The 115,343-nt window shown below is 46.1% G+C and carries 87 protein-coding genes and 1 pseudogene (1 of these 88 running past the window's edge); 55 read left to right on the forward strand and 33 right to left on the reverse strand.

Annotation, left to right across the window (positions count from 1 at the left end):
• Positions 1-72: 72 nt before the first annotated feature.
• From ACZ2XM_RS09435 to gmk, 9 genes are all read right to left on the reverse strand, one after another.
• Entirely contained in the window at positions 73-1,683 is a 1,611-nt protein-coding gene (locus ACZ2XM_RS09435; RefSeq protein ID WP_490588552.1) for a DUF262 domain-containing protein, read from the reverse strand.
• 107 nt (positions 1,684-1,790) lie between these two features.
• Positions 1,791-2,357, reverse strand: coding sequence for a YqiA/YcfP family alpha/beta fold hydrolase (locus tag ACZ2XM_RS09440; protein ID WP_490588553.1), 567 nt, complete (start codon positions 2,355-2,357; stop codon positions 1,791-1,793).
• Between the two features lie 41 nt (positions 2,358-2,398).
• Entirely contained in the window at positions 2,399-3,331 is a 933-nt protein-coding gene (locus ACZ2XM_RS09445; RefSeq protein WP_490588554.1) for a hypothetical protein, read from the reverse strand.
• Between the two features lie 653 nt (positions 3,332-3,984).
• Positions 3,985-5,118 (reverse strand): cation diffusion facilitator family transporter, encoded by a 1,134-nt coding sequence (locus ACZ2XM_RS09450; RefSeq protein ID WP_490588555.1) that lies wholly within the window; start codon positions 5,116-5,118, stop codon positions 3,985-3,987.
• 79 nt (positions 5,119-5,197) lie between these two features.
• Complete coding sequence (locus ACZ2XM_RS09455) at positions 5,198-7,621, reverse strand: primosomal protein N' (RefSeq protein WP_490588556.1); 2,424 nt, start codon at positions 7,619-7,621, stop codon at positions 5,198-5,200.
• Between the two features lie 160 nt (positions 7,622-7,781).
• Positions 7,782-8,177 carry a Rid family detoxifying hydrolase gene (locus tag ACZ2XM_RS09460; RefSeq protein WP_490588557.1) on the reverse strand — a complete coding sequence of 132 codons (396 nt, stop codon included), beginning with the start codon at positions 8,175-8,177 and terminating at the stop codon, positions 7,782-7,784.
• A 334-nt stretch (positions 8,178-8,511) separates the two neighbouring features.
• Positions 8,512-10,704, reverse strand: a complete 2,193-nt coding sequence (locus tag ACZ2XM_RS09465; RefSeq protein ID WP_490588558.1) for a RelA/SpoT family protein — start codon at positions 10,702-10,704, stop codon at positions 8,512-8,514.
• A gap of 605 nt (positions 10,705-11,309) precedes the next feature.
• On the reverse strand, positions 11,310-11,570 hold the full coding sequence (rpoZ, locus tag ACZ2XM_RS09470; protein WP_201498823.1) for a DNA-directed RNA polymerase subunit omega: 261 nt from the start codon (positions 11,568-11,570) through the stop codon (positions 11,310-11,312).
• A 358-nt stretch (positions 11,571-11,928) separates the two neighbouring features.
• On the reverse strand, positions 11,929-12,558 hold the full coding sequence (gene gmk / locus ACZ2XM_RS09475; RefSeq protein ID WP_490588559.1) for a guanylate kinase: 630 nt from the start codon (positions 12,556-12,558) through the stop codon (positions 11,929-11,931).
• Positions 12,559-13,140: 582 nt separating this feature from the next.
• Here gmk and ispH point away from each other — a divergent pair.
• The gene (gene ispH / locus ACZ2XM_RS09480; RefSeq protein ID WP_490588560.1) at positions 13,141-14,097 is read left to right on the forward strand and encodes a 4-hydroxy-3-methylbut-2-enyl diphosphate reductase; all 957 of its coding nucleotides are present in this window, start codon (positions 13,141-13,143) and stop codon (positions 14,095-14,097) included.
• Positions 14,098-14,315: 218 nt separating this feature from the next.
• Entirely contained in the window at positions 14,316-15,134 is an 819-nt protein-coding gene (locus tag ACZ2XM_RS09485) for a thioesterase family protein (RefSeq protein ID WP_490588561.1), read from the forward strand.
• A 185-nt stretch (positions 15,135-15,319) separates the two neighbouring features.
• On the opposite strand, the gene ACZ2XM_RS09490 is transcribed toward ACZ2XM_RS09485, so the two are convergent.
• On the reverse strand, positions 15,320-16,777 hold the full coding sequence (locus ACZ2XM_RS09490; protein WP_490588562.1) for a hypothetical protein: 1,458 nt from the start codon (positions 16,775-16,777) through the stop codon (positions 15,320-15,322).
• A 381-nt stretch (positions 16,778-17,158) separates the two neighbouring features.
• Between ACZ2XM_RS09490 and htpG the strand changes: the two genes are divergently transcribed.
• The 8 genes from htpG to ACZ2XM_RS09530 all read left to right on the forward strand — a co-directional run bounded on the left by htpG (position 17,159) and on the right by ACZ2XM_RS09530 (position 24,659).
• Positions 17,159-19,108, forward strand: a complete 1,950-nt coding sequence (gene htpG, locus ACZ2XM_RS09495) for a molecular chaperone HtpG (RefSeq protein ID WP_490588563.1) — start codon at positions 17,159-17,161, stop codon at positions 19,106-19,108.
• A 399-nt stretch (positions 19,109-19,507) separates the two neighbouring features.
• Complete coding sequence (locus ACZ2XM_RS09500; RefSeq protein WP_490588564.1) at positions 19,508-20,986, forward strand: C13 family peptidase; 1,479 nt, start codon at positions 19,508-19,510, stop codon at positions 20,984-20,986.
• A 57-nt stretch (positions 20,987-21,043) separates the two neighbouring features.
• Positions 21,044-21,895 carry an S-formylglutathione hydrolase gene (gene fghA, locus ACZ2XM_RS09505; protein WP_490588565.1) on the forward strand — a complete coding sequence of 284 codons (852 nt, stop codon included), beginning with the start codon at positions 21,044-21,046 and terminating at the stop codon, positions 21,893-21,895.
• 213 nt (positions 21,896-22,108) lie between these two features.
• A complete protein-coding gene (locus ACZ2XM_RS09510) occupies positions 22,109-22,393 on the forward strand; it encodes a TIGR03643 family protein (RefSeq protein WP_490588801.1) in 285 nt (94 codons plus the stop codon).
• Between the two features lie 179 nt (positions 22,394-22,572).
• Entirely contained in the window at positions 22,573-23,268 is a 696-nt protein-coding gene (gene rpe / locus ACZ2XM_RS09515; protein ID WP_490588566.1) for a ribulose-phosphate 3-epimerase, read from the forward strand.
• A gap of 115 nt (positions 23,269-23,383) precedes the next feature.
• Positions 23,384-23,746: a hypothetical protein gene (locus ACZ2XM_RS09520; protein ID WP_490588567.1), complete on the forward strand. Its 363-nt coding sequence runs from the start codon at positions 23,384-23,386 to the stop codon at positions 23,744-23,746.
• A gap of 91 nt (positions 23,747-23,837) precedes the next feature.
• A complete protein-coding gene (locus tag ACZ2XM_RS09525) occupies positions 23,838-24,155 on the forward strand; it encodes a hypothetical protein (protein ID WP_490588568.1) in 318 nt (105 codons plus the stop codon).
• A gap of 126 nt (positions 24,156-24,281) precedes the next feature.
• On the forward strand, positions 24,282-24,659 hold the full coding sequence (locus ACZ2XM_RS09530; protein ID WP_490588569.1) for a hypothetical protein: 378 nt from the start codon (positions 24,282-24,284) through the stop codon (positions 24,657-24,659).
• A 125-nt stretch (positions 24,660-24,784) separates the two neighbouring features.
• Here the strand turns inward: ACZ2XM_RS09530 and rpmG are convergent, their stop codons facing one another.
• Together rpmG and rpmB are read right to left on the reverse strand one after the other, a co-directional pair.
• Positions 24,785-24,940 carry a 50S ribosomal protein L33 gene (gene rpmG, locus ACZ2XM_RS09535; protein ID WP_010201403.1) on the reverse strand — a complete coding sequence of 52 codons (156 nt, stop codon included), beginning with the start codon at positions 24,938-24,940 and terminating at the stop codon, positions 24,785-24,787.
• A gap of 46 nt (positions 24,941-24,986) precedes the next feature.
• Positions 24,987-25,223, reverse strand: a complete 237-nt coding sequence (gene rpmB / locus ACZ2XM_RS09540) for a 50S ribosomal protein L28 (RefSeq protein ID WP_201498834.1) — start codon at positions 25,221-25,223, stop codon at positions 24,987-24,989.
• Positions 25,224-25,745: 522 nt separating this feature from the next.
• Between rpmB and ACZ2XM_RS09545 the strand changes: the two genes are divergently transcribed.
• The 3 genes from ACZ2XM_RS09545 (at position 25,746) to ACZ2XM_RS09555 (ending at position 36,198) form a co-directional block, all read left to right on the forward strand.
• On the forward strand, positions 25,746-33,644 hold the full coding sequence (locus ACZ2XM_RS09545) for a beta strand repeat-containing protein (protein ID WP_490588570.1): 7,899 nt from the start codon (positions 25,746-25,748) through the stop codon (positions 33,642-33,644).
• Between the two features lie 151 nt (positions 33,645-33,795).
• Complete coding sequence (gene purU / locus ACZ2XM_RS09550) at positions 33,796-34,701, forward strand: formyltetrahydrofolate deformylase (protein ID WP_490588571.1); 906 nt, start codon at positions 33,796-33,798, stop codon at positions 34,699-34,701.
• Between the two features lie 3 nt (positions 34,702-34,704).
• Complete coding sequence (locus ACZ2XM_RS09555) at positions 34,705-36,198, forward strand: MFS transporter (protein ID WP_490588572.1); 1,494 nt, start codon at positions 34,705-34,707, stop codon at positions 36,196-36,198.
• An 81-nt stretch (positions 36,199-36,279) separates the two neighbouring features.
• On the opposite strand, the gene ACZ2XM_RS09560 is transcribed toward ACZ2XM_RS09555, so the two are convergent.
• The gene (locus tag ACZ2XM_RS09560; RefSeq protein WP_490588573.1) at positions 36,280-37,071 is read right to left on the reverse strand and encodes a cytochrome C assembly family protein; all 792 of its coding nucleotides are present in this window, start codon (positions 37,069-37,071) and stop codon (positions 36,280-36,282) included.
• Positions 37,072-37,441: 370 nt separating this feature from the next.
• Here ACZ2XM_RS09560 and ffh point away from each other — a divergent pair, with 370 nt between their 5' ends.
• The 6 genes from ffh (at position 37,442) to ACZ2XM_RS09590 (ending at position 43,798) form a co-directional block, all read left to right on the forward strand.
• Complete coding sequence (gene ffh / locus ACZ2XM_RS09565; protein ID WP_490588574.1) at positions 37,442-38,992, forward strand: signal recognition particle protein; 1,551 nt, start codon at positions 37,442-37,444, stop codon at positions 38,990-38,992.
• A 273-nt stretch (positions 38,993-39,265) separates the two neighbouring features.
• Complete coding sequence (gene tsaB / locus ACZ2XM_RS09570; protein WP_490588575.1) at positions 39,266-39,967, forward strand: tRNA (adenosine(37)-N6)-threonylcarbamoyltransferase complex dimerization subunit type 1 TsaB; 702 nt, start codon at positions 39,266-39,268, stop codon at positions 39,965-39,967.
• Between the two features lie 122 nt (positions 39,968-40,089).
• Positions 40,090-40,932, forward strand: coding sequence for an undecaprenyl-diphosphate phosphatase (locus ACZ2XM_RS09575; protein WP_490588576.1), 843 nt, complete (start codon positions 40,090-40,092; stop codon positions 40,930-40,932).
• Between the two features lie 78 nt (positions 40,933-41,010).
• Positions 41,011-41,937: a class I SAM-dependent methyltransferase gene (locus ACZ2XM_RS09580; RefSeq protein WP_490588577.1), complete on the forward strand. Its 927-nt coding sequence runs from the start codon at positions 41,011-41,013 to the stop codon at positions 41,935-41,937.
• Positions 41,938-42,052: 115 nt separating this feature from the next.
• Positions 42,053-43,012, forward strand: coding sequence for a 4-hydroxybenzoate octaprenyltransferase (ubiA, locus tag ACZ2XM_RS09585; RefSeq protein WP_490588578.1), 960 nt, complete (start codon positions 42,053-42,055; stop codon positions 43,010-43,012).
• An 84-nt stretch (positions 43,013-43,096) separates the two neighbouring features.
• The gene (locus tag ACZ2XM_RS09590; RefSeq protein ID WP_490588579.1) at positions 43,097-43,798 is read left to right on the forward strand and encodes a DUF4112 domain-containing protein; all 702 of its coding nucleotides are present in this window, start codon (positions 43,097-43,099) and stop codon (positions 43,796-43,798) included.
• A gap of 217 nt (positions 43,799-44,015) precedes the next feature.
• On the opposite strand, the gene ACZ2XM_RS09595 is transcribed toward ACZ2XM_RS09590, so the two are convergent.
• From ACZ2XM_RS09595 to ACZ2XM_RS09610, 4 genes and pseudogenes are all read right to left on the reverse strand, one after another.
• A complete protein-coding gene (locus tag ACZ2XM_RS09595) occupies positions 44,016-44,741 on the reverse strand; it encodes a hypothetical protein (protein WP_490588580.1) in 726 nt (241 codons plus the stop codon).
• Positions 44,742-44,873: 132 nt separating this feature from the next.
• Positions 44,874-45,491 carry a hypothetical protein gene (locus ACZ2XM_RS09600; protein WP_490611140.1) on the reverse strand — a complete coding sequence of 206 codons (618 nt, stop codon included), beginning with the start codon at positions 45,489-45,491 and terminating at the stop codon, positions 44,874-44,876.
• 263 nt (positions 45,492-45,754) lie between these two features.
• Positions 45,755-46,030 (reverse strand): annotated as a pseudogene (locus ACZ2XM_RS09605) (secondary thiamine-phosphate synthase enzyme YjbQ); the annotation flags it as partial.
• 12 nt (positions 46,031-46,042) lie between these two features.
• A complete protein-coding gene (locus ACZ2XM_RS09610) occupies positions 46,043-46,180 on the reverse strand; it encodes a hypothetical protein (RefSeq protein WP_490588582.1) in 138 nt (45 codons plus the stop codon).
• 192 nt (positions 46,181-46,372) lie between these two features.
• Between ACZ2XM_RS09610 and yiaA the strand changes: the two genes are divergently transcribed.
• Positions 46,373-46,903 carry an inner membrane protein YiaA gene (yiaA, locus tag ACZ2XM_RS09615; RefSeq protein WP_490588583.1) on the forward strand — a complete coding sequence of 177 codons (531 nt, stop codon included), beginning with the start codon at positions 46,373-46,375 and terminating at the stop codon, positions 46,901-46,903.
• A gap of 65 nt (positions 46,904-46,968) precedes the next feature.
• On the opposite strand, the gene mnmC1 is transcribed toward yiaA, so the two are convergent.
• The 4 genes from mnmC1 to ispZ all read right to left on the reverse strand — a co-directional run bounded on the left by mnmC1 (position 46,969) and on the right by ispZ (position 50,734).
• The gene (mnmC1, locus tag ACZ2XM_RS09620) at positions 46,969-49,116 is read right to left on the reverse strand and encodes an FAD-dependent 5-carboxymethylaminomethyl-2-thiouridine(34) oxidoreductase MnmC1 (protein WP_490588584.1); all 2,148 of its coding nucleotides are present in this window, start codon (positions 49,114-49,116) and stop codon (positions 46,969-46,971) included.
• A gap of 193 nt (positions 49,117-49,309) precedes the next feature.
• Complete coding sequence (locus ACZ2XM_RS09625; protein WP_490588585.1) at positions 49,310-49,819, reverse strand: hypothetical protein; 510 nt, start codon at positions 49,817-49,819, stop codon at positions 49,310-49,312.
• A complete protein-coding gene (locus ACZ2XM_RS09630) occupies positions 49,816-50,121 on the reverse strand; it encodes a YciI family protein (protein WP_490588586.1) in 306 nt (101 codons plus the stop codon). The genes ACZ2XM_RS09625 and ACZ2XM_RS09630 overlap by 4 nt, the downstream gene beginning before the upstream one ends.
• A gap of 64 nt (positions 50,122-50,185) precedes the next feature.
• Positions 50,186-50,734 carry a septation protein IspZ gene (gene ispZ / locus ACZ2XM_RS09635; protein WP_490588587.1) on the reverse strand — a complete coding sequence of 183 codons (549 nt, stop codon included), beginning with the start codon at positions 50,732-50,734 and terminating at the stop codon, positions 50,186-50,188.
• A 294-nt stretch (positions 50,735-51,028) separates the two neighbouring features.
• On the opposite strand from ispZ, the gene ACZ2XM_RS09640 reads away from it, so the two are divergent.
• Positions 51,029-51,913 carry a PHP domain-containing protein gene (locus ACZ2XM_RS09640; RefSeq protein WP_490588588.1) on the forward strand — a complete coding sequence of 295 codons (885 nt, stop codon included), beginning with the start codon at positions 51,029-51,031 and terminating at the stop codon, positions 51,911-51,913.
• A 662-nt stretch (positions 51,914-52,575) separates the two neighbouring features.
• The gene (locus ACZ2XM_RS09645) at positions 52,576-54,048 is read left to right on the forward strand and encodes a GGDEF domain-containing protein (RefSeq protein WP_490588589.1); all 1,473 of its coding nucleotides are present in this window, start codon (positions 52,576-52,578) and stop codon (positions 54,046-54,048) included.
• 90 nt (positions 54,049-54,138) lie between these two features.
• Here ACZ2XM_RS09645 and truD read toward each other — a convergent pair whose 3' ends face one another.
• Complete coding sequence (truD, locus tag ACZ2XM_RS09650) at positions 54,139-55,458, reverse strand: tRNA pseudouridine(13) synthase TruD (protein WP_490588590.1); 1,320 nt, start codon at positions 55,456-55,458, stop codon at positions 54,139-54,141.
• 172 nt (positions 55,459-55,630) lie between these two features.
• Here truD and ACZ2XM_RS09655 point away from each other — a divergent pair, with 172 nt between their 5' ends.
• Entirely contained in the window at positions 55,631-56,254 is a 624-nt protein-coding gene (locus ACZ2XM_RS09655) for a GNAT family N-acetyltransferase (protein WP_490588591.1), read from the forward strand.
• Between the two features lie 188 nt (positions 56,255-56,442).
• Here the strand turns inward: ACZ2XM_RS09655 and ACZ2XM_RS09660 are convergent, their stop codons facing one another.
• Together ACZ2XM_RS09660 and ACZ2XM_RS09665 are read right to left on the reverse strand one after the other, a co-directional pair.
• Positions 56,443-56,646 (reverse strand): hypothetical protein, encoded by a 204-nt coding sequence (locus ACZ2XM_RS09660; protein WP_490588592.1) that lies wholly within the window; start codon positions 56,644-56,646, stop codon positions 56,443-56,445.
• 48 nt (positions 56,647-56,694) lie between these two features.
• Entirely contained in the window at positions 56,695-56,877 is a 183-nt protein-coding gene (locus ACZ2XM_RS09665; protein WP_490588593.1) for a hypothetical protein, read from the reverse strand.
• Positions 56,878-57,347: 470 nt separating this feature from the next.
• Between ACZ2XM_RS09665 and ACZ2XM_RS09670 the strand changes: the two genes are divergently transcribed.
• The 3 genes from ACZ2XM_RS09670 (at position 57,348) to ACZ2XM_RS09680 (ending at position 60,816) form a co-directional block, all read left to right on the forward strand.
• Positions 57,348-57,719 (forward strand): hypothetical protein, encoded by a 372-nt coding sequence (locus tag ACZ2XM_RS09670; RefSeq protein WP_490588594.1) that lies wholly within the window; start codon positions 57,348-57,350, stop codon positions 57,717-57,719.
• Positions 57,720-57,840: 121 nt separating this feature from the next.
• On the forward strand, positions 57,841-58,785 hold the full coding sequence (locus ACZ2XM_RS09675; protein ID WP_490588595.1) for an SDR family NAD(P)-dependent oxidoreductase: 945 nt from the start codon (positions 57,841-57,843) through the stop codon (positions 58,783-58,785).
• A gap of 15 nt (positions 58,786-58,800) precedes the next feature.
• Positions 58,801-60,816 carry an AMP-binding protein gene (locus tag ACZ2XM_RS09680; RefSeq protein WP_490588596.1) on the forward strand — a complete coding sequence of 672 codons (2,016 nt, stop codon included), beginning with the start codon at positions 58,801-58,803 and terminating at the stop codon, positions 60,814-60,816.
• Positions 60,817-60,913: 97 nt separating this feature from the next.
• Here the strand turns inward: ACZ2XM_RS09680 and uvrA are convergent, their stop codons facing one another.
• The gene (gene uvrA / locus ACZ2XM_RS09685; protein ID WP_490588597.1) at positions 60,914-63,901 is read right to left on the reverse strand and encodes an excinuclease ABC subunit UvrA; all 2,988 of its coding nucleotides are present in this window, start codon (positions 63,899-63,901) and stop codon (positions 60,914-60,916) included.
• Positions 63,902-64,599: 698 nt separating this feature from the next.
• Here uvrA and ACZ2XM_RS09690 point away from each other — a divergent pair.
• The 10 genes from ACZ2XM_RS09690 (at position 64,600) to ACZ2XM_RS09735 (ending at position 77,596) form a co-directional block, all read left to right on the forward strand.
• Positions 64,600-65,964, forward strand: a complete 1,365-nt coding sequence (locus ACZ2XM_RS09690; RefSeq protein ID WP_490588598.1) for an MFS transporter — start codon at positions 64,600-64,602, stop codon at positions 65,962-65,964.
• Positions 65,965-66,015: 51 nt separating this feature from the next.
• On the forward strand, positions 66,016-66,654 hold the full coding sequence (ssb, locus tag ACZ2XM_RS09695) for a single-stranded DNA-binding protein (protein WP_490588599.1): 639 nt from the start codon (positions 66,016-66,018) through the stop codon (positions 66,652-66,654).
• A 1,132-nt stretch (positions 66,655-67,786) separates the two neighbouring features.
• Positions 67,787-68,116, forward strand: a complete 330-nt coding sequence (locus tag ACZ2XM_RS09700; RefSeq protein ID WP_490588600.1) for an H-NS histone family protein — start codon at positions 67,787-67,789, stop codon at positions 68,114-68,116.
• A 406-nt stretch (positions 68,117-68,522) separates the two neighbouring features.
• Positions 68,523-69,323 carry a type II secretion system protein N gene (gspN, locus tag ACZ2XM_RS09705; protein WP_490588601.1) on the forward strand — a complete coding sequence of 267 codons (801 nt, stop codon included), beginning with the start codon at positions 68,523-68,525 and terminating at the stop codon, positions 69,321-69,323.
• Positions 69,324-70,238, forward strand: a complete 915-nt coding sequence (locus ACZ2XM_RS09710; protein WP_490588602.1) for a type II secretion system protein N — start codon at positions 69,324-69,326, stop codon at positions 70,236-70,238. It abuts the gene before it with no gap.
• 380 nt (positions 70,239-70,618) lie between these two features.
• Entirely contained in the window at positions 70,619-72,937 is a 2,319-nt protein-coding gene (gene gspD / locus ACZ2XM_RS09715; protein ID WP_490588603.1) for a type II secretion system secretin GspD, read from the forward strand.
• A gap of 81 nt (positions 72,938-73,018) precedes the next feature.
• A complete protein-coding gene (locus ACZ2XM_RS09720; RefSeq protein ID WP_490588604.1) occupies positions 73,019-73,216 on the forward strand; it encodes a hypothetical protein in 198 nt (65 codons plus the stop codon).
• Between the two features lie 294 nt (positions 73,217-73,510).
• Complete coding sequence (locus ACZ2XM_RS09725; protein WP_490588605.1) at positions 73,511-74,527, forward strand: TatD family hydrolase; 1,017 nt, start codon at positions 73,511-73,513, stop codon at positions 74,525-74,527.
• 265 nt (positions 74,528-74,792) lie between these two features.
• Positions 74,793-75,659: a tRNA threonylcarbamoyladenosine dehydratase gene (locus ACZ2XM_RS09730; protein WP_490588606.1), complete on the forward strand. Its 867-nt coding sequence runs from the start codon at positions 74,793-74,795 to the stop codon at positions 75,657-75,659.
• A gap of 170 nt (positions 75,660-75,829) precedes the next feature.
• Positions 75,830-77,596, forward strand: coding sequence for a GAF domain-containing hybrid sensor histidine kinase/response regulator (locus ACZ2XM_RS09735; RefSeq protein WP_490588607.1), 1,767 nt, complete (start codon positions 75,830-75,832; stop codon positions 77,594-77,596).
• 289 nt (positions 77,597-77,885) lie between these two features.
• Here ACZ2XM_RS09735 and efp read toward each other — a convergent pair whose 3' ends face one another.
• Complete coding sequence (efp, locus tag ACZ2XM_RS09740) at positions 77,886-78,458, reverse strand: elongation factor P (RefSeq protein WP_490588608.1); 573 nt, start codon at positions 78,456-78,458, stop codon at positions 77,886-77,888.
• Positions 78,459-78,760: 302 nt separating this feature from the next.
• Between efp and epmB the strand changes: the two genes are divergently transcribed.
• The 7 genes from epmB to ACZ2XM_RS09775 all read left to right on the forward strand — a co-directional run bounded on the left by epmB (position 78,761) and on the right by ACZ2XM_RS09775 (position 89,457).
• The gene (gene epmB, locus ACZ2XM_RS09745; protein ID WP_490588609.1) at positions 78,761-79,768 is read left to right on the forward strand and encodes an EF-P beta-lysylation protein EpmB; all 1,008 of its coding nucleotides are present in this window, start codon (positions 78,761-78,763) and stop codon (positions 79,766-79,768) included.
• Between the two features lie 301 nt (positions 79,769-80,069).
• Positions 80,070-81,887, forward strand: coding sequence for a cyclic-di-GMP receptor FimW-related protein (locus tag ACZ2XM_RS09750; protein WP_490588610.1), 1,818 nt, complete (start codon positions 80,070-80,072; stop codon positions 81,885-81,887).
• A 430-nt stretch (positions 81,888-82,317) separates the two neighbouring features.
• Positions 82,318-84,399, forward strand: a complete 2,082-nt coding sequence (locus ACZ2XM_RS09755; RefSeq protein WP_490588611.1) for an EAL domain-containing protein — start codon at positions 82,318-82,320, stop codon at positions 84,397-84,399.
• Positions 84,400-84,610: 211 nt separating this feature from the next.
• Positions 84,611-85,126 carry a c-type cytochrome gene (locus ACZ2XM_RS09760; RefSeq protein ID WP_490588612.1) on the forward strand — a complete coding sequence of 172 codons (516 nt, stop codon included), beginning with the start codon at positions 84,611-84,613 and terminating at the stop codon, positions 85,124-85,126.
• Positions 85,127-85,190: 64 nt separating this feature from the next.
• A complete protein-coding gene (locus ACZ2XM_RS09765) occupies positions 85,191-86,231 on the forward strand; it encodes an AAA family ATPase (protein ID WP_490588613.1) in 1,041 nt (346 codons plus the stop codon).
• A 4-nt stretch (positions 86,232-86,235) separates the two neighbouring features.
• The gene (locus ACZ2XM_RS09770) at positions 86,236-87,234 is read left to right on the forward strand and encodes a hypothetical protein (protein WP_490588614.1); all 999 of its coding nucleotides are present in this window, start codon (positions 86,236-86,238) and stop codon (positions 87,232-87,234) included.
• Positions 87,235-89,457, forward strand: a complete 2,223-nt coding sequence (locus ACZ2XM_RS09775; RefSeq protein WP_490588615.1) for a transglutaminase TgpA family protein — start codon at positions 87,235-87,237, stop codon at positions 89,455-89,457. It abuts the gene before it with no gap.
• 110 nt (positions 89,458-89,567) lie between these two features.
• Here the strand turns inward: ACZ2XM_RS09775 and ACZ2XM_RS09780 are convergent, their stop codons facing one another.
• On the reverse strand, positions 89,568-90,818 hold the full coding sequence (locus ACZ2XM_RS09780) for an HmuY family protein (protein ID WP_490588616.1): 1,251 nt from the start codon (positions 90,816-90,818) through the stop codon (positions 89,568-89,570).
• A 284-nt stretch (positions 90,819-91,102) separates the two neighbouring features.
• Entirely contained in the window at positions 91,103-93,391 is a 2,289-nt protein-coding gene (locus tag ACZ2XM_RS09785; protein WP_490588617.1) for a TonB-dependent receptor plug domain-containing protein, read from the reverse strand.
• A gap of 507 nt (positions 93,392-93,898) precedes the next feature.
• On the opposite strand from ACZ2XM_RS09785, the gene ACZ2XM_RS09790 reads away from it, so the two are divergent.
• The 6 genes from ACZ2XM_RS09790 to ACZ2XM_RS09815 all read left to right on the forward strand — a co-directional run bounded on the left by ACZ2XM_RS09790 (position 93,899) and on the right by ACZ2XM_RS09815 (position 99,153).
• Positions 93,899-95,014 (forward strand): ChuX/HutX family heme-like substrate-binding protein, encoded by a 1,116-nt coding sequence (locus tag ACZ2XM_RS09790; protein ID WP_490588618.1) that lies wholly within the window; start codon positions 93,899-93,901, stop codon positions 95,012-95,014.
• A gap of 54 nt (positions 95,015-95,068) precedes the next feature.
• Positions 95,069-95,887: a heme/hemin ABC transporter substrate-binding protein gene (locus tag ACZ2XM_RS09795; RefSeq protein WP_490588619.1), complete on the forward strand. Its 819-nt coding sequence runs from the start codon at positions 95,069-95,071 to the stop codon at positions 95,885-95,887.
• A gap of 5 nt (positions 95,888-95,892) precedes the next feature.
• Positions 95,893-96,900 (forward strand): FecCD family ABC transporter permease, encoded by a 1,008-nt coding sequence (locus ACZ2XM_RS09800; protein WP_490588620.1) that lies wholly within the window; start codon positions 95,893-95,895, stop codon positions 96,898-96,900.
• Between the two features lie 115 nt (positions 96,901-97,015).
• A complete protein-coding gene (locus ACZ2XM_RS09805; protein ID WP_490588621.1) occupies positions 97,016-97,873 on the forward strand; it encodes an ABC transporter ATP-binding protein in 858 nt (285 codons plus the stop codon).
• Positions 97,874-97,996: 123 nt separating this feature from the next.
• Positions 97,997-98,686 (forward strand): MotA/TolQ/ExbB proton channel family protein, encoded by a 690-nt coding sequence (locus tag ACZ2XM_RS09810; RefSeq protein ID WP_490588622.1) that lies wholly within the window; start codon positions 97,997-97,999, stop codon positions 98,684-98,686.
• A 65-nt stretch (positions 98,687-98,751) separates the two neighbouring features.
• Complete coding sequence (locus tag ACZ2XM_RS09815) at positions 98,752-99,153, forward strand: ExbD/TolR family protein (RefSeq protein WP_490588623.1); 402 nt, start codon at positions 98,752-98,754, stop codon at positions 99,151-99,153.
• Positions 99,154-99,360: 207 nt separating this feature from the next.
• Here the strand turns inward: ACZ2XM_RS09815 and urtE are convergent, their stop codons facing one another.
• From urtE to urtA, 5 genes are all read right to left on the reverse strand, one after another.
• Entirely contained in the window at positions 99,361-100,059 is a 699-nt protein-coding gene (urtE, locus tag ACZ2XM_RS09820) for an urea ABC transporter ATP-binding subunit UrtE (protein ID WP_490588624.1), read from the reverse strand.
• Positions 100,060-100,400: 341 nt separating this feature from the next.
• On the reverse strand, positions 100,401-101,345 hold the full coding sequence (gene urtD / locus ACZ2XM_RS09825; RefSeq protein ID WP_490588625.1) for an urea ABC transporter ATP-binding protein UrtD: 945 nt from the start codon (positions 101,343-101,345) through the stop codon (positions 100,401-100,403).
• Positions 101,338-102,450, reverse strand: a complete 1,113-nt coding sequence (gene urtC / locus ACZ2XM_RS09830) for an urea ABC transporter permease subunit UrtC (RefSeq protein ID WP_490588626.1) — start codon at positions 102,448-102,450, stop codon at positions 101,338-101,340. The genes urtD and urtC overlap by 8 nt, the downstream gene beginning before the upstream one ends.
• 8 nt (positions 102,451-102,458) lie before the next feature.
• Positions 102,459-104,288, reverse strand: coding sequence for an urea ABC transporter permease subunit UrtB (gene urtB, locus ACZ2XM_RS09835; protein ID WP_490588627.1), 1,830 nt, complete (start codon positions 104,286-104,288; stop codon positions 102,459-102,461).
• A 133-nt stretch (positions 104,289-104,421) separates the two neighbouring features.
• Positions 104,422-105,672, reverse strand: a complete 1,251-nt coding sequence (gene urtA / locus ACZ2XM_RS09840) for an urea ABC transporter substrate-binding protein (RefSeq protein ID WP_490588802.1) — start codon at positions 105,670-105,672, stop codon at positions 104,422-104,424.
• Between the two features lie 709 nt (positions 105,673-106,381).
• On the opposite strand from urtA, the gene xdhA reads away from it, so the two are divergent.
• The 6 genes from xdhA to ACZ2XM_RS09870 form a co-directional block, all read left to right on the forward strand.
• Positions 106,382-108,010, forward strand: a complete 1,629-nt coding sequence (gene xdhA / locus ACZ2XM_RS09845; protein ID WP_490588628.1) for a xanthine dehydrogenase small subunit — start codon at positions 106,382-106,384, stop codon at positions 108,008-108,010.
• A gap of 142 nt (positions 108,011-108,152) precedes the next feature.
• The gene (xdhB, locus tag ACZ2XM_RS09850; protein ID WP_490588629.1) at positions 108,153-110,714 is read left to right on the forward strand and encodes a xanthine dehydrogenase molybdopterin binding subunit; all 2,562 of its coding nucleotides are present in this window, start codon (positions 108,153-108,155) and stop codon (positions 110,712-110,714) included.
• Entirely contained in the window at positions 110,707-111,810 is a 1,104-nt protein-coding gene (locus ACZ2XM_RS09855) for an XdhC family protein (protein ID WP_490588630.1), read from the forward strand. The genes xdhB and ACZ2XM_RS09855 overlap by 8 nt, the downstream gene beginning before the upstream one ends.
• Before the next feature lie 68 nt (positions 111,811-111,878).
• The gene (guaD, locus tag ACZ2XM_RS09860) at positions 111,879-113,306 is read left to right on the forward strand and encodes a guanine deaminase (RefSeq protein ID WP_490588631.1); all 1,428 of its coding nucleotides are present in this window, start codon (positions 111,879-111,881) and stop codon (positions 113,304-113,306) included.
• Positions 113,307-113,520: 214 nt separating this feature from the next.
• Complete coding sequence (locus ACZ2XM_RS09865) at positions 113,521-114,507, forward strand: hypothetical protein (protein ID WP_490588632.1); 987 nt, start codon at positions 113,521-113,523, stop codon at positions 114,505-114,507.
• On the forward strand, positions 114,500-115,343 hold the start of the coding sequence (locus ACZ2XM_RS09870) for a coiled-coil domain-containing protein (protein WP_490588633.1). 2,267 nt of this gene lie beyond the right edge of the window; only the first 844 of its 3,111 coding nucleotides appear in the window; the start codon lies at positions 114,500-114,502; its stop codon lies beyond the right edge, outside the window. The genes ACZ2XM_RS09865 and ACZ2XM_RS09870 overlap by 8 nt, the downstream gene beginning before the upstream one ends.

Raw genomic sequence — 115,343 nt, forward strand, 5'->3', positions numbered from 1 at the left:
TGGATGGAAAACGACTTATCCAAATTGTTTTATGATGTTTGTCCTAAACATAACAATTTTATTTTGAACTGACTATACAATAAAACGATTTTGCCAATATTTATCGCTATCATTCTGTGGGTAAATATGCTCTATACTTACATAGTCTTTCTTATATTTATTTAATTCGTCCCAATTCAGTTTTTTATCGTTAGACATGCTTTTTTTCTTAAGATTCTGTTCATATTCATATAGAAAATATCTTATATCATCCCAACGATAGAACCCTTCTTTGCTATGAAGTTCATACTTATCCTGAATATAAGCCAAAAAGTTATCTTTGCTAAAATAATCGTCACACCAATTTCTTATATTTTCAATTGTTGAGTTTATATTTCTGCTGCCATTTAGTAATTCGCTTGCATTTCTGTAAAACTCAGTGTCTCCAGTGTTTGAACGGCGCTTACTTAAGGAGAATGTGCAGAAATTATATCTCTCTATCTCCTTAAGTAGTTCAGTGATTTTCTCTGGATTTTGATCAGAGGTGTATGCAGAAAGAATTAAAGGTTTAAACGCTTTAAAGCTTAAGCTGTTAAGCTTTTCTAACATTTCAACTTGAGAGCCAGTCATGCTAACAGTTTTGTAAGGCTGATTAGGGTTATGTATATAAAACCAATATTTAATAGATTTTTGGAGGCTATGAATATATTCTGTAATCTCTTCTCGGGTTAAAGCGCTTTCTTTATCTTGTAATATACGTTTTGACGTGAAAGCTTCATCTAGTAAAAAATCTATATATACATTACCCTTATTTCTAGAATAGTTATAATACATAATCCAATGATTACGTAAAAATTGATCCTCATCTAAAGGTTGATCTTTATTCCTTCCTAAGTACTGGTATATCGTCTTCCAAACATTATTGATGTCTTCCCTTAGTTTTCCGTTATCTTTTTGATCACTAAATAGAGTGGTTAAATATATAAGACGATTTTTTAACTTTTCTAGAGTGGTTAAAGCCTTCCCTCTGTTGTTCATAGTCTCAAAAGCAACGTTAATATCTATATCAGCTTCTATTTCATAGATGCTATATTTCATTTTTTGAGTTAGCTTGTAGTAAATTTTTTCTATATTGTTAGGTTCTATTTTCTGCAACTCTTTTAAGAAAAAACTTTTAGCCTTATAAAGATTTTTAGTGTAAAGAGTTAGCTCATGATTATTTGAGGTGGAACGCTTGTTAAAAATTTTAGTCCTCAAATATTCATCGCTTGGATTATCTTTTTCATACCCAAATATATAGCTTTGATAGGATTCATTTTCGGAGTTATGTTGTTCAATGATGAATTTTCTTTCTATATCACTGATTGTGGTGAAGTTAAGACTCATATTCTGTGGAACGCTTTCTAAAATAGCCTGAATCAGTACGAGAGCTGTAGTTAATCTCTGTTGACCGTCTACAACATAATATGGTTTAAAGCCTTTGTTCTCAATTAACCATATATCTTCCTCCCATTTAGCATAACGCTCTTTATTTAAAGGCTCTAGAGTCAATACTCCCGTATAGTGCATCCTCTCATCGTGAAGTTGAAGAATATCTTCCCAGAAGTCTTTTATTTGATGCTCACCCCAAGCATAGCCTCTTTGATAATCAGGGATACGGAACAATTTATTTTGGAATAAACCTACTAAAGTATGAGTTTGCAATTGATTAGCCTTAATTAAATTAATATATTAAAGGATATCTCATAAAATAAACTAATGTAAGCTATTAATTATACGAAGGTTATAGTAACTAAGCCCTACCAGTAACCCTAGCTATTATCTACCCAAATAAGCGAATCCCCACATAAGTCATTCAGCCTCTCCTGAATCTCAGACTCGCGAGCGATACGATGGTGTCCGCCCTCAAAATAGTCTACCTGCCAACTCTCCGGTAAATTCACGAGTGTCTTTTGAGCAACCGCTACCGCTAAGCACTCATCACCAACTTCAATCATGACCTTGGTTATTGCTGGGTTGGTAGTGGGAAAGTTTAAATCCATACTCGCCACATTAGGAATACGGTCTGCTAATACCTCGCTAGGATTTAGGCACGGCGCAATCAATAGTGCGCGCAGACCAAACTTGTGAGCAAAATGATTGGCAAACCAGCCACCAAGCGAATGTCCCGCCAGTACCACTCTAGGATACTCTTGCATTTTTTCGCTAATCAAGGACTCATAGACCGTAAATATGTCTTGAAAATCGTTACGGTAATCTACCGTTTGACAGTATTTCGGCTCGCGCTTAATACAGGTATATTTACTGGTCTGATCACTGGAATCTAAGCCATGAAAAAACAGTAAAAACGTTTCGTTATTTTTATTAGGTAAGGTCATATTTTTATCCTTTATCTTAGTTATCATTAAACTAACGGGCATTAAACTAACGGGTTTAGTGCGCTATGGGTTAACCAGTCTTGGTATATCGTTACCAGCTCTTCACAAGCGGGCAATGGGATATGGCGAGCCATGCTCTCACTAAACCAATAGGTATAAACATCTCGAACGATCTTTTGTACCGCTTGTGCATCTTGCGGGTCGTGATCGCGCAATTTATAGGCAATATCTTGGGCTTGAATATCACTTTCCTGATAGGGCGCGCTCCAACCTACCCGATAGCGAAACAGCACATCATTGATAGCTAAGATATATAGCGCATTTATAGTCCCATAGTGACCGACTAGACCATCCAATACATCACAGCGCTGTCTATAACAGAAAGGGTCTAGCGGTTGGTCCGCCTCCTCTGTAATACAGCTCGCACTAACCATATGACTTGGCACGGTATAATCATCCCAGAGTAGGACATAAGACTGCCCAAACCCGCCTTTTTCTACCGCATTAAACTTCCAAATGCCTTTTTGCTTGGCTATTTCTCCAGTATCGCCACTATAGTATGGCAATTGGATAATCCATTGTGACAGGCCATCGCTGTCATAGATAATATGGGTCTTGCCAATCCGCACGCCTTGTTTGGGTAATACTTGGGTATAAAATTTATTAATATCACGAGTATAGAGTTTCGCACGTCTAATTTTTGCTTCAGGGCTATTGTCCAAAAAGCGATCGTCACCCAGTCCGGCACTAGATTCATAAATCGATTGATATAGCCAGAATGGCGCTACAAAGCTCAGCGTCTCCTCAGAATTGTTCACAAAGTACACGTCACTTTCGTAGTCATCTACTCTAATCGTTTCTAAATAAAATAACGGCACTTTCGCCGGCGGGACCTTATCATTCTTGGGTAAAAGTGCCAGTCCTGATACGCCTGTCCAAGCTAAATTATCGAGTCTTTTTTGGGTATTGCTCATAGTATTGTCCTAGTTATCATTGTAATGGGGGAGCTGTGCTGCGTTTTGAAAAGGCAATAGTTTTTATTTTTTAATCGTTAAGAGTTTTCTAAGTGGTTAGGCCTGACTGTTTTCGTATAGCTGGTTTGCTAGACACAACTGTCCTGAGACGTTTTAGCAGCCCAATTTAAAGTAGACACTATTATCAGCCATCACTTTTAAATTTAGGTGTTGGTAACAAACGTACGATTTAAAGGGTTTTGGAGGTTTAACGTTCTAGTTTTTACAAGAAGAGGGCAGTGCGCAGTGAGGTATTGAATAAGGTCGCTCATACCAAGCTAAAGTTAGAAGTGAATCATTGCGATTCGAGGGGTAACTTTAGTAGCGGTCAGTATAAATAACCAGCAAAATAAAACCCTTTGATTGGATTAGAGCTTGGGCTAAGTAACGAATTAGCTTTTTTCCTTACCTGATTAATATAGTACAAATGATTAGCGAAAGACAGGTAAATAAGACGTCATGCGACAGCAGTTGTCGTGAGTGTTTTACTATTAATAGTAATAATTTCTACAACATATAAGCCATTACCTTTGCTAAAGAGTTAATAGGCAAAAATAACGGCTTAAATTAAGTATTTTATAAAATTTTTCTAGTTGCTAAATAGAATCAACTCTTTAATGATTATGACCCAAATGCCCTGAATTGTCTTGACCACGGCTGGAGATATCACAGACTAAAGCATCACCATGGGCTTCAGAAAAGCCGCTACTCTCTACCTGAATTGTAGCATGGCTAATCCCTAAGTCTTCTAAGCTATGCTCGAGCTCATGAATCAGCTTACTAGCTGCACTAATACGCATATCACCATCCACGATAACATGACACGATAAAGCATGTAAGCCACTGGTAATGGTCCAAACGTGCAAATCATGGACTTTAATTACCGCTTCATGAGCTTCCATAATCGCTACGACATTATCTAAGGATATGTCGCTGGGGGTGCCTTCCATTAGGATATGCACCGATTGTTTGACCACGCGATAGCCGCTAAATAAAATTAAGGCGGCGACGATGACAGACGCTACGGGGTCCGCCCAAGCCCAACCGAACCACATCATGGCTAAGGCGGCAATAATAGCGGCGACTGAGCCTAATAAATCCCCTAACACATGCAGATAAGCACTGTGCATATTCAGGTTTTTAGCTTCTGGAACCTTGCTAGCCACTTTTGCACTATTTTTCCCATGGTCATGATCGTGGTCGTGTGCACCATGTCCTTCTTCGGCATGATTGTGATCGTGGTCATGGTCATGGTCAGCATGGCTGTCCGCTGCACCACCACGATGTAACATCCATGCCACTACCACGTTGACCAACATGCCGATAGTTGCAATGATGAGCATACCTTTGGTAGCAACATCGGGCGGCGAGTTGATTCGGCCAATTGCCTCAATAAAAATCATGATTGAGATAATTATTAGGGTCGCTCCGTTGGCGCCGGCGACTAAAATCTCAAAGCGTTTATAGCCGAAAGTCTTCTGCTCATTGGCCGATTTTTCACCAATTTTAAAAGCCAGCAAAGTCGCTCCCAAAGCAGCGGCGTCGCTAAGCATATGACCGGCATCTGACAATAGCGCTAGACTGTTGGTCAGCCAACCGCCAATGGCCTCTACTAGCATAAAGCCTGTGATAATAATAAAGCTAATCAGTAAAGTACGCCGCTGCTTACTAAGGTCACGGGCTTTGGGCTCATCGTGAAAATGCGGAGGATCGTGCGGGACAGTGGGGTCAAATTTTGGCGCGGACATAAGGCCTCTTTTAGGCTAGTGGACAGTGAGCGTTCGGCACAGGTTTCAGGGCAAGCGTAAGGTTAAGGGTGATAAGCCATTACCATCCTACAGGATCCACGTCTAAAGTCAGTTTAAGATATTTTGCAGAAGGTAAATCAAGGACTTGCGGCCACCAGTGGTTGAGCACTTGATGCAAATGTGGGCGCGATTTGGCGAGTAATAAGAGCTGAGAATGATAGCGACTATTCTTCTTTTTCATTGGGGCATCGATAGGCCCGAGAATGGCTAGCTCATTAGGGATAGGTAGAATAGCGCGCGCGTCTTTCAGGGCTTGGGTAGTGCGCTCTAAGGTTTTGCCCTCACAGCGAATTAATACGCCGTGGGTCTCCGGCGGTAACCCCATCATTTTACGCTCTTGCAGGAGCTGTAACGCAAACTCTTGATAGCCGTCGCGTACCAATTTCAACAGCAGTGGATTGTCCGGTTGCACGGTCTGGATCAACACTTTACCGGGCTTGTCACCACGGCCAGCTCGACCGGCGACTTGGATAATCAGCTGGGCGGTATGCTCAGGAGAGCGAAAGTCGGGCGATAAAAAACCACGATCGGCATTGGGCATGCAGACTAAGGTGACGCGGGGAAAGTGATGGCCTTTAGCGACCATTTGCGTGCCAACTAAAATGGCTGGCTCGCCCGTATTGATACGCTGATAGATATTTTCCCAACTGTCTTTGCGCCGGGTGGTATCGCGGTCGATTTGGATAATAGGGTAGGTCACTTTACTGGTCTGCGGGTTGCTAAATAGCGCATGCAGGCTTTCGGTCAAACGGGTAGTGCCCATGCCCACCGCGTCTAAATTTACGCTGCCGCAATCGGGGCAAGCGGTGGGGATATAAGCTTGCCAATCACAATGATGGCATTTGAGATAGCTCGGTTGCTGGCTATTGAGCTGACTATGGTGCAGGGTCATATGCGCCTCGCAGCGGGTACAATCTGCTTGCCAGCCGCAAGCGGCACACAGCAAAATAGGCGCATAACCACGGCGATTTAAAAAGATGAGTACTTGCTCACCAGCTGTTAGCGTTTGCCGGATAGCATCGATGGTGGCATCAGTTAGCCCCGTACTTTGGGCACTATTGATATTGGGCAATAGCGACTTTTGCTTGGGGGTATCGACTGGTTGGTCGCTATAAGTCGTTGGTTTGTCTCGCGCATCGACCAGCTGCAGGGTAGCGGCTTTGGCATTGCCGGCCCGTTTATGTAAGCTTAATTCGGTTAGTTTGCCATCGGCTACCAGTTTAAACTGTTCTAAGGCAGGCGTGGCGGTACCCAGTACTACCGGCACTTTGGCTTGAAAGCCGCGATAGAGTGCAACGTCCGCGGCATGATAGCGCAGGGTGTCTTGCTGTTTATAAGACTGGTCATGGGCTTCATCGACGACGATTAGACCGAGATTGGCAAAGGGATACAGGACGGATGAGCGCGTACCAATGATAATTTGGGCATGACCTTGACGACAGTCCTGCCAACCTTGCATCCGTTGGGTGTTATTTAGCCCCGAATGTAATAGCAGAATATGGGCGGCAAAGCGCTGCGCAAAGCGAGCTCGAGTTTGTGGCGTCAAGCCAATCTCTGGGACCAGTACTAAGACTTGCTTACCGGCCGCTAAAATTGGTTGCATGGCTTGCAAATAAACTTCGGTCTTGCCACTACCCGTGACGCCGTTGAGCAAAAACCCTTGATACTGCTGGTGCTCGAAAGCTTGCACGATAGCGTTGACAGCAGTAGCTTGCTCGTCATTTAAATCCAGAGGCATCTTGGCTAAAGAAGGCAATTTTGGTGCGCCTTTCGGTTCCAAATAATGCTCAATAAGGCCTTTTTCTTCGAGTTTGGCTAAAAATGGCCGCTCCATACCTTCTAATAATAAGATATCTTCGCTTGCTCCATGCCGCCCATGTAGTTTCAGCATTTCAAACTGTTGTTTTTGTTTTTTAGCTTGCGGGGAGAAGTCGCCATCCACAACGTTGGGTAAGATACGCCAATGGGTAATTAATAGGTCTAACGGTTTGCCTTGGCGGATGAGCGTTGGCAGCATCACGGAGAGCACATCACCGAAGGGGTAATGATAATAGCGCGCTAGCCATTGTCCCAGACTTAGCATATCGCTAGCTAACAGCGGCTCGTCGTCTAGTACTCGTTTGATAGGTTTAAGTTTATTAGTAGGAATCGTGCTGTCGGCCGCAGGCACGTGGGCGACCACAATACCAATGAGCGTTTGCCGGCCAAAAGAGACTTCCACGCGTGCTCCGATAGCAGGTAGAGCAGGGGTCTCATCAAGTGGCGAGTGCGTAGGCGGGGTAGCAGCAAATAGGTCGTCGCTAGTCACAGCCGATGCAGAAAAAGAGGGGGGACTGTCGCTATAGTCTATAATTTGCGGTTGAGTGGGCGCGTTTTGAGAAGCGGGTGCGAGGTAGTCGAATACCCGATAAAGCGGAACAGGTAGAGCGACACTAACCAGCATAGCGACGGATAATCCATAGGCAAATAAGGAGGGGGGTAAAACGGCTCAATACTTTCTGTTGTTACTTGCCATAGGCTATAAATAACCATGATATGCGCCATAGGAAAGCATTGAGAGTAAAGCTAAACGTTATTGCTTATCTTAATATAGAGGATAGAAATTAGTCTTCGATATATAGAATCGTCTCAATTTCTACTACGCCACCTTTTGGCAATGCAGCTACTTGCAAGGCAGCACGCGCAGGATACGGCTCAGATAGGCGAGCGGCAAACAGTTCGTTAAGCGCAGCAAAGTCATTCAAATCCGTTAATGACACGTTAAATTTAACCGTATCTTTCAAAGAACCACCAGCGGCTTCACAGATGGCTTCGATATTGTCCATGACTTGCGCGGCTTGTGCTTCAAAGCCTTCATGCAATTCCATAGTGGTGGGGTCGATGCCCAATTGGCCAGAAATATAAACCGTGCTACCCGCATCGGTAGTGATTTTTACGGCTTGTGAATAGGTACCTACTGCAGCAGGGGCTTTATCAGTATGAATAATTTCGCGTGGCATAAAATGTCCTTATGTTATTTTGAATGTACCCGGTAACCGGGTCAGTATGTTTTTAAAATTACACGTATTTTAGGCAAGCTGCCGACAATGATTCGGCTAGCTAAACCTAGTGTGTATAGTGTAGCAGAATCGGGGCGCAATCATAGGGGTGCACAGATATAGACGTTTGAGAATAGGGTCAAGTTGAAGGGGTCATCATAGCAAATAGTCTGCAAAATAGGAGGTTCTCACAGTATTCTTCACGCTGTAAAACCCCTATCCGCAAGCTATAATTTTCACTTTTCCAGTCTTAGATTCTAGATGCTTTAATATTTAACTATCTGATTTTTAGATGTTAAAGCTGATATAGGCGGCGAATATTAGGGAAGTCAAGTAAGCGGCGTAGTGCGTGAATTGCTTGCACTAAATGGTTGCGGCTCAATACCAGTAGATGGATATCCGTATCGGTCGAGCGCACATCAATTTTCTCTACCCCGATATTTAGCTCACGCAACTGATAAATGACCTCACTGATTTGCTCATCGTTTAACACAATGGATAGCTTCAGATAGGCTAGGTAATAGGTTTTTTCATTGCGGTCGCCCGAGACACTGTCTAAGTCTTCTTGTTTGCGCCAGCTTAACTGAATAATTTGGTAAGGGTTGTCTTTACGGATATCGTCGAGCGAGAAGCATTTATGGCGATGCACGACCAAACCATGTCTTGATTGATGGCCTAAAATTGGGTCACCATAAATCGGATGACAGCAATTGGCAAAAGCCAACTCAACGCCTGCTGCGGTAGCAATAGCGTGTTGCGCTTGTCGGTTGCCATGAGCATCATCTTCCGCTTGCTTATCGGCCACTTCATCTCTATATAAGCGCGACACCACCAGCTGCGGTAGCAAAGTACCTCGACTAATCTGTTCAAACAATTCGGCCTTGCTACTGATACCACGCCAAGCAAAGAGATTGTCCCAATCGTTTTCTGTGAGGTTAGCAAGGCTCTTTTGATAAGTATGCAATGCCCGATCTAACGCCTGCTCACCGTGATGCTGTTTTTCAGTGTCAGACAAGTCTTTAAACCAGCGCAACACTTGCTCACGCGCTTTATTGGTAACCACATAACCCAGCCACTCTGCCTTAGGCGCAGAGTTGCTATCGACTTCAATCTCGACTTTCTGTCCATCTTGCAATACTGTACCGAGTTTGGCTTTTTGGTCATCAATATTGGCCCCCACCGCGATATTACCGACAAAAGGCCCGACGGCATAAGCAAAGTCTAGGGCTGTGGCACCACGCGGCAGCTCATAGGCACGGCCTTGCGGGCTATAACAAAGAATCTTGCTAGAGTGCAAGTAGTTCATCAACGCATCGATGGTAGAGACAGCAGACTGGAAGTCGCTATCGACCTCACACTCAGAGCCATTAATATCTTCACAGACGATGTCTTTGAGGTTGCGTAAAGAGGCTTGAATGACCGATTTACTGACTTCGGAAGCGGAGTCCACGCCGATAGCGCCGAGTCTAGCGGACTTCTGCATTTGCTTGGTCATAATAATGACTTTAATAGTGTCATTATCGCGCTCGTAAGTCAGCGTGAGCGACTGGTTGCCACCGGGTAGGGGACGACGGATATTATCTTCAATATTATCGTTATCAATCTGATATTTAGTAATGAGGTAATAAGCTAGCTTATCGCAAGATTCCACGCTATCGAGCACGATTTCAAACGCGTAGTAGCGTAATAAATCACTGATTTCCCCGCGATTGCGAAAAAATCGGCGATACATAGTCACCTGGCTGTCGAGCATTTTGACATGACCCGTTAGGCTCATGTTTTCGATAACAAAGGTTAAATACTGATGGATAGCTTCTTTTTTAAAGTTACGCCCGAGACCGTGTTGTAATAAGCGATCGGATAACTTGGTATACATAACCGGGTCAAGGTTGCGATAGCACAGCACTTCGATATAGTCAGCGATATCGTTCAGCCCCATAAGCCGAGCAAAAGGCACATAAAAGTCTAGGGTTTCGCGAGCAGTTGAGCGCTGTTTGTCTGGACTTACCGCATCTAAGGTCGACATATTATGCAGGCGATCGGCCAACTTAATAATCAATACCCGTGGGTCGTCTAGGGTCGCCGTAAGAATTTTATGAAAGGTCGCCGCTTTATTCTGCAATTTGTCATGGCGAGAGGATTTTAGCTTGGTGACACCATCCACCAGTCTAGCCACTGTTTCGCCATAATGGGTGACCAGTTGCTCATAATTGACCTCGGTATCTTCGACTGTATCGTGCAAGATGGCGGCGATAATCGTGTCGCGGTCTAAGCGGAAGCCCGCCAAAATCTCTGCCACAGCAATGGGGTGGGTAATATAGGGTTCACCAGATTTACGTTTGTCTAAAATATGGGCCTGATCGCCAAAGTTACAGGCATGCAAAATATCTTGACGGGCATCTACGGATAAGTAGCCGACGGAACGCATTAGATTGTACTGAGCATCATCCACCAAATGATGACTAAGTTTAGGTAACGTCTGGCTCATGGCGGGTATTTCCTAATTCGTCGTTGCATAGACACGCAAGTGGTTATATAAAAAGTGGTTCTATAAGTAGACACTAGGGTGCTACTTAGGAATCGTTTAGCGAGCGTAGCCTAGTAGTAAGTTGCTACAGCGCTAATAAGAAGCCAGTCGTAGCCTATCTATGGTTGATATAAGCGGGATTATTAAAAGGGCCAATTAAGGGGCTATCTCAAAGTAGCATTGTCTAGCTATGTATGAGGAATAAGCACCTAGTAATAATAAGTCCTATCGATAAAAAAGTCGCGTTTACAAGTCACCAATAAGGGGCAAGATAGCCGCGACTGAATCTAGATCCCGACACTCTAATTAATCGTAATTCCGCTTAAATGTCAACAGCTAATGCTCGTAGCATACGGCAATAGCGCAGCTGGGCACGGATAACGAGCACTTTACTGCAGAGGCAATAAAAAAACCACAGCGGGTGGGCTGTGGCTTGTTCTCTAAATAATGACTGAAATAGCGCCACTCACTTTAAAGGGCTAGCGACCTATATAAGAACGCTGCGTACTCAGTATCATTTAGAGACGGTCTGCAAAATTATCTAGAATAACTTTCTAGAATATTCCTTAGAAACCGTGATTGCCTGATAAAGCTAAGTCAAGCGAGCTGGTCGCAAAGCTATGTTCAGGCTGAGTTAGGATATCGCGAGTGATTTTGCCAGCAGCGATTTCACGTAGAGCCAATACGGTTGGTTTGTCATTGTCGACATCAACCATAGGCTCTGAGATACCTTTAGCCAATTGGCGCGCACGTTTGCTGGCGACCAAGATTAATTCAAAACGGTTATCAACGTTGTCCAAGCAATCTTCAATAGTTACGCGTGCCATAGTTACCTCGGTGTCATACAAATTTCGCAAATACAGCAAGGCTTTTTTACCTGCCTAATAGCTAGTAGCCACCGCCATAATGGGCGGATGACGGCCAGATAGAACTTTACGGGGCTGCGAGCGCTGCTAAATTTGTCAAATAAATGGAAATAGATAGTAGATAACCGCATAGTATAGCAAAATTTGGCGATTATCGCAGTAAAATCGTTGGCTAATGCCACCCATTCTAGTATCTAGTGATGCTATACAGCCAAGCTATTAGTTATCTTATAAAGCCAAGCTACTTATTATTTTAGCAACAGCAGCTTATATAAAAATAGCTGGCAGCCAGTTAGCAGTACTTTACGATTACTGTCAGCTACAGGGCATCGCTGTCAGCGTTCATGAGTGCGGCAATCGTGCTTTCATAACGCTGCTTCTGACGCTTAGTAGTCTGACGTTTGGCTACGATGATAGATTTAAGCTCATAAAGCGCGGCCTCAAAATGATCATTAATAACCACATAATCAAAGTGGACGTATTGGCGCATTTCATCCACGGCTCCTGCTAGGCGAGTATTAATAACCTCCTCACTGTCTTGGCCGCGACTGGACAAGCGCTGACGGAGCGTCGGTAAGCTAGGGGGTAGAATAAAAATCATAGTGACATCAGCGAACAGTTTTTTTACCTGCAATGCCCCTTGCCAATCAATTTCTAAAATAACGTCAAAACCTGCTTTTAGCTGCGCGTTGACGCTGGCTTGAGAAGTTCCGTAATAGTTGCCAAATACTTCAGCGTGCTCCAAAAAATTACCGGCATTAATCCCAGCAATAAAGTCTTTAGTATTCGTAAAATGATAATGCATGCCATCGGTCTCACCCGGTCTAGGCGCGCGGGTCGTATGCGAAATACTAACGGCCAAATCATTAGTCGTGGCTAGCAGTTGTTTAACAAGAGAGGTTTTACCGGTACCTGAAGCGGCCGTAATAATAAAGAGGGAGCCTGTCATATAAAGTCTCAGTTTTGGTAGGAGCATTTAGCGGACGTAGCGGCAATAGGCGCTAGCCGGCACAATCTACAGCATTAATATCGATGCAATTATTCGCAATATTAGTACTGAGTCGTATAGCGGGCCTATATTATACCCGCAAATACGCTTAAATATCCTGAAATTGACAGTGATATTGGTTGGATTTTTCAGGGCTTCTTTACCTCAATTGCTCAGCTGTCGGCATATCTGCCTAGGTAGACGAGAGAGGGGTCAGATAAGCCCCAAGTTTAACAGGCGCTGAAAACGGTCAGCGTAAAAAAGCTGTTAGCATAAATTAAAGCTGTTGGTATAAATTAGAGGAGCTTTCGCTAGCGATCACTCAATAATGGCTATGCCTAATTGGGTTATCTACTGTCTAATAACGATAGCGTTATTGTGAATTCGTGATGAAAGACGCACTACAGAGCAGCGCAAAGGGGCGCAATTATGCTAAAGTAACGGCTAATTATCGTATAAAATTACTAGCGCATTTATTACCGAGCTGATCATCAGGTTTGGACTTATCATCGCTAGCAGAATTGTCTATCGCTAAGGTCTATTATGCAAATTTATCTTGCCAATCCTCGCGGTTTTTGTGCCGGTGTTGACCGCGCAATTGCTATTGTTAATGAGGCATTAGCCCGCTTTGAGCCGCCTATCTATGTGCGTCATGAAGTCGTCCATAATAAATTTGTGGTCTCTGACTTAGCGGAACGTGGAGCTGTATTCGTTGAAGAGTTGCACGAAGTGCCGGATGGCGCTATCGTTATTTTCTCGGCACACGGGGTCTCTAAAGCTGTGGAAGAAGAGGCCGAGCGGCGTGATTTAACCGTTTTTGATGCCACTTGTCCCTTGGTTACCAAAGTCCATATCGAAGTGTCGAAATTTGCGCGTGATGGCATGGATGCGGTCCTCATTGGTCATGCTGGACACCCTGAAGTAGAAGGGACTATGGGCCGCTTTAACCGTCAATACGGCGGTCATATCCATCTGGTCGAAGATGAAGCGGATGTGGCTAAATTAGAAGTGCGCGACCCTAACAAGCTGGCTTTTGTGACTCAAACCACCCTGTCGATGGATGATACGGCGATGGTGATTGATGCGCTGAGAAATAAGTTCCCCGCCATTGAGGGACCACGCAAAGATGACATTTGCTACGCTACACAAAACCGCCAAGATGCGGTCAAAGACTTGGCTAGCCGTTGTGAAGTCGTCTTAGTCGTAGGCTCACCTAACTCCTCAAACTCTAACCGGCTGCGCGAATTGGCCGAGCGCATGGGCTGCCGTGCCTATCTGATTGACAATGCTTCTGAAATGGATAGCAGTTGGTTTGATGGCGTCAAAAGTGTCGGAGTAACAGCGGGTGCCTCTGCGCCTGAAGTGCTGATTCAAAACGTTCTTAGTCAGATTCAGGCGTGGGGTGGTGAGTTGCCTAATGAGCTGGCGGGAATTGAAGAAAATGTGACCTTTAGCTTACCAAAAGCCTTACGGATTCCTGTAGCGCAGGTCAGTCAGTAACTGCTCTTCTTATTTTAATAAATATCCAGCATTTCTATAACGAGAGTCATTGATTAGGTAGCGGCTAGATCTAACTCATTGACTCTTTATACACATCTATAAAACCTTTCTGTACCTAAAGCAAAGAGCTGATAGCTCTAATGCTCCCTTTATAGTGCGTTATCTCCTATACTATCTCATAGAGAACAACTATTTATAACCTAGAGTTAAGGATAACTATGGCCAATTATTACGACTGTATCACTCGTGAGTTGCAAGATGATGGCTCTTGTATTGCTCACTATAAGCCCACTATTCATGCGCAAGGGGCTTGGAATGACCATGAGCAGCACATGGCTCCCGCAACGGGAGTAATAACCAATGAATTGGTTCAGTTTTCTCCGCAAGAAAACATGCGTATAGCGCGTATTAGTCTGGATATCTTGGGCTTAATCCCTCTAGACGACTTTACTATTACCACGCGCAGTATCCGCCCAGGTAGAACGATTGAGCTGATTGAGGCGGTCATGAGCAGTGGCGGACGCGATTGTATCGTGGCCCGCGCTTGGCGGCTGATGACGCAAGATACGAGCGTGATTGCTGGATTAGAGGACCAACCTGCGCTGCATCATCCTGAAAATCTAGAGACTTGGGAAGCCATGAAAGGTTGGCCGGGTGGGTTTATAAAAAGTGTCCGTTTAGCTACTGATGACACGCGCCGAGCCGGTAAAGGCACCGTTTGGATTACCACAGACGTCGATATGGTCGCAGGCGAATCTACGAATGATATGGTACATTTACTGGGTCTAGTCGATACCGCCAATGGAGTAGTCCCAAGACCTGGCCTAGGCTTAGATGTTGCAGAGTGGATGTTTCCCAATACCGATTTACAGATTCATATGCACCGCACGCCTAAAGGTCGTTGGTTGGGTATTGAAGCGGTGCAGCAATACGGTGACGATGGCATTGGCTTAACCAGTGCTGTCTTGCATGATTTAGACGGCCCCTTTGGTCGTAGTGAGCAAATTCTGACTATTCGTCCTATCCCTCGTAAATAATATGAAGTAGTCTAAAAAAATAGTCGTTTATAAAAGTAAAAAGGATATAGGGCGCTGGCCTTATATCCTTTTTTTATGAGAGCAGTTGGTTATGAGAGAAGTGCTCACTAACCTAGAGTCAGCTAGTTAGCGCTTGCCTCTACAAACCTAAGAAGCCTTAATAGCAAATCCATAATTTTAGTAAATTAACGATTTTTACGGGTTTGCGCCACGTACATTTCTGACTCGAGGGCTTCTTCGGCCACATCAAGTAGGCTCGGTAAATCGCTCGCTTGCTTTTTGGTAGCTACCAAGTGGCTGCGTAGCTCTAGCATCTGCTCGTAAGTTACCGAAAAGTCATCGTTACTATCGCTTTGCAAATGGCGCAACTGTTGCATCAAGCGCGATGACAAAGTGCCTAATTCGTGGAACTGTAGGGTAAGTTGGTGCAGCTGGGACTTGAAGGCTTGCATGTCTGCACTGACTTGTTTGCTAAGCTGCTGGGTATTAGGAACTTCAGAAGTTACTTTTTCCTCAACAGCTGCACTCTCAAGGGGGGTGGCAATAGCTGACATTTCGCTAGCCCCCTTTTCATTAGCAGCCGAGTCTGCCGCTGAAGTTTCTAATATTGCAGATGTTGGCTCTGCTGCAACAGGCGCTGATGCGATAGGCTCTGGCATACTCATTTCCGCAGCACTTGGTTCTGCAGCCGAAGTAGCCTCAATATGCGCAGTGGATTCCTCAATGGGTTGCTCAGTGCTAGAGGTCACCGGCGCTGCAGACACAGTTTCGTCTTTAGTGGCTACTGCTGCCGGCTCTACAGAGGCTGCAATTGGCGGTTGCGCCACTATAACCTCAGAGTCAGATGCAACAGCAATAGTTTTTGGCTGCTCTACTGCGGCTTTAGGTTTAATCTTGATAGCTGAAGCTTTTTTAGGAGCAGTATCATCCGTTTTGGCAGGTTTAGTTGTAGCGGCAGGGGTTGCTACCGGCTTAGTCTGAGAAGCTTCCTCATCCTTATTGACCACAGCAGTCGGCGCGGCTTTAGGGCGAATTTTCACCGAAGTGCTATGAGCCGCTGTTAATGCCTTGAGAGATTTTTTAGGAGTAGCCGCCGGTTGCTGCGCGGGTGCTGCTTTGCTTACCTCTGGGTCGGCCTGGGCTGGGGTCAGATTCTTTAACTCGTCGGCGAATTCCACTGCCGTATCCTCTATTACAAGGGGTGAGCGAGCAGGTTTGGGCACCTCTGCAGCTTGCATAGCCGCCCGCTCTTGCGCCGTTTGCACTTGGTGACTGTGGCTACGAAACACGGTTCTATCGGCCACAATGGGACTGAGCGCACTATAGTATTTAGTAGGGGTGTTGGGTCGAGGGACGCTAGCGTTCGGCACAGTGGTTGCTACAACAGGCTGTGGTGCTGCTGGCGTTGTGCTTGAAGCATCAGTAGCTATTGAACTTGTCACCCGCTCCGTTTTGGCAGGCTCTGCTACTGTTTGGGTAGCGGCTGGCTCCGCTTTTTCTGTATCCTCTCTCAGGCTAGCTTGCAGCAGCAAATCGAGCTCTTCTTCGCTCATACCATCATAAAATACGATCTCTTGCGAAGCATTAGTATCAGGCTTGGTAGCAGGACTCTGAGGATTTTGGGGATGAGTATTGGCAGTCATAAGCACAGTCTTATTTCATTAACGTAGTAGAGAAAGACAAAGAGATAGCAAAAGGACCTTATGACGGCAGCTTGCTGGCCTAGAAATTAACATTGTTTTGGCCTTGTCCTTAAAGCTTGCGCAATCCTTTTTAGTCTTTGTTATGTGTTTATTTAATTATAACCTCAACTTAGCACATTATGGATTTGTTTGGCTATGCCTCTGCAGCATAATGTTGTCGAGTTCTAATAATTAGCAGACGAATTGGCTTGAAAATTAGTGCCTTCGCCCCTATTAGTGATGCTAAGGCTGCAAGGTTGCAGTCAGCATAACTGTGTTAAAAAACTGTTGTGTTAAAAAATAAAGGTTGTTAAAACCATACATCATAACTGAGAGGACTCTATGAGCGACAATCAAGCGAATCAGCCCCAACAGCACGTGTTTGAAGCGGAAGTTGCCCAGCTGCTGCATCTAGTGACCCATTCTTTATACTCGAACGCAGATATTTTTGTGCGTGAGTTGGTCTCGAATGCGTCAGATGCTTGCGATAAATTGCGTTTTGAAGCCACTAGCGATGATAGCTTGTATGAAAATGATGGCGAATTGCGTATCCGTATCGATGTGGATGAAACGGCTAAGACCGTCACCTTTATCGATAACGGTATCGGGATGACTGCTGAAGATACCATTGAAAACTTAGGGACTATCGCAAAATCAGGTACAAAAGCTTTCTTAGAAAAGCTGTCTGACTCACAAAAACAAGATGGCAACCTAATCGGTCAGTTTGGGGTGGGCTTCTATTCGGGCTTTATTGTAGCGGATACCATTACTGTAGAAACTCGTAAAGCTGGCGTGCCTGCCGATCAAGGCGTCCGTTGGGTGTCTGATGGCACCGGTAAATTTACTACCGAAGCGATTACTAAAGAGACGCGCGGTACTTCGATTACGCTACACTTAAAAGAAGAATATTCTGAAGGCGAAGATAATTACTTAGACCGTAGCAAAATTAAGCAGTTGGTCAATAAGTACTCAGATCATATTAACTTGCCTATTCAAATGCGCAAAGAAGTCTGGCAAGAAGAAGTAAGAGAAGAAGGCGATGATAGCGACGCGCCTCTCGGTGGCGAAATGGTGCTGACGGACGAGTGGGAAACGGTTAATAAAGCCAACGCTTTATGGACCCGCTCTAGCTCTGAGATTGAGGACGAAGAATACGTCGACTTCTATAAAAATGTCACTTATGACTTCGATGAGCCGCTGGCCTGGACGCACAACCGAGTCGAAGGCCGCGTGCAATATACGCAGCTGCTATATATCCCTAAAAAAGCCCCGATGGATTTGTACGCGCGTGAACAGCAGCATGGTCTCAAGCTGTATGTGAAGCGGGTGTTTATCATGGATGACGCTGAGCAGTTATTGCCTATGTACTTGCGCTTCGTTAAAGGCGTGATCGACTCTGCAGATTTACCATTGAACGTGAGCCGTGAATTGCTGCAAGAGTCACGCGATGTGAAATCTATCCGTGATGGTAACGCCCGCCGTATCTTGACTTTATTAGCCAGCTTGGCCAATAGTGAAGATAGCGATAAGCAAGAGAAATTTGCTCAGTTCTATAGCGAATTTGGTGATGTCATCAAAGAAGGCTTGGGCGAGGACATGAGCAACCAAGAGCGTATTGCGAAATTACTCCGCTACGCCACCAGCACGCAAGACGGTTTAGAGACCAGCTTTGCCGATTATAAAGAGCGCATGAAAGACGGGCAAAAAGCGATTTATTATCTCACTGCAGAGAGTTTAGCCGCTGCTAAAAATAGCCCACAATTGGAGTTATTTAAGAAGAAAGGCATCGAAGTTATCTTGATGACCAGCCGTGTTGATGAGTGGGCGATGAATTTCTTAACTGAGTTTGATGGTACCCCGCTACAAAACATCGCTAAAGGGGCGGTAGACCTAGGCGACTTGCAAGACGAAGCAGAGAAAGCTGAAGCTGAAAAAGCACAAGAGACGCTCAAGCCAGTTGTAGATAAGTTGAAAGCAGTATTGGGCGGCCGTGCAAAAGACGTGCAAGTGTCTACGCGTTTGGTGGATAGCCCAGCCTGTCTCGTGGTCGGTGATGGTGAGCTTTCACCACAGATGATTCAGATGCTTAAGCAAATGGGTCAAGAAGTGCCAGATGTGAAGCCAACGCTTGAGGTTAACCCAAACCATCCACTGATTCAAAAGCTAGAGACTAGCGAGCAGTTTGATGATTTAGCGCAAGTGATTTTTGATCAGGCGCTATTGGCTGATGGCGGTCAATTAGAAGACCCAGCAGCTTACCTAAAACGGGTTAATGAGCTTTTGCTGAAATAATGCTAGCAGCTTTGCTAATGAACAATTAGCCTATAGATACAGGATAACGTGAAAATAAAAAAGGATGCCTAAGGGTGTCCTTTTTTTATCTCTTTTTCCTATCGTTTTCCTCGCCTTTTGCTCTTCTTTTTATTGCCGTTACAAATCCGCCTTACTCCGCAGCGACCGAATCTATTACAATGTTCTCCCTGTAGGGTCGTCAAATGGCTCTAAAAACTGCGTTACAGTGAGACTGAAATAAGCTAGAGATAGGCTATCTTTTATAGCCCTAAATTGCCTATACTGTCGCTACGCAAGGCCAGCTATCTACTGGCCATGCTGCCTTGTAAAATTTGCTCACTATTGGCCCCGCATTTTCCCTTTTACCCCGTTACTGATGACCGATAGAGGCTGTATTCTTTGTCCCTTGCGTCGCTAAAAACCATCTCGCTACAGCGATTTTCGCTTAATTTTGCTGCTAATATTTTCGCTGCTCTTTGGATGCTGGCGGGGTCTACGCGCGCTTTCGGCTGGGTAAAACCGACGCTACTGCAGTTTCTATTGTTTGCTACTTTAGCATTAAGCAGTAATGTTCTGTTCTCCTGGCTTGCCGCAGAAAGCGGGAGCATCTTTAATGAGCAGGGTCTGATTAGCTATTTGATTTGGCCCACCATTATCATCCTAGCGGGGATTATCCTAGCTCGGCGCTCAGGCAATCCTGGGGTGGTATTCGTCCCCGCAGTCTTATGGTTGACCGCGGATACGATGTTGGCTTTGCTACAGAGTTTCGTGCAATTTTTGGGAACGCGGGGTTGGTTGCCCGATTGGAGCTATTCGCTCTTACCGGTATTATTCTTAATCCTATTTTTATGGCAAACGGTGGCATTGCTATGGATATTTTCCAGACGCCTACGCACGCCATGGTGGGAACGAATTTTAGTATTGATTGGGGCGGCTGCCTTACTGACGGTCTGGCAAAATAATGTCGCTGATCAGCCTATATTTAAGCTCATGCCTGTCCAGCCTGTGGTTGAAGAAGCGGCGTTATACCGTCAGCCGATTTTATTACAAGAAGCGATGGCAGCGGTAGACTCGAGTACGCCTGGTAAAACGGATTGGTACTTTATGGGGGTGGCGGGCTTTGCCGGTCAAGATGTGTTTCGCTCTGAGATTAACCAAGTGCGGCAGCTGTTTGATGTGCGTTTTGGCACTAGTGACCATTCTTTATCGCTAATCAATAATAAATACAGCTGGCTAGATGAGCCTATCGCGACGAAGACCAGTATTAAACAGGCGTTGATGCGGTTAGGACAGCAGATGGATGCTGATGAAGATGTGTTATTTTTAGCGTTGTCTTCGCATGGCGATCGAGATGTATTGCTATTAGAGAATGAACCCATCGCTATGGACAACTTGGATCCGGCTTGGCTACGTAAAGCTTTGGATGATGCAGGGATTCGCTGGAGAGTAATTGTCGTATCGTCTTGTTATTCAGGGTCATTTATTGATGAGCTTGCTTCACCGACTACGGCTATTATCACCGCCTCTGCGCCTGACAAGATGTCTTTTGGCTGCACTAATACGGCAGAAATGACGTACTTTGGGGAAGCGTTCTTCGCTGAGAGTCTACGGGACAATACCAGTTTCGCCGCGGCCTTTAAAGCGGCCAAAAAACGCATTCATGAGCGCGAGTCGTTAATGGGATTTGAGCCATCAGAGCCACAAATGGTCGTTGGCAAATTGATGCAGACTGCCTTACCAGCTTTTGAGCAGGCGCTATTTATTCAAGGCCGTGCCCCGAGCGAGCAAAACTTGCAGCCTATCGCGCCATCATTACCAACCGGGCGTGCAGCTGATAGCTCTCAAGCGACGCTTGACCCTACTAAGCCCGTCCCATAATAGGCCTTGATAAAATCCTATTTATAAAAATTACTAACAGAGTATTGAGAGGCTATTATGACCAATTTAACTTTGACCAGTGACAACCGCTGCTTTGAAGGGCAGCAACGCTATTATTCGCATGAGTCTACCAGTACCGGCACGACCATGTCGTTCAGTATCTATTTACCGGATGAAGCGGTAGCTGGGCAAACGTGTCCTGCACTGTTATACCTATCTGGATTGACCTGTAATGCCGATAACGTTACGCATAAAGGGCATTTTCAGCGCTTATGTAGCGAGCTTGGCATGATTTTTATCGCGCCAGATACTTCGCCAAGAGGCGAGGAAGTGCCCAATGATGAGCGCTATTATGTGGGTCAGGGCGCCAGTTATTACGTTGATGCCAAATGCGCGCCTTGGGCGCAAAACTTCAACATGGAAAGCTATATTGTCGAAGAGTTTTATGACCTGATTCGCAGCCAGTTTCCGGTGACCAGTATCGGTGTAACCGGTCATTCAATGGGCGGCCACGGCGCCTTGATGTTTGGCTTTAAATACCCGAGCAAGTTCGTTAGCGTCTCCGCCATTGCCCCCGTCTGTGCAGCCAGTCAGTCTGAGTGGGGCCAAGAGGCCTATCAAGTTTACTTTGGCGAGGATCAGGGCGAGTGGGCACAATACGATGCCACTACCACTATCCGCCAAGCCGGTAAGCAGTACTCAGTATTATTAGTGGACCAAGGCGCGGCAGACGACTTTTATTTAGACGGCAAACTACAGACAGAAAAGCTGCAAGCAGTTTGCAGAGAAGTTGAGCAACCGCTGACCTTACGCTATCACGCTGGCTTCGATCACAGTTACTACTTTATCCAAAGCGTGCTAGAAGACCATCTGTATCACCATCTAAAAGCTGCTAATTTAGCCGGTTAATCTGAGCAGCCGATACGTTTTGCGTAATTAACTCAGGATAATTTTATGACTAATATGACCAAAGTATCGGCACAGACCACAGCAGCTGCGGATACTTCCCTAGACAAGGCGTCTTTAGGGATAATGCAGGCAGATATGTCAGCTGCCTTACGCGCTAAGCAAGTAGCGAGTACTAGTACTGCACATACAGAAGAAAGTAACCAGGCCGCGAGTCTGTTAGCCGATGCTAAAACGGTAACAGATGCGGCTAGTCTTGATGAAGTGCAATTGTCTCGCGTTATCGAAATGGCTTGGGAAGACAGAACACCATTCGCTGCTATCGAGCACAATTATGGCTTAAGCGAATCCGCAGTGATTGACTTAATGCGCCAACAGTTAAAGCTCTCTTCTTTTAAGTTATGGCGAGAGCGGGTGACCAATCGTGCTACTAAGCACGAGTCCAAGCGTACCTTTACGGTAGGGCGGGGCTATTGCAAAACTCAATATAAGCAAAGATAAGCTAAGATTTACTGATAAACGCTACGGTGTCATGCCATAAAAGACATTTTATAAAAGAGTAGGCCGTCAGGTTAAATCGGCGTGCCTGCTTGATTTTCAGCTTAGCTTCCCCCAGTATTTACCTATCAACATTCTGTTTTTAGCCCATTTTTAAGCCACTGACTTAAGGTAGCTATCTTATGATTTGCCCCGATCAACCTTATCTTATCGCCCCCTCTATTTTATCTGCTGATTTTGCGCGTCTGGGCGAAGAAGTAGACACGGTTATGAAAGCCGGTGCTGACGTGGTGCACTTTGATGTTATGGACAATCATTATGTCCCCAATCTGACCTTTGGCAGCATGATCTGCAAAGCGTTGCGCGATTATGGGATTGATGCGCCTATCGATGTCCATCTAATGGTCTCGCCGGTAGATGGTATGATTGAGCAGTTTCTAGAAGCGGGTGCCAGTGTCATCACCTTCCATCCCGAAGCGGCGAGTCATGTGGACCGCTCATTACAGTTAATCAAAGACGGCGGCGCCAAATGTGGTTTAGTCTTAAACCCAGCCAGCACGTTACATCATCTAGACTACGTGATGGATAAAGTTGATCAAATCTTACTGATGAGCGTCAACCCAGGTTTTGGTGGGCAGTCCTTCATCGAAGGGACACTAGCCAAAGTACGTCAAGTGCGTCAATTAATCGATGCCAGTGGTCGCGATATCCGTTTAGAAGTGGATGGCGGCATTAAGGCAAATAACATTCGGGCAGTGGCAGAAGCCGGCGCGGACATGTTTGTTGCAGGCTCAGCGATATTTAATCAGCCTGATTACAAAGCGGCTATCGATGCCATGCGTCATGAATTATCGTTAGTGGGCAGCCAGCAAGTATAAAAAAAGCCAATCTGTGGTGGTACTGGACAGCTGGTACTGGGCTTACTAAAGGCGTCTTTTGTGCTTTTATAAGCCATTCGTTTATATAAGCTTTATTTTTAAAAGGTAGCTATCTATGACCCTTGAGCCGAATACCCCCTCTGTAAATGAGGAAGCTATGCAGAATAATGGTCATAATCCCGACAAAGTCAGCTTAGTACCTCTGGGTATTACGGTTGGACTGGCATTATTTGCGCTAGTTTTAAGCCTAGTCGGCTATGGTTTTCGCTTGGCCGTAGGCGAGGAGTTCAGCGCAGTATTGAAACACGCAGCAGTACTGGTGCCCGCTTTTGTTATTGGCGTGCCCGTATTATTTTGGTTAGGCAGCCTGGTTTTTAATAAAGTGACGGGAGCCACGGTACAACGCCGGAATGCTATGACGCTCGGTTGGCTAACCGCGTGTGTGGCTATGCTCTGGTTGATGGGCACTTATAGCTAAGCGCTATTGTCGTTTGGATGGGTTAGCGGTCTTAATGACCTAGCTTGCTCATTTAATAACTGTTTTTATTTATTCATTTTGGGGAACTTCTTTGTCATCGAACTTATCTGATACCCCTTACTCGTATTCTCCTTTTCCTAAAGACATTCCTCGTGGTCTTATCATCGCGCTGATTATTGGCTGCTTGCTGATGGGGTTAGCCTCGCTACGTAACGGCACAGGGCTGCAAGGCTGGCTTAATGTCATTGAAAACTGGCTATTGATGCTGATCATCTTTCCGACGGCCACAGCGGTCGTTGCGTTGCCCTTTAAGTATCGCGATCCGACCTTTGAATTAAAGCTGGCCTACTATCTAGGGATGTTTGTGGCGTTGTTATTTACCATAGCGAAATTGCGCTACTGGCGTTAACACGCTAGAGTGAATTAGTAGGGTAAATAAAGGATGGCAGAAGGTGGGTTTAAACGGACTTTGGCCAATATTAGACTTGAAATTCGTCTATAAAGCGTCCATTGTAAGAGGATAAAGAAATTACTTTTGCGTGATGGCTCGGCCCTAAACCTAGCAGCAGCAGAAGCTAACGAGGATACAACTATGCCTTTTAAGAGCGACGAGATATACCACGACCACGATATGGACAAAGAGGCGAAAGATAAGTTTAACAGCTTCGCGAAAGAGACGATGCTAGAGTTGGTCGAAGCGGATGATGGTCGCCTAATGTTACGCGATATGGATGGCGAAGAAGACGCTTTGGTGACGATTGGATTTTCGGATAAAATCAAAGATATGCTGGGCAATGACACTCAAGCTATTGGTCAGCACATGATTCATGCTGCTATTCAAGTGATTATGCAAAAACAAATCAGCCATTGGCATGCGAATGTCTATGACGAAGAGCCTACCAACTATAGCTAGTTTGATGAATACAGTCAGTTTAAAGTTGGATTTAAAGCCAACCATAAAAAAAGGTCTATCAAATGATAGACCTTTTTTTATGCAACCAAGTCGCTATGAATCAGTAGTGCTATTTAATATAACAATTACTTGATTTTAGCTTCTTTGAAGATAACGTGCTGGCGTACTTTAGGATCAAACTTTTTGATCTCCATTTTGCCAGGCATAGTGCGTTTGTTTTTAGTGGTAGTGTAGTAATACCCAGTACCTGCAGTAGATACCAATTTGATTTTATCTCTCATGACGTCTGTCCTTCGAAAGGTGGGGAAAATACGCGGGGTCTAAGGATTAAACCTTTTGACCTTGCGCGCGCATGTCAGCTAGAACTTGATCAATACCTAGCTTATCAATCATACGCATACCTTTGGTAGAAACACGTAGGCGTACAAAACGGTTTTCTGACTCTACCCAAAAACGATGGTTATGAAGGTTTGGCAGAAAGCGACGACGGGTTTTGTTGTTTGCGTGCGAAACATTATTACCCACCATAGGGCGCTTCCCAGTCACTTGGCATACTCGAGACATGGCGAACTCCTAATCTATGTGAGGCATGAGAGTATCTCATACCTGTCTGGGCAAGCTGTACTGAAACCATCTATATATATAGCTAGTAGCAGACCCTTGGCACCAAACAATTACTATATTGAAATGAGTTGATTGCTAAATACGCGTAAATTAGCGCGATCGAGACGCTCCGCTAATACGCTTAGCTAATCAGAAAATTTTAAAGCCGACATTTATACCATAATTAAGGGATAAACTCAACTTAATCGTAAATTTCTTGTGAAAATTAGCTGCGCTAACTAAGTTACTGCGCAATTTTCTAACGATGGCTGAAAGACTTGAAATATAAACTAAGATTGTATCTTTTTAGTTGTAAGTAACATAAAAAATTAGTAAAGTTGCTGTTACAATACTCGCAAAAGTTTACTAATTCATTCATAAAGATATGTTTCGTTACTTTATATAAAGAATTTGCACACTTTAAAGAGACCCTTAATACTCAGTTATTTGGCACTCAAAGAGCGCTACTGTGGAGCTTTATTCATGACCTCTCAATCATTAGATTATACTACAAAAGCTTTCCATCTGACGGCATTATCGCTTGCACTAGCATTAAGCGGTTGTGGTGGTGGTGATGGAGGTACGGTTGATTCGATTGCTCCTGCGCCTGATTTAGGTGGTAACGGTAACACAGGGAATAATGGTAACGGCAATAATAATGGCAATGGTGGCGGGACGACTACCCCAGAAACAGAAGCTGACTTTTTTATTCAAACAATTACCGCCAATCCTGGCACGATTCAACTAGATAAAGCTCCGCAACAATTTACTATTGTGGTTAAAGCCGTGCAGAAAGGTACAGGTGGTGCGGTGGCCAATAAACAGATCACAGTATCCGTAGCAAACTCTGAAGCCTCTGGCGTGACTATCGATGGTAGCAGTACTCAAGTCACTGATGATAAAGGTAATGCCACCTATACTTTGATTTTAAATCCTAATGCAGTCGCTGACCGTCAAAAACTGCTTAATGATGGGGTTAGTATCACTGCTACTGCGAAAGCTGCAGACGGTAGTACTAGATCGCAAGTGTTAGTAGTGGGGGTTAGCGAAGCCGGAGATGATGGTTCAGCGGTCCCAAGTGACATCGAAATATCTTCTGCATTACAATCCTCTATCTCTTCAGCAGCGGCTATCAACCCTTACGGCGACGACGTGACGGTCAGTGTACAAGCTAAAACTCCTAAAGGAGCTGGCGCTCAAGGCGTTAAAATAGCTTTAGGAATAAATAACCTGAAAGGCGTTACTATTTTAGGGGGTAATAATAAAGAAACGGATGCCAATGGTAATGTCACTTTCAATATCAAAGTGGCACCTAATCTAAATGCTACTGAGCGTAAAGCATTGATTCAAAGTGGTATTGCTTACAATATTAAGCTGACCGAAGCTGATGGTAAAACCGTCTCAAAAGAAGGCAACTGGGCGGTTGCTAATCCAGTATCAGATTATAACTTAGCCATTACTGGCAATAATGCGCCTCTAAGCGCCTATGGTGCTAAGCAAACATTAATAATCAAGGCATCACCAAAGTCTGCGAATGTGCCTACTAAGGCTGCTGGTGCTACAGTGAAAGTAGCATTGAACGGAGCGCCTGAAGGAGTCAGTCTTAAAGAGAACACGGTCACGCTAAATAACAATGGCGAAGCAAGTGTTGAATTGATAGTCGCTGAAAACTTAACGCTCGCACAAAAAAATAAGCTAGTAGCCGATGGTATTAGCTATACCGTAACGCTAACTGAGCCTAATAAAGCGACCACTGTCACGACGGCTTCTAGCAAAGTCTATCTTCCACAAGCGGCTTATAAAGTCATCTTTGATAATAGCGATAAAAAGCAGCTCACAAGCTCTGGCGGCACTGCAGTCATCTCTTTCCGCGTTAATGATAAAAATGGTGGTCCAGTTACAGGTCAGAAAGTAGTGGCTAGCTTACCATCAGCGCTAAAGAATTCAGGCTTAGTGACCCTAGACTCAGCGGCAGAGCAAACGACTGATAACAAAGGTTTGGTTAGCTATACCGTCCGTGTGCCTACAGGTCTCACGGCTGCTCAGAAAACTCAACTTGAAGCTATCAAAAACTTCGCTTTAGGTGTCAGTATCACTGAAGGCACTGGTGTAGTTAGCACAACTGCCAGCCAAGCAATTGATTTGATTGCGCTTAAAGCCAATTATAAAGTCATCTTTGATAATACAGATAAGCAACGTATTTCAAATCTTGGTGGTACCGCTGTTATTACTTTCCGAGTCAACGATGCTAAGGGTGATGCTGTCCAAGGCCAACAGGTCGTGGCTACTCTACCGGCCGCTCTTAAGCAATCAGGAGTAGTTGTGCTAACCTCAGCGGCTCAACAAACCACTGATGCTAGCGGTAAAGTTAGCTACACCGTCAGTATTCCTAAGAATCTGACCGCTGCACAAAAAATAGAAATTGAAAAGCTTAAGAACTTTACGTTAGGCGTAAGTATCAAAGAAGAGTCTGGCATAGTAAGTACTACTAACAGCCAAGCGGTTGAGGTCTATAGTCCAGAAGCGGCCTATAAAGTTAGCTTTGATACTAGTGATAAAAAGCAACTCACAAGCTCTGGCGGTACTGCGGTCATCTCCTTCCGAGTAAACGATACTAATGGTGGTCCTGTCCAGGGTCAAAAAGTAGTAGCAAGTTTGCCAACAGCACTAAAGAAATCAGGCTTAGTAACGCTAGACTCAGCAGCAGAGCAAACAACTGATAATAAAGGTGTGGTTAGCTATACGGTACGTGTGCCTACGGGTCTCACAACTGCACAAAAAACTGAGCTTGAGAAGATTGGTAATTTTGTTCTTGGCGTCAGCATTACTGAAGAAACAGGTGTAGTGAGCACCACTAATAGTCAAGCAATCGATGTAGTCGCGCTGAAAGCCAGTTATAAGGTCGTCTTTGATAATACAGACAAACAACGTATTTCAAATCTTGGCGGTACCGCTGTTATTACTTTCCGAGTCAATGATACCAAGGGCGGTCCTGTCCAAGGCCAACAGGTCGTGGCTAACCTACCGGCAGCAATTAAACAATCGGGAGTAGTTGTGCTAGCTTCAGCGGCTCAACAAACCACTGATGCTAACGGTAAAGTTAGCTATACCGTCAGTATTCCTAAAAATCTGACGGCTGCACAAAAAGTAGAAATCGAAAAACTTAGAAACTTTACTCTAGGCGTAAGTATTAAGGAAGAGTCTGGCATAGTCAGCACTACCAATAGCCAGGCTATAGATGTTTACAGTCCAGAAGCAGCCTATCAAGTTAGTTTTGATAAGAGTGATAAGAAAGAGCTAACCAGCTCTGGTGGCACTGCGGTCATCTCTTTCCGAGTCAATGATACTAATGGTGGTCCTGTCGCAGGTCAAAAAGTGGTAGCAAGCTTACCAACAGCTTTGAAGAATTCAGGTTTAGTAACACTAGACTCAGCAGCAGAGCAAACAACTGATAATAAAGGTGTGGTTAGCTATACCGTCCGTGTACCTACAGGTCTCACGGCGGCTCAGAAAACTCAACTTGAAGCTATCAAAAACTTTGTTTTAGGTGTCAGTATCACTGAAGAAACGGGTGTGGTGAGCACCACTACCAGTCAAGCGATCGATGTAGTTGCGCTGAAAGCGAGTTATAAAGTCATCTTTGATAATACAGACAAGCAACGTATTTCAAATCTTGGTGGTACCGCTGTTATTACTTTCCGAGTCAATGACACTAAGGGTGATCCTGTCCAAGGCCAACAGGTCGTGGCTACTCTACCGGCCGCTCTTAAGCAATCAGGAGTAGTTGTGCTAGCCTCAGCAGCTCAACAAACCACAGATGCTAGCGGTAAAGTCAGCTATACCGTCAGCATTCCTAAGAATCTGACCGCTGCACAAAAGGTAGAAGTTGAAAAGCTTAAGAACTTTACGTTTGGCGTAAGTATTAAGGAAGAGTCTGGCATAGTAAGTACTACTAGCAGCCAAGCTATCGATGTTTACAGTCCAGAAGCCATCTACAAAGTTAGTTTTGATATTAGCGATAAGAAAAAACTGTCAAGCTCTGGCGGCACTGCAGTGATTACTTTCCGTGTTAATGACAAAAACGGTGGCCCAGTCGTTGGGCAAGAGGTGATAGCTAGCTTACCCTCCGCATTAAGAAATTCGGGCTTAGTAACACTAGATTCTACTGCAAAACCAAAGACCGATTCTGAAGGGAAGGTTACCTATACTGTACGCATTCCTGCCGGTTTAAACGCTTCCCAGAAAGCTGAGATTGAAGCTATAAAGAGTTTTGCACTTGGGGTTAGTATTACTGAAGAAACGGGAGTAGTCAGTACAACTACTAGCGAAGTGATTACTGTTAGTTCTGAAGTAGGCAAAAGTGATGTTGTCTTAACTGACGAAACCAATGTCACTAGTATTAATGTGCTGGGTGACACTTTTACAATTCTCGCAAAAGCTGTGAATAAAAGTGGTGGTGTAGTTAAAGGTGGACAAGTCAAGCTACTGATTAACAACGTGCCTGGTATCAGTATCTCAAATGGTGATACGCAGGAAAATGGTAATGAAGGTAATACGAAGAAAACAAATAATGAAGGTGTAGCAGAGTTCAAGGTAACGCTGAGTAATAAGCTAACCGCAGCGCAAAAGGAAAAATTAGTTAGCGAGGGTATCAACTATACAGCTGTATTCATTGCTGCTGATGGTACGCAGTCCAGATTCACTAGTAATATGTCAGTTAGGCAACCCGCATCAACGTCTAACATCAAATCTATTACTGCCTCGACTGTTAGTGAGCTAGGTGGCAAATCTACGGTAGTGGTTCAACTGGTTGATAGTAAAAATGCTAACAAGCCTGTGGTTGGCCAGCCTGTGAGTCTTGCTTTAACCAACAGTGCTAAGCTCAACGGTGTAAGTTTGACTCAAGCTACTGCGACTACGGATATCGAAGGTAAAGCTATCTTTGTAATAGATGTCGCTACAACCTTAACAGCTGCTCAAAGAAATGCGCTTAAATCTGAAGGAATTACTTTCCAAGCGTCTTATGTAGAAAATGGTCTTTCCTATCAATCAGCATTAAAACGTATCAGCGTTACCCAGGCTGACGTTAGCTTAAAAGTATTAAACCCTGAAACGGTAGTGAATGGCCAAGCTCAGTATGAACTCAGTAACACGGGTGATCTAGCGACAGTCAAGATGCAACTGCGTGATAATGTTGCTAATCAGTCCTTGGGTGGCCAAGCAGTAGAGTTTGTTTTAGACAATGCTGACTTCGCTAAACTTATTACAGTGAATGGGCAAATCGGCACTTCACGTATTGTCGCCACAACCGATGCCAATGGTTTAGTAAGTTTTGATATCACTGTACCGAGCAACTTAACTAAAGAGCAACGTGATTCTTTAAATAACCGCGCATTAAAAGCTACTTTGACTGAGACGCTAACCGGTAAGAAGCAGACGGTCGGTATCAATATTAAATCGACGCAAGCAGAAGTAGCTTTAGTAGCCACAGCCGTTAATAAGTTAAACCTTAATGGTGGTGAAGCCCAGATTCAGGTAGTAGCAAGAGATAATGCAGGTAACGTAGTTGTTGGTCAGGCGGTCGCTTTAGCGCTGCCTGCAGCTATTGCCCAGCAAGGTATTGTGATTGCATCAAATCCTAAGCAAACTACCAATAACTCTGGCGTTGCTATTTTCACCATTGCTGCTCCTAATGGCTTAACTAGCCAGCAGAAATCAGCTATCGGCACAACTTTCCCAGTAGGTGTAGCGGCTACTGACGGTAATGGTAATACCGTTTCGCAAACGGTTACAGTCAGTACTACTAAACCAAGTGTCACACAAGAAAAGCTTACCTTAGGCGCAAATAAAGTCGTTAATACTGAAGGAGATACTTTTAAAGTTTTCGCCCGTATTACTAATGCGGCTCAGCAAGGTGTGGCAGGTTCGACTGTTAATTTAGCTGTGACAGACCCTGTGAAAACCGGTGTTACTATCGTAGGTGGCAATAAAGTAACCACGAATAGTGATGGTGTGGCTGAGTTTAATCTCGTATTAACAGCTGGTGCCAACGTTGATAAAGCTTTGCTAGAAAAGGGGATTAAAGTACGTGCTACTAGCGTATCTAAAGATGGCGTTACCTTGCAGCAGGACTATATTGTCAACGTAGATACCAGCACTATAGACAGCTATGTCATTATGACGGCTGCGGATAAAACCACATTAAACACAGGTGGGGATCAGACGAATGTCACTTTCCGTATCGTGGATAATAATGGTGGTATCTTAACTGGTGTCCCTGTACAGCTCAGCATAGACAATCCTAAACAAAGTGGAGCGGCACTAACGACTACTAGTGTGGTCAATTCTGATGCCCAAGGCCTAGTAGAGGCTGGGGTGGTATTGGGGGCTGGCTCTGTAAACTCGCGTCTAAATCATGATATTACGGTTAGAGCGAAAGTAGTCACGCCAGAGTACGATACTAGCGGCGCGCCTATCTTGCAGACCCGAGTAGAAGAGCAAGTGATCTTGCATGCAGAAGGGACATTGATAGAAGTTACGGCGTCACAAACGAACGTGAAATCTGGTGAGAAAGTCACTGTAACTACTAAGCTAACCGATGCGGCAGGTAGAGCTATCGAGACTGCGGACATTGAGCTTGTGAATGCAAAGGGTGACTTAGTCAGCGCTAATGCTAAGGCCCAGACTAATGAAGAGGGCGTGGCTACTTTCACGCTAGACGAATCAGCATTAGCTTTTGATAACAATGGTAACTTACGTATTTTTGCCAAAGCTATAGGCGAGCAAAGCTTAGTAACGCAAACCAGCAGCCAAAGTGTAAATTTAGTCCAGGTATCACAAGCAGGTATTAGCTTTAGCGATATTGAGTCTGTCTATAACGTTAATGAGACAAATGATATTAATATCCAAATTCGTAGCGATGACCCACAGTCTCTGGTTGGTGAAAGAGTTGAAGTTCAAACTACCTTAGGCAAGTTTGCGAATAATCAGGTTATTACTAGTGAAGTTATCACAGCGCAGATGGTTAATGGCAATATCATTAATGTGCCAGTTGCGCTGACTTCTGACTTAGCCGGCATATCGGTACTGACGGCGAGCGTAGTAGGTCGTAACAACAGTGCAGGAGAAGCGCTTACCACGACGGTTGATATACGTTTCAGAGCAACTACTCCCGCTAAAATGCTCTTACAACCTGTGAAGTCCGTGATTGCTCCTGGTGGCAGTACTGAAATAGTAGCTTTGATTAAAGATGCTAATGATGTACCCGTAGAAGGTATCACAGTAGTATTTAGCCGTGCAGCAGACTCTTCAGCAGGTCGTCTATCCGCAGCTACTGCAGTAACTAATGCACGTGGTGAAGCTAAAGTGACTTATCAAGCGAACGCCAGCTCACCAATTAATGGCGTGAGAATCAACGCTGAAATATTGAATGATACCTTCAGTATTGGCCAAAAACAGACCACTATTACAGTATCTAAAGAAGCGGTATACACCACATTAGCTTTCAGCGATAGGTTAGAAGTTAGTGGTGACAATATTTACTATATTAAGAATGGCTCTATTGCCGTTATGGATGGCTCGGGTAGACCAGTTGCCAATCAGCAAGTTTCGCTCAAGTCATATGCTACTCGTTTTGCACAAGGCTTAGCGTGTTTAACAGAGCGTAACTTAAGCTATCAACCTAAGGATACTATCGATAAAGATGGTGTTGTGACTACTCCTGACGTTCAGGTAGGGTCGATAAAATCAGCCGAAATATTTAGATCTACTTGGTTAGATACTGAGGATCCACAATATAATTACATCTTAGACCAAGGTGATGACGTTAATGGTAATGGTACTTTAGAGGCTATTAATCCGGTCACTATTCTTGGTGGTACCTTAGGAGATGATGGGTATACCTTTATTACTGATGCTGAGGGTAAAGTAGACTTCCAAATTCGCTATCCTAAAACCTATTCTAATTGGACTCAGGTACGCTTTGATGCTACGACTCGGTTGAATGGTAGTGAAAACTTACAAAGCTATAATGTAGGGCTTCCTGCGTTAGTAGGCGATGTATCAGTCAGTGGTGATTCTATTCTCACACCTTATATTAATAATACGAGTCCATTTGGGATAGGCGATCAAGTCTGTATTAATAAACTGTCAGTAACAGTGAATGCGCAAGATAATACAACTATGGTTTCAGGGAGTGTTCGTGGTGCTGAAAAAGATTTAAGTTCTTTCTTATTCTTGGATAATGTATATCTACAACAAGTGCAGGTAACGGCAGCTAATCCAACGTTTAATTACAACTTTAATCAAGCCTTTAATAAGGGCGCTACCGTTAGTGTGGTCGTAGGTACTAGCCAGTTAGATTATGTGCTAAAAACTGAATAAATAACCTTGAGACGATAAATAAAGTACTCACTAAAACCCCAACCAAGCGTTGGGGTTTTTTTGCGCTAAAAATACATAACCAAATTAGTCACAAAAGTAAGCGTAAAGCCATTAAAATACGCGATAACTTTTTTAATTATTTTGTAAGATTATGACTATTACAGACCATACTGCTGCGACCAAAAATTTGAAATCCTCTCAACCCACCGCCACCCTCCTAATCCAGTGCCAAGACCAAGCGGGTATCGTGCAAGCCGTCTCCGGCTTTATCTATGAGTACGGCGCCAACATTATTACTCTAGATCAATACTCTACTGCCCACGAAGGCGGACGCTATTTTATGCGCCTCGAATTCGCGTTAGATGGTTTATCAGAGATTATCGAGTCCTTCGAAGCAGAATTTACTCGTCGAGTGGCCGACCGCTATCTTATGAAATGGCAATTGCATGACAATTCGGTCAAATATAAAGTCGGGATTCTGGTATCGAAGTTTGACCATGCCTTGCTAGATTTACTATGGCGTCAGCAGCGCGGTCTACTAGATTGTGAAATCACTTGTGTGGTGAGTAACCATGAAGACTTGCGCCAAGCCGTAGAAAACTTCGGTATCGACTTCTACTATGTGCCGGTCACAAAGGATAATAAAGCAGAGGCTGAAGCCACTATTCATCAGCTAATGTCACACAATGATGTCTTGGTATTAGCGCGCTATATGCAGATATTGTCGTCAGATTTTGTCTCCCGTTGGCCGATGCAAATTATTAATATTCACCATTCTTTCTTGCCTGCGTTTGTCGGGGCCGACCCTTACCGGCAGGCCTTTGAAAAAGGTGTAAAACTGATTGGGGCAACAGCACATTATGTGACGGCTGACCTGGATCAAGGGCCTATCATCGAACAAGACGTGCACCGGGTGACTCACCGTTTAGGCGTGACCGCACTGCGCGCTATTGGCCGTGATGTCGAGCGTAATGTGCTGGCTCGTGCCGTCAATTGGCATGTGCAAAACCGAGTCATAGTGACGGGGAATAAAACGGTAGTGTTTAGTGAGCACTAAATCTTGCTAGAGAAGTCTACTACCGCGCAGTCAGGAGTGCCTTATAAGCTGCTAGCGGTGTTGCTGACGCTGTATTTTGCACAAGGCTTGCCGTCTGGTTTTATCACGCAAGCGCTGCCCACTATCTTGCGAGATAATGGCGTATCGCTCGAGATGATTGGTTGGTCGGGGCTGTTATTAGCCCCGTGGGCGCTTAAGTTCCTATGGGCACCGGTCGTCGATAAATACTTTTCTCCACGGCTGGGGCGGGCGCGCAGTTGGATATTGCCGCTACAGGTTCTCTCTGCCGCTATTGTGATGGCAGTAGGTCTATTTGATCCGGCGAAATTAAGCGAGCCCTTAGCCTTGTGGTCGCTATATTCGCTGCTGTTATTCTTAAGCCTAGTGGGGGCCACCCATGATGTAGCAGCAGATGGCCTAGCAACCCGCTCATTAACGACCCAGCATGCCCCTCTAGCGACTACCGGCAGTGATGAGGATATCGTTGCCTTTGCTGCGGAGGAAATGCACAACCCGCATCAGGGTATGGGCAATGCCGCGCAAGTAATAGGCTATCGCCTGGGCCTAATATTGGGCGGTGGCGTATTTTTGATGGTCATCGGATACTGGTCATGGCAGTTGAGTTTCTTTGCTATGGCGGCTCTGATACTGGTCAATACAATACCGATTTGGCGCTATCGGGAAGCACGTCACGAGGCTGAGCGAGAACAAGCGCTGCCAATACCGTCTGTATCCGCTCAACCCGATGTAGACCAAGCTACCACTACTACTGCTGAGTTAGATGCTGATACTACAGAGGCGACTAGGCAAAATAAGAGCCGCTCTTTGGCCTCAATAGGCGCTTATCTTAAGGAGCAGTACGGCTATTTTTGGCAAGCTAAGCAGATGCGTGCTTGGTTAGGCGTGTTATTGACCTATAAAGTCGTGGATGGCATCTCTAGCGGTATGGTGAAGCCGATGATGGTCGATATGGGTATCTCGGTGGCGAGTATCGGTCTGTGGGCTAGCGTGTTGGGCTCTGGCGCGTCATTACTCGGGGCGGCTATTGCAGCATGGATACTCAAGCGGGCTGCGCATCAACAGGCACTACTTTGGTTTAACGCGCTACAAGTGGTTGCTACAGGGGCTTATGCGCTAGTGGCAGTGGCGTTTGAATACGGTTGGCTGCTACGAGATGGAGAGAAGCCGCCATTTTGGTGGGCTTATGCGGCCAATGCTATCGAACATATGGTAGCGGCGATGGCTTTGGTAGCCATGCTAACGATGGTTATGCATTATGCGCGACACGATAAAGCCGGTAGTGACTTTACCACGCAGGTCTGTTTATTGACCGTCTTTAGCGGCAGCACGCATTTACTGAGTGGTTATTTGGCAGAATGGCTAGGCTATTCGGGGCATTTTGCTTTAAGTGTGGTCGTTGGGATAATCTGTTTAATACCGTTATTCTATTGGCGTCGGGTTTTTAACGAGAGTAATAAACAGGCGTTATCTGCCTAATTCGAAGCAATTGTAGAAATAAGGGTAGCTCTGGCGTTTGCCAAGAATAATAGCGATGAATTAAATGAGTGTGAAAAACGCCTATAACATTAATTCTAAAACGACTTTGCTACCAATAAAGCCAATTGCGAGTAGAATGAAAGCATAGATGGTGGTGTTCGCTGCTCGTTTGCCGCGCCAGCCTGAGCGCCAGTGGCCAATGAGTAGGCTGCCGAAGAGTAACCACGATAAGATACTAAAGACGGTCTTATGGGCAATATGCTGCGCCATAAGGTCATGGACATAGACAAAGCCGAGTCCTAAGGCGATACTAAGGATGACAAAGCCGACTAAGATCATATCAAATAGTAGCGACTCCATACTTTGTAGCGGCGGCAGCTTATCGACCCAGATGCGGTGAATAGTCCGGTGTTTGAGTTCGCGAATTTGTAGGCGTAAAAAGACCGCTTGTAGCGCCGCCATAAAGAGAACGCAGTAAGCCGCGATAGACAATAAGATATGAATCTCAAGTCCTGTGCTCATATTACTTAAAGGTTGATAAGGCGCGCGACCAAAGTAACCGGCGCTTAAGCCAATAAAGGCGGTGGGAGCCGCTAATATCCCTAAGCTTAATATAGGGCGATAGAGGCAGAACAGCCCATAGAATAGTAAAAAGAATAGGCTGGTAAGACTGAGCGTATTAAAGACATTAAAATTGAGACCATGCAGCGTAATAATCTGCGGAATCAAGACTGTACTATGCGCGACCATACCAATGAATAATAGGGCGAGACTGATATTTTTGCCGATGGGACGTTGTCCGAGGAGTGCCCAGCATAGGTAAATACTCAAGGCAACATAGGCGATACTAGCAATCACATACGCAAATAACACGGGCAACCTCATTAGCGATAACGGCGCTCTTCAGCGAGTTTGGATGAGTCAATGGCCTCTATTTGGCCAACGTCCAGACGGGTCAGTGTGAGTTTCGTCACGAATGATTAGAATAATCTGTCAATTTATCATAAAATGAAAAGCAATTGAGTGCGAAATGCGCACCATGACTAAATTTAGTGTGACTGTTATAGCATAAATACGATTATTAATAGCCTTAATTCGCCTTGTTATAATCTTAATATTATAAAACTGCCGCCGCTATTAATAAAATTAATACGATTTTGTCAGCCGTCTAAGTTAGATTTTTTGGACGATGGAGCGCTAATCGCTCCCCGATATTGCTGGCATTACCAACTGAGAGAGACCTATGTTTGATACGTTAACCGAACGCTTATCGTCGAGCTTGCGCAATATCGCAGGCTCTGGTCAATTGACCGAAGACAACATCAAAGACACGTTACGTGAAGTGCGCATGGCCTTACTTGAAGCCGATGTTGCGTTGCCTGTGACCCGTGATTTCGTTAAGCGTGTTAAAGAAAAAGCGCTGGGCGAAGAAGTGCTAAAAGAGCTTGCACCAGGTCAAGCCTTCGTCAAAATCGTCCATGACGAACTGACTGAGATGATGGGTAGCGCTAACCAACAGTTAGAGATGACGGGCAAGCCGCCAGTCGTTTATCTGTTAGCCGGTTTGCAGGGGGCGGGTAAAACTACCACAGCCGGTAAGCTAGCAAAATATCTACAAGACCGTCAGAAAAAGAAAGTCATGTTGGTCTCAGCCGACGTTTACCGTCCTGCCGCTATTAAGCAGTTAGAGCAAGTCGCTGGCCAAGTGAATGCCAAATTTGTGCAATCTAGCGCCGATGAAAATCCAATCGATATCGCCCTACGTGCTATCGAAGAAGCCAAGCTCCAGTATCAAGATATTCTTATTATCGATACCGCGGGTCGTCTGCATATTGACGAAACTATGATGGATGAAATCAAAGCGTTAACCGCTGCGGTCACTCCTTCTGAGACGCTATTTGTCGTAGACTCCATGACGGGTCAAGATGCGGCCAATACGGCCAAAGCCTTTAACGACGCACTACCGTTAACCGGGGTCATTCTGACCAAGACCGATGGTGATGCCCGTGGTGGTGCCGCCTTGTCTGTACGTGCTATCACCGGTAAGCCGATTAAATTCTTAGGTCGCGGTGAGCAGTTAGATGCCTTAGAAGCTTTCCACCCTGAACGTATCGCCCAACGTATCTTGGGCATGGGTGACGTATTAAGTCTCGTTGAAGAAGTTGAGCAAAAGATTGACCGCGAAAAAGCCGAAAAAATGGCGAAAAAGATGCAGAAGGGTGGCGAGTTCGACCTTGAGGATCTATTAACGCAGTTTCAGCAAATGAAAAATATGGGCGGTATGGCGGGCTTCTTAGACAAGATGCCTGGTATGAGCGGCTCAGGTATGCAACAAGCGGTAGAAGAAGCTAAACCTGAAGAAAAAGTCAGAGAGATGGAAGCGTTAATCAACTCTATGACCCCGTTTGAGCGTCAAAACCCCGATAAAATTAACCCTAGCCGTAAGCGCCGTATCGCAGCAGGCTCTGGCAAACAGATTCAAGACGTTAACCGTTTGCTCAAGCAACATAAGCAAATGGCTAAAATGATGAAAATGATGTCGCGTCCTGAAGGCATCTCAAAAATGATGAAAGCGGTCCAGGGTTTAACCGGTGGTATGGGCGGCGGCGCAGGCGGTGGTGGTCCATTATTCGGTGGCGGTGGTAAGTCAGGTGGCAATGCTGGTGTGAATCCGGCGGATCTTGCTAAGCAAATGGGTTTAGACCCGAATAGCATGCCGAGCACTGAGGAAATGCAAAAGAAAATGCAAGAAATGGAAGGCACTTTACCAAAACAGTTTAAAACGCGTTTCTAGTTTCTAGTTTCTAGTTTCTAGTTTCTAGTTTCTGTTACAGTTTCAACTGTATAGTCGTTAATGAGCAGTAGCCATAAAAAAACCAGCGATCTAAGTCGCTGGTTTTTTCGTTTCTATTTCTGATTCTTTACCAATATGTTAAACCAAGATAAAAAGGCTTAGAAAACGGTCGCCGTACTACTAGTATGGCAAAAATAGTGTCCCCCGAAACGGGGCAAATGCTATGATAAGCGCTATTTTTTAATGTTGTCAGTACGACTAGTGAGGGTGATTATGTTTTTGGCACTGGATACGGTCTTTGGACAATGCTCGGTGGCCATCGTGTCGGATACCGGGGCAGTCTTATATAATGATTCCCAAGCTGGCAATCGTATGCAAACGCAGCAGATATTACCCATGATTGATGCCGCCCTTAGCCAAGCTGGCGTGACGCTAGACCAATTAACGGCTTTGGTATTTAACCGGGGTCCTGGCGCTTTTAGTGGTATTCGTATTAATACCGCTGTGGTGCAGGCGCTGTCGGTTGCCCATGACCTACCGTGTGTGGGCATCTCAAGCTTGCAGATACTGGCGCAGGCTGCTTTTGAGCAGCAGCAGATTGAACAGTGCTACGCCGCCCATGATGCTCGCATGAAACAAGTCTATCTGGGCGCATTTGCCTTAGAGGCTGGTATCATGCAGCCGCTAACTGCTGCGTTAGCCTGGACACCAAGTGAGCCAGACAGTGCCGAATGTCTGCTCGATTATGAAAAGTCTACTCCGCAGAAGCTCCCGTTAGTGGGCGATGGCGCGCCGCTATTAACCGCTCATGATGACCAGCCAGTGTTTGCTACGCTACAGACGGATGCCGCTATAGTCGCCCGGTTAGGCGTGGCACAGTTCGCTAAAGAGGGCGGAGTGCCTGCTGAGCAAGCTTTACCGGTATATCTGCGCAATCACGCTTGGAAAACCCTGAAAGAGCAAGGCAAAGCGTAAGATTCGCTTGCCACGCTACGGTTTAGCTTGGCTATTGAGGTTGCACAGGGCGCTTGGATTTACCCCTTATTTTTCTTATTGATTGCTCCCTTTTATTTACTACTGTATTTAGGATATTCGTCTTGGATTTACTACTGCTGTTGCAAGCCGTCGTTATGGGCATCGTTGAAGGTATCACCGAGTTTTTGCCTATCTCTAGTACCGGCTACCTGATTTTATCTGCTGATCTCATGGGCTTTTGGAGCAAAGAGAAGGCGGACCTGTTTATCGTGGTCATTCAGTTGGGCGCGATTTTAGCGGTCATCTATGATTACTGGGGCAGACTGTGGCAGGCTTTCATGGGGCTGATTACCGGTAAGGCAGAAGGGCTTGCTAATCCACGCCAGCTCGGTTTGAGTCTCATCGTCGCTACTATTCCGGTCATGATTCTCGGCTTTACTTTCGCTGACGAAATTAAGATGTATTTGTTTAACCCTTATACCGTCGCGATTATGCTGATTATTGGTGGTTTACTGATTTTTTATGTGGAAAAACGCCCCAAGCCGATCATTGCTCATGAAGCCGAAGAAGTGTCGCTAAAGACCGCGCTGATGATTGGCCTGTTTCAGTGCTTGGCTCTGATTCCGGGAACTTCACGTTCAGGCTCGACCATTATTGGCGCGCTATGGTTAGGGGTGTCCCGTAAAGCGGCTGCTGAGTTCTCATTTTTCTTAGGTATTCCCGTCATCGTAGGGGCAGGTTTACTCGATTTAATCAAGCACAGAGACGCACTAAGCACGACTGAAGACTGGCTTGTATTGGGTGTTGGTACCGCCGTATCGTTTATCGTAGCGCTGTTATGCATCCGTTGGCTGGTGGCTTGGGTGAGTCGCCGTGATTTCACTATCTTTGCTTGGCTACGTATCGTCACCGGTATTATCGTGCTTATCGCTGCTTGGGCATTTGGCTATAATATCCAAGGCTAGAGCGCGGTCGCCGTTTAGACCAGCAGCGCTACTGGACCATAAATAGCTTGAGTCATTGATGAATAATAGGGGCAGGGTATGCAGTCACAGCAAGATAGTTTAGAGCAACTAGAGAGCTTGCTGTCTGTACCGCTACTTTATGCCCCTAGTGTTGATGCAGACAGGGCTCTTCCAGTGTTGGCTGCTATTCAAGAGCTTATCGCCCACCATCACATGCCTATCTCGCTAACCCCTAGTGCCAGTCCACAGAAACTCACGCAAAAATACCGTCTACAGTTAAGTAGCGATTACTGCACTCCTCTATTAATCATTGATGACAAAGGCGAGCTTAGCCTGCTTATCGATGGGATTAGTGTGGCACCGAATTGGACAAAACTGCAAAGGCGTATCGTAAGTGCCGGGCGTAAGTCTGAACTGTTATTACAAGCGGCCAAATTGACGGCAGATAAGCGTGCGCTAGATGCCACAGCGGGTTTTGGTCATGACAGTTTGATTTTGGCGAGTACCGGCGCGCAAGTGACTATGCTAGAGCAGCAGCCGTTACTAGCGCTATTATTATTGGTTGAGCAACAGAAAATGGCCAGTGAGAGTAATTGGCAAAAGCTGATGGCCAGGCTCACTATTATTAATAGTACAGCCGAAACCTATTTAGCAAGCTCTGATGCTCAAGCGGCTAACTACGATACGATATATCTCGATCCTATGTTTCCTGATGACAGTTATGACAATAGTAAAACGGGTAAAGGCGCGAAGGTCGGCAAAAATATGCAAGCGTTGCATGAGTTAGTGGCGCCGCCAACCTCTGAAGCAGAAATAAAGCTATTTGAATTGGCTCAGGCAGCCATAACTAATAGCGCCAAGCAAGAGAGTGTGGAGACTGGCATAGACAATTCGAGCCGACGCCTTATCGTGAAGCGCCCCATAAGTGCCCCTCATTTAGCAGGGCAGGCGCCTGATGAGTCTTGGCAAAATGATGTAGTACGTTTTGATGGCTACTTTGGTTAAGTTTGCCGAGCATAGTATTCACCGTTAGACTCACGTAAGATGAAATCTATTTTTAACCAGTCTTCTCTAACAAGTATTCTCTACTCATTGCTAACCTAAATTAATAATAGCCATTATGACTAAACCCAATACCATGCCGATATTGAAAAGACCGCTAAGTTTAAAAGAAAAATTTACTGCTTACATGCAGCTGACCCGTTTCGATAAACCTGTGGGCATCGAGCTGTTATTGTGGCCGACACTTTGGGGCGTGTTTTTAGCAAGCTTTGGTACCGGTAGTGCCGAAATGGGCGCGCTACCCAGTCTTAAGATAGTGGTGATATTTGCGCTTGGGGCAATATTAATGCGGGCGGCAGGGTGTGCCATCAATGACTTTGCGGATCGTAAGGTTGATGGGCATGTCAGCCGTACCAAAGGTCGACCGTTAGCGGATGGACGCTTAAGTGGCAAGGAGGCTATAGGGGCCTTTTTAGTATTAACCTTATTAAGTGCCAGCTTGCTGTTATTCTTACCGATTGAAGTGTTCTACTGGTCACTTGGTGCAGTATTTCTAGCTTTTATTTATCCCTTTATGAAGCGCTATACCCATTTGCCACAGCTGTTTTTAGCGGCAGCATTCGGTTGGGCAATTCCTATGGCTTATGTGGCTGTGCAAGGGTGGCCCGATATTTGGGCATGGCTGCTATTTCTCAGCTATATGTGTTGGACTGTGGCTTATGATACCCAGTACGCGATGGCCGATAGAGAAGACGACCTCAAGATTGGGGTGAAATCTACCGCGATATTATTTGGTCGCTATGATGTGGTGATTGTCTCGATTTTGCAGGTAGCATTTTTACTTATTATGGGCGTCGTATTGTGGCACTATTTTGGCGAGACCAAGTTGGGCATGATTCCTATCTTTGGCCTAGGCTTGGTAGCTATGATGTTTACCAAGCAAAATGCAGCCTGTGCCATCCGAGAGCCTATGGCTTGCTTCCAAGCATTTTTGGCTAATATCTGGGTAGGGCGTTACGTCTTTGCCCTAGTAGCAGCGAGCTGTGCGTGGGTGAATCTAAGCTGGTGGTTTGCGTAAAAGCGTTTAAATAAATAAGAGGCTAACCATGCGCCTAACGCTGCGTCTTAATATATTAGTTTCTTTGCTGTCTTGGAGCACCTTATGAAAGATGTGAACAGTACCCACGTAAAGAAACCTTCGCGATTGTTTGGCGGTCGTGACCATCGTAGCTATCTTAACAAAGGCAATAACAGTCAGGTACAACAGGTATTTGCAGATAATCTAGCCAAGCAGGGGCTTACCCGTGAACAAGTTATTGCCACGGAACGTAAGCTGGCGAAATTTGCCAACACTATGGATTCGCTAGTACGGATTCCCTTTACCCAGCAAGGTATCGGGGCGGATGCCGCCTTATCGACGGTGCCAATAGCCGGAGATGTGGCGGGGTTAATATTGACAGGGTACGCCTTTATTTTGGGGCGGCAATTGGGTGTGCCTGTAAGTAAAATGACCCCAGCGATAAAATTGGCTTTTATTGATATGGTAGTGGGGGTGGTGCCCGCTGTTGGTACGTTATTAGATATCTTTATTCGCCCGAGTCGCAAGACCCTCACTATTGTGCATCAGCACCTACAAGACGAGTATGGCATTGACGATACTATGCATTTGCAGCGACCTTTTTTGCACGAGTCGTTAGAGCAGAGACAGAAAAATTCCAAGCTCTGGCGTAACCCTGTAGTAGCATGGCTGTATCTGCGTATCCCTGATATTTTGGGGATTATCGTCTTATTATTATTGGGGTGGCTCATGTGGTCAGTAGGTAGCTGGGTGCTAGGTATGTTTGATCGCAAGACGGGTTTTTAAGGGCTAGTTTTGGTATGGCCTTAATTAGCTAGCTCCTTTTAGAATGCTAACGATGCTACTGTGCAAAAGCAGTAGCATTTTATAAATAAATCCTCTATTCCAAATTTTATTATTCTCATAGCCATTGTTTTTCATCGCTGTTGCTATTCTTTTTTGTCTCTTTTCTCCATGACTTTTTTAGCACTCTTTCTCTAATACCTCTTGCTAATAGTGCTCTCTAATAGCTGTGCGGGTCAATGATTTTTCTTTTAGTGCCCTCGATATAATACTCATGACCGTCCTCGCTACGCAGCATAAAATCCCAACCCCCATTGGCTTTAAGCAGTTGCTGAAAGAATTGCTGGCGGGTAGCGATGGTTTGCTTATCTTGCGTATCGGTCAGCAGCGGTGTGTCTGCCACGTAGAATGTAACGAAGCTACCGACTGCTCGTTTCTCTACCTTTTGTAGGTATATACCATAGCGCTCAAATATCGCTTTGGTAGGGTGTTGAAACTGAGTCGTATCGTTAATAATGACAGGCACTTCATTAAACTGAAACTGCAAATCTAAAGTGCTATCTGCAATATTCTCATAGAAAATTCGCCCGTAATTATCGATAAGATAGCTCGCTCGCCGCGTCATAGTGTTGGGATCGCCGCCACAATCTTGGTTATGCTGCTCATAGATATCAATCGCGACGGTATTCGGTAAGTCGTTATGAGGGGAGGGCTGTACCCTAGTTAAAAAACAGTCCTGATAATTTTGCAGTAGTAAGTTAAAACTGTGCTGCTGAGTACGAGTCATTTGGTCGATAGGGTCTAAAGAAGCTAGCTTTGCAGCCAATAATTGAGGGGATTGTTTATAGGTCGTAGGGGCCGCTGCAGTAGTATAGACGGCGACTAGACTAAACGTTAAGCCACAAAAAAATACAGCTAAATGACGATATGGACGCTTTAACTGCATTAGGGTACTCACTTGAAAGATTAGCGGTTTTGTGGAATAAACTTACTCGCTACTCATTCGCTAGTATACCGCCATTATATAGTCTGAGCGCAATCCTAGTAATCGAAAACGAGTACTCATACTTAATATTGATTACTGCGGAATTACTTCTGCTTCAGCACTCACTGCATTAAAGCTCATAGGCTGACCATTTTGAATCAAATCTACCGAGCCGCCCCCAGCATGACTCACCAAATCAATACTGCCATCTGCAGAAGTATAAGTGGGGTTGTTGCCTTGACCTGCCGTAGCGGTGAGCGTCACTTTTTTACCTGAGGGTAGAGTAGTCGTGGCATTCAGTTCGCCACTGACCGAAGTCTCGTAAACTACCTTTAACGTCTGACCCTGGTCATTTTTATAGTCGACATTAGACAGTTGCGTGCCAATAATGGCAACGTCTGGATCGGCACCAGGAGGTGCTACCTGGTTACCTGAGTCATCTACTCTTTCACCACTGAGGGGCGTGGCCGCTTCGGTTTCATTGCTAACGATGGCATTATCTGCTATCGGAGTCGCTGCAGGCTCAGTAGGCACGACTACGGGTACTTCTTGCGGTGGCGTAGTCGTTGCAGGAGTGTCTGTTTCGGCAGGGGGTGCTGGTTGTTCGGCTTTATCACAGCCACTAAGGGCTAGGGCAGTAATGAGTACCGTAGTGAATAGGGTAGCCGTGGGTTTCGCTATACGAGTCATAGGATGCCAATGGATAGTCATAAGGGCCAATTAATCAATAAGAATATACGCTCATTTAAGCACAATCACGCTGCGGTAACAATCTACCTAATGGTTTAGAAATTAGAGCGTTAGGATATTAACAAATTACCGTAATGACGACGCTTCGACTACCGCCATAATCTCTATGCTCACACAAGTAAATACCTTGCCTGAAGCGGGAGGCAAAAAGTGTCTGGGGGATACTTTTCCCGCTGTAACCAATGAACGACAAGGTTCATATCTTTATATTAGCCGCAACGGTATTAACAACTTACCGTAATGACGACTCTTCGACTGCCCCCGTAGTCCCTATGCTCACACAAGTAAATACCTTGCCAAGTCCCCAACCCCAAATCCCCATCAACCAAAGGCACCGTCAAACTCACCCCAAGCATCATGCTCTTAAAATGCGCAGGCAAATCATCCGAACCCTCTAGAGTATGGCGATATTCAGGTTGATCGGCTGGCGCTACTTTATTGAGCCAATCTTCCGTGTCTAAACGCACATCCGGATCGGCATTCTCGTTAATAGCGAGACTGGCTGAGGTATGTTACAGAAATAATTGCACCAGACCCGCTTGCGCAGAGTGAGGTAATAACTCACGGATCGCCTGACGAATAGGCGGGGTAATGATATGAATACCACGGGTGTGAGGTGGTAAATTTAAGGTAGTTTGATAATAAGCCATAGGATAGTTTTCTTTTACGAAGCAAGAATTTATAAGAACTACTATAGCAGTAATATAAAATGATGAAATATCATGCTATGGTAAGGTATAAATGAGCTAATAACTGTATTAAGTCGCTGTATTTAGGGTCTTATTTATTGTGGAACTTATAATGGCGTCATCTAATAAAAATTATAACCTAAGGACAGGCTAATGAATAATAATGAGCAAGATACTCCAGTGACGTCCTATCGTCCGACAGCAGCTTATATTGGTGCTTCTTGGGCAGTAATGTTAGTCGGCGTGTTGGCGTATTTAGTAGGATTATGGAACGCAGGCACGCTACAACTGAGTGAAAAAGGCTATTACTTTGCGGTGCTTGCCTTAGGGCTATATGCGGCGATTAGCTTGCAAAAGACTTTACGTGACAAGGCTGAAGGGATTCCCACTACCGACTTGTATTATATGATCAGTTGGGCGGCGTTTGCGGTAGCGGTTATTTTGATGGTGGTGGGGCTCTATAATGCGGATACTTTGACACTCAGCGAAAGAGGCTTTTACATTATGGCCTTTACTTTGAGTCTATTCGCTGCGGTCACGATTCAAAAGAATACGCGCGATTTGGCGCAAGCGGATAAGCTATTGCCGAAATCTAATACGGTTAGTGCCAATGAGGGCGGCTCTCTATTTGCTGGTATTCGTAAACCAACTAGAGCAGAAGACGATGAGAGTAATTTGCGCTAAGTCAGCCCATAGTTCAAGCATGAGCATTTATAACATTGCTATTTAGATAATTGCTATTTAGATCATTAGTCTGGCAGCGCCGTTTGTAGACGCGCTCTATTCGGTGATAGTTTTAGAAGCATTTGTATCGATAATGGGGCAAAGCTGCCGGTCATAATATCGGCCAAAGCTTCGGCACAAATGGGCGCATAGGCATAACCTTTCGAGCCCATCCCACTAAGAGTCCAAATCTTTGCTTCATTATCATTATCCACAGCATGTTCTGTAACAATCGGACCCACTAGCGGATGGTAGTCTGGGGTTTGCGCACGGATACCGGCACGTGCCTGCCACCCTGTAGTATCGTCAGATATGACCGTTGCTAATTCTGGCAAAGCAGTTATTAGCTTAGTGTAATTGACCTGGTACTCTGACTCGCGCACAGTAGTGTCAGTATCATTACGAACGAAACTGGCACCGAATAAAAAATGCGGTTGATCAGGCGTTAACGTGTTGACCTGCTCATCGCCAGGCTGCGGCGTAAATGGCGTACAGTAGCCCGCATATTTTAGCGGTAGTTTTGGCAAATGCTTTAGCTGCTCAGGAGTAGGGCTAAACCAAGACAACTGACCGCGTATTTTACGGAAATCAAAAATCCGTGACTCTAATAGACAACTGGCATAAGCGGCGGCAATCAATACCCTTGCTGCCTCAATAGTCTCCCCATCTGTACTAGATAAAACAACTTTATCGCTATCGGTTTGACTGTCTATCTGCGTGATGTGGCGCTGCTCAAAAGTAATGAGCGGGTGCGCCAAAATGCTATCCGCCAAGGCTTTTGGATTAATTAACCCCGACTGTGGCAAGTATAAATTCTCTGTAAAATCTACCTTGGACAAGCCTGCGCGAGCTTTCGCCTCTGCATGGTCTAAGGTCGTTGCTAGCTCATCGGGATACAGGGTAATTTGCTGGGTATCAATATTGGCTTTAGTTAATAAATCCAACATACCTGTAGGTTCAAATACGAGCGCTTTAGTGGCGAATGTTGCCTCATTATTCTCATTGGCAGCCCTACTGTCTAAGCCACGGTAAAAGCGCCCGCTATATAAATAGCCCGTGGTATGTAAATGCTCAGCGACATGATGAATTGGCGTCATTTTTGGTGCCAGTAGGGCACGCGGATTGCCAGAAGCCCCGGCTAAAGGTGCCGTTTTGTCCACTAGCAGAACTTGGATACCGCGCTGTGCCAATGTCCAAGCGCTCATCAGACCAGAAACTCCCGCACCTATTATCGTAATCTGTTGCGGATAGCGACTAAACAAGGGAGCTATAGGGTCGTCGTCAGATGCATTTTCTATTGTTTGAGCGGGCACAGTCGCTGTAAGCATCTCATTTTTACGACCAAATCCTTTTACCTTAGCAATGGCAAACCCTACAGCTTGTAGTCCCCGTTTGACTACCCCCGCACAGCTAAAAGTGGCCGCCGTAGTTCCCGGTTGCGACAGTCGTTGCATCTGAGTAAAGATTTGCTCAGCCCATAACGACTCATTGCAAGACGGGGCAAAACCATCTAAAAACCAAGCGTCAACAGCAGCCCTAGCGCTATTATCGAGCTTGGCTAAGCTGTCAGCGGCCTCACCCAACCATAAATCGAGCGTCACATCGTCCGCTAAATGCAAGCGATGACAGCCTTCAATAAGGGGCGGGTATTGGGCCAATAGGGTAGCAATCAAAGGGGCAAGTTCAGGCTCCGCAGCTTGCCAACTGGCTAGACTGCGCGCAAGGTCGGCTCTGGTTAGAGGGAATTTTTCGGTACTAATAAAATGGAGACGGGGGATCGGGCTGTTGGCAGTATCATTATTAATCAAATGCTGCGCTTTTAGCTCGCGCCATAATTGCCAAGTGGCTAGCAAATTTAGCCCCGTACCAAAGCCTAATTCGGCGATGGTAAAGGTGGCTTTACCCGGTAGTCTGTTGGAGGTTTGCATAAACAGCTGCTTAAAGCGGTCCGGCAGTTGATTGCGCTCTATAAATACATAACGCGATTCATTCAGGCCATCCACCAGCGAGTAATAAACATCGCCAAAAGCCCGTGAAAAAGGCACGGTATGCCCCAACTCATCAGTGTGCCAGTCGATTGGGGCAGGGGTAATAATGCCTGCCGATACGGGCGCATTGCCAGCAGGTGATGGCTGAGTAGGGGCAGTGGGAAGGTGATCTGAAGGTATGGCCATAAGAGTGCTTAAGCAAGATAAAGGAGTAAAGCTGAGGGGGTAAAAGGGTGGTAATCTTTAAGCGTAGGTTAGGGTTCAGAGCTAGCGCACATTGTTATAAAAACGGTTATCAAAAATGCTCTCAAAACTTTGTGCGCTAAGGTCGCTATAAGCTCACCTTATAGAGTGGCCGCTGTTATTTTACAACGGCCCTCTACCAGCGCTGACGCCGTACAAACACTAACCATGAGACAAAGATACCGACTAATAAGCTGACTAAAACGGTAAAAGCGCCATATAAAAACATCTGGCCTTTGCTCTCATAAATCAAAACGTTGACCTGAGTCTGTAAGTCATTGACCTCGCGTTGTAGCTTGGCATTGCGACTGAGCAGCTCTTGATTGGCCACCGATAGAGCGTTGTCAGTGGGTTGTAGCTGCGCCGCTAAGCTATTGGGGTCGATTACCGCAGCGGTAGCCACGCCATCAGTAGGTGCGTTTGGATCCACAGGAGTGGTCAAGCCCGCCGCGGGTGCCTGAGCTACGGGCTGACCGGTCGTAGGATCCGTTACGGTCACCGTTGGCGCAGCATAAGCGGTCGTCGTTAATAAGACGCCACTGAGCAAAGCGCTGCTTAAACCAGGCAGCACGCTATTTAAAGCAGGCAGGGCAGTCTGGCGAGATAACCAATGTTTCAGGGACTTAAGGGACTTCATCGGCTTCATGGAGCCTCTACTTGTGGTAGGGCCTGTATGAAGGGTTTGATATCGACATGGCTATAAACGCCTGCAGCAAAATAAGGGTCTGCATTGGCCCACTCTTGCGCGGCCGTTAGTGAGTCAAAAGCTGCAATAACAATACTGCCTGACATCGCAGCTTCTGCATGAGCAATCGGCGTCGGTCCTGCGATGACCAGACGAGACTCAGCCTCTAATTGCTTTAATCTAGCGATATGAGCGGGGCGGGTGGCCTTACGCAGCTCGCTGCTGTCTGCGACGTCATGGGCAATGATGGCGAATAAGGGCATAGGGCTTCCTTAAAATGGGCGTGCGGTTATTAGACGGAGTGTGAAAACAGGTAGCACTCACAAGCTATTTAGATTTATCAGTGACTTCCGGATTAATATGATTTTTTAGCACCACAAATTGGCCAATCATAAACACTAACATTACTGGAATCCAACCATAAGATTTAAAATCAATCCAAGTCTGCTCTGAGGTATAAAAAGCAAAATAATACTGTAACCCAGCCATCAGGATAAAGTAGGCGGCCCAAGCTAGCGTGAGTTTATTCCAACCCGAAGGCGTCAGGGTAAACACGGTCTTCATCGCCAGTTTCAGTAGCGGTTTATTAATAAACACACTGATGATTAAGGCCACCGCAAATATGCCGTTGATGACCGTGGACTTCCACTTCAAAAAGATGTCGTCTTTTAACAGCAAGGTTAACCCACAAAAGAACACGGTCAAGACCAAGGTGACCCATTGCTGCTTATCGAGCTTACCTTTTTGTTTAATTAAATGTATAGAATATACAATTAAGGTCGCGACTAATAAAGCCGCCGCACCGGCTAGGATACCAAAATTTTTGGCACCGATAAAAAAGGCAATTAAGGGAATAAAGTCTAAGAAGGCTTTCATAGCGTGGCAATTTGCTCGGTTAAAACGTAGTGCGTAGTTTACACCGCGCAGCAGGTAAAAAAAAGCAGACAAACATCTTACCGGCTATCACGGTACAATAAAGGCAGATAGTAGTGAAATTTAGGTGAGTGCACCTTACTATTCCCCCATTTATGCGCACAATCTAAGTACTGCGATTGGATAAAGCATACCGCTTAAAATATTGACGGCCGTTTCACAGGGTATTCCAATTAAACGGCTAATCACGACGGCAGCGCTTTAGTAAACCGCTGCTGCCAAAAAATAGGTATTGATATGAAAGTAGACTTACATTGTCACAGCACGCGCTCTGACGGCAGCGACTCACCAGCGGAGTTGGTCACCCGCGCCCATAGCGCTGGCGTAGAGATGTTGGCCTTGACCGATCACGACACCATTTTAGGGATAGAAGAAGCCAAAGCGGTAGCAGCGGACTGCGGGATTAAGCTGATTAACGGCGTGGAGATTAGCTGCGAGCATACTTTAAGCGGCGGTTATGGTAAGAATAAGTCTAAAGATAAAATCATCCATGTCTTAGGCTTAGACTTCTACGATATCACCACGATGCAAAACGCGCTTGAGACGCTGCAGCAAAGCCGAGCCGATAGAGGCCGCCATATCGTCGATAAGTTGGTTGAAATTCTGGCATTAGATGAGACAGCAGCGGCTGAGCTATGGCAAGCGGTACTCACCAAAGCGGGCGGTAATCCGCAAGCAGTAGGGCGGGCCCATATTGGTCAAGTCCTGCACGCTAATGGGGTGGTAAAGACGGTCCAACAAGCTTTTGATAAATATCTAGCCGATAATAAACCGGCCTACGTCGCCATCGAAGCGTTAAGTATGGCCGATGCGATTAAATTAATCCAAGAGTGTGGTGGCAAGGCTGTCTTGGCACATCCTACCCGCTATCGTCTCTCGGCGACTCGTGTCCGTAAGCTGATCAGTGAATTCGCTGAGCTAAATGGAGATGGTGCCGAGCTGCCGAGCAGTGATGAGCCGTTAAGTACGCGAAAAATGGTCGATCGCTGTATCGCTGAGCACGAGCTGAGCGTGTCTATTGGTAGCGACTATCATGGGACTAGCATGCCGTGGCGCAAACTGGGGGATACGCCAAAACCGACACCAGAGCAACAAGGCGTGTGGCAACAGTTTGCTAGCTAAATTTTGCTAGCTAAGGAATAACGGCTGTAAGGCAGCGTTATTCCTGGTTATGTTATAGACAGCCCATTCGCTTTAGTTAAACCCCATTACTTAGATTGGTAGCAAAAACACCCTTATAACAGGGTGTTTTTTTTATTTTAAAAAACGGATTTAAAGGCACCTGCTTAGCAAATGTGTTTTCAGCAAAAATAAAGTAAGGATTAGTATGATAATTATTAAGTTTTAATTAATAAAAAAATAAATTATTATGGGGGTTATAGCCTTTTCAGAAAAAACATTAAGGGAGTTTAGAATGTAAATAAAATTCTATCCCACGCTGTACTTATAGGGAGTACTTAAACGGTAATTGTAGGTGATGCTTAAATAGTTACCTTTGGTCAGATTTATCAGCTATAGAGTTGATTTTTTACGTATAACGTTCTTAAATTACAGATTAAAATTTATTAACTATGTTCTAAATAGTCGTCACTACTCTCGTGCTGACCGCCTCTGCTTTTGCAAAAATTACCGAGTATTACTAATAAATAATGGATAGCTTAATGATAGAGACTGTCGCGTTGATGGTATAGTTAACTATAAGAAAAATAAGGCTTAAATATAAATGCCTCTCTAAACATGGATTATGCTGAAATGCTATTAATATCTGTAAGATCAGCTCAATAATGAGTGTGTCACTGTACCAAAAAGGCTATAAAAAACTGGCGCAAATTATTTTTGAGTGGCAGGAGGGAGACCGTGCCTCGCTTTTGGCCTTCTTCATTCTGATAGAAGTGGTGTTGCAGTGGGCATGGGGGCTGATGGTCTGGGTAAATAGTGATAGGCTTGCCTCTCATATCAATATGGACTTGTTTCAATGGTTCTGGTTCGCTACTACATTGGTCGCGATATTTTATTCTTGGCTAACCTATCGACTGCATCATTTAAGAGCCTCCAAGGTAAGTTTATATACTTGGCAATGGCTCATGTTGATGGTCTATTGTATTTATATCGCTGTATTAACCACCGTTTTAGGGTATAGCGGACTGACGACGGGGGTCTCGTTAGTGGGCGGGGCCATGCTAGCTATGTTGCTGATTGACAAGCGTATAGTCTGGTGGGGATTTAATATATATGTCGGATTTATTCTAGTTTTTACTATCCTGCCTTATTTCGGCATAGAGATACATAGCCTACGTAAAGTACCTTTGCCCTCGATGACCAATGATGTGGTGACGAGCAGTCCCACCGAAGGTTACGCTTATACGCAAGTGGCGGCTATCCATGATTATTTGCTGAATATGACAGCTGACTATCAAAGTACTGGACACCCAGGTGTTGAGACTATGGCCAGTGCTAATATCTCTAATGCTGATATCGAAAAAGTGTTGCAAGTACAGCGCAGTAATTTATTGTTTTGGCAAATGACCTCCATCTACTTTGCGCTGCCAAAAGCGATGGTTATCGTCTACTTATTTCGCACTTTATTGACGATTATCGACCGCAATAAACGCGAGATTCAATACAATGCCGACCATGATGCGCTGACTGGACTAAAAAATCGCCGCAGTATGCTGTCTTGGATTCAGCAATCGCTATTTAATGACAAGCATAAACATGGCTATAATCAAGACTATAGCGTGATTTTATTGGATTTAGATTATTTTAAAGCGGTGAATGATACCTATGGTCATCCGGCAGGCGATCAGGTCTTACAAGACATCTCCGAGCTGCTCAGTCATGCGCTCATGCGCCGTCATGAAGTCAGTCGCTACGGAGGAGAGGAGTTTCTATTAGCCTTGCCGCATACCAGCCACTCGACCGCGCTAATGATTGCCGAAGCGTTAAGAAAAGAGATTGCAGAGCACAGCATTTATATCGGTAATGATATGATTTTACAGGTCACGGCTAGCTTTGGCGTAGCCACTTTAAGTCAGCAAGATGTTGCCGCGCTGCAAACCTCTTATCTTGATGCGCTAAGTGATGAAATGCTCAATACGGCCAAGAGCAGTAAGATAACCGATATGGTTATTCAGAGCCTCATCGGAGTGGCCGATACAGCGCTGTATGAGGCTAAGGACAATGGCCGTAATCAAGTCGCTAGTGTTGATAGCCTAGTCTTGAGCAATAAAATTCCGCAACCGTCTTTTGACTTGTAGTCGATTCTAGCCGTTGAGTCGTCCCTAGTCATTAAGCTGACGGCCATAGTCTCCGAAGCTACTGGTTTTAAAAATGCCCTCACGTAACGGTTACTGGTGGCTATTGAGCTGCTGCACCAAACTGTATAAGACGCTGGTCGCATAGCTGCCGGTCGGTAAGCTAAATTGGAGCTGCAAGCTAGCATTGCCTAACCACTGCCACGCTAATTCCTGCGGTACTAATCTTAACGCTCGTCTTTGCGCTTTAACCTTTTGTGCCTCTAATCCTTGAGCCAAACGCGTCAACACAGGTTCGCTTGCGATAATCTCATCTTCAAGCTGGCGGGCGACCCCAGTCACTTTATCATTATCTAAGCCCCATAAAGGAGCGGTTGGGTGAATGTCTTGCGCCTGTAAGCGCTCAAGTAAGGTGGCGTCTAATTGCTCGCTAGCAAAGATAGAGCCGGTCCCAGCCAAATTAAACACTTCTCCTGCCAGACCACTATGCCAAGTGCCGTCGCTGACACGTGCTGCGAGTATGCGGTTAAATATCAGACTGCGGGCAGCAGACAAGCGCATAGAGTGTTGTTCGCGCAGCCGTTTGCTAATTTTCCGTTCCTTATTACGTTTGCCGCGTTTATCCTTACGCTGATTGTCTGTGTGGGCGCTAGGCTCAGATTTTTCAGATTGTTCGTTAGGGGCAATAGGGGCGGATTTTAATTGCTCATCATGGAACCATTTTAGCGCTTCACTGATATTATTGCCGCCATGACCAAAGCGCTGCGCACCAAAATAATTGGGCACGCCACTTTGAGCGATCTGCTGCAAGCGCGCGTCTACTGCCGCCGGATCATCTGCTTGCACCTCAGTCAAGGTTAAGATAAATTGGTTGGCCTTATGGGCGCCGCGACTGAGTTTTTTATTGTGCCAATGCTGCTCGAGTACCGCAATTTGTTCTTGCGGGCTAGCGGATTCGCTTGCTATTGTTGGTGCTAGCGTACTTTGCCCATCCAAGACGGTGTCATCTGTTAAAACGGGATTAAAAGGCGCTTCGGGTAGTGTGCGATTGGGGATGCGTAAGCTAAACCATTGCGTCGTCACCGCCTGTCTGTCTTTCAGTCCTGAATACCCCACATCACGCTCTGGTATGCCCGCCCATTCTGCTAATAGCTTGGCTGCATGCGCCGTATTCATGCCCGTCTTTTGTATAAACAGCCAGAGATGTTCGCCTTCGCCACTAAACTCAATATCTAATTGCTCATTGACGATAAAATGCTCAGGGCAAATTTTATGCGTGGCTTGTTGAATAGGCGAAGTACCGGGTTGTGGCAATTGCCGAGGGTCGGTAAAAGCGGCAAAGTCAGTACTGTTGAGCAGTTGGCTTAAAGACGGTGCGCTGGCATTCTCAGCAGCAGAAAGGTGTTCAGACATAGTAAGGGGCCGTATTGAGAAAATCGATTGCGCCTATATTAGCATTCAATGAAATACAGCAAGGCTATAAATCGTTAAAATGCTTGCGCAATACCCTTATAATCACTACTAAAACCTAAGCTACAATTATGACCAAAGCTAAAAATGACCACCAATTAACCAGGATAAAATAATGACTAATGAAGCGAAGACTGCGCAAAAGGAAAACGTGTTTTTACGGGTAGCCACCATAGCCGATGTCCCCGCATTAGAAGTGTTAATGAACCGCTGTTATCGCAATCAGGAGGGTTGGACCAATGAAGCGCAGTTAATCGGCGGCATCCGCACCACTCAGGCGGAGTTACAAAACGTGATTAATGACGCGAAGCAATATTTATTCGTTTACCCAAAAACCGATACGGGTCTGCGTGAAGGCAATGAGACCGGTGAAATACTGGCGTGTATCGGGGTGCAAGGGCAGGAGGGTCATTCAGCGGAGGATGACGCCAAGAGTGCTGATGGCATTAAGGCTTATATCGGTATGTTTGCCGTGCATCCAGACTTGCAAGGGCAAGGGATTGGCGATGTGGTGCTAAACGCGGCCGAGACCTTTGCCATGCGCCACTTTAGTAGCGAGCAGGCGCCTTGTCGCTTGACCATGAGTATCCTCAATCATCGCCCTGAACTATTGGCTTATTATCAGCGCCGCGGCTATGAGCTAACGGGGGAGAGTATGCCATTCCCTAATGATGGCAATAATGGCGAGCCGCTGCGCGAAGATTTGCAGTTATTGACGCTTGAGAAGAGAGCGCAGTAGTCTTGTACTCATTGCAAGAGTACTGGTGCAGTCAATCCATTAAAGATTTGCCACAGAGCTACTGATATAGATTTACGCTAGCCTCAGTCCTATCATGAGTTTTAGCCAGAAAGTTTATCTCAGTGGCTCATTAGGTAACCGTTTCAAATAAGATTAAATATAAGAAACCAGTAGGGTATTGAGGATAATTAAAAATGGCGACTGGCGAAAAATCCACCAACGCCTATCAGCAAAATAGCGACCGTAATTAACCGTAAAAACCAAGCCAACAGCTTCTTTTTAGTCACTATATTATCACTGGTAATGTAGCCAAATAGGCAAATCATACTGACGACGAAAGTCATGACGCCAAAGCCAATTGGTAATAGAGAGAGGTAAAGCGTCCACTGCATAGCATTTACTCAATAAAAGGGCCCATATAATCAGGCAAATAATAGGGATTAAGGACGGGCGAGGACGAAAAATACGATTAGGCTAGCCAAACTTAGCAGTACGATAAGAAAGGCGATAACATCGACCGTTTCCTTACGGCTTTTACTTAAGAATAATTTGGAAAACAATAGTATCGGTATGATAAGCCAGCACAATACACTGAACCCAATCGGTAGGAGCGTTAAATTCATAAAAGGGACCAAGAAGTTAAGGGCGACATGATTTTGGTAAGCGTGGATAGATTATAGCGTATGCAAAATGCTACGACAGTTTAACATAGGATGCGATCAAGCTACGTCAGGGCTTTATAAGGTTAATGATTAAATAATGAAGGGAAATGGAGCTAAAACTCGCTGATTATTTAAATCTCCTTCCATTTCAATAATGGCAAAGCAAAAATAGAATTATGGCAAGGCGACAAGGATAAAGGTTATTGCATTAATAAAACGGGTAAAAAAGTTAGCTGTTAGTTTTATAGAACTAGGGTCAACAAAAGAGGTGCTATTGAGCATCTCTTTTTTTATGCGTATTGCAGCAAGAATCTAATTTAATTAGAAATTAAATATAAATAGGTTCGTTGACTTAAATAATAGGGCACAATATGATTTATCCTACTTATAATATTATTCATTACTCATTTTTATTTAAGGAATATATCGTTATGCGCCTACCTAAGCTAGTTGCTGTTTTGCTGCTCACCCCGCTATTCGTAGCTTGTTCCAAAGGGCCTTCTGAAAGTGAAGTAGAGGGTTTAATCGAAGCGCAATATCAACAAGCGCATAGCGCTATGAACGACGCCATGAATAGCGCCGGTGCCCAAGACCAAGAAATGGCGAAGGCTATGGGCAGTATGATGGCCGGCATGATGCCAAAACTTGAAGCCGTTAAAGATTTAAATTGTGACAGTGTGGAAGGGGATAACACCTATATGTGTACCGCTAATATTCAGCAAACTATTGGTGGCAACAGTCGTACTGACAAGGCCAACTTTAAGGTCTATAAGGTGAATGATGAGTGGGTATTGGGTAATTAAGACGCTTTAGTGCGATGACTATAGCTTGCTGATTCTGCTGCCGCATTAAACCAGTAAGTAAGTCTCTACTGCACTGCTGCAACGGACTAGCTCTAATCAGGATGGATACGATAAAACTATTATGACTCAGTATAAACCCGATTCAGAATTAGCCCGCGAGTCGCTGCTAAGTACTCGCTTGCTTGAAAAGCTATTATTTCCAAGTAGCGCTTTATCAAATCTTGAGCGGCAGCGATTGGCTCAGGCGGTATCGGGCAAAACCATACTGATTACCGGTGCTAGCTACGGCATTGGTGAGCAGCTGGCCTACCTATTAGCGAGCCTAAACCTACGAGAGGCAGAGCAAACCAGTCTACAAAAACCGGCCAACCTGATATTAGTCGGCAGAACCACAGAAAAATTAAAACAGGTTCAAGCCCGTATTATCCAAAAATATGGTCTAGCGAGTATTTATCCCATCGACCTTAGAGATGAGGATGAGCTGCAAAGTTTTATTGAGTTTTTACAGCGCCAGAATGTGGATATATTTATTAATAACGCGGGTCAATCTATCAAGCGCTCTATCATGAAGTCGCTTGAGCGTAGTCACGACTATGAGCGCACCATTCGCCTAAACTACCTCGCCCCCGTGAAACTGTGCCTAGGTCTAATACCTCATCTGCAAGTCAACCAAGGGCAGATCATTAACGTATCTGCGCTTAATGTATTGCTGCCGCCAATGCCAGAATGGTCGGCTTACCAAGCGTCAAAGTCTGCTTTTGACCAGTGGTTTCGCTCAGTGTCACCCGAGTTATACGCCCAAGGCATCACTACCAGTACCTTGTACCTGCCCTTAGTGCGCACTCGGATGATTGCGCCAACGGCTATGTATCAGTCTGCGCCTGCGATGCGCCCTGAGCAAGCGGCTGCCCTAATCAGTAGGCTTATTATTCACAAAAAACCTAGCTTTAAACCTTGGTGGTTATATCCTGTTGAAGTGCTATCAGTACTATTACAAAAACCATTGGCGTTGGTGGTTCGCAGTTATTATCGGCGACAAGCACGCCTAAAAAACAGTAGAAACTAAACTAGAGACCCATGAATGACGACTAGTCCGCAAAGCCAAAATAAAAATAATAAATCGACATTGGCGTCAAATGCAGTAGCGACGTCTTGGTGGCGTTGGGGGTCTACTAGCATTCGTAATTTATATAAGATTGGCCTACTTACCCCTAAAGGCGCTCGATGCGTCACAAAGTCGCTCTACCAGCATGGCGCAAACCTGATGGTCCTGCTTGAGTTTGCCAGTCAGATGGCGCCAAATAGAGCCACTTTCAATCAGCAATACACCTATCGACAATGCTACGAAATGGCTCTATCTTTATCGGGCTATCTCAATGACGAACTACAAAGAAACGCTCACTGTGACCCACTCGATGAGCCCAGCCCAAACCGTCATTCAACCTCTCAGCGTCATCCAACTTCTAAGCTTAGTTCCATTAAAACCTTTTTAAATAGGTATGCCCTAAAAGGTACAACGAAACCAAAAACCAAAATTGCGCTACTTTGCTCCAACCATACTAGCGGTATCTTAGCGTTATTCGCTGCTGCTCGATTGGGTGCTGACATCACTTTGCTCAATACCGATATGAGCCATAGCCAAATCGCGCATATCCTTGCCCAACAACCCTACGATATGCTCATCTGTGACGATAAGTTTGCTGATATCAACGTTCTGATTGAACCGGCAATAGCCTCAACCCCAAAGTCTACTGCTACCGCCGCACCCCTTATAATTAGCAGTACAACTTTGCAGCAATTCCTTGCTTTGGCCGCTAAAGGCCTAACTGCTATCCAAAAATCCAACCCATATCTAACCAGCGCTCCGCAATTACCCCGCCAATCCTCAGGCAAAATTAACGTGCTAACCGGCGGCACTAGTGGGCGCATCAAGTTTGCTGATCGCGAACCGTCCCCTTTTGCTATGCTGGTACCATTTTTAGCGCTACTCAACGATGTAGAGCTAGCGAAGTACCAGTCTGTCTATATTGCCACTCCTTTTTATCATGGTTATGGTCTGGCAGCGCTGCTGATTTCTGTCCTACTATCGGGCCGCATCTTCATCAGTAATACTTTTGCTACGGCTAAGATTAGTCAGTTAATCTATCAAAATCAGATTGAGACGCTGATTTTAGTGCCGACCTTACTTAAGCGACTGTTGGACTATGACCAGCTCAATCAGCATAACTATAATCTATGCAAAGGTGAGCGAGCTGAAGATAGAACAGCGCAAAATCATAGCGATAACTGTCATTACGAGCCCACCTTTCGCTCGGTCAAGCGAATTATTTCAGGTGGGGCAAAGCTCGATGCCCATCTTGCCACGCAGACTTTGACGCATACTGGCGATACCTTATTTAATCTTTATGGAACGTCCGAGGCGGGGTTTGGGGTTATGGCGACCCCAGCCGATTTACATCGCTATCCAGACAGTATTGGCAAAGCTATCCGCGGGGTGCGGCTGCAGATTTTACCTATCGAGCAAACCTTAGGTAGCCAAGCTAAGCATGCCAAACAGGACCCCTCTGACCCCGATATTGGCACTGGCATTGGTGTTTTAAGTCTTGGCACAGCTTGGTCAATGGACAATAAACCAACTGAAGCTAAACCATTAAGACGCAGTGGCCCAAGTTATATCAGTACAGGTGACTTGGCTTATCAGAATGTAGAAGGCTATCTATTTTTGAAGGGTCGAGCCGATGACATGATTGTGTCAGGCGGGGAGAATGTGTATCCGACCGATATTGAAAATGCTCTCAATCAGCATCCGCAGGTCGATCAAGTGGCGGTTATTGCAGTGGATAATGAGGAGTTTGGCAAACGGCTTATTGCCTTCGTTCGTCTCAATACAAATAATGAGTTTGAGCCTTCAGTCTATGCAAATGAAGGTCAATTACCAACCACATTAATCAGCGCTGAGCAGCTCATGGAATGGCTAAAACCTAAATTAGCCCGCTATCAGATGCCACGACAGATTGTTTTATTAGATGAAATGCCTATGACTAAGACAGGGAAGGTGAGTCATGCCCAGCTTAGGGCGTTGCTCTTACGCGCTTAGAATTGCTTAAAGCTATTCCAAAAATGTATTTTGCCAATAAAAAAGGCCATCCCCTAAAGAACGGCCTTTCTATTAATCTCTGACAATCAACCTAATACTAAGCAGATTTCTTCTCACGCTCTAGCATCGGCTTTAAGAAGTGACCGGTATAAGAGTCCTTAACCTCGGCAACCTCTTCTGGCGTGCCTTCAGCGATAATCATACCACCGCCTTTACCGCCTTCAGGACCTAAGTCAATTACCCAATCCGCAGTCTTAATCACGTCTAAGTTATGCTCGATAACCACGATGGTATTGCCCTTATCACGCAAGGTATGCAAGATATTGAGCAGCTTGTAAATGTCATGGAAATGCAGACCAGTCGTCGGCTCATCCAAGATATACAACGTCTGACCGGTGTCGCGCTTAGCCAGCTCACGAGCCAATTTAACACGTTGCGCCTCACCGCCAGATAGCGTTGGCGCTGACTGACCCAAGCGGATGTAGCTCAGACCAACATGCATCAATGCCTCTAGACGACGATGGATCGGTGGGATGGCTGAGAAGAACTCAGTCGCATCTTCAACCGTCATATCCAAGACTTCAGCGATGTTCTTGCCTTTGTAATGAATATCTAGCGTCTCACGGTTATAGCGTTTGCCATGACAGCTGTCACACGGCACGTACATATCCGGTAAGAAATGCATCTCAACTTTGATCAAGCCATCACCCTGACAAGTCTCACAACGACCGCCTTTGACGTTAAAGCTGAAGCGGCCAGCCTTATAACCACGAGCTTTGGCCTCTTGCGTCTGTGAGAACAAATCACGAATCGGCGTAAACACACCGGTATAAGTCGCTGGGTTAGAGCGTGGCGTTCGGCCAATCGGGCTTTGGTCAATATCGACCATCTTGTCCAGATACTCAAGACCTGTGATACTTTCATGCTTATCCGCTATCAGCGTTGAAGCATTATTTAACTGGGTAGCAGCCAATGGCATCAAAGTACGGTTAATCAAAGTTGACTTACCCGAACCCGATACCCCAGTGATACAGGTAAACACGCCTACCGGGATGGTCAAATCAACGTTTTGCAGGTTATTACCAGTCGCGCCTTTTAGTTCGATTTGCATTGGCACGATATTCTTCGGCTTTTCCTTCTTATTCGCCGCTGCCTTTTTAGCTGCTGCCGCTTTTGCCTTACCCATTGGCATGATATTGATGCGGGCTGGTGGATTGTTTAAATCAATCGTTTTGGCTTTATGACGGATTTTTGGAATCTCAATCTTCTTCTCACCAGACAGGTATTCGCCCGTGAGTGAGCCTTTGGTATTCATAATGTCTTGCATCGTGCCTTGGGCAATCACGCTACCGCCATGCACACCCGCACCAACCCCAATATCAATGACGTGATCGGCCTGACGAATAGCATCTTCATCATGCTCGACGACCAATACCGTATTGCCGAGGTCACGCAGACGCACGAGCGTTTGCAGCAAACGATCGTTATCGCGTTGATGTAGACCAATTGAAGGTTCATCCAGCACGTACATCACGCCCATGAGACCGGCACCAATTTGGCTAGCCAGACGAATACGCTGCGCTTCACCGCCTGATAGGGTCTCGGCAGAGCGCGCAAGGTTGAGATAATCCAGACCTACACTGACCAAGAAGTTTAGGCGTTCATTAATCTCTTTAAAGATTTTTTCAGCGACTTCGCCTTTGGCCCCGCTCATTTTCAGGTTGGCGTAGTATTCTGCTGCATCGCCAATCGATAGTCGCACAATCTCAGCGATATCACGACCATCCACGCGGACGTTACGAGCAATCTCGTTCAGACGCGCGCCATCACAGACGTTACAAGTGGTATCGGCTAGATATTTCGCCAACTCATCACGCACCAAGTTACTTTGCGTCTTAGCATAGCGGCGCTCAAGGTAGGGCAGTACCCCTTCAAATGGCGTAGTCTTTTTGGTCTTGCGGCCGCGTTCATCGGTGAAGTTAAAGAGGATTTTCTCTTTGCCCGAGCCTTTTAAGATAATATCTTTATGCTCTTGCGACAGGGTAGCCCAAGGCGCGTCCATATCGATATCAAAGTGACTGCAGACGGTCGTTAGTAGACCAAAGTAGTACGCATGACGCTTATCCCAACCGTTGACTGCGCCTTGATTGAGCGACTTGTCCGGATGGGTAATCAGCTTCTCTGCAGAGAAGTATTGACGTTTGCCCAAGCCATCACAGGCCGGACATGCGCCGTATGGGTTATTAAAACTGAATAGGCGTGGCTCCAGCTCTGACACCGCACGGTCACACACAGGGCAGCTGTGTTTGGCAGATAGAACTTGGTCATCGCTATCGGTATTCGAGGCGTCAGGATTGGGGTTGCCGTCCATATAATGCAATACAGCAACGTCGCCACCCAATCTGAGTGCGGTCTCTAAACTTTCGGCCACTCGGTTGCCTAGATCATCACGAACTTTAAAGCGATCGACCACGACCTCGATAGTGTGTTTTTTATTCTTCTCTAAGTCTGGCAGCTCATCCATATCATAGACATTGCCATCGACACGCACGCGCACAAAACCCTGACCGACCAGCTGCTCAAGCAAGACCACATGCTCGCCTTTGCGCTCACGTACCACCGGAGCCAAAATCATCAGCTTGGTGTCTTCGGGCAGCGCCATAATGTCATCGACCATCTCAGTGATGGTTTGTGCCACCATAGGTTCATTGTGCACCGGGCAAAATGGCGTACCAACGCGGGCATAAAGCAGGCGCAGATAATCGTAAATTTCGGTAATGGTCCCGACGGTGGAGCGCGGGTTATGGTTGGTGGATTTCTGCTCGATAGCAATCGCTGGCGACAAGCCTTCGATGCTGTCGACTTCGGGCTTATCCATCTGCGATAAAAACTGACGTGCGTAGGCAGAGAGACTCTCAACGTAGCGACGCTGGCCTTCTGCATATAAGGTATCAAAAGCCAATGAGGACTTACCGGAGCCTGAAAGCCCAGTAATCACCACAAACTTGTCGCGAGGGATATCAATATCGATATTTTTCAGGTTATGGGTACGTGCCCCACGAATCTTAATACTATCGTGTGCCATATAATGCCTTTTAGTTATTAATATTAAATGAGGTCTAAAGCGGTTAAGTTATGGTTTTCAAACAAGCAGTTAACTGTCACTAGTCAGAAGGTTTGCGTCATAAACTAGGGTAGTGGTTAAAAATAGGAAATAGGATGGTTACAGCAAGGTAGCTAACTCGCCGCTATACCATTATCAATGGCTAGAATATTAAAGCCTATCACCAGTAAAGACTGTGCTGAATTTAATGGCATTTGTACGGTTTTAGTTTTAGCGGAATTTTACCGATACGCCCTCAAAATAAAACCGAGTGGTCATTACTAGCCGAAAGATTTGAGCTGGCTACTTGATAACTTAATAATCATCCACATTAAGCAGGAGCTTCGCGGTTCATTCCTTAATATAAGGAATTGACCTAGGGCTTGAGCGCGGCGGTCAAAAATAATGATTTAGGCTAAAAATAATCCTGCATACAAAAGCAGGTGGTGCGGCTACAGACGCTGAAATATCGCTAAGCAGAAACCGTAATGACGGCTCTTTAATCGCTCGTAATGCCTAGCAGCATTGATGTTAATGGTTACGAACTAGGCATATTTCAAGGGTCAACCATAAAAGATAGCGCGTAACCTAACAGAAATATAACTTCTAATTGAACAGGGCATACAAGCACTTAGATAATCGCCTATAATGTGCGTTTGTGGTCTTGAAGAGGGCATTGCATGAATGCGATAGAAAAACGAGCCATCGCAGGCGTGGGAGGCATTTTTGCCTTGCGAATGATTGGTCTGTTTATGATCGTGCCGGTATTTTCAGTTTACGGCAACGATTATGCTCATGCGACGCCGCTATTGATTGGCCTGGCCGTGGGTATCTATGGCTTAGGTCAGGCTATCTTTCAGATTCCGATGAGCCTGGCCGCCGATAAGTTTCCTCGCAAGCCGATGATTCTTATAGGCCTGATCATGTTTGCTTTGGGAGGAGTATTAGCGGCTACGGCCGATAGTATTTACCAAGTGATTATTGGTCGCGCATTGGCCGGTAGTGGCGCAGTCTCTGCCATTTTGATGGCCTTGCTGGCTGATGTGACCCGTGAGCAAGTGCGCACCAAAGCGATGGCCACGATGGGGCTGACGATTGGGACGTCTATCATGTTGGCCTTTGCTATCGGTCCAATGCTGGTATCAAGTCTAAAGATATCCGGGTTATTTTGGTTGACCGCTGTCTTTGCGGTATTGGCCATGGTGCTATTGGCTTTCGTGCCCACCCCAACCCGCGTGCTTACTCATAATTTAGCGAATAAGTCGATTGGTCAGCAGCTAAAAGATGTTTTGGCTGTGGGCGATTTAAACCGACTGCACTTCGGGATTTTTGCACTGCATCTAACGATGACCGCTATTTTTGTCATCGTCCCGCATCAGTTCTCCGAGGTCTTGGGACTAAGTGTGCGTCAGCAAGGCTATGTGTATCTGCCGCTGTTGTTCGTCGGCTTTGCCATTGCCATTCCTTTTATTATCATCGCTGAAAAACACCAAAAAATGCGCCAAGTGTTTTTAGCCGCCATAGCCTTGATGGCTGTAGCCTTAGCCAGTTTAGCGGTTGGTAGTCAGTTGGGCGTTGGCTTAATTATAGGGTTAGGGCTGTATTTTATTGGCTTTAACTTGTTAGAGGCGACAATACCTTCGTGGATTTCTAAGCGCGCGCCCGTAGCCAATAAGGCGACAGCGATGGGTTTAAACTCGTCTAGTCAATTTTTTGGTGCTTTCATCGGCGGTGCGATGGGTGGTTTATTATTAACCCAAAGTCCCTTATTAGCGTGGGGCGCCTTAGCCGTCGTCATGGCCCTCGCACTTTTATTAATCTTTCCCATTCGTCAACCGCCTTATTTGAGCAGCGCTACCTTAACTATTCCTAAAGATATCAATATTAAAGATTGGTCGCAGGAAATCATGGGGATTGAAGGGGTTGATGATATCGTGGTCATGGCGGTAGAACAGGTCGCTTACCTCAAATTAGACAAACAAAAACTCACCGATACTTCGCGTCAACAGCTGTCGCGAATGACATTAACAGAACTAGATATTTGACCATAAATTCGTTAAAGTGGGAATCAAATCTCTTTTATAAAGGATGCAATTATGCGCGGCGTAAATAAAGTTATTATTGTCGGCAACTTAGGAAATGACCCTGAGACCAAGCAGTTCAGCAACGGCGGCAGTGTCACCAATATTTCTGTAGCGACCTCTGAGCAGTGGACGGATAAGCAAAGCGGTGAAAAACGTGAAGCGACAGAATGGCATCGTATTGCATTATTTAATCGTTTAGGCGAGATTGCTGCACAATATCTGCGTAAAGGCAGCCAAGTGTATATCGAAGGCAGTCTGCGTACCCGTAAATGGCAGGATCAGAACGGCCAAGATCGTTATACGACAGAGATTCGAGCCGACCAAATGCAAATGCTAGGCAATACTGGTGGCGGTGGTGGTGGCACTTTCTCAGGTCAAGGTGGTTTCCAGGGTAATAATAATCAAAACAACAATGCCCAAAATAACCCTGCTCAAAATCAAAATGGCAGCAATTATGGTGGCAATAATAATAGCCAACCTAACTACCCGAACAATCAAAATAACCAGTCGTATGGTAACCAAGGCTCACAAGGCAATCAGAATGCCTTTGCCAATAACAACAACAATGCGCCGGCCCAGCAGAACAACGCTCCAAAGCCTAACGCTATGCCCATGTCTGATGCGCCAGTAGATGATGATATTCCATTCTAAATCATTGAATACTGTCGATTAAGCGTATTAAAAGTACTGACTAAGCCCTGCTATTGCAGGGTTTTTTTATGGAGGAAGCTAACGGCTATTGGATGAAGCAATATAAGGTAGGGTTAATGCCCACTCCAGCTATAAGTCATAACCTAACTAAGGTTGGTGCAACCGTATACCCGTGACTTTCTTATAGCTCTGATTTTGTGGCAAATAGGGTATAGATTGCATAGATTAACTCTACCTAGCAACGAGGTCGGAAACATAAATCAGCGGAATAACTACAGAATACTTGATGAACAATAGTTTGTTTTTATAATATTGTATAATTTGATGGCTAGGATTGAAATCGATAAAATTAATAGCAGAGCGAAAATGATTAAAGTTTATCCTTAAGTATTTAGCAAAAAAATAAAATAAAAACATATAAATAACTATTAGTATTAATAACTTAGCATTAATAAACGCATATAATAACTTTAAACATGTAAGCAGGTAGAAACCGAATGATTTATGGTTAGATTTTCAAAACATTATCATTTATTTTTTAAAATTAGGAAAGATAACGTACTATTATCTTTTATTCACCACCGTTGAAGACTATTAAATTTCTTTTTTAAAAATTGTGTGCTAGGATTTACCCCACTTTTCAAAAGGTGGGTAAGGGCAATAGCAAACTATAATCGTATAATTATTTTATAGGGTGGATTAAAAAGTGGATAATCCTATAATATACCTTATTAGTATTAAGGCTTTCGGTCGGGTCACTATCATTGGCTGATAACTTTAATACTAAATCAAGGTGGCTCCTTATAAGCTTATATGATGCTGTGCTTTATTGCTCTCTACTAAAGCCAGTTCTCTAAATGGTAAATAATTAATGTGGCTATTATTAAATCCAATCTCTTGGTGGATTCATAAGAAGCATTAATAAGTAAGCTGCTTAATTTTACGGTATGTTTTGAACTACAGCCGTGGTTGAAGGTAGTGACTATTGATACCTGCTCCCTGATAGTTACTGGCTTATAGCGGTATCATGAATGGAGCAGTAGCTAACTTAACCACGAGTTTAGTGAAATGCTGTGATAGAGACCCACTTAATGACTAATTTTATCTTTTACTTTTTATTGCAGAGGCAAATATGACTAAGAAAACTTCAGTAGACCTAGCATCGTTAAACGTTGATGAATTGATGGCCATCACCCAAAATGCTCAGCAGCTTATTGTTGAAAAACAACATCAGCGTTTATATGATGCCTTTGAAAAATTCGAAGAAATTGCAGAGTCTTGCAATAGTACTATCGAAGATATTTTAAAGGCTGGTGAGCAACTAGAGAAAAAACGCAGCATTAAATACCGCAACCCAAACAATAGCGAAGAGACTTGGACCGGTCGTGGCCGTAAACCAACTTGGTTGGTGAATGCTCTAGACCAAGGTCAGGCGCTTGAAGACTTCCTAATCCGTAGCTAAGCACCGTACTTAACTAGGCTAGCTAGACTTAGCTAAGCAAGCAACTAAGTACCTTTAGCTGCTAATGAGCTCTAAAAACGAACTGGTATCTTTATTTTAAAGGTGCCAGTTTTTTTTATCCGTTATGAGTGAATGTTTGTTATGATAATGGCATTTTGACTCAGTCGCTTTAGCTAGCATAGAGCTGTTTTTGGCGCGCAGCCGGTAACTATAGGGTAGTGGTCGTATATAAGTAGTGGCTCTATATAAATAGTGATCTTATCGGCAGTAGACTGCAGCAAGCTAACGGTAGCAATAGCATTGTATTAACATAATAGTATGCTAAGAATAAGCGAGCCGGAACATAGGCTACTTCGTGCCTACTATTTTCGCCTCTAACAACCTCTAATATATAGGGTAAAGACATTTGACAGCGGCTTCCTCCTCCTCACAAAAACGCCCGCGTAAACTTTGGTGGCTCATTGGTGCCGTCTTATTTGCGCTGTGTGTGTTGGTGCAAATGCCGGCCGCCTGGATTGTGCAAAAATATGCTCCAGCCACGCCTTATTTGCAGCAAGTGTCGGGCAACCTATGGCAAGGGGCGGCGATTTGGCAACTGCCGCAAGCTAAAAATACGCTGACAGGTGCGGTCACTTGGACGTGGCAACCGTGGCAGCTGTTTTTGGGTCGCGCGGGGGCAGCAGTGACCGTCACTTCAGGTAAGTCTCAGCTGGCAGGCACTATGAGTATGAGCCGCAGTGGCTGGTCGGTTAAAGATATGTCAGGTAAGATTACGGAAGAGACCTTGGCTGGGGTGGTGGATTGGCGCTTGCCTAAAGCACCGATTCAGGTCAATGCCCTGAGCTTAGACAAAGATAATGAGCGCGGCTTTGTGGCGGCTGACGGCCAGTTAACTTGGGTCGGCGGTGAGTTAGGCTATCCTAATGGCGGCAAGACTTATCAGCTGACTTTGCCGGCGCTACGAGCGGATCTCAGTAGCGAGCAAAAAGGCGAAAAATCGCTATTACATGCCAATCTACTCGATAATAAAGACAAGCGCCTCGGTGACTTTTATTTGGATGCCGATAATATGTTGGATATCAATTTGACCCAGCGCTTGTTAGAGAATATGCCCGAATATAAAGGCAAAGCGCCGCAAGATACCCCAGTAGTTAGCGTACGTCAGCCCCTGCTAGCAGGTCTATCCTCAGCTGCAGGAGCGCAGTAGATGGCCGCTACGCTAACCTCTTATTCTAAACAGCTAATGAGTGGCTTAAATCGCTTGTCAGGATGGCTGCTACTGCTCGCTATCGCTTGGCTATGTTGGGCTATTGCGCGGTTATTATGGCTGGTACTCGCCCCGCCCCAAGCGCCTATGCTACCGGTCGCACCCTTACAACCTGCGGCAGTCAGCACTACCGATTATGCCAGCAGTTTTATGATATTTGAGTCTCTTGCAGCGGCTACCGCGCCTACTCAGCCGCCACCCAATGTGGCGCTAAAAGGGGTGATGTTGGCCTCTCCTGAAAGCAACTCAGCCGCGCTACTAGAGGTGAATGGTACGGTCAAAAACTACCGCGTCGGCAGCCTCTTAGAGAGCACGGGGTACAAATTAATTGCGGTCGCTTGGAATGAAGTAATTATTGCCGACCCTAGCGATAAGCAAGTGGTAATTACTTTGACCCAGCCCTTGACGCTAGACCAAGGCCAAATGGCGGCTAATAACGGCGCTGGAGCAGTGAGCAATAATCGTCTGCCAGTTGCTGATGCTACGCAAGCAGGGGCTATGCAGCCTGAAGCGACTCCGGAAGCTGCAGGAGAAGGCGGTGCTGAGAATAGCAATCCGCAATCTGCTATTACTGAAGCGGTCGATGAGCTCAAACAGAACCCAGCGAGCTATCTGAGCCGCATGGGCGTTATGGCCACCGGTGAGGGCTATCAAGTCACGGCGGCGATGCCAGATGGATTAAAGAATAGATTGGGTTTAGAGCCTGGTGATAAAGTGTTGTCTGTCAATGGGCAAGCGGTCGGCAGTAATCCGGGCCAAGATGCTGACCTACTCGATAAAGTGAAGCAGTCGGGTGGCGCAGAAATAGAAGTACAACGCGGCGATCAAGTCATTACTATTCGCCAGCAGTTTTAATTTTTACCCTAGCTATTGTTAAAAGCTTTAGGGGCTAGTTTTACCCCTTTATTGTCGTTTCGCTAGTCGCGAATAACAGTAGCTTTACGGCGCTAGTTTTAGCACAATGGTGGCGGGAAGCTGCAGGGCATCACTAGTCCTATAGGCAGTCCACTCAAGACTGGGTACCACTTAAGATTTGGTATAGAGTCACTGGGATAATTTTGCGCTTGCCTCAGCCATAGCGCTTAGCAGGACTAAAAACGGCTAAAATTAAACGGTCAGTATTACATTAGATTATTGAATAAGGTCGCTAAAATGGCCGCAGCTTCAGTCTACAGCAGACGGGTGACAGATAGTTACTGTTCGCAGGGATATACATACATAATGGGTCATACTACATGCTAAGTTTGCATAGCTTTTTCAACCGTACACTTTGCACGCCTCGAGGGAGCGCGCAGCAAAAGCCGCTATCCCGCAGTATTTTGGCAGCTAGCTTATCCTTGACGGTACAATGGTCTCGGCCTGTGTTGCTGGCCGTGCCGCTATGGGCAGCTGCGCACAGTGCGGTACATGCTGAAAGTTGGAAAGTGAATCTACAAGATGCGGATATTAAAGCCTTCATTAATGAAGTGGCGACCATCACTGACCAAAATTTTGTTTTAGACCCACGCATTAACGGTAATGTGACGGTCATCTCTAACCGTGCCTTATCCAAGGCTGAAATCTATCAGTTGTTTTTAAGCGTAATGCAGGTCAACGGCATCGCTGCTATTGATACGGGCAGTACCATTAAGCTAGTGCCTGATAACGTCGCTAAGCAATCGGGTATTGCGGTGGATTTAAACGGTGAATTGGTCGGTGAGACACTGACGACTCGAGTCATTTATTTAACCAATACTCAAGCGGCCGAAGTGCTGACCGTCATTCGTCCGCTGATGCCACAATCGGCACATGCTGCTGCAGTACCCAGTATTAACGCGCTGGTCTTATCTGACCGTGCTGACAGCCTCAATGAGCTGACCACCCTCATCCGCGACCTCGATAGCAATAACAATGACACTATGAGTGTAATTCCGCTGCGTCATGTCGACTCTGAGCGTATGATGGATTTGCTCAGTGCCTTGACTGGTATCACTAGTGCCGACAAGACCCAAGGGGTGAATCAGCTTAAAATTATTGCCGATCCTTCAGGGGATAGACTGCTGGTCAAAGGCAGCCCCGAGATGATTGCGAAAGTGCATAATATGGTCAATCAATTGGATACCATGCCTTCTAAGCGCCTGAGCGGTCTGCGAGTATTCCGCCTAAAATATGCCAGTTCAGGGCATATTGCAGAAATGCTCAGAGGTTTGTTGTCCAACCAGTCTATCAATAGTACTGGTGCCACGTCGACGTTGGAGTCAGCGTCACTAGCCGACTCAGCCACAGGATCAACCTCGTCTCTAGGTACCGCGGAAAGTCTGAATGCCAGCACCTCATCAGCAGGAATGGGCGCGCTCAGTGCTGAAAATGGGATAGTGGGTAATAACCAAAAACCCTTTAGTATTATCGCCGATGAAACCCAAAATGCTGTGATTGTGAATGCGCCACCAGAACTAATGATAGAGATTGAAGAGGCGGTGAATCAATTGGATACCCGCCGTGCGCAAGTATTAATCCAGGCCGCCATCGTCGAAGTGTCAGGGGATGATGCCAAGCAATTGGGCGTGCAATGGGCGTTAGGAAATGCCAATAGCGGCTATGGGGTGATTAACTTTAATAACGTCGGTGCCAGTGCGACCTCACTGGCTGCAGCGGCGTTAAGTGGCTCGACAGCAGGTATTAGCACGGCGGCTGGCTCGATTGCGGGCGCCTTATTAGGTCTGGGTCAAAGCAGCAAAGACAGCGATGGCAATACGAAATTTTATGGCGCTATTTTACAGGCCTTAGACTCGTCTACCAGTGCCAACCTATTGTCTATGCCGTCTATTTTGACTCTAGATAACGAAAAAGCCAGTATTTTGGTCGGGCAAAACGTCCCGGTCGTGACAGGCTCTTATACGACCAGCGGCAACTCATCGACCAACCCTTTCCAAACCATCGACCGTCAAGATGTGGGTATTAACCTGAATGTGATCCCGCATATCGGTGAAAATGGCACAGTACGCCTTGAGGTCTCGCAAGAAGTCTCTTCCGTAGTGGGCGGGACAGCAGGCAGTAGCAATGGCTTGGTGACCAATAAGAGTCTGATTAATACGACTATTTTAGCGGATGACCAGCAGACGATTGCCCTGGGCGGTTTGATGCGTGATAACACCACCAATGGCGCGCAAAAAGTCCCTGGTCTAGGGGATATGCCATTGCTTGGGCGTCTATTCCGCTCAGACAGCAGTAAGTCGGATAAGAGTAATTTGATTATCTTCTTACAACCGACTATTTTGCGTAATGGGGGCGCGGTAGCTAGCGTCACTGAGCGCCGCTACAATCAGATGCGCACGATGCAACTGGTGATTGATAAAAATGGTACGATTAAGCAACTGCCCATGACTGGGGTACAGGGTTGGGGCGATCAAGTTGACCCTAACTATTCGTTGATGCCGCTAAATCCTCTCGTGCCGCCCGTTAATCAGGTGGCACCAGTCAAGGCGCAGCCCGTTACTCAATATCCAAGCAGTCAGTATCCAGTTGAGCAGCTGCCAGCTAGTAGCCAACAAGGCTTTACCCGAGTATCACCCTAGTTCGCGCGGGCTAGTTATCACAGTTATATAAGCCGTCATGACTCAAATTTATCTAAACTGGCCTATATTAGGAGCAGAATAATGGTAAAAAAACACTGGTTAAAACTGGGTGCGGTTGCTGTGGCGTTACTGCTGATTCCTAGACGCAGCAGCCGGCAAGCGCAGGATACACCCTATAATGGTTATGATGGTGTTGATAATACAGACAGTGCAGACCGTCCTGTAAAGCCAGTAGCTACGCCGTCAACTGCTGCTCCACACGATTACCCTAAAGGGTAAGCTTGTCTTTTTATTAAGTTAGTCGTGGTTTATTTAGAGCGTGTCCTCAAGTAACTACATTAGCGTGTCAGGGATTAAAACTGGCTATAGCTTAAATATGGGTAATGAGGCTAATCTGCTTAGCAAGCTCCTAGTTTTTGGTTGTTGGTAGGTAACAAAGCGTAGTGTGACTGGCCTACTGTTCGTGTTATCCTCATGAATATCAATAATTAAGCTCACACGCTATCTATTACTGCATCTCTGTATTATCGCCTAGAGCGTGTCGTTTTACTCGTCGCCCTTAAGGTGTCTTTTATGCCCCATACTTCATTATCAACTGCTGTTTCCGCCTCAGCTACTGACCATTTGCTAGCGACTGACCCTTGTAGCCGGCCTTACGCCGAACGCTATGCGCTTATCGACACTCATACCCATTTTGATGAGGCTGTCTTCGTGCAGGATAGAGAAGCGCAAATTAGGCAGGCTAGCGATGCGGGGGTGCAGCATTTAGTGTTAGTAGGGTATTTACGGCGCTACTTTGAGCGTATGTGGCAGACACAAGCGCAGATTAATACCTTCAATTATCCAGGACTATCGCAGCAAGAATTGAGCAAACCGCTACAGGCTCACGTCGCTTTGGGTCTGCATCCCGTTTATATTGATGAGCATACTATAGACGATTTGCAGGTGATGACAGACGGCTTAAACCAGCGCAATGATATTATCGCCATCGGTGAGATCGGCCTCGATACCTTTACCCCGCAGCTTAAATTGCCCGAGGTACTGGCCAAGCAACAACGGTATTTTATTGCACAATTGGATATGGCGGTCTCTCATGAGCTGCCCGTCCTGTTACATATTCGTAAAGCCCATGCCGAGACGCTAAAAATCCTTAAGCAGCACCCCTATGATGCCCATGCGTTGGGGGGCATTGCTCATAGTTTTAGTGGTGGTGAGCAAGAGGCAAAGGCTTTCGTAGCATTAGGGTTTAAATTGGGCGTTACGGGGCAAGTGACCAATCCTAATGCCAAAAAACTCCGTCGGGCATTGGCGGCGGCAGTACAGCAATACGGTCTCTCTTGCTTAGTGATTGAGACCGATTGCCCAGATATGTTGCCCGTAATGTGCCAGCCCGATTGGTCTGCGATAGCGGCTAATAATTTAGAGACTAGTCACTCCCAGCCTACCCGCAACACTCCAGCAAATTTACCGCACGTCCTGGCTACTTTAAGCGAGCTCTTTGATATAGCGCTGGCCGATTTAGCAGAGCAGTTATGGCGCAATAGCTGTGAGGCGCTCAAAGTCCAATGGGATTATACTGTCTCTTATTAATCCCTTCTTACTACGTTACTATCTTTTATTTATTGTCTATAACCCTGCAATTCCATCTCCCTAGCGCCATTTAACGCTTATAATAGGGAGGTATGGGTGGGCTTTATGGCAGTTCAGAGGATGGTAATAGTCCAGTATTAATGCCCCTTGCTTATCCTTAATATTTTTTAGATTAATGGTTTTTTTCAGGTTAATAACTCTTTTTGGAGTAATAACTTGTTTATAAACTTAAGGTACTCATTCTCAAAATAGGACCCCGTCATTTATGTCAGTTAGCCCTGCCCAAAACACCGCTTTTCCTATATTAGAACAGCCGCTAGTAGACAGAGAAGATAGCCAGTATGAGCGCCGCTTCCAAGGTACTAAAACCTTATATGGTGAGAGCGGCTTTAATGCTTTTGAGCGTGCTCACATCTTTGTGATTGGGGTGGGTGGCGTAGGCACGTGGGCAGCGGAAGGGTTAGCGCGTACCGCTATTGGCAATATCACCCTGATTGACTTGGATATATTAGTGGCCTCTAATGTGAATCGTCAGCTGCCGGCCTTGGACAGCACTTTTGGACTGAGCAAAATTGAGACGATGGCGGCCCGTATGCGTGAAATTAACCCGCATATTCAGCTGCAACTGATTGATGATTTTTTGACGCCAGAGAATGTCGCGACCTTACTGCCGAGTCGTGAGCAGGCGCAAGCGGCACAAGCTGCAGGTCAGCAAATTATTATCTTGGATTGCGTGGATGATATGGCGGCGAAATTAGCTATTGCGTTGCATTGCCGCTTTAATAAATTAAAACTGATTAGTGCCGGCGGAGCAGGGGGTAAAACCGATCCGTTACAGATAGCAGTCAGTGATTTAAAGGATACTTATCAAGACCCGCTATTGGCCCGGTTGCGCAGTAAATTACGCCATGAGAAAGGTATTAACACCGAGCTCAAGGAAAAGTTTGGTATTCGCTGTGTTTATTCAACCCAACCGCCCATTACCAATAAAAAAGGTAAAGATGTGGTGGATAACGGAGTAAACTGCCAAGTAGGCGGTCTACATTGTGGCGGGTATGGCTCAGCGGTCGCAGTCACTTCCGTAGTCGGAATGGTGATGGTGAGTGAAGCATTGCAGATGTTATCACGCTAGCTACTAGAGACTAAGCTCGTGCATAAACCTAGCGTGCAAACAGGTAATTTAGTCGAGAAATAAAGATTAAATCATAAGGCATAATACTCAGCAGTCCAGCCCAGATATTTATTATTACTATAATTTAAGCTGCGTAGCCCTATGCAAATTATCGCAGTGAGGAGTCAGTCTTGAGCCAGATATATTACCCCGTTGCTGCTAATGATGCCGAGCGCATTAGTAAGCTGCGCGAGTATCAAGTCTTAAATACCCAGGACGAGCCAGCATTTGATCGCCTTACTGAACTGGTAAAAGTATTTTTTGATATGCCCAAAGTCACCATCACTTTTATGGATGAAGAGACGCAGTATTTTAAGTCGCCTATAGGGTTTGACGAGCACGTTTCTACGCCGCGTGAGGTGGCGCTGTGCAACTATACGGTACTGGCCGATGAGGTATTTGTAGTCGATGATTTAAGCCAAGATGAGCGTTTTGTAGACAACCCTCTTATTGTCTATTCTCCTAACTTACGCTTTTATGCGGGCGCGCCCATCATTTTATTTGAAGACAATAAATACTACCGTTTAGGCTCCCTTTGTGTGATGGATACCGAGCCGCGCTATGACTTTGATGCGACCAAAGCGGAGCATTTAAAAAAGTTTGCGGTAATGGCGGCAGATGCTTTACGCTTGCGAAAAAAACAACGCATGGCCAAAAAAGCCAACGAGATGAAGTCTGAGTTTTTGGCCAATATGAGTCATGAAATTCGCACTCCTATGAACGGCATTATCGGTATGGTTGAGATGCTCGATGAGACGGATTTAGATGCTGAGCAAGAAGAATATGTGAACAGTATCAAGATGTCGAGCGAGCACCTTTTAGCAATTATCAACGATATTTTGGATCTGTCTAAAGTAGAGTCGGGCAAAATGGTGCTGAATAATTGCCCGATAAATTTGGCCGCTTTATGTGAAGAAGTGGTGGGGCTGTTTAAAGCCAAGGCGCATCAGCGTAAAGTGAAGCTAGGGTTGCAGTACGCCAGTAATTTAAGCCCTTATACCGTTGGCGACCCCGTCCGTTTAAAGCAAATCTTAGCCAACTTAGTGAACAACGCCCTTAAATTCACTGGTGAAGGCGGTATGGCACAGATTAATGTCAGTCCGGCCTCGCCAACTAATGATTTAAGTATTTACCAGTGGCATTGTTCAGACCAGGCTAAGAGCGAATTGCTACAAGATGGCTCCTATCAAAATGCCATGACTATCTGCATTGAGATAACCGATACAGGTGTGGGGATTAAGCCCGAATCTTTGGAAGCTATATTTGATGCTTATAACCAAGCGGACAAATCCACCCATCGCTTATATGGCGGGACGGGACTAGGCCTATCGGTCTGTAAATCTTTAGTGACCAATATGAACGGTTCCATTCGAGTGACCAGTACCGTCGGCAAGGGCACTACTTTTACGGTTTTATTACCGCTGCCTCTGCTGAGCGAGCAGCAATTTATTCAGGCCAAACAAGCCACTATAAAAACTATACCGCCTATAGACCAGCAACAGCCGCTTACCGGTAGGGTGCTATTGGTGGAGGACGATACGGTCAACGCTATCATCGCCAAAAAGGCGCTGATGAAGAGCGGGCATCAAGTCACCCATGTCGCAGACGGGCAAAAAGCCATTGAAGTCTATGCGCAAGCGCCAGACAGTTTTGATATTATCTTGATGGATCATCATATGCCCATCTTAGATGGTGTTGAGGCGACTAAGCAGTTGATTGAGCAGTATGGTGCTGACAATCTACCGCCTATTATTGCGTTGACGGCGAATGCGATGGATGGTGAGCGCGAAAAGTATATAGCGCTAGGTATGCAAGACTATTGTACTAAGCCTTTCAAAAGAGAGCTGCTCAATGAAGTGATTCAACGTTGGCTGGCCCAAGCACATAAAGACGGCTAATAAAAATTGCGGTTTAAACTTGCCTAGTGGTTTGGGCGCTAGGCGGAAAGCATGGTAAACGTATTACGTCACTTTTTATACATTAAGCTACTTTTTATATATGAAGCTAGTAACTATAAATTAAGACAATACCTATAAATTAAGCCAGTAGCCATAAAAAAACGGGTTTGGGACAACAGCATTTGCTGATATCCCAAACCCGTTTTTCATATCTGTACCGCTATACATCAATAATATAGGCAGATACAGACGGACTCTGCTTTCGGCAAAGCCCTAGGGTAATAGCCCCTTAACTAACGCGCGTTTGATAATCGCCGGTACGCGTATCAACACGAACCACTTCACCTTGTTGGACAAATAGGGGAACACGTACGACCGCACCCGTCTCTAGGGTAGCAGGTTTACCACCACCACCTGAAGTGTCACCACGGACGCCTGGATCCGTTTCCGTAATGGTGAGCTCAACAAAGTTTGGCGGTACGATAGCTAAAGGCACGCCGTTAAATAAAGTAATGGTGCACAGATCATTGCCATTTTCTTTAAGCCATTTTGGGCTATCGCCCATAGCATTAGCATCCGCTTGTAGCTGCTCAAAAGTTTCTGGGTGCATGAAATGCCAAAACTCGCCATCGTTATAGAGATAGTTCATTTCCGTATCGACCACGTCAGCGGCCTCTAAGCTATCACCAGATTTAAACGTTTGCTCAAGCACTTTGCCACTGCGTAAATTGCGTAGTTTCACGCGGCTAAAAGCTTGGCCTTTACCGGGTTTTACCAGTTCGTTTTCGAGAATAGCGCAGGGATTGCCATCTAACATGACTTTCATGCCGGCTTTAAATTCATTGGTAGAAAAACTTGCCACTTTTAACTCCTAATTATCAATTTAATATGCAACTCGTCAATCTAATGTGGCCTTACAGCGGCTGATTGTTGCAGCAGACGAACTATTGCTGCATCATAGCCTTAGCGGCCGCATCCTTGGCAGTGACTCAGTAAGGATTCAGTATTGATTCAATAGTGATGACAAGAGTCTAAGCAAATTTTGCTAGAGATCACCATGATTTCTATAGAAAAGCTTAGGTAACGTTAGGATGCGTAGAGCCTACATTGGAATTGGCTGGTATGGCCTATATAATGGCGACATCTAAACACATTTAGGCTGCCATGATAAACCATTTAATCACACAAACAAACTGGCAAACGCATTTATCGCAAGCGATTACTTCAGTTGATGAGCTCTTAAGCCTAGTACAGCTTGACCGTAGCCAGCTTGGGGTGAGTGTCCCAGATAACTTTGGCCTGAGAGTACCTCGAGGCTTTGTCGCTAAGATGCAGCCTGGCAAGGCAGACGATCCATTATTACTGCAAGTATTGCCAACCTTACAAGAGCAGATTCCAGTGAGCGGCTATATTCAAGACCCGCTCAATGAAAATGAGCAGAACCCTATCAAAGGGCTGCTGCATAAGTATGAGTCACGGGTGTTACTGACCATTACCGGAGCTTGTGCGATTCATTGTCGCTATTGCTTTCGTCAGCACTTTGACTACGGCGCCAACCTGCCGAGCAGTAAAGAGCAGGCGGCAATCGTTGACTATGTGGCACGCTGCCCTGAGGTAAATGAAGTGATTTTAAGCGGGGGAGATCCGCTTAGTATTAGTAACCGCCGCTTATTTGCTTGGTTAGATTGTTTAGAGGCGCTCGAGCAACTGACCACCATACGGTTGCATACGCGCTTGCCCTTAGTGATACCTGAGCGTATTGATGAGGCTTTGCTAGAGCGTTTACAGGCCAGTCGCTGTCAGATTGTCATGGTGATTCACTGTAATCATGCTAATGAAATCGACGCTCATACCGCGCGCTATTTGCAGGCACTCAAGTCTGCTGGCGTGACATTACTGAATCAGACGGTACTGCTGGCTGGGATTAACGATACCGTAGCTATCCAAGTGACTCTCAGTCAGAGTTTATTTGCAGCAGGGGTATTGCCTTACTATTTACATGTTCTCGATAAAGTGGCTGGTGCGGCACATTTTGATCTTCCCGAGCCGCAAGCTGTCGAGCTGTATTGGCAACTCTTGGCCAAGCTTCCAGGGTATTTAGTGCCTAAATTAGTTCGAGAATTACCGGACCGCCCTTTTAAGACCCCAATAGATATTTACAAAACGGTTTAAAGTTGTCAGTATAGGCTCGATATTCAATCATAGTATTGATTTGAAAGTTATTCGTCTTTGAGCCTGCTGAGCTCATAGGCAGCTATTATCTAGGCAAAGATTATCCAACCAACACCTCGTTAAGTATTCAGTTCAAAATTAAGTATTAAGCTCAAATAACATCACAAAAGGATTTTGCGAGGAGAGGGCGCTTAGCTAGTGAGCGTGTCTCCCTCATCTATGATTATCTTGACAATGCATAAAAATTCTAACAAATAACGCCTTCCTTTATGCCTAGTCTTTTTACACTAAGAGCATTTCTATGATTAGTCAGTCTACTTTCATTGAGTATTTAACCGTGACGCCAGAGGTGCAGGCGCTCACTTTTAGTCATATTGGACCCCTCGGTGCGAACGTTGAGCAATGGGTGGTAAGTTTAGCGGTGAAGTCTGAATCTGAGCAGTTGGCGCAGATTGAAAAAACGCTTAGTGAGCTCATACTAATGGAGCTATCAGAGCCATTACGTTTAAAGCTAATGCAGCCGGTATTTGTGGCGGTTGAGCGCCTTATTGCTCAGCAGCATAAACACTATAAGTATGAAACTGGGGTATTGTCAGCGGATCATTTGGCCGCTGTTGAGCAAGTAAAGTCATTATATTACATGTGTATTTTGGTCTTTAATGGCGTGATTGAGCGGTTACGTACAGAGCGCATGGCGCAGAGTACCAAAGAAAGTACGCATTGGAGCCGACTGCGACTTTTGCCTGCTACCAAAGCTTCTGCGAATAGTCTAACTTTGGCAATCTACTGGTCCATTCTTTGTTATCAAAAGCTATTGCTTGAGTTTGCGATTGCTTATCAAAGATTGCCCTCCATCTTTTGGCAGCAACTGAATCGTCTATACTTATTAGCGGTCACAGAAGATATTACTAGGGTAGATGTGAGCCGTCATCCTATGGCTAGAACCGCCACGAATATTCATCAAATATACACGCAAATATGTCTATTTAGCCTGCCCAACCTATCCGCTTACAGACGCCAAGATATCACTGGTATTCATCGCTTATTGCCCAAATGGACCCGTTATCTGAAAATGGCTTTAGTGCCGCAGTCTAAGACTCGGCTGTTTGTCAATCTTCAGGGAGATAAAGGCCCAGAATACTTGACGCCGCATACCACCATTAACCCTTATGATGACCAGCACACTTGCTTGTTCATTGAGTTATTACCCCTGTTAGAGTTCTTAGAAAATCCAGAGCGGTTTAATGTCGCTACCAAAGATTTAGATGTTTATGAAAAGCGTTTAATTAAAAAGACTTTAGCTACGTTAGAGCAGCAGTATTTAAAGCCGCAACGTCGCGCCTCTCCGCGAATTGATGTCAATTACAATGCTATTTTGCTAACTGAGTTTAATCGTATTCACTACCATATTGCTGGTAAGCAGTCATTGGGCAATCTTATCAATCAAAAAGATATTGCTAATAGGCATCTGCCTAAATATACGACGCGACCTAAGCTTGGCAGCGAGGATATCGCAATTAAAGCGCAGTTGTTAGACCAGAGCCTGACGGGCTATCGTTTTCATACCAGTCATGCTGTAGATAAGATAATAGATGAGTCGTTGGTAGTGGCCAAAGAAGAGCCTATCCGGCAGCCCTTGAGTTTAGCGAATGATCCACAAAGTTGGCTGATTGCCTCGCGTGCTGTAGCGGATAAACCTGTACCGGATATGCAAGCGTCGCTCCCCACCTTACAGGTCATGAGCTTATTTGCTATTCAAAATGAGCTAGAGCAAGATAAGAAAAAGTGGAAGCTGGGCATCGTGCGTTGGATTGAGGCTGTTGAAGATGAGCTTGAGGTAGGGGCGCAGTTGCTAGGCGTCTCTATTACGGCGTGCGGCGTGCGTTTAGACAGTAACGATGACCGTAGCCAGGATTTTGTGGCCGCTTTATTAATTGCGGGTAGTGACAGCTTAAATACTAAACCCACCCTCATGCTACCTCGCTATCATTTTAAAGAAGGTGATCGGGTGATTCTACGGATTCATGATAAGCAGACCCAGCTTACCTTACAGAAAAATGTGTTAAATAGTGATGATGTGGATCAGTATGAAATTGCTAGGGTGGCTAGTAGATTTTAGACCATTGCTGGCTCTTATACATTGTCGCTAATAGCTGTTGCTAGTAACGAAAAGGTTCCTGAGGGCAAGTATTCGAACCAATTATTGTTAATTAAAACTAATTAAACTTGGCGTACTAGTAAGTTGGTAGCTTTATTATGCTTAGGGATTTATAATAAAGCCATAAAAATAATAATGCTTTGTATTGGCATAATAATGAGCAAATATTCAACAGTCAAAATCTGCTAAATATTTGTTTACTAAAGTTTAAATAAGTATTTTAGCCAAATATTGATAGGGCCTTAGCTAGATTAGCTGGTAGTAACGGTTATAGACAAAACCCACGGTTGCAGAAGGGTATACTAGCACGAGAGCAAAAGTCAGATAGATAGATAGTTAAGACAACTTATATTACCTATATGAACACTCAGACAGTTAATTAAGGCGAGTTATGGCAACGGAAAGCACACTAAATCTACTAGTTATAGGTGACGATCAACGCTATGCAGAGCGCTTAGTCACGCTATTGTCGCAGTACTATACCGAAGTAAATCTTGGGTTTTTGGATGATAAGGCTGAGTTATTAAAGTCCTTGCGTAGCCAATGGGACGTCATGGTATTTGGCCATGCTTACGATATGACCTTTACGGATGTCGTCGGTATAGTGCAGGATATGAATATTGACTTGCCCATGATTTGCCTAATGAGCAACGAGATGGCGGATACGGGTCGGAACAGTGAAGGTCTGCCTGCTATCATCGATGGTAATATGGTCAAGGCTTTACTGCCAGAAAAAGAAACTCGGGTCGTCATTGCTATCTGTTTACAATACGAAAATCTAAAAACCCGCCGTCAGTTTGCGAAAGTGCGCCATATCCTTGCAGAAGCAGAACAGCGCGCTAATATCCTTATCAAAAACTCTAAAAGTGCCGTTGCCTATATTGATGAAGGCATCCACATCTATGCAAATACCCCTTATCTAGACCTGTTTGGCTTTGATAATATTGAGCAAATCATTGGCGTACCCGTGATTGACCTAATAGAAGGTGGGGATAATATCCAAGGTTTCAAAACCTTCTTACGCCGCTTCGATAAAGGCAATCGTGATGAGGTAGAGTTTGACTTTGAAAGCCGGCACAAAGACGGCAGCACTTTTGAAGCCAAACTGCAACTGGCTGCTGCAACGTATGAAGGCGAGCCGGTCACCCAGATTATTATTCAACGCAGTAATGCTGAAGACTTGGCCAAGCAACTGGCTGAGGCTCACCGTAAAGATGGTCTTACCAACCTTGAAAATAGACGTGGCTTTGAGGCCGAATTTGCTAGCTTGCATGAAGCGGCTCTCATGGGTGAGGCGCGCGCGGCCCTATTGTATGTCCGGCTCGACAATATGGGCAAAGTGCATTCAAGCTCAGGTTTGCAAGGGGTCGATGCGACCGTCGTAGAAATTGCTAAAAAGCTCGAAAACTATTTTGCAGATGCTTATGTCAGTCGCTTTAGTGATACTGCCTTTGCCATACTTATTAAAGGGCTGCAACCCGATGAGTTGAAACGCCGGGCTGACGAAGTGCGTGAAGAAATCAGTGCAATGCTCATTGAAGTCGGTAAGCGCAGTATCACTACGACCGTGAGCGTAGGTATTGTGATGCTAGATAAGAGCAGTCCTGATCAAGATGTGGTCATCGAGCGGGCTATCGATGCCGTTGATCAAGTGCTGTTAGAGACCCAAAACGTCGGTAATGGCATTCATCTCTATGACCCAGGCCAATATGCCAATAGCGATGATGAAGCCTTAGCCGAGTATCTAGTGACTGCTATCGGCCAAAATCGCTTTGAGCTGCTGTATCAGCCTATTTATGATATCGAAACCGACCGCAGTGATTTCTTTGAAGTCTATCTGCGTCTGAATATGGTCGATGGCACACAAATGCTGCCGAGAGAGTTTATGGCGGTAGCAAAAAGTCGCAATCTGCTCGAAAAAATAGACCGTTGGATGTTAATTAATGCCAGTAAACAGCTAAGCAGTGTACGCAAAAAATATCCTAAAAGCCGCATCTTAGTGCCGTTGACTAGTGCCTCGCTTGCCGATACTCGCCTTGCTGGGGTCATCAGTCAACTACAAAAAGCGGTGGGTGGTGAGAGCAACGCCTTAATGGTACAGTTCCATGAGCAAGATATCGTGGATTATATGGCCGTTGCTAAAAAACAGATTTTGGCTCTGCGCAAAGTCGATTGCGGTGTTTGTGTGCATAACTTTGGCATGACCAGTAAGTCTGTGGATGCAGCAGAATTCGTAAAACCCGATATGGTGCGTTTGGCCAAAAGCTATGTTGATGATTTAGAGCGTGATGGCGGTATCGAAGCGGTCAAAGTGCTAGTGAATAAGGCCAGCGAGCTCGGCTGTAGCATGCTGATGCCATTTATCGAAGATGCCTCGACCATGTCTGTCGCTTGGAGTGTCGGTGCTCGTTATCTGCAAGGCTATTATTTACAAGTGCCTGCGAAAACTATGGTGCTGGCACAAGACGCTTAAGCAGTAGTCTGTCATAACACATGAGCATGGCGCAGTAACTGGCGGTGCTCGTATTGGTTTTTAATAGTACATTATTGATAAAATAGTCATTTATGGATAGACCTTTAAAGGTAGCATTCCGTCTTTAAACTGGCTACCATGTTATTCATTTATCTATTACTAATGGTATTCTTACTAATGATGCTCTTAGTAATGAAAAGGTCGTAGCGCCGTGAAAAAAGTAAGCCACCCTTCTTTACAGGGCAATCCTTCCCAGTCCTGCTCTACAAAATACACTTTTCCTACTTCACTGCCTGCTGCAGTATTTACTTTACTGCTAACGCTGGGTTTGACCGCTTGTGAAAAGACACCGCCCGACTATCGTCCTGAGGTCACTGTGCCCGAATATACGGCAGGGGATGCGGTGAATGGCAAGCTGATTTATAAAGACGCTTGTACCCAGTGTCATCAGTTGACGCCTGGTCTTAATAAAAAAGGGCCGCAACTGCTCAATGTCTATGGCGCCCCCGCTGCGTTGCTCAAAGATTATAACTACAGTCAGTCCTTGCAGGCTACAGGATGGACCTGGGATGCCAAGACTTTAGATACTTATATCGCTGATCCGGTAGCTGTTCTGCCTGAGTCTAAGATGCTCTCTGATCCGATGCCCGATGCTCAAGAGCGGGCGGATGTCATCGCCTATCTCTCTACCTTACGTGCCCCAGTGCCTACTGAGCCAGCTCAATAGCCTACTTCGTAGTCTAGCAGCCAGCGAGGCAGTCGCTTAATTCATCGTTTTTATAGAAGCTATTATGTCACTGTCTCAGCATCGCTCTGTTTCTCCAATCCCGCCCATGTCTGTAGCTGCCGATGGGGCAGCGTTATCTTCCAACACTGCTATAGCCATAAATAGCTCTGCAGCCCTGAGAAGTAAGCTGACACAATTGCTAGCCCAGCTTAATCACATCGTGCTTGATAAGCCGCAAGTGGTAAAACTGGCTTTAGTTTGTGTGCTCGCGGATGGGCATCTATTGCTGCAAGACTTGCCGGGGATGGGCAAGACCACGCTAGCGCACGCTCTGGCTAATTCGCTCGGGTTAGATTTTAACCGCGTGCAGTTTACCAATGATATGCTGCCAGCGGATATTCTTGGGATGAGTATTTATAATCAAGCGACACAAGCCTTTGAGTTTCGCAAAGGCCCCATCTTTACTCAGTTCTTATTGGCCGATGAGATTAACCGTTCTAGCCCAAAGACCCAGAGTGCCTTGCTTGAGGCCATGGAAGAGCGTCAAGTCACGCAAAATAGCCAAACTTATGCTCTACCGGCCCCGTTTTTAGTCATTGCTACCCAAAACCCAGCGCAACAAGCGGGGGTTTATCCCTTGCCAGAGTCGCAACTGGATCGTTTTTTAATGTGCTTATCGCTAGGCTATCCTTCTGCTGCGGCTGAGCGTGCTTTATTAAAAGGGGAAGACCGCCGCGGTCTCTTGGCTCATCTAAAGGCGATTATGACGACCGCAGAATTAAACGCGGCACAAGCTAGCGTCCGTAAAATCTTTGTGGCGGATGTGGTACTAGATTATTTGCAGCGCCTAGTCGCTAAGTCGCGCAGCAGTCAAGATTATCATGGGTTGTCACCGCGTGGTGTGCTGTCGCTACAGCGTGCCGCCCAAGCCCATGCCTTCGTCAGTGGCCACGATGAAGTGACCCCAGAGGATATCCAAGCCGTCTTTGCTGCGGTAGCGGACCACCGCTTAGGGCAGCGTTTCGTGCCTTTTAATCATACTAATGGTGCCTATCAGCCCAGCATCGCCCAGCGTATTTTGGCCGATGTGCCCGTGATGGCTTAAGGCTATGGCATCCGCTAAGCAGACCAAGGCTGCTCAACCTGCTAGACTAGAGCGCTGGTTTGCCAAGCGCGCCCCGAGAGCGGATAGGGCGCAACTAACGCTACGCAATGTCTATATTTTCTTTAGCCGAGAAGGCGCCCTGTTCGCCTTGCTCATGCTCATCACTTTTATCGCTGGGATTAATTACGCCAATAACTTAGTGTTGGGGCTGTGCTTTTATCTGGCCAGTGTTTGGGTCATCAGCTTTCATCTCACCTTTGCCCATGTGATGGGTCTAAAAGTAGAGTTGCTCGAGGTGACGATGGCGGAAGTGGGTCAACCAGCTTGGGCAACTATTAAAATTATTAGTAATAGTGGTAAGCCGCGCCGGCAGCTGAGCTTTCGCTTTGATGATAAGGGTCAGGTGAAATGGCATACAACCGAGACTAAAGTTAGAGTCGCTAAAATTGCCGGCGAGCAGATTATTAGACTGCCCATTACGAGCGAGCAGCGCGGTAAACTGATTCTACCGCGTTTGATTATTAGTACCGTCTATCCACTAGGAATAATGCGCGCTTGGTCCTACGTCTATTTTGCGACGCCAGCTTGGTTTTATCCTGCACCACTAGCTTTTGACTGGCAGGACAGCTATGTCAGTGCCAGCGATACAGAGAGTGCGCAAAGCTACTATACGACCCAAGGTCAAGATGACTTTGAGCAGCTTGATGACTATATAGAAGGCGAGTCGTTGGCCCGAGTATCCTGGGCACACGTAGCTCGAGGTCAGGGTATGCTCAGTAAGCATTTTGCAGATTCTGTTGGTCATGAAATGCGCTTGGATTACGCGGATATGCCCGCGGCCCAACACGAGCAAAAACTGGCGCAATTGGTATTTGCGCTACAAAATACGGCCGCGACCGATAATGCTTGGCAACTGGTATTGCCCAATGACAATCGGGGGGATATAGGCCAAGGTCATGCCTTTATCCAAGCCTCATTGCTGCGCATAGCGCAGGTGCCCTAGATGAATAAACCTGTATTTTTCTCTAAAAAAGCAGCAGCTTCGCGTAGCGAAATTACGGCTAATGTAAATAATACGGGTGCTCATGCGGCTACTAGCTTTGTGGCGCTAGCTACGGGGCAACAAACGCTACACGATGTCTACGCCATAGAATCGCCCACTAGCCGCTTTAAAAAACTCGTAGGTTTGCCCGCTTATCATTGGATATTGCTGGCGCAGCTATTCGTCATTTTACCGCACCTAACCCATTTACCGGGCTGGCTTATTGGCTTTGCGCTAGTGACTATTGGTGCACAGCTGCCTAGCGTGAAAGCCCGCTTTAAATCTCTTAAATCCTTAAAAAGACTGTACCAAGGCGTACAAATGGTAGGGTTTTTGGCAGGGATAGCCGGACTGTGGCTGACCTATCAGATGGCCTTTGGGTTGGATGTGGGCGTGGCTTTTTTAGTGCTATGTCTAATCAGTAAACTCTGGGAGCTCTATCAGCGCCGCGATGCCTTTGTAGTTTTAAACTTATCGTTATTTGTATTAGCATCTCTATTTCTAATGGATCAGGGACTGGGGACTACGCTCATTGTGGCGCTCGGGGCATTAGTGGTCTTATTTGCCTTTATCGCTATGAATGATACGGGCAATGATAGCGGTGAGGGTAGGCTGCGCACACTCGGTCTGCTAGGCGGGGCGGCTATTCCGCTACTAATCGTCCTGTTTTTATTCTTCCCACGATTGCCGCCTTTATGGTCGGTACAGTTGTCTGGGCAAAAAGCGACAACTGGGGTGTCTGATAGCATGTCTCCTGGAGATTTTGCGAATCTAAGCCAGTCTACTGAGCTGGCTTTTCGCGTTGAATTCCCAGGCGCGCCGCCGCCGCAAAGCGAGATGTACTGGCGTGGTTTAGTCTTTAGTGATTTTGATGGGGTGACATGGACTCGCAACGCTAATGCGCAAGCTATCTGGCCTGAGCGTGGTCTACCTAGTTGGTTACAGAAGGCTATAGCCACTGTACCGGAAGCACAAAGACAACAAGTCGCCCCTTATCGCATCATCCTAGAGCCTACGCAGCAGAGCTGGTTATACGGACTCGATTATCCGTTAACCCAAGCCGCTGATATTGGTATCACGCCGCAATTTACCTTATTGCGTCGTCAGCCCGTCACCCAACAGTTGCGCTATGAGGTCCTGCGTCTACCGTCTATGCGCATAGATACTGAGCTAAGCCCGCAAGAGCGTCAGGTCAATTTAACTTTGCCACGTAAGGGCAACGAGCAAACTCGAGCCCTAGCTCAGCAGTTATTTGCGCAATCCGGCAATGATCCGCAGCGCTATATTGCCGCAATCCAAACTTGGATCAGCCAGACCGAGTTTCGCTATACCTTATCGCCACCGCCATTGCCTAAAGACCGGATTGACAGCTTTCTGTTTGAGACCAAAGCGGGTTTTTGTGAGCATTATTCCTCTAGCTTTACCTTTTTGATGCGGGCTGCAGGCATTCCTGCGCGAGTAGTCGCTGGTTATCAAGGTGGGGAGCTGGCACGCAATGGTGAGGTTTGGGAAGTGCGTCAATTGGATGCGCATGCTTGGAGTGAGGTCTGGCTAGCAGGACAAGGTTGGGTGCGAGTAGATCCTACAGCTTTTGTCGCTCCAGAACGGGTCGAGCAGGGCATGGATGCCCTAACACAGAATCAAGGTGCAGCATTATTTGGCTCGGGGGCTTCGGCTCAGATGAGCTATCAGCAGTTTCGTATGTTGCAGTCGCTACGCCGCTTGTCCGACCAAGCCAGCTATTATTGGCAAAAAGACGTCGTCGGCTATGACCAAGATAAGCAAGCTAAGGGCTTATTTAAATGGCTAAATATTACCTCCATTGTGCAGCAAATCGTTTGGATGGCTGCGCTCGGTGTTAGTCTATTGGCCATTATCGGACTACTATTTTGGTGGCGTCGTCGCCGCCGTTGGCATCCGGTGGATTTACCGCTCGTGCAGCTATCTAAGCGCCTAAGTCGCCGCGATGCCGCCTTAGTTTATAGCGAGGAAGAAGGTCTGCTTGGCTGGCTTGAGCGGGTACAGCAACAGGTGGAGAATGAGCAGAGTAAAGCAGCTTTAGAGACCGTCAAACATGACTATCGCCGCTTGCGTTACGGCCGCTTAAGTTCAGCCGCCATCGATGATAGCGACTATCAGCAAACTTTACAGTCGCTAAAGAGCTTGGCGAAGACTATTAAATAACGCTTTTGTCTTAAAATCAGCCTTAAAAAAAGCCCTTAACAAAATTTGCTAAGGGCTTTTTCTTATTAACGTTTCGTTTTGAAGCAAGCGTACTATTTAGTAGCTTAAGCCTATTTTGCAGGAGCAGGCTGGATGTCTAGTTTATAAACCCATTGAGTCGCTGCAGGCACATTAGGGTTGGCATAGACGATTTCATCTAAGCGTATCCGTGCATAGCTGTTGCCTTCTGCCGAGCGGATTAAGGCCCCTTTAGCGCTAGCCTCAGGTTTTGCAGAGAGCTTGTGCGTCATGCCGTCATAAGTGTACCAACCGTAGTCTAGCGTAGGGTAGTTGCCTGTGTAGCCAGGGTTGAGGTCTGAGCCGTAGATATCTTTAACCCAAGGCACGCCATCTTTTGAGATAGCATAACTGCTGACATCGGTTAAGTCCGCTAGCGTAGCTGCGGCGTTGTCTTTGATGAATTGACTGGTGATCGGCTCGCCTTTCTCATTGTAGTAGCCCGCAGGAGTCTTAGCGACATAACCACCGACTTTCGCGCTGCCTGAGTCGCCGCCATTTAAGACCATGTTCATACGGTTGATACCCACCTGCCAATCGCCGTCTTTCGTGGTGGTCTTGCCCGTAGCTAGATTGATATAGATCCACTGCTCATACGATGAAGCATCAAAGGTTTGTGTTTTGACTTGCGTAGGTAGGGCGGTATCGATCCAGCGTAGAGTTGGATAGCCTGCTGTCCCTGAGTCATTATAATAATTAATAACTTGTAAGGCATAGACCGGTTTATTCACTTGGCTTTCGGTGCTGACATCGCTGTTATCAGTAGTGACAAGATAGACGCGGTTATTAGGGTAAAGCTGATGTTTTTCTTGTAAATTATACTCGTACCAAGGCTTTTCACTAAAGACACCGGCGCTGCTGTCTGCTAAGTAGTGCGAGCTGATATCGCGTTTGGTCTCAGGGTCGGTGGTGGCATTGGTATATTGGCTCAAGTTCGACCAATCGAGCAGACCAAAGACGCCGCCCTTGCCCTGTCCACTGGTGCCACTATTAGACCAAAGCTGCACTGAGCGGGACTGGTTATCAAACTTAATATCCCAAGTGGTGCCCTCACAGCTTACCTCTTTTTGCACATCAAAATCATAACAGTTGGCACCAGGCTGCGTGCTGTCTATCGCCCAAGTAGCCGATTGACTAAAAGTCATAGTCGCAGGCGGCGGGGTGACACCACCACCGTTTGAGCTACTGCCACCATCACTGTCACTACCACAGCCAGCTAGAGCCAAAGACAGAACGCTAACAGAGAAGGCTATAGCTAAGCGCTGTGGCGTAAAAGTAGGGGTTATAGCAGAGGATAAAGTCATAATGAGCTCCTTATAAAAGCCAAATAGGAATAAACGTAATTTTGGGTAAAACTGAACTACATAAAACTAAGCTAGGTAAAATTAAAGCAGTGAGGTCAAATAGGCCGCTCTGCATGTATTCAAGGACACTGCGGGTATTGCGGGTATTAAAATAAACTGTACTTATTAAAGGGCATTGCATTGTTATTCTGTTTACCATCGACACTTAGCAAAGTAGCGACAGGGAATAAAACCATCGGCTTACTGATAAAGGTTTAACTTTCTAGCTTAGCTAGAAGCCGCCATTACCACTGATAATTGGCGCCTATAAGCCACTCACGATTGTCTAAAGGTCGAAAATCTGTCCCTTCGCTAGGCTCGCGCTGCACATCAAAGATATTATTCACCCCGGCATAAATGCCAAGTTGGTTATTGAGTTGGTAATTCACTTTGCTATCGAGAGTCCACCAAGAGGGGGAGTAGGCGTTATCTGTCGTGCTAATCAGCTGTTTACCTTCGTAATTCAGTTGTTCGATAAGCTGAATCTTTGGAGTCAATTGATAGTCTAAGGCCAGTTGAGCTTGGTGTTGTGGTCGCCGCGTCAACTCGCCGCCGGTACTGTCATTATGCGTTTTGGTATAGGTATAGCCTGCTTTGAGGGTCGCAGTATCTGTGGCGCGCCAGTCTAGAGCGATATCGCCCCCGTAAGTCTGTGCGTTATCGACGTTTTCATACTTATAGATAGCAATATTGCCCTCATAACTCGCATTGTCTTCATCGGTTTGGATCAAGTCTTCGATATCGTTATAAAAGCCGTTGACAGTGAGGCTTAACTGCTCTGAGATTTGGCCGCTATAGCCCAGCTGATAACTGGTAGAAGTCTCTGGTTGTAGATCCGGGTTGCCCATAACTTTATAGCCCAAGTTGCTATGGTCAAAGACGTAATAGCGCTCTTTTAGGTTGGGCACGCGGTAGCCATTGCCGATACTGCCGCGTAGGATATGAGGGCGACCCTGAGCATCGTTATGGTTATATTTGATTGAAACTTTAGGCGCTGCGTGGCCCCCAAAGTCGGTGTCGTCTTGATAACGCACGCCGCTCAATACTTCCCAGTTATCGCCAATGAGCCAATCGTCCTGCAGATAAACTTCAGCGACATCGCGACTGACCTCGCTGCTAATGAGTTCGCTGACTCCACTTTTAGTCTGACTAAGCGTGTCTTGCTGCCACTGACCACCCACTTGAACCTGATGGCTTTGCAGCGTCTCTGGGTTGGAGGACAGCCATATTGGCAAATCGAGCTGGGCACCCACTAGCGCAGTGGTAATATCGGCATCGCGACTGCTGGTCACCAAATCTTGAGAAAAAGTATCCGACTCGCTTTGGTAGTCTTCATACAGGGCAGAAGCGCTCAGTTGATAGACATGGTCGGGATTCTTGCTAGGGGCAATGGTGGTGCGAGCGCCTGCACTAAAGCGCTGTTTGGTAATTTGCTCGTCTTTTTGTTGTGGTAAGTAGCGCGGTGCCACGTAGTAATTAAAGCGTTGCGTGTCATTTTCAGTGTAATGACTCGCCTCAGCCCAGAGCTGGGTGTCACTCAATAACTGATTGGGTTTATTGGCGCTAGTACCGTTCTGATTAGCGCTATTAACATTGGCGTTATAAGTAACTCTAGCACTCACTTGCGCTTGCTCACTGGCGTCTTTTAAGCGTGGCCAAGCTGTGTGATCTAGGCTTAGGCCGGCATCATCCAAATAGCTGCCTGAAAGGCGGGCGCGCACGTGGCCATCACGGTCTAAAGCGCCCTCAAAACTGCCTTCAACAAAGCGGCGATTGGCGTCTAGCGCCTTATCAGACGGATTTTGCCGGCCATTGCTGCCAACTTCAGCGGTGAGGTGAGCTTTACTATCGGCAATAGGTTTGGTAATTACGTTGATAACCCCACCCATCGCTGAGCTGCCATATTGTGCCGAAGCCGCCCCCTGTATCACTTCAATCTGCTCGACGTCGACATTCAAGTATTGATTTAAATTGACCGTAGAGCCGGTACTGGCGGTGATGGGCAAACCATCGATAAGGACGAGCACCTGGTCGCCCGAGAAGCCTTGCATTAAGACTTCATAGCCGGTCTTACCATGAATCTCGCGTAAGTAGACGTTCGGGAGTAGGGCTAGCGCCTGCTTTAAAGTGTGGGCATGATTTTCTTTAAGGTCTGCCTGACTAAGGACTTGTACCGGAACAGGCGCATCGCTCAAGACTCGATTAGAGCGGGTCGCGGTGACCACAATAGGATCAAAGGTGGTATGAGCAGCACGGGTATTCGGATTGGTAGTTTGTGGCGCAACTGTATTATTAGTCGCATTATTATTACTCGCACTATTAGCAGCCGCGTCATTAGCTAGTATTGTAGTGTAAGCAAAAGTCGGCTCGTTGATTGGCTCATGAGCATAGGCACTGCTAAGGCTGAGGCCCATCGTAGCCATACAAATGCTGACCATGGTAATAGGTGAACGGACAAAAATAACGCGTTCAAGGCGTACTGATTGCGCCTCTTGTACAGCTTGGACGAGATGACTTAACGGATATTTACGCATTATAAAATGGGACCTAAATACAGAGCAAAAGGAATAGCCGAGCTATAAATCTTTAAGTAACGATAGTCCACTGAAGCGTTAGCTAACACTTTAGAAAGCTAATAGGAATAAGAAGTTACACTTGGGATAATGAGTTGCTACTTTGCTGCACAAAGTAAGTGGCTATATTATTACAGGTGATAATGATTATCAATAGATTAATTAGAACAATTATCATTTACAAATTATAACGGGTTCGTCATAATAGAGCGTGGCGCCAGGTGACGCATTTTTCGTATGCGCTAATAAGGACTACTGCGAGGCAGTCTCTCCAACATCTGTTAGTGCTTAACGGTAAAGCGAGTTGCTGATTAGCCAAAAACTATGAAGCCCAAAATAGATTAACCAAAAACTGATTACCCAAAAACTATGAAGCCAAGCATCAATAAATCAATTTTTGATGAGGCAGGCCCACTAGCCAATTCCCATTAGCCAATTTAACGACCATCCCCATTTAAGGAAAAATTTATGACCGCGATTGCTTTAACGACTAAAAACAGCACTCTTTGGGAGCAATACCAAAGTAAAAAAGCCCAAGACCGTATGTTGTTTCCAACAGAAGGGGCGCAGGCGCTAGGCGTCAGTGAGCTTGAGCTAATGTTGGCATCACCGTTTAGCGATTATATTGGCACGCAGTGTAAAGCGCTGCTAAAGCAGATGACTGAGTTTGGTCGCTTAGAGAGTATCGTTAGAAATGAGTTTGCGGTGCATGAAAAGCTTGGTGAATATAAAAACTTAAGACTGAGTGACAAGATGGGTATCGCCGTCAACGTGGGCGGGTTAGATTTGCGTATCTTTATGGGACGTTGGCAGCATGCGCTGGCCGTGAACGATACCAGCAATCCGGAAAAACCCAGCTACAGCATTCAGTTTTATGATGGTATGGGCAATGCGATTAATAAGGTTTACCTGCGCGAAGTGACAGATGAGCGATTAGAGGCGTGGCAAGCTGTGATAGAGCAGCATAAACAAGACTATCTAAATAGCGAAGCTGCGAGCGACAGTATCGATCTGTCCCCCTTAGAAGAGAAAACGGTTTGGGAATATAAAGCCTTAGATACTGCGGACTTAACCACGCTACAAACCACTTGGAAAAACATCACTGACGTCCATCAGTTTCATTCTCTATTAGCAAAACTAGATATCGATCGCGCCAGTAGTTTCCGTCAAGCGCCAGAGGGCATGGCCTGTAAGTTGCAAGTCAGTGCGGTAGAGCACATTTTAGAGAAAGCGAAAGAGAGCGGTTGTCCCATCATGATATTCGTGGGCAATACCGGCATGGTGCAGATTCAGACCGGACAAGTCTTTAAATTAGTGCGGATGGGCGAGTGGCTCAATATTTTAGATAAAGACAACACGGACTTTACCTTGCATCTAAAGGACAGCGCGTTGGCGCAAGTTTGGTGCGTTAAGCGTCCGACCAAAGACGGTATGGTGACCTGTATTGAAGGCTTTGATCAATTTGGTACGAGTATCATTACTATATTTGGCGAGCGTTTAGAGGGCCAGCCAGAGTTGCCAGAATGGCAGCTGCTGACGGATGAATTAATGGCGCAGTTGGCAGTAACCAATACTGCTGCGTAACCCAATCTGGCCTGATTCTCTTAACGTCATTGAGCTACAAGGAGCTTAACTATAATGACCTTACTCGCTATCAAACCCTTATATCAAGCAGGGGCACTGGCTGTTTTACTCGGTGCGACCAGCTTATCTGCGCAAGCTTCTTATGACCGTATTGTGGCCATGAGTCCGGATGTCGCTGATATTATCGTCGCTGTGGGCGCGGCCAATAAAGTCGTGGGTAAAGATGCTTTTAATAGCAATCCTGCCCTAAAAAACGTCCCAGAAGTGGGCATGCACCGTAACATTACTGCCGAGTCCGTGCTGTCCGTCAAACCGGATTTAGTATTGGGCAGCCATATGGTACAGCCGGCGAGCATTTATCAGCGCTTAAATAGCCTGAAGGTCAAAGCGGTCAATGTTGCCCCTACCGAAGATGCCGCGACTTTTACCAAGAGTATTAAGACGGTGGGCAGCTATGTCGGCCAGACGAGCAAAGCCAATCAGTTGGCCAGCCGTTGGCAGCAAGGTATGGCACCGATGAAAAATACGGGTAAGCGCTATTTACTGAGCTACGACGGTCGTATTGTCGCGGGCAAAGGGACGGTGGGTGATGAGCTGATTCGCCGTGCAGGTGGTATCAATGCAGCCAATGTCTCTGGGCTAAAGCCACTATCGCGAGAAGGCTGGCTAGCCGCAAAGCCTGACGTCATCATCATTGCTGATCACAATAAACCGGTAATCGGTAGCTTAGCGAAATTTCGCCAGCGTCCTGAAGTAGCCGTGAGCCCTGCCGGCAAAAAAGGTCAAGTATATTTTTGGCCAGCAGACGAGTTTTTACGCTTTGGTCTTAACTCGCCGCAAGTACTGAAAAAATTAAATGGTTTGGTGCAATAACCGCTATGTCTTTATCCCCAACCTTATCGACTAAATCCTCGCCAGTTACCGACACGGCAAAAGCGTCTCGCTATTACGGACGGCTGGGCAAATACCTAGTGGCGATTGTGGCCTCTCTTGTTTTAATTTGGTTGGCCTTAGGGGTTGGTTTTGGCGAGTGGAGCAGTCCGATGGGCTTAGACGAGACCATCTGGCAGTTGCGTTATCCTCGTATTGCCACCGCCTTATTAGTGGGAATGGGGCTGTCGGTAAGCGGGGCTGCGCTGCAAGCTTTATTTGAAAACCCACTAGCAGATCCGAGTCTAATTGGCACATCAGGTGGGGCAGCGCTAGGAGTGGTCTTAGTATTGGCCTTTGGTATCTCTGGTATTGGTGTGCCCTTAGCGGCCTTTTCCGGTAGCGTCATCGTGTGTTTGTTTATCTTGGCGGTGCATCGCTTTTTAGGCGGTGGGCAGATGGGTTTGCTGATATTAGGCTTCGTCATTAGCGCTTTTTGTGCGGCTATCGTCAGTTTGATTCTATTTATGTCAAACGATATGGTGCTGCGTAGTGCGACCAACTGGCTATCAGGCAGTATGGCAGAGGCCGGCTTTGTACCGCTGCGTTATGCGGTGATTTCTATGCTAGCCGGTCTCATTATTTTGCTGCCTTTGGGTCGGCAACTCGATGGGCTGATGCTCGGTGAGACCACGGCTATGTCGCTAGGTATCCGCGTGGGCTTAGTGCGGACTTTGGTCGTCGTGGCTTCGGCGTTATTAACAGGAGCAGCCGTCTCTTTGGCGGGGGTTATTGGCTTTATCGGGATGATGATTCCCAACCTACTGGCCATTATCTTTGGTGGCGGTCGTATGCGGCTGATGATTTGGTCAGGCTGGCTTGGCGCTATTTTCCTATTGGTGATTGATGGTATGGCCCGTCATATAGCCTATCCCGTAGATGTGCCTGTAGGTATCGTACTGGCCTTAATCGGTGGACCTTTCTTCATTTGGTTGTTTATTCGCGGCAAGATGTAAGCTGAGTCAATCCTAGGTTGATCAAGGCTATATATTAACTAATCCAATTTGCTGAGCCTACTTTTACCGCTTGCTACCTCCCTTTTCACCTTTAAGCGTTGTGTTAACGACCCCTATGACTCTACTAACCGACCGACCTAACCAAGATTTGGCTACCTTCCCTAATCCTGTTAAGCAGGACCCTACTTTATTTACCTTAGACCAAGTATGTATTGCGACTGCCCATAAGACTTTGGTAGAGGTCGCGCATCTCACCATTCCTAAGCAACGGCTAGTCACTTTTATCGGCCCAAATGGGGCCGGTAAGAGTACGCTACTGCACGCCATGTTAAATCAAAATATTGGCGTGGGCTTGACCGTTAGCGGCAAGATAACCGCCACTATGACCACCGCCACTAGCCCTGCTCTAAAGACGCCTTCAGAGCAATTAATTCGCCAAGGTAAAATTGCTTGGGTGGGGCAACATGAGCGTTTTGAGCTGCCTTTAACCGTTTTGGAGTACGCTTTGTTAGGCGTGTCACCGATGCTCTCTTGGTATAAACAGCCTTCGCCCACCCATGCAAAAAAAGCAGCGGCCTTACTCGACGATTTTGAATTAACCCCATTAACAGGCAGTCGCGTGCAGACCTTATCGGGAGGGGAGAAGCAGCGCCTTGCTATCGTACGAGCGCTCATGCAAGACACTGAAATCTTGATGTTTGATGAGCCGACCAACCATTTAGACATTCGCCATCAGCGTTTTTTATTGGGGTATTTGCAGCAGCTAGTGCGTGAACAGCAGAAGAGTATCGTAGTGGTATTACACGATTTGACCCACAGCTATCGCTATAGCGAAGAGGTAATTTTGATGAACCGAGGGCAGATTGTGGCGCAAGGTGCCCCTCATAAGGTAATGACAAATGAGCAATTAAGCCTAGTTTATGAGACCGATATTCAAGCTTATGATACGGAAGGTGGGCGAGTGTTTATGTAGCAAATAGCCAATTAACAAAACTATTTATTGATAATAGTTATCATTTATATTATCATCTGCACATCGAAATTTTCTATAGTTTTAATCTATTCCAATCTATTTGAATGACCTCTAGGATACCTCATGGACTTTGCAGCTTACTGGCAATATACCGACATCGTAACCAAAACGCTATTTTTTGCCTTACTAGCACTGTCGATTGCCTCATGGATAACTGGCATAATTCGCATAATTCATAGCCATAAGCTGGCCAAAAATGTCTCAGCCGATTTGACCCAAGTGATTACTACGCAACGCGCCAATCAAGACCCGTCAGTGGGCAGCTTTGAGCAACGCAAAACGCAGACTGAGCAGTCCTTGATGCAGCATATTGGACGCTATCGCTATCAAGGCGAGAAGGGCTTGCCTATCCTAGGTACCACTGCTGCTATCGCACCATTTATTGGTTTGTTTGGTACCGTTTGGGGTATCTTTCATGCGCTGCATAATATCGGTGAGACGGGTCAAGCCGGTCTAGGACAAGTGGCCGGCCCCGTTGGTGAGGCGCTTATTATGACCGGTTTGGGTCTGGCCGTCGCTATCCCTGCCGTTATTTTCTATAACATTGCTATGCGCCTTAATCGCAAGACGCTCTATGTCGCTCATGATACTGCGCATGGCTTGCTCGGTCAGACGCTAAACTATTCGCCTGCTAACAATCATCAAGACGCTACCGTATCGGCTAGTGTGCAACCGACCAAACCTGTTTATGAAAAACAGCAAGAGTCTGTGTCAACTAACAAAAGACCTTTATCGGCCTCGACGAGCTCGTAATAGATTAGAGTTAGTTGGTAGAGTCACAATAAGGTTTTTTACGAGAGTAGGTTTAGGAGGGGCAGATGGCGTTTCACTTGGGCGATGATGATATGCAGGATATGAATGAGATGAACCTCATTCCCTTGATCGATATCATGTTGGTATTAATGATTATATTTATGGTAACGGCGACGGTATTAAACCCATCAGTGCCGCTAGACTTACCGAAGACCAGTGCGGCAGTGAACGAGTTGCCCCCTAAAACTATCCAAGTCAGTATAGATAAAGACGCGGGTGTCTATTGGGATGATAAAGCGATTACGTTAGAAGAATTGGAGACTCGTTTTGCGGCTCAGAGTAATGAAGCCAACCAACCAACGATTCAACTGCGTGCCGATAAGGATAGCCGCTACGATACCATTGCGCAGGTATTGGCTCTAGCCAGTCAAGCGCAGTTAACGAAGATTGCCTTTGTTAATGAATAACTAAGCCAGCTGTGAGAAATGCTGTGCTGTGACTAATCTAGCTTCATATAATTAGAATAATAAAAGGGAAGTAGCCAAAGGAAGATTAGCCACTATTTATAATAACGATAAAAAAATCCGTGATAACTATAATAATAATGTTGTAATTGTATTCTCCCCCCTGCTAAGTCTGAAAGATTAGCAGGGTTTATTTTTGTCTAAAATCCTCTAAATCGCCACCAAATCCTGAATGCCTTTGTCCGCCATCTCATGGCCGGGTCCTTGAGCAATAACTTTACCCCGTGACATCACGGTATAGTTGTCTGCCAGCTCTTCAGCAAAATCGTAAAATTGCTCGACTAGGACAATAGACATCTCACCCGTGCTGACCAACTGCTCAATGACCTTACCGATATCTTTGATAATAGACGGCTGAATGCCTTCAGTGGGCTCATCCAATATTAGTACTCGCGGCTCTGAGGCCAATGCCCGAGCAATAGCGAGCTGCTGCTGCTGACCGCCGGATAAGTCACCGCCTCGGCGATGTTTCATCGCTTCTAATACTGGAAAAATCTCATACAGATGCGTCGGCATGTAACGGGCTTTGCTGCCTGAGAATTTTGCCATCCCGATAAGGATATTCTCTTCTACCGTCAAGGTTGAAAAGATATCACGACCTTGGGGGACATAGGCGAGGCCACGATGAACGCGTTGCTCAGGCGATAACTTGGTAATGTCATCACCATCGAGCAGTATTTGACCGGACTTGATGGGTAAGATACCCATTAAACATTTGAGCAGAGTGGTTTTGCCTACGCCATTGCGGCCCAGTACGACCGAGCATTCGCCCACGGGGGCCTGCAAGGTGACGTCGCGCAGGATGTGACTGCCACCGTAAAATTGATTGATTTGTTTCACTTCTAGCATAGTGGTGTCCTAATTTTTAATTAATCTATTTTTTTATTAATCCGTTTGCTAATCCGCCATTCACTAGATACTAAAGTAGACGCTAAAGAGGCTTATGATTGAATAAAAAATAATGACAACTGATGTCGGTGCCACTGGTAAAAATTTTTCTAGCGGGCTGTGCGACCCTTGAGGGGTCACTCCAGAGGCTGCGAAAATTTCTCCCAGCATCACCGTAATATTATTGGGATAGATTTACTTTATCAGTATCCTCAAATCCTCCCTCTCCAAGCAGTGCTTTTCGCCTACTTTAAAAAGGAGGGGTAGGGGGAGGATTTGGGAAAGGGTCACTAAGGTTAAGGTTAACGGCCAAGATAAGTCTCGATAACGTCTTCGTTAGCCTGAACTTCCGCTAGCGTCCCTTCGGCTAATATCGCCCCATTTGCCAGCACCGTGACCTTTTCACTAATGGCATCAATGAAGGTCATGTCATGCTCGACCACGACCAACGTGTGGTTCTTTTTCAGCTCCAGACATAGCTCGGCAGTATGCTCGGTTTCAGCGTCCGTCATTCCGGCGACAGGCTCATCAAGCAAAATAAGTTTGGGCTGTTGCATCAGCAGCATGCCAATCTCAAGCCACTGTTTCTGACCATGGGAGAGGAGGCCAGCGGGTTTATTCACCATATCGCGGAGGCGAATCTGCTCTATCGTGGACTCCAAAGTGTTTTTGGCGTCAGCGGACAAGCGGCTAAATAGACTGTTTGACACTCGTTTATTGCTAGGAGCGGCCAACAATAAATTGTCCATTACGGTGAAATTTTCAAAGACGGTGGGCTTTTGAAACTTACGGCCGATACCGGCTTCTGCAATCTCTTCAGTGCTCATATTGGCTAAGTTGTGACTTTGACCGAAGAAAACGCTGCCTTCGGTAGGGCGTGTTTTGCCCGTGATGACGTCCATCAACGTGGTTTTACCTGCGCCATTAGGGCCGATGATGCAGCGCAGCTCGCCCGTTTCGATATAAAGCGATAAGTCATTGAGCGCCCTAAACGCATCAAACCAAACGCTGACATTCTCAAGGTATAAGGCCACGCCATGAGTAAAATCAGCACCACGGGGTTTGGGTCGCGAATAGCCGCTAGTCGCAGGGTCATCTATCGAGTAGGACTCAGGGTCAAGCGTTGGGTTTGCTTGTTGATTAGCTTTGGAATGTTGCAGCATAGGGTTCAGCTTATTGTTTTGTTGACCTGTTAATTTAGCTGTTGGTTTAGCCGTTGTCTTAGAGCCGGCCTCGAGCTTAGTCATGGTTGCTCTCCTTATTAGCAGACGTGTCTGCCTCTTTTTTAAAGCGATCAAAGATACCGATGATGCCGTTAGGGAGGAAGAGGGTAACGACGACGAACAGGCCACCTAAGATAAGCAGCCACACTTCAGGGTAGGCCACGGTAAAGTAGGTCTTCACGGCGTTGATAACGCCCGCACCTAAGATAGCGCCGATAAGCGTACCGCGACCGCCAGCGGCAACCCAAACCGCCATCTCGATAGAGTTGACCGGGTTCATTTCACCCGGATTAATGATGCCCACTTGTGGCACATAAAGGGCGCCTGCTATACCAGCAATCACCGCAGAGAGTGTCCAAGCCGACAGCTTGTACCAAAGGGTGCGGTAGCCAAGGTACTGCAAGCGGTTTTCGCTGTCACGAATGGCACCAAGCACGCGGCCATAAGGTTTGTTCATCAAATAGCGCAGTCCCACATAGCTGAGCAGCAAGGTTAATGCGGTCACAAAACAAAGCGCAGTTCGTGTTGGTGCAGAAGTGATATCGAAACCTAGTAGCGTCTTAAAACCCGTAAAGCCATTATTACCGCCAAAGCCAGTCTCGTTGCGAAAGAAGAGCAGTGCCGCGGCGTAGGTCATGGCTTGGGTAATGATAGAGAAGTACACCCCTTTAATCTTAGAGCGAAAAGCAAAGTAGCCGAAGATAAAGGCTACCAGTCCCGGCGCTAAGACAACGAGCGCCATTGCCCAAGCAAAATGCTCGGTGCCGACCCAGTACCATGGTATTTCGGTCCAGCTTAAAAAGCGCATAAAGTCGGGTAGGCCATCGCCCGATGCTTGGCGCATCAAATACATGCCCATCGCATAGCCGCCGAGCGCAAAATAGAGGCCATGACCGAGACTAAGAATACCGGCATAGCCCCAGACTAAATCGAGCGCGAGCGCTACCATGGCAAGGCACATGATTTTGCCGATGAGAGTGACCCAGTAGGCAGATAAGTGAAAAGGGGCGTCCGCAGGCAGTAAGTGCAGCCAAGGCAGTAATAGCATGACGGCAAAGCAGAGACCGATAAGGATAGCGTTACGCGGTTTGTCGGATAATAAATTTGAAAATGCTGATAAAAATTTCATGATGTCTCTCACTCCACAAATCGGCCTTTAAGGGCAAATAAACCTTGTGGACGCTTCTGAATAAACAGAATCACAAGAACCAATAAGATAATCTTGGCGAGAACCGCGCCCATACCAATCTCGAGCACCGTGCCGCTGATACCCAAACCGAGTGAGGCAAGGACTGCGCCCCAAACTTGACCAACACCGCCGACGACGACCACTAAGAAGGCGTCGATGATGTACGTCTGACCCAAATCGGGGCCGACGTTGCCCACTTGCGCAAGCGCACAACCAGCGAGACCCGCTAGGCCAGAACCCAAGCCAAACGCCATCATATCGATTCGCGCCGAGCGAATACCGACAGCACGAGCCATTTGCCGATTTTGCGTTACGGCGCGGATAAAGAGACCAAAGCGGGTTTTGTTTAATAGATACAGCAGCAGCATAAGGACCACGGCAGTAAAACCGATGATGGCGATGCGGTTGAAGGGAAGGGATAGGCTTGGGGTGAGTTGGTAAGCGCCGCTTAGCCAAGCAATATTAGTCACTTCGACATTTTGCGCGCCGAATATCATGCGCACCAGCTGCATCAAGATGAGACTGACGCCAAATGTGGCCAACAAGGTTTCTAGCTCGCGACCATAGAGCGGCCGGATGACGATACGCTCAATAATCATACCGATGACAGCACTGACCAAAAAGGCGGCAGGAATCGCGGCGATGAGATACCAATCGAGCAGGCCGCTTAAATGCGTCTTGAACAAACTCTGCACCACGTAAGTGGTATACGCTCCAATCATAATCAGCTCGCCGTGGGCCATATTGATGACGCCGAGCAAACCAAAGGTGATAGCAAGGCCAAGGGCAGCTAGAAGTAAAATACTGGCGGTACTCATACCGGTAAAGATATGACCGCTCCATTCGCTCATCTTCAGCCGACGGGCGATACTCTCTTGAGCATCTATCAGAGCTGCTGCCAGCGCGGGGTCAAGGTCGGGCGCTTGCAACGCTTTCTCGATATCGACCATGACATCAGGACTGCTACTGTCTTTTAGTATCTCAAGAGCAGCAAGCTTACCGGCGGTATTGTCTTCATTACTGATATTATCCAATCCACCACTCAAAAACTCTAATCTTGCATTGAGCTGAACCAGTGCGGTCTTGACCTTGTCATTACTCTCATTAGCAAGCGCAGTTGTGATAACTGAAGGATCTACTTGCTGTAAATGAGAGTCTAAAATTTGTACGGCTTCTAGTCGCTGCGACGGCTTATCCGAATCTAGCTTCACTTTGGCTTGACCAAAGATAAGGGCTGAGCGCAGCGCATTGGTCAGCGTCACTTGCTTTAAGTCATTGGGCCACTTTTCCAACACGGTTTTGTCGGGATAGGACAGTAACGACTCGTCATCAGCATCGTTAGTCTCTAGGATATAAGTCGTCCCGGAGTTGTCTTGGTACAGCGCGTCTGACTCAATCAGCTCGACTAAGCTATCGAGCGCTTCTACACTGCCAGGCCAAGCTTTGAGCATGGTTTGTCGGCCAGCAAAGTCTTTGGCGACAAATTGCTCAATCGCGTCGCCGCTAATAGCAGTAGTGGTGGTTTGGTCAGTGTTAAGCTCAGGAGTGATTAAAGAAGTTTCACTAACAGCAGGCAGGCCAGTTTCAGGATTCGATAAAGGTTCTGCCGTGGCAGATGCTGCTAAGTTGGGGGATGCTGCTAAGGCTTCTTGTGCGCATGCAGTCGTTGCCGGGATAATTAGCAACTGCATGCACACAAAAAAACTGGCGAGCCATTTATAGGTTAATTTATCGGTTAGAACTGAAGCAAAATTGGAGCGTAATCGAGAGCGCGGCATGGGCGACTCCTTATCCATTATCAAGATCGGCAAGAAATTAAGGACACCCTTTAGCGGCTTAGCTCAGCCTTGAGCAAAAGGTGTCCTTACGTTTTATTTTTCAGTATTAATTGAGATTATTATTGTGCCAAGCCTATTTAGGGATATAGCTGCTCCAAGGTTCTGCTTGAATCACATCATCTGTCTTATAGACCACATCAAACTGACCATCGCTACGAATTTGACCAATCATGACCGGCTTCCATAAGTGATGGTTCTCTTCATCCATCTTCAACGTATAGCCCGATGGCGCATCAAAGGTCTGACCGCCCATGGCAATACGCACCTTGTCCACGTCCGTCGTACCCGCTTTTTCAACTGCTTGCTTCCACATATTGATGCCCACATAGGTAGCTTCCATCGGATCGTTGGTCACGACTTTGTCCGCGTTAGGCAGTTTCTTGTCAACCGCATATTTTTTGTAGGCTTTGCTGAAGTCGCTGTTGGTTGGGTTTTTGACCGACATGAAATAGTTCCATGCTGCTAAGTGACCCTGTAATGGGTTGGTATCGATGCCGCGCAGCTCTTCTTCACCGACCGAAAACGCCATAACGGGAATGTCAGAGGCTTCGATACCTTGGTTAGCTAGCTCACGATAAAACGGTACGTTAGAGTCACCATTAATCGTCGAGATGACGGCGGTCTTTTTGCCCGTTGAGAACTTCTTGATATTAGAGACGATGGTCTGGTAATTGCTAAAACCAAAGGGCGTGTACTCTTCCATGATGTCTTCATCCGCCACCCCTTTGTCCTTCAAAAACGCGCGTAGAATTTGGTTGGTGGTACGGGGGTAGACATAGTCAGTACCCAATAGAACAAAACGCTCTGCACTGCCGCCTTCAGGACTCATCAAGTACTCAACCGCAGGAATAGCCTGCTGGTTGGGCGCCGCACCGGTATAGAAGATATTCTCAGATTGCTCTTGGCCTTCGTACTGAACCGGGTAGAACATCAAGCCGTTAAGCTCCTCGACCACAGGCAGCACCGACTTGCGCGATACTGAGGTCCAACCGCCGAAGATAACGTCGACTTCATCTTGAGTTAGCAGCTGACGAGCCTTTTCAGCGAATAGCGGCCAATCGGAGGCAGGGTCTACCACCACAGGCTCTAACTGCTTGCCCAGAACGCCGCCATTGGCATTAATCTCGTCAATGGTCATCAGCGCCGTGTCTTTTAGTGAGGTCTCAGAGATAGCCATCGTGCCAGACAACGAGTGCAAGATACCGACCTTAATGGTGTCGCCATCGGCGGCAGGTGTGGCCGTTTCATTCGTTTCAGTAGTGGTCTCTCCTGAGCTTGCCGTCTCATTTGAATTTGAACAACCGACCAGCAAGCTGCTGCCCATTAAGGCTGCGGTCAATAAAGTTAGCGGGGTTGTTAGTTTTTTGCTGGGGGTAGTTAGGGCAGTAACAGATAAGCTTGTCATTAAATTCTCCAAAAATAAAAGCAAAATTGCCAAAGCGGCCAGTAGACTTCTGCCGAAAAATAAAGCGTCCTTATACCACTAAGGAGAGTTCAATTTTTATGCCAATAGCTTTTATATTTTAATTATCAAAGACTTGAGTTTATTGATATAAAAGTAGGTAGCGGATTTCTTTAAGGAAGTCAGGAGATTGAATGAATTACGTTGAGTTTTGGTGCAGTTATCAATCATGCCCTAATAAGGGTGCACTGGTTTGGGGAGGGGGTTAGCAAGGAGGTTAATAATGCTTTATAGAGGAGGGGATTAAAGGGGTATGGCAAATGGCGGATAAAATCTAAGGACTAAGAATGGGAAAGTGAATATCTATTTGCAATTATCCTAAGTTCATCGTATTCTCATATTTAATAGATAGAGTTAGCGTCTTTATATAAAGCAGGCGCCCTCCCTATCTAGTACTAAGTTTGTACCCTCTATTCGACGTCATACCCGCGCAATTTCTGCCTTAGGGCAGCGTCTACAATAGAAGCACCATTAGCATAAATCTACCCATCGAGGTCAATGCTGACTGACGATCTAAGGGTGTGATAAGCCGAATATTCGACTTATCCAATTATGCTAGCTGAGTGTTGCTATGATTCGATTTTATCTCAATGGTAAGCTCCATGAGCTGACCGACCTCAATCCCAATACCACCGTTCTTGAGTATTTGCGCCAGCACGTGCGCCAAACTGATACCAAAGAAGGCTGCGGTAGCGGTGACTGTGGCGCTTGTACCGTCATGGTGCAGCGACTGCCAAATACTGATTCACCTGCGACCAACTTTCCCTTCTATACCCTTAACGCCTGCATTACTTTACTGTCTTTAGTAGACGGTCATCATTTGCTGACGGCGGCTTATCTGGCGGACAATCCTGCGCATCATCCCGAACGGGCGACCCTACATCCGGCGCAGCAAGCTTTGGTAGAGTGTCATGGCTCGCAGTGTGGCTTTTGCACCCCAGGATTTGTCATGTCGCTGGCGTGCATTTATGAAAATAAGCGCTTAACGAACAGCACGATACAGGATTCTGATCCGGGTTCTAATGACCTAAGCTATGATGAAGTGGTAGCGTCTATCTCTGGCAACCTTTGCCGCTGTACCGGCTATCGACCCATTATCGACGCTGGACTGGCTATGCAGCAGTTGGGACAAGCACAAGCTACCCACAAAAACTTGGCTATCGATGTCATGGCAAACCCTTCTACAGAATTTTCTCCCCCATTATCTTCCGCGCTTACTCTTAATCCTGAAGATTCCCTAACGCCAGCAATTCGCCAAGGCGCAAAGCAACTCTTTATTCCAAAAACTATGGATGAGCTCAATCAGCTACTAACGACTTATCCAAAGGCGACGCTTTGGGCAGGCGGTACTGATCTCGGCTTAAGCATCACTCAGCATCTGGTGGACCACGAGACGATCATTCAACTGTCTGGTATTCATGAGTTTAAAGCTTGGTCATTGCAACCTATAGAAAATGCTACGGGTGATAATTTAGCGGATGCCAAAGAACTAGTCCTCGGCGCGGGGATGAGCTATCAGCAGATGTTGCCCGTACTGGAACAGCATTTCCCTACCTTTGCGCAAGTGTTTGAGCGCATCGCTTCCCCGCAAATTCGTAATATGGGTACGATAGGTGGCAATATTGCTAATGCCTCACCTATTGGGGATTTACCGCCTATTTTATTGGCATTAGACGCGCGAATTTATCTGCGTCATTGCGGTGCAGATAGCGTCGTTAACGAAGCTCAGGCAACCGTCCCTCAAGATGAAATGATTCCTTTAGCCGACTTCTTCCTCGATTATAAAAAGACTAAATTGCGAGCAGGCAGCTATGTGGTCGCGATTCATATCCCATTAATGACCGATGCCCAGCACTTATTTATCCATAAAATCAGCAAGCGCTATGAAGATGATATCTCAGCGTGTCTATTGGCTATGCGGGTCGATTTATCGGAAGACGGTCAGCAGATTGTCGATACGAGAGTGGGGCTCGGGGGGATGGCAGCAGTACCGATGCTGGCCAAGCAATGTCAGCAGACACTAATGGGCCAACCTGTCGAATTAGTCAGTTTCCAGCAAGCCGCTCTAGTGTTAAACCAAGATGTCTCGCCTATGACCGATGTCAGAGCCAGTCGCGAATATCGTATGCATGTGGTGCAACGGTTGCTTGTGAAATGTGGCAAGCAGCTGTTAGCCGCGATGCAGTCGGAAACGGCTTAACCCAATCGGTTTACTGGCTACTAAGTGAACGTCCAATACTTTGAGTCGGTAAATATTAAGTTTGCATAAGGTCTAGTTATTTATAAATGTGCCTTACTTATTAACAAATTGATTTGTTGCCCAAATAAAAAGAGAGCCCGCCATGAGCCACGAAACCTCGCTATTTGACCCTTATGAAATGCGCCGCGTGCGCCCACCAAAAAATAAAATCGGCACTTCGGCTAAGCATGACAGTGCCATCAGCCATGTGATGGGCACGGCGACTTACGTGGACGACGTATTAAAGCCGCAAGAGACGTTGCATCTGGCTGTGGGCAAGAGCAACCATGCGCACGCAAAAGTTTTGGGCATGGATCTGAATGCGGTTCGAGCTTCTGATGGGGTAGTGGATGTCTTAACTTTTAAAGACTTATCGGCGAAGACAGATATCGGAGCAGTGTTCGATGGCGAGCCGCTGATGGTGGATGACCTGACCGAGTACGTGGGTCAGACTCTATTTGTGGTAGCAGCAACCAGTCATCGAGCGGCCAAACAAGCGGCGTTAAAAGCCATCGTGGAATACGAGCCACTACCGGCCATCCTAAGTATTGATGCAGCACTCGAGCAGCAGCAATTTGTACGACCGAGCCACTTTATGCAGCGCGGCGATGCGGAGGCTGCTTTAGCGTCTGCCCCGATTCGTATCGACGGCCATATCCATATGCGCGGTCAGGAGCACTTTTACCTAGAAGGCCAAGTGGCGTATGTGGTGCCTGGAGATGATGGCGGGTTAGACGTTTACAGCTCGTCGCAGCATCCTAGTGAAGTTCAGCAGCTGGTGGCCGAAGTGACCGACTTGCCATTCCATGCGGTCAATACTATCGTACGGCGGATGGGCGGTGGTTTTGGGGGTAAAGAAACTCAAGCTGCGGCGTGGGCTTGTCTTTGCGCCCTGGTTGCCAAACGCTATAACGTGCCAGTGAGTATGCGCCTTGACCGTCAAGACGATATGGTGGTGACGGGTAAGCGTCACGAGTTCGCTAACCGATATGAGGTCGGTATCGATGAGACCGGTCGCATCCTTGGGGTCGATATGCAGCTGGCGGGACTGTGCGGTTATGCGCCCGACTTATCAGACGCTATCGTTGATCGGGCGATGTTTCACTGTGACAATGGCTACTATTATCCTGCCGCACAAATTGCGGGTCATCGCTGTAAAACCCATACGGTTTCGAACACGGCCTTCCGCGGGTTTGGTGGCCCCCAAGGGCTCATGACCGCTGAATATATGATGGATCATATCGCTTATACGTTAGGGCAAGATCCGCTGCAAGTGCGCCTGAATAACCTGTATCAGAACGGTCAAAGTACCCACTACGGCCAACCGATTGAACATTTTGATTTAGCTACGATTATGACGATACTAGCCGCTGACTGCGATTATGAGCAGCGTCGCCAAGCCATCATCAAGGCCAATCAGCAAGCGGCAGCGACGGGTAGTGATCAACGTCGCGGTATAGCGCTAACGCCCGTCAAATTTGGCATCTCCTTTACGGTGCAGACCCTAAACCAAGCTGGGGCACTGGTGCATATTTATACCGATGGCAGTATTCATCTGAACCATGGTGGCACTGAGATGGGGCAGGGGTTGTTTGTCAAGATTGCGCAAATTGTCGCCAATGAATTCGCTGTGGATTTAGACACGGTCAAAGTATCGGCCACACGCACCGATAAAGTGCCAAATACATCGCCGACTGCGGCCTCTTCAGGTACCGATATGAATGGTAAGGCGGCGCAAAATGCTTGCTTAACGATTAAGGCGCGACTGCTTGAGTTCGCCGCTGAGCATTTTGAAGTGGCTGAGAGCGCTATTAAATTTGAGAATAATCACGTTTATATTAGTGACGCTACGACCTCTGAAGTTATCAAAGTATTTACCTTTGCGGAATTCGTGCAATTGGCGTATCAACACCGCGTCAGTCTCTCGTCGACGGGCTACTATAAAACACCAAAGATATTCTATGACCGCTCAAAAGCTTGGGGGCGACCGTTCTTTTACTTTGCGCTAGGCGCGGCTTGTGCAGAAGTTGAGATTGATACGCTAACCGGTGAGTATCAAGTACTGCGCTGCGATATCTTGCATGACGTCGGCCAGTCGATCAACCCAGCGATTGATATCGGTCAGATTGAAGGGGCCTTTGTGCAAGGGATGGGTTGGCTGACTGCTGAAGAGTTGGTCTGGGACAATGCGGGCAAGCTAGCGTCTAATAGTCCTGCCAATTATAAAATTCCTACCGCGCACGATTTACCTAAGCAATGGCAGGTCAAACTTTTCGACCGCAAAAACAGCGAGCAGACCATTTATAATTCTAAAGCCGTAGGTGAGCCGCCGTTTATGCTAGCCGCTAGCGTTTGGTGTGCCATTAATAATGCAGTGGCAAGTATTGGTGATTATAAAAAGAACCCTGAGCTAACGATGCCGGCTACCCCCGAAGCCGTCCTAAAAGCGGTGATGCACATGCAAGGCGAGGCATGGGAGTTAGAGGAGCAGGGAACTAGTAACAGCAAAACAGAGTCAGTAGGTAATAAACCAATGCCAGAGCAAGTCCGTCATGCGCAAGATATTGACCCGCCAGAAGTCGTGGGCAAGCTAACTGATGAGCAACCGGAAGCTATTGATCAGCCTAATGTCGCGGGCGCGCGAGGTCCCGCCCATAGTGAATAACTCGTTAGTAAAACCACGCCCCACCGTCTCCACGGCCCCGAAGCTCCCAACACTTTGGTATGAGGGATTGGCCCAGTATCAGCAGCAAGGAACGGCACATGTGTTGGCAACTATCGTCGCGGTCAACGGGTCGGCTCCGCGAGCTCTACAAGCGAAGATAGTCATCACCATTGACAATATTTGCGATACCTTAGGCGGTGGTGGGCTAGAGTACGATGTTATTGCGACGGCGAGGCAGTTGCTATCTGGTGAGTTAGGGGCAATAGCTGCTAAAAATACGTTAGTTAAAAAAGCGCCCGTTAAAAAACCGCTAGTTAAAAAAAACAGCGACCAAGCTGATAAACCCGTGCGACGCGAAACTGTGTATAGCAAGCATTACCCGCTCGGCGCTAAGCTCGGCCAATGCTGTGGCGGTAGTGTCACCGTGATGTTTGAAAGCTTTAACATCACGCCGCCGATGTCGCTGTTAGTCTTCGGTGCGGGTCATGTGGCAGGAGCACTGATGACTTTACTTAGCGAGTTGCCTTGCCAAGTCGATTGGGTGGATAGTCGTCCTGAAATGTTTGACCGCTATAAACTTTCTAAAAATATTCTGCCCCTACATGGATTCCCTGAAAATAGCCTAAGTAGCAATGAGTCTGATAACCAAGAGACTTCTCAAATAGATGTGCTAACCGCTTCGCAATTGAATTCGCAATCCGCTGACAAGCAGGGTTATTGCCTACTTGCTCATATCCGGCCGCATATTAGCGATGATCCTATTGATTTTGTCCATTCACATGGTGAGGGTCGCTATATGCTAGTAATGACGCATGATCATAGCCTGGATTTTGAGTTGGTGCGGGCAGCTATCGATATTAATAGGGCGGCCGAAGATCAAAGGGCTGACCCGTCAACTACGATCCCTTATATCGGTTGTATTGGGTCAGAGACCAAGGCCAAACGCTTTCAAGACCGTTTGCTCAATCGCGGCTATAGCGAGCAAGAGTTACAGCCGTTAGTTATGCCAGTTGGTCTCGAAATTGGCGGCAAAGAGCCGATGGCAGTAGCCGTCTCTATCGCTGCACAAATTTTGCAGCACTATCACCAAAATTAGCTCCCCTTTCATATCTAATATTTATCCACATCTTGGATAGCTACTAATAATAACGATGAGATTTAAGCATGACCCTGCACATTTACCAAGCCCAACTTTTGCATTACGTGACCCAAGCGGAGAGTGCTAGTGGCGCTGATTTAGAGTCTCAGTTAGATACCAAATTAGAGGGTCAGCACTCTTATACCACGACAGCAATTATCGATAAAAGCGTTACTCTATTGTCCGTCAACGCTGGGCTGCAAATCTATCCTGAGTATATTGCCGATGGGGCACTGGTCGTCGATGATGTTAGCGGCAAAGTGGTGGCTTACGGTACTAGCGAGGCCATGTTAGCGCGTTACGCGAATGTTGGAGAAGCAGCGGAACTGGTGCAAATTCATAATTATAAAAACAAGCTCATCATGTCCGGCTTTATCGATACCCACGTACACTATCCGCAAATCGATATGATTGCCGCTTATGGGGAGCAGCTGCTCGACTGGCTCAATAACTATACTTTTGTCACCGAAGCCAACTTTGGCGACCCAGAAGTAGCGCACGATACGGCACAGTTTTTTCTTAATCAACTGCTAGCCAATGGCACTACCAGCGCCATGGTGTTCTCCACCAGTCATCTTGGGTCGGCTGAAGCGTTCTTTATAGAGAGCGAGCGTCTAAATACCCGAATGATTACCGGTAACGTTCTGATGGACCAAAACGCGCCGGCGCATTTATGCGTTTCCGCTGAGCAGGGCATCCGCGATACGCAAAATTTAATCGATACTTGGCACGAGCGTGGTCGTCAGCATGTGGTGATTACTCCGCGCTTTGCCATTACCTCAACGCCTGAGCAGCTGCGTCTTGCGGGCGAGTTATACCAAAGTTATGACAGCGTCTATGTACAGACGCATTTGGCAGAGAACCAAGACGAAGTCGCCTTTGTGCGTGAGCTATACCCCAATCATAAAGGCTACTTGGATGTCTATGACGATATGGGCTTGCTCGGTCGACGCACCACCTTGGCGCACGGTATCTATTTAGAAACGCCCGAGTATGAGCGCCTGCGCGAGACGGGAACGCAGATTGCGCATTGTCCCACGTCCAATTTATTCTTAGGCAGTGGACTCTTTGATTTACCCAAAACCTTAAGCTACACCGGCGTGAGTATCGCCACCGATGTGGGCGCGGGCACAAGCCTGTCAATGCTGACCACCTTGTCCGAAGCTTATAAAGTGCAGCATTTACAAGGCAATACTTTGTCTGCGCATCAAGGCTTATATCAAATTACTTTAGGTAATGCGCAGTCGCTATTATTAGACGACAAACTGGGCAACTTTATGCCGGGCAAAGAGGCAGACTTTGTGGTTATTGATACGGCAGCGACGCCATTGTTAGAGCGGCGAATGGCCCATACCAAGACGCTGGAGGAGCGCTTGTTCGTGTTGATGATGTTGGGTGATGATCGAGTGATTGCTGAGACGGTGATTGCGGGGGTTAGTCGCTATCGGCGGTAAGGTGGTTGTACTGAGGCTATCGTTATAGAGGGTCAAAATACTGCAGCTTATTTGACTGTCAATAAGGGAGAAGCGCAAGGTTTTATTTTATACCCTTATATGATTTAGCAGCGTTTTATTTATTATCATAAAACGCTTATCTTGTTTTTATTTACTTGATATAGTGAATAGTTAAATAGCTATCCAATAAAAATAGTAATAAGACGGGTTAAAAATGAGTGCCACTAGCTTAATCAAAATCTTAGATAATATTGATAACAAGATAGCGATTAATCTACCTCGTTTTATCAAGCTCATAGAAAATCTCAATTTAAATCATCGTTTTGAAGTGACGGATATTAAGGCGAGCAAAGTAAAGGGCAATAGCTATATTGTCACTTGTATAGAGCCGACCTTGCTGCAAGAGCTCAAGCGCTATACCAGCCAATCTGGTCATGACCGTATCAGTGCTGCTCGGCAAAATCTAAGCCATCAACATAAGGTGATGGGCTCATACTTGTTAGTCATTCGCGCTATAGAGAGCCAACCACTTAACGTTAGCATTTCGCAAAACTCATCATCGCAAAACACCTCATTGCAAGATGTCTCCTCCCAAATTATTTCCTCCCAAAACACCTCTCATCCTATCGTAGTACTGATTGACGATGCGGGTGATTTTTATTGTCCACCAGCGCCAATAGCAGCGAGTCAGACGGACTCTATTACCGGCGGCAGTACTTCCAAGCAAAGTGCTTTGTCAGCAGCTAACAATACTTCAACAGCCGCAGCGCCCGAAGCCTTATTGATAGAAAATCGGCAGCTGTTTTTGCACTGGCAGAGTACTATGAAGTTTCTGCATGACCAATGTGAATTTGCTAGTACAAACTATGACATCATCTATGCGGCGGGTAATGAGATTAGCAACAGTTTGCATCAGAATTTTTTATCTCAATATCGTAAGTTGTACTTTTGCTTTGATATTGATTTGGGCGGCGTAACCATCGCCAAAAACCTGATAGAGCAGTTGCCCGATATGCCCTATCAATTTTTAATGCCCGCGGATATTAACGCAAGAATAGCGCAAGTGTCGCGCCGCGCGACTACGGATACGGTGGCAAGAATAAGATCGCTTAGCGCAGGTCATAAAGGCTTAACACCGGTGTGTCAGATTATCAGTCGCCACTTTAAAACTATAGAACAGGAAAGTTTTTTGTATGAATGACATGCTTGCAGATATTGCGCTCAACTTTACCTTAAAGCGAATCGTCTTCGTCAATTCTGCCAATCATGCTTATTCGGAGATTATGCTCGATGAGCATTTGGCGCTATTTGGGGCGAATAATGCGGGTAAGACGGCCAGCCTTGCCGCTACCAAACTGATGCTCTATCCAGAAACAGACTTTACCTATTGTGAAAAAAAGTTTCAGTTTAAGGGTAAGGCAGGGACTTATTCAAAAGAAGACTCTTATGAGTTTTATTTTCCGTCAGATAAGTCATTTTTGGCGATGGAAATAGAAAACGATCTTGGCACCTCTTGTGTGGTGCTATATAAAGCGGGGAATTACCGCTATTACCGGGTATTTTTACCGCTCCCTTATGAGGCAGTTAGGCCGCTGTTTTGGAATAGTGAGACCCATAACTTCGCTGACGACATGAGTGTTAACAAACTACTGGCGTTTAATAAGCAGCATAATGGCATCCACGTGAATGATGACAAACGTCTCGTAGAGCTGATGTATCATAACTTTGCGCGCGATGACAGTCGCTATTGCATCGTACCGCTATCTGACAATAATAAAAACGCGGTCAATGCCTTTCGCAATATCTACCAGATGGCGTTTGATGCCGGAACGGGGGAGAGTGACTCGTTAGCCGATGCCATTGCTACTTTAGTTGAGATGAAGCGCAGCCGGCCGCAAGAAAAGATGAGTGCGGATCTTGCAAGCTTAGAAGAGAAGTACCATCAGTTGGTCAAAAAAGGTGAGGAGCTGCAGGTCTTAAGCAACAATAAAGAGCGCTACGAGCATATTAAGCATAAATTTGCATCGCTAAATAAGC

This window comes from Psychrobacter sp. CoH-33_TS_01, assembly GCF_058189395.1.

What these genes read in the sequence shown, in the direction of transcription:
- ACZ2XM_RS09600 (WP_490611140.1), bottom strand. Translation starts at nt 45,491, where the DNA reads ATGACTATCCATTGGCATCCTATGACTCGTATAGCGAAACCCACGGCT.
- rpoZ (WP_201498823.1), bottom strand. Translation starts at nt 11,570, where the DNA reads ATGGCACGCGTAACTATTGAAGATTGCTTGGACAACGTTGATAACCGT.
- tsaB (WP_490588575.1), top strand. Translation starts at nt 39,266, where the DNA reads ATGTTTTTGGCACTGGATACGGTCTTTGGACAATGCTCGGTGGCCATC.
- guaD (WP_490588631.1), top strand. Translation starts at nt 111,879, where the DNA reads ATGACCCTGCACATTTACCAAGCCCAACTTTTGCATTACGTGACCCAA.
- ACZ2XM_RS09725 (WP_490588605.1), top strand. Translation starts at nt 73,511, where the DNA reads ATGCCCCATACTTCATTATCAACTGCTGTTTCCGCCTCAGCTACTGAC.
- htpG (WP_490588563.1), top strand. Translation starts at nt 17,159, where the DNA reads ATGAGCGACAATCAAGCGAATCAGCCCCAACAGCACGTGTTTGAAGCG.
- gspD (WP_490588603.1), top strand. Translation starts at nt 70,619, where the DNA reads ATGCTAAGTTTGCATAGCTTTTTCAACCGTACACTTTGCACGCCTCGA.
- urtC (WP_490588626.1), bottom strand. Translation starts at nt 102,450, where the DNA reads ATGAAATTTTTATCAGCATTTTCAAATTTATTATCCGACAAACCGCGT.
- ACZ2XM_RS09595 (WP_490588580.1), bottom strand. Translation starts at nt 44,741, where the DNA reads ATGCAGTTAAAGCGTCCATATCGTCATTTAGCTGTATTTTTTTGTGGC.
- ACZ2XM_RS09680 (WP_490588596.1), top strand. Translation starts at nt 58,801, where the DNA reads ATGACGACTAGTCCGCAAAGCCAAAATAAAAATAATAAATCGACATTG.
- ACZ2XM_RS09770 (WP_490588614.1), top strand. Translation starts at nt 86,236, where the DNA reads ATGGCATCCGCTAAGCAGACCAAGGCTGCTCAACCTGCTAGACTAGAG.
- ACZ2XM_RS09655 (WP_490588591.1), top strand. Translation starts at nt 55,631, where the DNA reads ATGACTAATGAAGCGAAGACTGCGCAAAAGGAAAACGTGTTTTTACGG.
- ACZ2XM_RS09700 (WP_490588600.1), top strand. Translation starts at nt 67,787, where the DNA reads ATGACTAAGAAAACTTCAGTAGACCTAGCATCGTTAAACGTTGATGAA.
- epmB (WP_490588609.1), top strand. Translation starts at nt 78,761, where the DNA reads ATGATAAACCATTTAATCACACAAACAAACTGGCAAACGCATTTATCG.
- ACZ2XM_RS09590 (WP_490588579.1), top strand. Translation starts at nt 43,097, where the DNA reads ATGAAAGATGTGAACAGTACCCACGTAAAGAAACCTTCGCGATTGTTT.
- ispZ (WP_490588587.1), bottom strand. Translation starts at nt 50,734, where the DNA reads ATGAAAGCCTTCTTAGACTTTATTCCCTTAATTGCCTTTTTTATCGGT.
- ubiA (WP_490588578.1), top strand. Translation starts at nt 42,053, where the DNA reads ATGACTAAACCCAATACCATGCCGATATTGAAAAGACCGCTAAGTTTA.
- gmk (WP_490588559.1), bottom strand. Translation starts at nt 12,558, where the DNA reads ATGACAGGCTCCCTCTTTATTATTACGGCCGCTTCAGGTACCGGTAAA.
- ACZ2XM_RS09795 (WP_490588619.1), top strand. Translation starts at nt 95,069, where the DNA reads ATGACCTTACTCGCTATCAAACCCTTATATCAAGCAGGGGCACTGGCT.
- ACZ2XM_RS09755 (WP_490588611.1), top strand. Translation starts at nt 82,318, where the DNA reads ATGGCAACGGAAAGCACACTAAATCTACTAGTTATAGGTGACGATCAA.
- ACZ2XM_RS09630 (WP_490588586.1), bottom strand. Translation starts at nt 50,121, where the DNA reads ATGCCCTTATTCGCCATCATTGCCCATGACGTCGCAGACAGCAGCGAG.
- ACZ2XM_RS09800 (WP_490588620.1), top strand. Translation starts at nt 95,893, where the DNA reads ATGTCTTTATCCCCAACCTTATCGACTAAATCCTCGCCAGTTACCGAC.
- ACZ2XM_RS09720 (WP_490588604.1), top strand. Translation starts at nt 73,019, where the DNA reads ATGGTAAAAAAACACTGGTTAAAACTGGGTGCGGTTGCTGTGGCGTTA.
- ACZ2XM_RS09625 (WP_490588585.1), bottom strand. Translation starts at nt 49,819, where the DNA reads ATGAAGCCGATGAAGTCCCTTAAGTCCCTGAAACATTGGTTATCTCGC.
- ACZ2XM_RS09810 (WP_490588622.1), top strand. Translation starts at nt 97,997, where the DNA reads ATGGACTTTGCAGCTTACTGGCAATATACCGACATCGTAACCAAAACG.
- ispH (WP_490588560.1), top strand. Translation starts at nt 13,141, where the DNA reads ATGCAAATTTATCTTGCCAATCCTCGCGGTTTTTGTGCCGGTGTTGAC.
- ACZ2XM_RS09640 (WP_490588588.1), top strand. Translation starts at nt 51,029, where the DNA reads ATGAAAGTAGACTTACATTGTCACAGCACGCGCTCTGACGGCAGCGAC.
- ACZ2XM_RS09765 (WP_490588613.1), top strand. Translation starts at nt 85,191, where the DNA reads ATGTCACTGTCTCAGCATCGCTCTGTTTCTCCAATCCCGCCCATGTCT.
- ACZ2XM_RS09450 (WP_490588555.1), bottom strand. Translation starts at nt 5,118, where the DNA reads ATGTCCGCGCCAAAATTTGACCCCACTGTCCCGCACGATCCTCCGCAT.
- ffh (WP_490588574.1), top strand. Translation starts at nt 37,442, where the DNA reads ATGTTTGATACGTTAACCGAACGCTTATCGTCGAGCTTGCGCAATATC.
- ACZ2XM_RS09485 (WP_490588561.1), top strand. Translation starts at nt 14,316, where the DNA reads ATGGCCAATTATTACGACTGTATCACTCGTGAGTTGCAAGATGATGGC.
- yiaA (WP_490588583.1), top strand. Translation starts at nt 46,373, where the DNA reads ATGAATAATAATGAGCAAGATACTCCAGTGACGTCCTATCGTCCGACA.
- urtA (WP_490588802.1), bottom strand. Translation starts at nt 105,672, where the DNA reads ATGGGCAGCAGCTTGCTGGTCGGTTGTTCAAATTCAAATGAGACGGCA.
- rpmB (WP_201498834.1), bottom strand. Translation starts at nt 25,223, where the DNA reads ATGTCTCGAGTATGCCAAGTGACTGGGAAGCGCCCTATGGTGGGTAAT.
- ACZ2XM_RS09455 (WP_490588556.1), bottom strand. Translation starts at nt 7,621, where the DNA reads ATGCTGGTTAGTGTCGCTCTACCTGTTCCGCTTTATCGGGTATTCGAC.
- ACZ2XM_RS09780 (WP_490588616.1), bottom strand. Translation starts at nt 90,818, where the DNA reads ATGACTTTATCCTCTGCTATAACCCCTACTTTTACGCCACAGCGCTTA.
- ACZ2XM_RS09790 (WP_490588618.1), top strand. Translation starts at nt 93,899, where the DNA reads ATGACCGCGATTGCTTTAACGACTAAAAACAGCACTCTTTGGGAGCAA.
- mnmC1 (WP_490588584.1), bottom strand. Translation starts at nt 49,116, where the DNA reads ATGGCCATACCTTCAGATCACCTTCCCACTGCCCCTACTCAGCCATCA.
- ACZ2XM_RS09440 (WP_490588553.1), bottom strand. Translation starts at nt 2,357, where the DNA reads ATGACCTTACCTAATAAAAATAACGAAACGTTTTTACTGTTTTTTCAT.
- ACZ2XM_RS09545 (WP_490588570.1), top strand. Translation starts at nt 25,746, where the DNA reads ATGACCTCTCAATCATTAGATTATACTACAAAAGCTTTCCATCTGACG.
- ACZ2XM_RS09775 (WP_490588615.1), top strand. Translation starts at nt 87,235, where the DNA reads ATGAATAAACCTGTATTTTTCTCTAAAAAAGCAGCAGCTTCGCGTAGC.
- xdhB (WP_490588629.1), top strand. Translation starts at nt 108,153, where the DNA reads ATGAGCCACGAAACCTCGCTATTTGACCCTTATGAAATGCGCCGCGTG.
- ACZ2XM_RS09580 (WP_490588577.1), top strand. Translation starts at nt 41,011, where the DNA reads ATGCAGTCACAGCAAGATAGTTTAGAGCAACTAGAGAGCTTGCTGTCT.
- ACZ2XM_RS09490 (WP_490588562.1), bottom strand. Translation starts at nt 16,777, where the DNA reads ATGACTGCCAATACTCATCCCCAAAATCCTCAGAGTCCTGCTACCAAG.
- ACZ2XM_RS09805 (WP_490588621.1), top strand. Translation starts at nt 97,016, where the DNA reads ATGACTCTACTAACCGACCGACCTAACCAAGATTTGGCTACCTTCCCT.
- urtD (WP_490588625.1), bottom strand. Translation starts at nt 101,345, where the DNA reads ATGACTAAGCTCGAGGCCGGCTCTAAGACAACGGCTAAACCAACAGCT.
- ACZ2XM_RS09690 (WP_490588598.1), top strand. Translation starts at nt 64,600, where the DNA reads ATGAATGCGATAGAAAAACGAGCCATCGCAGGCGTGGGAGGCATTTTT.
- urtB (WP_490588627.1), bottom strand. Translation starts at nt 104,288, where the DNA reads ATGCCGCGCTCTCGATTACGCTCCAATTTTGCTTCAGTTCTAACCGAT.
- ssb (WP_490588599.1), top strand. Translation starts at nt 66,016, where the DNA reads ATGCGCGGCGTAAATAAAGTTATTATTGTCGGCAACTTAGGAAATGAC.
- ACZ2XM_RS09520 (WP_490588567.1), top strand. Translation starts at nt 23,384, where the DNA reads ATGACCCTTGAGCCGAATACCCCCTCTGTAAATGAGGAAGCTATGCAG.
- ACZ2XM_RS09785 (WP_490588617.1), bottom strand. Translation starts at nt 93,391, where the DNA reads ATGCGTAAATATCCGTTAAGTCATCTCGTCCAAGCTGTACAAGAGGCG.
- ACZ2XM_RS09815 (WP_490588623.1), top strand. Translation starts at nt 98,752, where the DNA reads ATGGCGTTTCACTTGGGCGATGATGATATGCAGGATATGAATGAGATG.
- ACZ2XM_RS09460 (WP_490588557.1), bottom strand. Translation starts at nt 8,177, where the DNA reads ATGCCACGCGAAATTATTCATACTGATAAAGCCCCTGCTGCAGTAGGT.
- rpe (WP_490588566.1), top strand. Translation starts at nt 22,573, where the DNA reads ATGATTTGCCCCGATCAACCTTATCTTATCGCCCCCTCTATTTTATCT.
- ACZ2XM_RS09645 (WP_490588589.1), top strand. Translation starts at nt 52,576, where the DNA reads ATGAGTGTGTCACTGTACCAAAAAGGCTATAAAAAACTGGCGCAAATT.
- ACZ2XM_RS09660 (WP_490588592.1), bottom strand. Translation starts at nt 56,646, where the DNA reads ATGCAGTGGACGCTTTACCTCTCTCTATTACCAATTGGCTTTGGCGTC.
- ACZ2XM_RS09670 (WP_490588594.1), top strand. Translation starts at nt 57,348, where the DNA reads ATGCGCCTACCTAAGCTAGTTGCTGTTTTGCTGCTCACCCCGCTATTC.
- ACZ2XM_RS09675 (WP_490588595.1), top strand. Translation starts at nt 57,841, where the DNA reads ATGACTCAGTATAAACCCGATTCAGAATTAGCCCGCGAGTCGCTGCTA.
- ACZ2XM_RS09750 (WP_490588610.1), top strand. Translation starts at nt 80,070, where the DNA reads ATGATTAGTCAGTCTACTTTCATTGAGTATTTAACCGTGACGCCAGAG.
- rpmG (WP_010201403.1), bottom strand. Translation starts at nt 24,940, where the DNA reads ATGAGAGATAAAATCAAATTGGTATCTACTGCAGGTACTGGGTATTAC.
- ACZ2XM_RS09665 (WP_490588593.1), bottom strand. Translation starts at nt 56,877, where the DNA reads ATGAATTTAACGCTCCTACCGATTGGGTTCAGTGTATTGTGCTGGCTT.
- ACZ2XM_RS09445 (WP_490588554.1), bottom strand. Translation starts at nt 3,331, where the DNA reads ATGAGCAATACCCAAAAAAGACTCGATAATTTAGCTTGGACAGGCGTA.
- ACZ2XM_RS09710 (WP_490588602.1), top strand. Translation starts at nt 69,324, where the DNA reads ATGGCCGCTACGCTAACCTCTTATTCTAAACAGCTAATGAGTGGCTTA.
- ACZ2XM_RS09865 (WP_490588632.1), top strand. Translation starts at nt 113,521, where the DNA reads ATGAGTGCCACTAGCTTAATCAAAATCTTAGATAATATTGATAACAAG.
- urtE (WP_490588624.1), bottom strand. Translation starts at nt 100,059, where the DNA reads ATGCTAGAAGTGAAACAAATCAATCAATTTTACGGTGGCAGTCACATC.
- ACZ2XM_RS09730 (WP_490588606.1), top strand. Translation starts at nt 74,793, where the DNA reads ATGTCAGTTAGCCCTGCCCAAAACACCGCTTTTCCTATATTAGAACAG.
- truD (WP_490588590.1), bottom strand. Translation starts at nt 55,458, where the DNA reads ATGTCTGAACACCTTTCTGCTGCTGAGAATGCCAGCGCACCGTCTTTA.
- xdhA (WP_490588628.1), top strand. Translation starts at nt 106,382, where the DNA reads ATGATTCGATTTTATCTCAATGGTAAGCTCCATGAGCTGACCGACCTC.
- ACZ2XM_RS09610 (WP_490588582.1), bottom strand. Translation starts at nt 46,180, where the DNA reads ATGGCTTATTATCAAACTACCTTAAATTTACCACCTCACACCCGTGGT.
- uvrA (WP_490588597.1), bottom strand. Translation starts at nt 63,901, where the DNA reads ATGGCACACGATAGTATTAAGATTCGTGGGGCACGTACCCATAACCTG.
- purU (WP_490588571.1), top strand. Translation starts at nt 33,796, where the DNA reads ATGACTATTACAGACCATACTGCTGCGACCAAAAATTTGAAATCCTCT.
- fghA (WP_490588565.1), top strand. Translation starts at nt 21,044, where the DNA reads ATGACCAATTTAACTTTGACCAGTGACAACCGCTGCTTTGAAGGGCAG.
- ACZ2XM_RS09465 (WP_490588558.1), bottom strand. Translation starts at nt 10,704, where the DNA reads ATGAGCCAGACGTTACCTAAACTTAGTCATCATTTGGTGGATGATGCT.